This is a genomic window from Arthrobacter sp. NPDC056691 (assembly GCF_042791415.1).
Classification (GTDB): Bacteria; Actinomycetota; Actinomycetes; order Actinomycetales; family Micrococcaceae; genus Arthrobacter.
Genome location: NZ_JBHTXX010000010.1, coordinates 57672 through 159014 on the forward strand (window position 1 = coordinate 57672; position 101343 = coordinate 159014).

Here is a 101343-nt window from a genome sequence, read left to right on the forward strand (position 1 = left end):
GGAGGCCAGGGGGAGGCGGTGATTCCGGCTATGGCTTTTACGCGCAGCGTGGAGAACAATGCGCGTGCCGGGCACAAACCAGGACCGTCCGGCGTTGTCCCGAATGAATCATTTGAGCGATTCGACGGAGTGTGAGCAGCAGGCCATGGCGACGGATTATGATGCGCCGCGGAAGTCCGAAGAGGACCTCAATGAGGACTCGATTGAGGAGCTGAAGACCCGCCGTGCCGAGAAACCCACGGCAGTGGTGGAGGAGGACGAGTCCGACCTCGCCGAAGGCTATGAGCTGCCCGGAGCCGACCTGTCCGGCGAGGAGCTGCTGGTCCGGGTTCTGCCGGCCCAGGCCGACGAGTTCACCTGCGCCTCGTGCTTCCTGGTCCGGCACCGCTCCCAGATCGCCCGGGAAAAGAACGGGCTCCTGTACTGCCGCGACTGTGAAGGCTAGGCGCGACTGTGAAGGCTAGGCGCTACTTGCCGGTCAGCGCAGCGACGAGTTCCTCGGGACGGCGGGTGGAGGTCAGCCAGTAAGGCGTGGGGTCCGACGGGTCGGCGATCTCGATCCTGACCACCGGATCAATCCATCCCCGGATGCAGAGGTAAGCCAGTCCGTTCAGGCGTGTACCGCGCTCCGCCGTCGCTTCTTTGCCGCGGTATGCCGCAGCCCCGCCCACCAGGCTGCGTTCGATGCTGGCTCGTCCGACCTGCAGGGTGCGCGCAGTCACGGATATTGATGGCGTGGAGAGGACCAGCAGCACGGCTTCGATGGCAAACAGCACAACGGCTGCCGTGAAGCCGGCCGGAAGGCTGATGGGCGCGAAAACCAGGATGCCTGCTGACGCGATGCCCAATGCCACGATCCAGATCCACGCGCCGGGCCACAGCTTTTCCGAGAAAATTACGGTTTCGTCCGGTGACGACGGGTTGCGGGCAGGGACGGCACTTGATTCGGGCATGCCCCCAAGCTTAGTGGCCGGCAGGAGGGCGTACTGCAATAGGAGGAGTTAGAGCGCGGGCGATAGAGTGTGGGACTGTGACTGACGAATCAACGGCCATGACATCCCTTGCACAGCAGACCCCCGTGACCGCCGCTGCGCAGCCGCCCAGGGCGGAGTTCGGAGCACCCACGGTGCAGGTGCAGCTGAAAATGCTCGACGACGGCCTGGAAGCGCCGTCCTACGCCCACCCCGGGGACGCCGGGGCGGACCTGCGCGCCCGCGTTGACGTGGTCCTCGAACCGGGGGAGCGGCGGCTCGTTCCCACCGGCGTCGCCATCGCGCTGCCGGACGGCTTTGTGGCCCTCATCCACCCCCGCTCGGGCCTCGCCACCAAGCACGGGCTCACCGTCGTGAACGCACCCGGAACCGTCGACGCCGGGTACCGCGGGGAGATCGCGGTGACGCTGCTCAACACCGACCGCGAGCAGGCCATTGAGCTGCGGCGCGGCGATAGAATTGCACAGATGGTGATCCAGCGCGTGGAGCACGCGCAGTTCGTCGCCGTGGGGGAGCTGAACGACTCTGTCCGCGGTGCCGGCGGCTTCGGCTCCACGGGCGGGTTTGCCGTTCCGGGCACGTAGCGGCACCACACCTGCCGGGCTGCACACCCGCATTTTCGGGGCGCGACACGATCACAACTAAGGAGACAACGCATGGTTTTTGGGCGGGGCAAGAAAGCCAAGAAGCAGGAATCGGCAGAGCCGGAGGACGTCCGGGAGGACGCCACCCCAGATCCGGCCGCGAATCCTGTGGACGACCGCAGGGCCAACGGCCCCTTCGACGTCTCCGAGATCAGCAGCCGCGACGGCTATGTGGACCTCGGCGCCCTTCTCATTGCCCCCCGCGACGGACTACAGCTCCGGCTTGAAGTCGAGGAAGCAACCCAGCGCGTCGTCGCCGTGACCATGGACCTCGAGGGGTCAAGCCTGCAGCTGCAGGCGTTTGCCGCACCCCGCTCCGAAGGGCTCTGGGACGAGATCCGGGAGCAGATCGGGCAGTCTGTCGGCGGCCAGGGCGGCCAGGTCGAGGAGATCCCGGGGGACTACGGCGTCGAACTCGTGGCCAAGCTGCCGGCTGGCGCCCCGGACGGCAGCCAGGGTTACCGCGTTGCCCGCTTCGTCGGCGTCGACGGCCCCCGCTGGTTCCTCCGCGGCGTTTTCGGCGGCGAAGCCGCGCTGGACCGTGAAGCGGCAGCCAGCCTCGAGGACCTTTTCCGGAAGATCGTGGTCATCCGGGGTGAGAACCCCATGCCGCCGAGGGACCTGCTGCAGCTGCGCCTGCCCAAGGACGCCGCCGGATCCGTGCCCCCTGCAGCGCCGGACCTCGAGCAGCCGGAGCGCGGGCCGGAGATCACCCAGATTGGTTGATGCAGGCGGCCCGCAGGACCAGGCGGTACCGATTCGCGGGCTGCCGGAGCGCGGGCGCGTCCTGTGCCACGGATTTATCGAGTCGGTGACCTACGCGCCCCCGTCAGAGGTGGCAGCTTTCGCGGCCATCGTCTCGGACCATGACACCCTTCCCGCGGAGCGGCGCGGGCGGCTCCGCGTCATTTGGCTGGGCCGCCGCCGAATTCCGGGGATCGACGCCGGGACCGAACTCAGGCTCGAAGGCATGCTGACCGTAAGAGAAGGCATGTCCACCATGTTCAACCCCCGCTACGAGATACTGTCCCGCCAGGAGAACCAATGACTTTGCCTGAGAACCCCGATTCGGGACCGGGCCGCGAAGAACCCAAGCCGGCGCCCGAGACCCCGGGTTTCGCCGGGCTGGCCGAGGACTACGCGTCCAAGGCAGGGCTGCACCGCACGCACGACGGCCGCATCGACGTCCTGAAGAGCGCCGGCGGCTACCAGGGAATCGCGGAGAGCATCCTGCCCGGCCTGGTCTTCCTGGTCGCCTTTACCGTCACCACCGCACTGACGCCGTCGCTCATCGCAGCGCTGGGCACTGCAGCCGTCTTCACCGTGGTCCGGCTCGTGCAGCGCCGCCCGCTGACCCAGGCGCTGGCCGGCGTCGTTGGCGTGGGCATCTCAGCGTGGCTCGCCAACACCACGGGCAAGGCGGAGGACTTCTACCTTCCGGGATTCCTGGCGAACTCGGCCTACATTGTGGCGATGGTCATCTCCATTGCCGTCCGTTGGCCGATCGCCGGCCTGCTGTTCGGGTTCATCCGGAACGAGGGCCTGGACTGGCGCAAGGACCCGGCCCGGGTCCGCGCCTACCGGCTGGGCACATGGATCATCGTCAGTGTCCTGGCGCTGCGCCTGCTGGTGCAGGTTCCCCTGTACCTGATGGGGCCGGAGGGGCTGGCCGCGCTGGCCACCACCAGGCTCATCATGGGTGCGCCGCTGTACATCCTCGGCGTGTGGATCGCCTGGCTCGTCACGCGGCCCGCGGCAACGCCTGACGGTCAGCCGTCGAAGCCGTCGTCGTCCAGCTGATCTGACCGGGACGCCTGTTCCGCGGTTGCCGGGCCCGCCGCCGCAGCGGCGGGGGTCGCCGGGGTATCGCGTGGCTCCTGCCCTTCATCGTCATCTGGTCCCGGCCGCTCGCCGGAGCCGGGTGACAGCAGCTCGCGGAGCTGGTCTTCGGCCGCGATGGTGGTGACGAAAAACAGTTCGTCGCCACCGTCGATGACGTCGTCCCGGCTGGGCGTGATCGGTGCCTGGTCCCGCAGGATGGCCACGAGCGTGGAGTCCTCCGGCCAGTCGATGGCGCCGACCGTGAGGCCGATGGCGTGCGAGTCGTGCGGCACCGTGAACTCGACTATGGAAGACACGCCCGTCTGCAGGGTCAGCAGCCGGACGAGGTCGCCGATCTCCACAGCTTCCTCCACAAGGGCCGTCATCAGCTGGGGCGTGTTCACCGCAACGTCGACGCCCCACGAGTCGTTGAACATCCAGTCGTTCTTCGGGTTGTTCACGCGCCCCACGGTGCGCCCGATGCCGAACTCGGTCTTGGCCAGCAGCGAGACGACGAGATTCACCTTGTCATCGCCGGTGGCGGAAACCACCACGTCAGCGTCCTCGAGCCTGGCGTCCTGCAGGGTGCTCAGTTCGCACGCGTCGCCCACCAGCCAGTGCGCGCCGCGCAGGCCGCTGCGCCCGATCACTTCGGGCTTGAGGTCAATGAGCAGGATCTCGTGCTTATGGGACAGCAGCTCACGGGCAATCGAGGAGCCGACGCTTCCGGCCCCGACGATGACGACTTTCACTTAGGACTCCTTGGCGGGTGCTTTGGCGAGGATGTGGGCGACTTCGGACGTTCGGTCCACCCGCAGCATGGCATGCACCGTGTCGCCGTCCTGGTAGGAGGTGCCCGCGGCGGGCAGCATGCCCTCGCCGAACCGGGTCAGGTAGGCGACCCGGACGTCGGCCGCCTTTTCGATGGACGTGACCGGATGGCCCACCCATTCCGGGTGCAGGTCCAGTTCGGCCAGCACGAGGCGGCCGGACGGGTCGCGGAAGTCCCCGGCAAGGTGCTGTTCGGGAAGGATGCGGCGCAGGACCTGGTCGGCGCTCCAGCGCACCGCGGCCACGGTGGGGATACCCAGGCGCTGGTAGATCTCGGCGCGGCCGGGATCGTAGATCCGGGCCACCACGTGCGGCACATGGAACGTCTCCCGCGCCACCCTGGTTGCCAGGATGTTGGAGTTGTCGCCGCTGGAGACGGCGGCAAAGGCATAGGCATCCGCAACGCCCGCCTGCTTCAGGGTGTCGCGGTCAAAGCCGACGCCGGTGACTTTCCGGCCGGTGAAGCCCGAGCGGAGGCGGCGGAAGGCGCGGTCGTCCTGGTCGATGATGGCCACCGAATGGCCGGCATCCTCGAGCGTGTGCGCCAAGGTGGCCCCGACGCGTCCACAACCCATGATCACGAAGTGCGCCACGCGTTCTCTCCTCAACTCTCGCCGACTGCTCCGTAAGACTCTACCGCCGGAAACCTGCCATGACATCGCGTGCGAATCAGACTAACTTTGTGTGGTGCTGACAATTCTGAATGCCGTGAAGCGCGTGCTGGTGGGAAGGCCCTTCCGGAACGACAGGATGGCCCACACCCTGCTGCCGAAGCGGATCGCGCTCCCCATCTTCGCCTCGGACGCATTGTCCTCCGTGGCCTACGCCCCCGATGAGATTCTTCTCACGCTGGCCCTGGCCGGCGTGAGCGCGGTGGCCATCTCCCCGCTCGTGGGCCTCGCCGTCATGGTGGTCCTGCTCACGGTGGTGGCGTCCTACCGGCAGAACGTCCACGCCTATCCGTCCGGCGGCGGTGACTACGAGATCGCCAACGAAAACCTGGGCAAGTTCGCCGGGCTGACTGTCGCCGCGGCCCTGCTGGTGGACTACGTCCTGACCGTCGCCGTGTCCATGTCCTCCGCGGCCGCCTACCTCACCACCGCCATTCCCTCGCTGCATGGGCAGCAGGCCATCATCGCCACCATCGGCGTCGTGATCCTGGCCCTGGTCAACCTGCGCGGCATCAAGGAAGCCGGCAGCGTCTTCGCGGTACCGACGTACATCTTCATGGCCTCCATCCTGGGCATGACCGCCGTCGGCGTCTTTCAGGCGGCCACCGGCCAGCTGGGCCAGGCGCCGTCGGCCGCGTTCACGATCGTCCCCTCACCCGACTTCGACCAGGGACTCGTGGGCCTCGCCGGCGCGTTCCTGCTGCTGCGCGCCTTTTCCTCCGGCGCCGCCGCCCTGACCGGTGTGGAAGCGATCAGCAACGGCGTGCCGAACTTCCAGAAGCCCAAGAGCAAGAACGCGGCCACCACGCTGCTGCTGCTCGGGATCATCGCCTCGGCCATGCTGGCAGGAATCATCTACCTGGCCAACGCCACCAAGGTGCACATCGTGCTCGACCCCGCCACCGAATTCCGGCTCAACGGGCAGCCCCTGCCCGAGAGCTATATCCAGAACCCGGCCATCAGCCAGATTGCGCAGACCATCTTCGGCGCCGGGTCCATTCCGTTCTACATCGTGGTCGCGGCCACCGGCGTCATCCTGGTGTTTGCCTCCAATACGGCCTTCAACGGCTTCCCGGTGCTGGGCTCCATCCTTGCCCAGGACGGCTACCTGCCGCGGCAGCTGCGCACCCGCGGCGACAGGCTCGCCTTCAGCAACGGCGTGCTTGCCCTGGCCGCCGGTGCGCTGGTGCTCATCCTGTCGTTCAACGCCGATGTGACCAAGCTCATCCAGCTGTATATCGTCGGTGTTTTCATCTCCTTCACGGCCAGCCAGCTGGGCATGGTCCGGCACTGGGGCCGGGAGCTGAAACTGGCCAAGGACAAGGCGGTGCGCCGCCGCATCATCAAGTCGCGCACCATCAACATGACCGGCTTCGGCATGACCGCGCTGGTGCTCGTGATCGTGCTGATCACCAAGTTCGAACAGGGGGCCTGGATTGCCCTGCTCGCCATGTTCGTCCTGTTCCTCATCATGTGGAGCATCCGCGCCCACTACGACAACGTGGCCAAGGAGCTGGCGGTCGACGAGGATTCGTCGCCGCGCGCCCTGCCCACCCGCGTGCACGCCGTGCTGCTGGTGTCCCATGTCCGCAAGCCCGTGCTCCGGGCGCTTGCCTACGCGCGTGCCTCCCGGCCGTCGCGGCTGGACGCCATCACCGTTGACATCAACGCCGAGGAGACAGCGCACACGCTCGCCGACTGGGAGAAGCTGGAGATCCCGGTTCCGCTGACCATCCTCGCCAGCCCCTACCGCGAGACGGTCACGCCGATCATGGATTACATCAAGAACATGCGCCGGGACTCGCCCAGGGACCTCATCGTGGTCTACATCCCCGAGTATGTGGTGGGTAAATGGTGGGAACAGCTGGTGCACAACCAGACAGCCCTCCGCATCAAGACCCGGCTCCACTTTGAGCCCGGCGTCATGGTTGCCAGCGTTCCCTGGCAGCTCAAATCATCCGAAGAAGCCAAGAGACTGCAGGACATTCAATGAGCCCGGACACCCAGACCACCTCCACCGGACTCGAACTGGTGGTCGACGTCGGCCCAGTTGCGCACGGCGGACACTGCGTGGCCCGGCACGAGGGCCGCGTGGTCTTCGTCCGCCACGGCATCCCGGGCGAGCGGGTGCGGGTCCGGCTCACCGATGCCGGGGAGAAGGCCAAGTTCTGGCGGGCGGACGTTGTGGAAGTCCTGGCTGGTTCCCCGGACCGGGTACCGCACTTCTGGCGGACGGCCGACTCCGCCGGCTCCTGGGCGCACGGGCGCCCGCCGGTCGGCGGCGCAGAACTTGGCCACGTGTCCCTGCAGCGCCAGCGGAGCCTCAAAGCGGAGGTGCTGGCCGAACAGCTCAGGCGGCTGGCCGCCGTCGAACTTTCCCCGGTTGTTGAAGCGGTCAGGGCGGCAAACACCACAACGGACGACGCCGGAACAACTGACAGTGCCGGAACAACTGACAGTGCCGGAACAGCGGACGACGGCGGGGCCGGGCTTGCGTGGCGCACTCGCGCCAGCTTTGGGGTCACCCAGAGCGGCCGGCTCGGCATGCACGCCCACCGCTCCGACCAGGTGATCCCTGTGCAGGAGATGCCGCTGGCCGTCGACGGGATCAACGCCCTGCGGCTGTGGGATGTGGACCTTCAGGGCATCGAGCGGGTGGAGGTGGCCGCGCCCGCCAACGGCTCGCGGCCGCTTGTGCTGCTGGCCCCGGCTCCCGGAACGCGCGCCAAACGGCTGAACTCCATCCTGTCCCAGCTCCCCGCGGACGTGTCCGTGGCCAGTTACGATCCCCTCAAGAATGAGACGCTGCAGCTCCGCGGCCGGACCTGGGTGCAGGAATCTGCGGCCGGCCACGACTACCGTGTCACGGGGGCGGGCTTCTGGCAGATCCACCGCGACGCACCGGAAACCCTGGTGGGTGCCGTCACCGGATTCCTGCACGAGGGCGGTTTCCTGGAACCCGGCGCCTCGGTGGCGGACCTCTACGCCGGTGCGGGGCTGTTCACCGCGCCGCTGGCCGACGCGGTGGGGGAGACCGGGTCGGTGCTGTCCGTGGAGGGTGCGCCCGGCACCAGCCGGGACGCCCGGAAAAACCTGCACGGTTCACCGCAGGTGGAGATCGTGCAGGGCAAGGTGGAGCGGGTGCTCCGGCAGCGGCCGCGCCAGTTCGACGCCCTCATTCTCGACCCGCCGCGCGCCGGCGCGGGCAAGGCAGTGGTCAGCCAGCTGATTGCCTCAAACCCCCGCGCCATTGCCTACATTTCCTGCGACCCGTCGTCGTTCGCACGCGACATTGGTTACTTCCAGCAGGGCGGCTGGCAGCTGTCCGGGCTGCGTGCCTTCGACCTGTACCCGCACACGCACCACCTGGAGACCGTCGCACTGCTGACTCCCCGCGGGTGATGCCACTACTATGGGCGATGTAGCCCCCGTCGCGCCCGTGTTCCCGGCTGACCATGCAGTTTGATGCGACCGGCACTAATTAGGGTGTCCTAACTAGCAAGCGGTCAACCGCGCGACAAAGATGAAACTGTTGCGAGAGGAGTCCTGCGATGAGCACTGTGGACAGCTTCGGTTCAAAAGGCAAACTTGATGTTGCCGGAACCGAATACGAAATTTTCCGGTTGAACTCCGTTGAAGGTTCAGAAACCCTTCCGTTCAGCCTTAAGGTACTGCTTGAAAACCTGCTGAGGACCGAGGACGGCGCGAACATCACCGCCGATCACGTTCGCGCCCTGGCAGGATGGGACCCGAATGCCCAGCCCGACACCGAAATCCAGTTCACGCCTGCCCGCGTGATCATGCAGGACTTCACTGGTGTTCCCTGCGTGGTGGACCTTGCCACCATGCGTGAGGCTGTCAAGGAGCTCGGCGGTGATCCGAAGAGGGTGAACCCGCTGGCTCCGGCCGAGATGGTCATTGACCACTCCGTCCAGATCGACGTTTTCGGTAACTCCGGCGCACTGGAGCGCAACATGGAGATCGAATACCAGCGCAATGGTGAGCGCTACCAGTTCCTGCGCTGGGGCCAGACCGCGTTCGACGACTTCAAGGTTGTCCCGCCGGGAACCGGCATCGTGCACCAGGTCAACATCGAATACCTGGCCCGCACCATCATGACCCGCGAGGTGAATGGCGCGCTGCGTGCCTACCCCGACACCTGCGTCGGCACCGACTCGCACACCACCATGGTCAACGGCCTGGGCGTGCTCGGCTGGGGCGTCGGCGGTATCGAAGCCGAGGCTGCCATGCTGGGCCAGCCGGTTTCCATGCTGATCCCGCGCGTGGTGGGCTTCAAGCTCAGCGGCAGCATTCCTGCCGGTGCCACCGCCACCGACGTGGTGCTCACCATCACCGAGATGCTCCGCAAGCACGGTGTTGTTGGCAAGTTCGTGGAATTCTACGGCGAAGGCGTGGCCGCCGTGCCGCTGGCCAACCGCGCCACCATCGGCAACATGAGCCCGGAGTTCGGCTCCACGGCTGCCATGTTCCCGATCGACGACGTCACCCTCGACTACCTGCGCCTCACCGGCCGCCCCGAGGAGAACGTTGCCCTCGTGGAGGCCTACGCCAAGGAACAGGGCCTCTGGCACGATCCGTCCCGCGAGCTGCGCTTCTCCGAGTACCTCGAGCTGGACCTCTCCACCGTGGTTCCGTCGATCGCCGGCCCGAAGCGTCCGCAGGACCGCATCGAGCTGACCGAGGCCAAGGACGAATTCCGCCACGACCTCAAGAACTACGTCACCCACGATGCCGACGCCGGCACCCTGGACGAGTCGCTGGAGGAAAGCTTCCCGGCTTCCGACCCGCCCTCGTTCACCACCGGCGGCACCCACGTGACCGACACCGACCGCGTTCCGCCGAAGTACTCCGCCGCGCATGGTGCCGAGGGCCGCCTTTCCAGCCCCGTCGCCGTGAAGATGGAGGACGGCCGCGAGTTCGACCTGGACCACGGAGCGGTGACCATCGCGTCGATCACCTCGTGCACCAACACGTCCAACCCCTCGGTCATGCTTGCCGCCGCGGTGCTGGCACGCAACGCCGTGAACAAGGGCCTCACCGCCAAGCCGTGGGTCAAGACCTCTGTCGCCCCCGGCTCCAAGGTGGTCACCGACTACTACGAGAAGTCGGGCCTCACCCCGTACCTGGAGAAGCTGGGCTTCTACATCGTGGGCTACGGCTGCGCCACCTGCATCGGCAACTCCGGCCCGCTGGAAGCCGAAATCTCCGAGGCCATCCAGGCCAACGATCTAGCCGTCAGCGCCGTGCTCTCGGGCAACCGCAACTTCGAAGGCCGCATCAACCCGGACGTCAAGATGAACTACCTGGCCTCCCCGCCGCTGGTCATCGCTTACGCCCTGGCCGGTTCCATGGACTTCGACTTCGAAACCGATGCCCTGGGCAAGGACGAAGCAGGCAACGACGTCTTCCTCAAGGACATCTGGCCCAACCCGGTCGAGGTCCAGGAAGTCATCGACTCCTCCATCGACAAGGAGATGTTCGCCAAGGGCTACGAGGGCGTCTTCGAGGGCGACGACCGCTGGAAGGCACTCGACACCCCCGCCGGCGATACCTTCGCCTGGGATGCGAAGTCCACCTACGTCCGGAAGCCCCCGTACTTCGAGGGCATGAAGGCCCAGCCGGAGCCCGTCCAGGACATCAGCGGCGCCCGCGTGCTGCTCAAGCTCGGCGACTCCGTCACCACGGACCACATCTCCCCGGCCGGTTCGTTCAAGTCCGACACCCCTGCCGGCCAGTACCTGCTGGCCAACGGTGTGGAGCGCAAGGACTTCAACTCCTACGGCTCGCGCCGCGGCAACCACGAGGTCATGATCCGCGGCACGTTCGCGAACATCCGCATCAAGAACCAGCTCCTGGACGGCGTGGAGGGCGGCTTCACCCGCGACTTCAGCCAGGCTGACGGCCCGCAGGCCTACGTCTACGACGCCGCCCAGAACTACCAGGCAGCCGGCACCCCGCTGGTAGTCCTGGCCGGCAAGGAGTACGGCTCCGGTTCGTCCCGTGACTGGGCAGCCAAGGGCACGGCACTGCTGGGCGTCAAGGCCGTCGTCGCCGAGAGCTACGAGCGCATCCACCGCTCAAACCTCATCGGCATGGGCGTTCTTCCGCTGCAGTTCCCGGCCGGCGAGTCCGCTGCCACGCTGGGCCTGACGGGCACGGAAACCTTCGCCGTTGAGGGCGTCACCGCCCTCAACGAAGGCACCACGCCCAAGACCCTCAAGGTCACCGCCACCGCCGAGGACGGCTCCGCCAAGTCCTTCGACGCAGTGCTCCGCATCGACACCCCGGGTGAAGCGGACTACTACCGCAACGGCGGCATCCTGCAGTACGTCCTGCGCCAGATCTCCGCCAACTAGCGGGACATAAGCCGGGGCCAGCCCCGGTAAGCAGTGCGAAAGGGCCCCGGCCGGTCAGCAGACCGGCCGGGGCTTCTGCATTGCTGCCAGCGCGGAGGCGTTAGAGTTAATAGGCATGTCTACCAGCCGAAGGAGGGGCCGTTGGGAATCTTGGAGACCATCCGGAATCCGCAGGACCTGAGCAAGTTGTCAGCGGCGCAGCTGGATCAGCTGGCCGCCGAGGTCAGGGAATTCCTGATCGGCAACGTCTCCCAGACGGGAGGGCACCTGGGTCCCAACCTCGGCGTCGTCGAACTGACCATGGCGGTGCACCGGATCTTCGATTCGCCCCGCGACAGCATCGTCTTTGATACCGGCCACCAGTCGTACGTGCACAAGCTCCTGACCGGACGGCACGACTTCAGCACCCTCCGCCAGCAGGGTGGCCTGTCCGGCTACCCGGACCGTGCCGAGTCCGAGCACGACATCGTGGAAAGCTCACACGCCTCGTCCTCGCTGTCCTGGGCTGACGGCATTTCCCGCGCCCGCCAGCTGACGGGTGACGGCGACCGGTACGTCGTCGCCGTGGTCGGAGACGGCGCCCTCACCGGCGGCATGGCCTGGGAAGCCATCAACAACATCGCGGCGGACAAGAAGCGCCGCGTCGTGATTGTCGTGAACGACAACGGCCGCTCCTATGCACCAACCGTCGGAGGATTTGCAGACTACCTCGCGTCACTGCGCCCCACCATCGACTCCCTCCGTGCCGCCCCCGCCTACGAGGGCGCCCTGGACTGGTGGAAGAAGAGGCTCCAGAACGGCGGCCCCGCCGGCCAGTTCACCTACAAGAGCCTGCACGCCATGAAGAAGGGCATCAAGGACTGGTGGGCCCCGCAGGGCATGTTCGAGGACCTCGGCATGAAGTACATCGGCCCGGTGGACGGCCACAACCTCCAGGCCATGGAACACGCCCTCTCCACCGCCAAAAACTTCGCCGGACCGGTCATCGTGCACGCCATGACCGAGAAGGGGCACGGGTACGCACCGGCACGCGCCCACGAAGCGGACCAGTTCCACGCCGTCGGGATCATCGACCCCGAAACGGGCGAGCCCACAGAAGCCGGCGGCGCGAAATCCTGGACGTCAGTGTTCGCCGACGAAATCGCGGACATCGCCGACGAGCGCAAGGACATCGTCGGCATCACCGGCGCCATGCTCATCCCGGTCGGGCTGCACAAGTTCGCGGCGCGGTACCCGGAACGCGTGTTCGACGTCGGCATCGCAGAACAGCACGCCCTCACCTCCGCGGCGGGCATGGCTTTCGGCGGGCTGCACCCCGTGGTGGCCGTCTACGCCACCTTCCTCAACCGCGCCTTCGACCAACTCCTCATGGACGTCGCCCTGCACAAGGCCGGCGTGACCGTTGTCCTGGACCGCGCCGGAGTCACCGGCCCTGACGGAGCGAGCCATCACGGGATGTGGGACATGGCCATGGTCCAGATCGTTCCCGGGCTGCACCTGGCCGCGCCCCGCGACGCCACACGGCTGCGCGAGGAACTCCGCGAAGCCGTCGCCATCGGGGACGCCCCCACGGTCATCCGCTATTCCAAGGGAACGGTCGGCGCCGAGGTCGAGGCCATCGAGCGGCTGGCCGACGGAGTGGACGTGCTGTCCCGCCGCCCGGCCGGCTCCACCGAAAACGACGTCCTGATCGTCAGCGTGGGTGCCATGTCCGAGCTGGCCCTGAACGTCGCCAACCGGCTGGGTGCCCAGGGCATCAGCTCCACCGTCGTGGACCCGCGCTGGGTCCTCCCCGTCCGGAAATCGATCATCGCCTTGGCCGCCAGGCACCGCCTTGTCATCTGCATCGAGGACGGCGTCCGGGCCGGGGGAGTCGGGTCCAGGATCCGCCAGGAAATGCGCGCCGCCGGCGTGGACACCGCCCTAAACGAGGTTGGCCTGCCGGTGGAGTTCCTTGACCACGGCACCCGAAGCCAGGTGCTGGAACGGGTCGGCCTCACCGCCCAGCAGATTACCCACGACGTCGTCGCCCAGGTTCTCGGGACCAAGGTCCCGTTCGCGCGTCCGCTGCCCGGCCAGGAACACCCCACCACGGGAAGCCTGCCCAAACTGTGAGGGAGCCCGATTCCCTGCAGCCAGGCGAACTGGTGGTGTCCCGGAACCGTAAATGGGACGGCTCGGCCCACTGGGTGGTGCCCGGCCGGTACCTCGGCGAGGACCGGCACGGCTGGTGGATCTTCCAGCCGGCCAATGAGTTCTGCGCCCGCCCCGGCGCCGCCTTCTACACGGCATCCGACGCCGTGCTCCTGGTTCCCCGGACCGGGGAGTTCGTAGTCACCTTCTATGACGACACTTACCCGGGCGACTTCCGCGTCTACGTCGACCTGGCCACCGGCCACGAGTGGCGCCGGATCAAGCCCGGTGTGACGGAATTCCATGCCATCGACATGGACCTCGACGTGATCCGTTCGGTGACACGCGGCGTGTTCGTCGACGACGAGGACGAGTTTGCGGAGCACCGGCTGCGCATGGAGTACCCTGAGACGCTGGTGCGCACCATTCAGGCAGCGTGCGACGCCCTGTTCCTTGCCGTCAAGGGCCAGGATGCCCCCTTCGACGGCACCGACACCACCTGGTTTACGAGAGGACGGGCATGAGCGGAATTATCCGGGTCTACAAGCGCGACGACGAAGGGACCCTGCTGTTCCGGGAAGCCTGGTACGACGAGGACTACAGCCAGTTCGTCATGAACCACGGCGCCGTAGGCCACCAGAGCAAGACCCAGGAGACCGACGTCCCCGACGCCGAGGCCGCCGAACGCCTGATGGACGCCTTCGAGATGGCCTGCACCGAGGACGGTTACGCGGAAATTCCCGACGCGGAGCAGTACTGGGTGGTGGCCCAGTACGCACTCAAGACCAAAGAAGGCACCAGCCGCGACCGCTACCTCGAGGAAAAAGCGAAGGACGCGCTGTCCGGCCACCTGGCCTGGCGCGGCCTGGGCATGGTGGACCGCTCCGAATTCAGCGACGCCAAGCTCAACATCTTCTGCCTCTGCCCGGACGTGAACAAGGCCGTGAACGCGATCAAGGTCTGCATCCGCGGCGAGGACCTGGACTTCACCAAGCTGAGCATCGGAGCTGCCCCGTTCGGCGACCTCTCGGCCCTCAAGCTCAAGCATTCACCCAAGCAGGTGACCGGCTTCACCCTCTAAAAGCGGTTCAAGCACCTCACGCAGTCAAAGCACAAGGGAAGGCAGAACGTCATGACGAAGAAGTCAGCCAAGCCGGGCCGCACGCCGCTTCCGCGGGGCCTGGCCTCGCCCGACCGCAGAATCCTCGCCCATTCCGGTGTGGAGTCCCTCGAGCAGCTGGCGCAGTTCGGCCGGCGCCAGCTGGCGGCGCTGCCCGGCATCTGCCCGCGGACACTCGCCCAGCTCCAGGATGCGCTGGAGGAGCACGGCCTGGACTTCGCCTCCGCCTGAGCAGGTCCGCCTGCGCCGGGCCGCGAAAGCCGCCCCCTGCGCCGTTATAGGGTGATTGCATGACTGAATACCGCCGTCTTGGAAAGTCCGGACTGACCGTCTCCGTCGTGGGCCTCGGCTGCAACAACCTGGGCCGGGCAAACACGGTGACCGAATCGCAGGAGGGGACGGACGCCGTCGTGCATGCCGCCCTCGACGCCGGCGTGACGCTCTTTGACGTCGCCGACACCTACGGCCGGGAACCGGGACTCAGCGAAACGATGCTGGGCAAAGCCCTGGGCGCCAGGCGCGGCGACGTCGTGGTGGCCACCAAGTTCGGCATGGACATGCGCGGAGCCAACGGCGAGGACTTCGGCGCGCGCGGTTCGCGCCGCTACGTCATCCGCGCCGCCGAAGCCTCCCTGCGCCGGCTCGGCACCGACTACATCGACCTGTACCAGTTCCACACGCCCGACCCCCTGACGCCCATCGAGGAGACCCTCGACGCGCTGAACGACCTCGTCACCAGCGGCAAGGTGCGCTACCTCGGCCACTCGAACCGCGCCGGCTGGCAGATCGCCGAGGCAGAATTCGTGGCCCGCGCCCGCGGCGGAGCCCGGTTTGTCTCCGCGCAGAACCACTACAACCTCCTGGACCGCCGCGCCGAGCAGGAGGTCACCCCCGCCGCCGAGGCCTACGGGCTGGGTGTGCTGCCCTACTTCCCGCTGGCCAACGGCCTGCTGACCGGCAAGTACGCGCAGGACCAGGCGCCCGAAGGTTCACGCCTCAGCCACACGCGGACCAACCTGGTGCATGACGCCGACTGGCAGCAGCTGAAGGCGTTCAGTGCGTTCGCCGCCGCCCGCGACCTGACCGAAGTGCAGGTGGCCTTCTCCTGGCTTGCGGCGCAGCCGTCGGTCAGCAGCGTGATTGCCGGCGCCACCCGCCCGGAACAGGTCCGGCAGAACGCCGGGGCGGTGGCCTGGGTGCCGGACCGTGCCGAACTCGACGAACTGGATGCCATCTTCCCGCAGACCCCCAAGGTGGCCCTGTTCTGATGCCGTCCATCCTCATGGATGTTGACACCGGGATCGACGACGCCCTCGCGCTGGTCTACCTGCTGTCCCGGCCGGAGGTCAGGCTGGAAGCCATCACGTGCACGGCGGGCAACGTGGGAGCCCGCCAGGTGGCCCTGAACAACCTCGCCTTGCTGGAGCTCTGCGGCCGGGCCGGCATTGAAGTGGCCGTGGGCGCGGAAGTGCCCCTGGAGATCCCGCTGGTCACCACCGAGGAAACCCACGGCCCGCAGGGGATCGGCTATGCCGAGCTCCCGCCGCCGAACCAGGAAATATCAACGCGGCACGCCGTGGACGTGTGGGTGGAGACGGTCCGGGCACAGCCGGGCCGGATCACAGGGCTCATTACCGGGCCGCTGACCAACTTCGCGCTGGCGCTGCGCCGGGAACCGGATCTTCCCAAACTGCTCCAGGGGCTGGTCATCATGGGCGGCTGCTTCAACTACCAGGGCAACACCACGCCGACGGCGGAGTGGAACGTTTCGGTGGACCCGCACGCGGCCGCGGAGGTCTTCGCCGCCTACAGCGGCCTTCCGGAGGAAAGCCTCCCGGTGGTGTGTGCGCTCGAGACCACGGAACGCATCGAACTGCGGCCCGAGCACCTGCAGCGGCTGGCCGCGGCTGCCGGGGCCGAACCGGAACTCGTGCTGCCTGACCAGCCGGAAGGCCAGCGCAGCCAGTCGGGCAATCCGCTCGTGGCGTGCCTCTCGGATGCCATCCGTTTCTACATGGAGTTCCACCGGCTCTACGGCCAGGGCTTCATCGCGCACATGCACGACGCCTTCGCTGCGGCCGCAGCCATCGGGCGGACTCCCTACGGCACGCGTCCGGCCACCGTGCACGTCGAAACGGACTCGCCCCGCCTCGTCGGGACCACCGTCGCCGACTTCCGGGGCATCTGGAAAGAGCCGTTCAATGCCAGGATCGTCACCTCGAACCACCCCGCGCAGTGCTTCGACGAACTGATCTCGTCGGTGGGGGCGCTGGCCGCCGCGGTGGGGAAGCAGCCGCTGTAGCCGGACCGTAGCACGGTGTGCACGCAGGTCGGTAGGATGGTAGCCGCGCCGAGGTGACATAGGCGCCTGCTTCCGCGCACGCGGAACATCACGCCACGGGTGCGGGACCCGCCGTTTTCAGCCTAAGGATCCACCATGTCACAGCCGTCCCTGACCCTTCCTCCCACGGACCGGAAAGCTGTCCGCCGGCGGAGGGTCCTCGAACTGCTCGGTGCCGCGGCCATCGCCGCCACGTTCGTCTTCCTGGTCCTCACCCAGCCTGCCGACATTGCCGGCGGGATCGGCAGCGTTTCCTCGCTCGTTGCGCTGGGCGGCTTCCTCCTCGGTGCCCTGCTGCTGATCGTGGGCGTGCTTCCCACCCTGCCCACGTCCACCGTGGTGCTCATCCCCGTGGCGCTGGTACTGAACATCGTGCTGGGACAGCTCATGGGCACCAGCGGCCTGCCGTTCTACCTCGACTCCATCGGAACCGTGCTCATCGCCGTGCTGGCCGGACCCGCGGCCGGCGCCGCCACCGGCGCCCTGAGCAGCATCGTGTGGTCGTTCTTCAACCCGACGGTCCTGCCCTTCGCGGCCGGCGCCGCACTGATCGGCTTCCTGGCCGGCGTGGCCGCACGGTACGGGCTGTTCCGCCGGTTCTACCTGGCGCCGGTTGCCGGCTTCGTGACCGGCATCATCGCCGGCGTGGTGTCCGCACCGATTGCCGCGTTCGTCTTCGGCGGCACCTCCGGGGTAGGGACCGGTGCAATCGTCAGCGCCTTCCGGGCCATGGGCGACACCCTGCTGGCCGCCATCACCAAGCAGGCCCTGATTTCCGACCCCATGGACAAGGCCATCGTCTTCGCCATCGCCGCCATGCTGGTCTACGCCCTGCCCCGGCGCACCACGTTCCAGTTCCCCTTCGTCCGCCGCTTCCGCGTCCTGGCCGGCAAGGAGCCGGCCGCACGGAATTCCTGACGCCGGAACCGCCGGTCAGGTGTCCCCGCGACTGAACCCGCTGACCGCGCTGACTGCCGCCGTCGCCGTCCTGGTTATGACGACGGCGGCCGACAGTTGGGCGGTATCCCTCACCGTGGCAGCCGGAGCAGTCCTGCTGTCCGCTGCCGCGGGCACCGTGCGGCGTGTCCTGCTGGCCGCGGCCGCCATCATTGTGCCGTTCTGGCTGTCGCTGCTGGTCATCCACGGCCTCTTCTTCCCGGAGGGGCGCACCGTGCTGGCCAGCTGGGGCCCTGCCCGGGTCACGGCAGAGGGGCTGGCTTTCGCCCTGGCGATGGGGCTCCGCACCGCCGCCTTCGTCCTGGTGCTGATGGTGTTTTCTTTCAGCGTCAGGGTCCCCGAACTGGTTGCCGCCCTGGCTGCCCGCCGTGTTCCGCCTCAGGTGGGGTATGTGCTGGCGTCCACGCTGCTGCTTGCCCCGCTAGTCGTGGCGCGGCTGGAAAAGGTCCGCCAGGCGCAGGAGTCGCGCGGCCTCGTGGTGGGACGGGGTCTAGGCAGCCGGGCTGCGGCCATCCGGCTGCAGATGGTGCCGCTGGTGCTGGGCCTGGTCCACGACGCCGGCGTTCGTGCCCAGTCCCTCGACGCCAGGGGGTTCCGGAGCGCCGGTCCCCGGACCAGCTACATGGAGGTTCCCGATTCAGCCGGCCAGGCGGCCTTCCGCATTGTGGTTGTCCTGCTTGCCCTGGCAGCCGTCGCGTGGCGCGTCGCTGATGCGCTTTCCGCCGGGTCACTGTCTGCGTTGTCCCTTTCAGAGGGTGTCCTGGGATGATCGCGGACAGGATTGCCGCAACGACTCTGGTGGCCTCCATCGGCTCGTTTTCGTACCACGGCGACGCCGGGCCCGCGCTGACCGGGGTGCAGGTGGCCGCGGCACCCGGCAGGCTGACGGCGGTGCTGGGCGGATCCGGCAGCGGCAAATCCACGCTGGGACGGCTCCTTGGTGCCTGGCTGCTCGGCGGGCGGGACGGATCGCTGGCCGGGAGCCTCCAGCTGAAGGTGGCAGGGGATCCCGCCAGCAGCCATCCGCTGCTCTTTACCGGAACGACGGATGATCCGCGGATCGATCCCGGGGCCTGGGCACGGCACGTCGGCTACGTGCCGCAGGACGCAGCGTCCATGCTGTCGGCGGTTCGCGGAACCGTGGCGGAGGAGCTCGCCTTCAGCCTGGAAAACCGCGGCGTTCCCCGCCCCGACATGGTGCGCACCGTGGCCGACATTGCCCGCCGGACCGGACTTGACGGGCTCCTGCAGCGGGATCCCGCGACCCTGTCCGGCGGCGAGCTCCGCCGTTTGGCCGTGGGCTGCGCCGTGGTGGACGGGCCCGGCGTCCTGGTCCTCGACGAGCCGCTGGAGTCCCTGGACCAGGCCGGGATCCGGACCGTCGTGGAGCTGATCCATGCCGAGCTGGCCCGGGGCACAGCCGTGGTGGTGCTGAGCCAGCACGCCGATGCGCTGACCCGCGCCGCGGAGCGCTGGCTGGTGCTGAAGGACGGGGAGGCGACAGCGGCTGGACTGCCGGGCAGGATCCTGCAGGGCGGGGCGCTGGCTGAGTCCGGCGTCGTCATCCGGGCCGCCGAACCGGGACTGGGGCCCGAGCCGCCCTCGGTGTTGACGCTTCCCATTGCGGAGGCTGCCGGCGGAACCGCTGCCGGCGGAACCACTGCGGTTGGCACCGCTCCCGTTGGAACTATTGCAGCCCTGGAGCTGGCGGATGTGGCCTTCGGTTTCGGGGCAGGCCAGCCGGCTACGGCGGACAGCCTGCTCCTGCACGATGTTGACCTGCAGGTGATGCCGGGGGAAATTGTCGCCGTGACCGGACCCAACGGTGCCGGAAAGTCCACGCTGCTCCGGCTCCTCAACGGTTTGTACCGGCCGCTTCGCGGGGACGTCCGCGTGTCCGGCGAGTCCATTGCCGGCGTTCCCACGGGGCTGGTGGCCCGCCGGCTGGGGCTCCTGTTCCAGCACCCCCATGACCAGCTGTTCGAGCGGACCGCGATGCGGGAGGTGCTGTTCGGACTGGACCAGCTTTTCGGCAACGGGGCGCAGGAACGGGCAACCGCAGCCCTGGCCGCCGTCGGCCTTGGAGACAGCGGAAGCGCCCATCCCCATGAGCTGCCGGCATCCGGCCAGCGGTTGTTGGCCCTCGCCACCGTCCTTGCCCGCGAACCGTCGGTGCTGGCGCTCGATGAACCAACAGTGGCCCTGGACGCCCACGGCCTGGAGCTGCTCACCGCCACTGTGTCAGCGGCAGCCGGCCGCGGCGCCGCCGTCGTGATGGTCACGCACGACCTCGGGTTCGCCAAGGCTCACGCGCACCGGCTGCTCAGGCTCGACGGCGGCCGGCTCCGGCCGCACTGACAGCGACTTCACCAGCCGCTTTGGTTTCCCTGCAGCCGCATAGCTCGGGGTCGAGCGCGAACGGACAGTTGGGGCCCCTCCGAGCGGGGCCTCAACTGTCCGTTCTCGCTGTGTCAGGAGTGGGAGGGTCAGGAACGGGATGCCACACCCGGCGGCAGAAACCGCCTGCCGTTGACGCGCTCCGAGGCTCCCACCCTGTCGAGGTAGGGGGTGATCCCGCCCAGGAACATGGGCCAGCCGGCGCCAAGGACCATGCACAGGTCGACGTCCTGGGGGGCTGCCACCACACCCTCCCCGAGCATCAGCCCGATCTCTTCAGCCAGGGCGTCCTGGGTCCGGCGCAGTACTTCGTCTGCGGTGGACGGTGTGCTGCCAAAGGACAGCAGGGCCGTGGTGGCCGCAGGGATCTCCTGCGTGCCGTCCGCTGCCGTGGACCACAGGGACCGGATGTTGTTGTCGACCAGTTTCTGCAGGTTCTGCGAGACCGGGAAACGGTCCCCGAAGGCCGCATGCAGGGACTCCTGGACGTGCTGGGCCACCGGCAGTCCCACCATGGCGAGGAGGGTGAACGGCGTCATGGGAAGACCCATGGGGCGCAGCGCGGCATCAGCAACGTCGGCCGGCGTGCCTTCGTCGAAGGCGGCCGTGACTTCACCCAAGAGCCGCAGCAGGATCCGGTTGACCACGAACGCCGGGGCGTCCTTGACCAGGACTGCTGTCTTTTTCAGGCCCCTGGCGAGTTCGAAAGCAGTAGCAAGAACGGCGTCGTTGGTCTTCGGTGCCCGGACGATCTCCAGCAGCGGCATGACGGCCACCGGATTGAAGAAATGGAAGCCCACCAGGCGCTCCGGGTGCCGCAGGTCCGCCGCCATGGCTGTCACGGACAATGAGGAGGTGTTGGTGGCGAGGATGCAGTCAGGCCGGACGATGGCCTCAAGCTCGGCGAACACCTGCTTCTTGACGTTGAGTTCCTCGAACACCGCCTCGATGACGAAGTCGGCGTCTGCGAACGGCTCCTTGGAAACAGACCCTGTCACGAGCGCCTTGGCCCGGGTGCCGGCGTCCGTGCTGACGCGCCCCTTGGCCAGCAGCTTGTCCACCTCGGCGTGGACGTAGCCGACTCCCTTGTCCACCCGGTCCTGGTCGATGTCGGTGAGGACGACTGGCACCCCGAGCTGGCGCGCGAACAGCAGGGCGAGCTGGCTGGCCATCAGGCCGGCCCCCACCACGCCGATTTTTGTGACGGGCCTGGCGAGCTCGCGGCCTGGGGCACCGGCGGGCCGCCTGGCCCGCTTCTGGACGAGATCGAGGAAGGCGTAAACGGTGGCACGGAACTCATCGGTCTGCATGAGGCCGGCCAGCGTTTCGCATTCGAGCACGGCCGACTCGGCCTGGGCCAGGGTGCGGTTCGCCGCCATGATGTTCAGCACCTCGGCCGGCGCCGGGGAGGCGTTGGACGTTTTGGCTTCGACGAAGGCGCGGCCGGCGGCCACGGCATCCGCCCAGCGGACGGCAACCGCGGGGTCGGCGGGATCGACGGCGGCAGGCCGTTCCGGTGCCGCGCCGCCAGCGACAATGCGCGCAGCCCAGGCGATCGACTGCGCCAGGAAATTTTCCGGTTCGAACAGCGCATCCGCGATGCCGAGCTCGAAAGCTTCGGCGCCGGACAGTGTGCGGTTGTTGTTCAGCGCGTTCCCGATCATCACCTTCACCGCATTCTCCGGCCCGATCAAACGCGGGAGAAGGTACACACCGCCCCATCCGGGCACCAGCCCCAGGAAGGCCTCGGGAAGCGCCAGTGCCCCGGCGCCGGTGGACACCGTGCGGTAGGTGGACTGCAGGGCGATTTCGAGGCCGCCGCCAAGTGCCACGCCGTTGATAAAGGCGAAGCTGGGAACGCCGAGGCTGGCCAGCGTGGAGTAGACCTCGTGGCCCAGTTGGGCCATCCACAGGCCGTGTTCCCGCTCCTGCAGCTTTGTGACTGCGGAGAGGTCGGCGCCGGCTACGAAGAAGTTCGGCTTGCCCGTCACACCCACGGCCGCGACCGCGCCCGCGGCAGCCCGCTCGCGCAGCCCTTCGAGGACGGTGCCCAGTTCTACGAGGGTATTGGGGCCAAGTGTGGTGGGTTTGGCGGGGCCCAGACCGTTGTCCAGGGTGATCAGGGCGAGAACGCCGGGGCTGGCCTCGCCGTCCGCGGCCGGGAGTTCGATGTCCTGTACTGACGAATGTGTGACAGCCTCATCCGGGAAGAGATCGGCTAGCTTGCGGAAATCTGCGGCGCTCATTCTGTGGCTCCTCAGTGAGACGGGCGGACCGGTCCGAGGCGGGACAGCCGGGACCGGGCATCAGTAAACCCAACGTTACTCGTGAGTAACATTGGCTGCAACCGGTGCAATCCGTGCACGGGCCCCCGAAGCCCAGGCTCTCCTAGGCGGAGGATTCCTTGGGCTCCCTGGCCTCCTTGGGCGGAAGCGGCTGGGGGTTGAGGAACGCGGCGGTGATCAGCGGAGCCACCAGTTCCACCTGCCACGGCCGGGCACCCAGTTCGCGCAGTTCCCCGGCGATGGCGGCTTCGCTGACGTCCGCCGGCGGCCGCCACGCGACACGGCGAAGGTAGTCCGGGGTCAGCAGGTTTTCAAGTGGAAGCTTGAGCCCGTCCGCTGTCTCCTGCAGCAGTGGCCTGGCGGTCTGCAGCCGCTCGGCCGCGGCGAGGTCGCGGTCGGCCCAGACCCGCGGGGGCGGCGGGGCATTGGTGGGCAGGTGCAGCGGCGGAAGGTCTTCGAGTGCCCGGGCCGCGGCGATGCAGCGCAGCCAGCGCGGGGCCTCCCGCTGGGCGGCCCTGCCGTGGAACCCTTTGGTGCCGAGCAGTTGCGGGACGGTTGCCGGCATCGCCTTGGCGGCGGCGACGAGGGCCGAGTCGGGAATGAGCCGGCCGGGGGCGACATCGCGCTTCTGGGCCAGCGCATCGCGTTCCAGCCACAGCTCCCGCACTGCGGCCAGCTGGCGGCGGTCCCGGATCTGATGGAGTCCGGACGTCTTGCGCCAGGGGTCCACCCTCGGCGCAGCGAGCCCGGCGGACAGGATCGCGGCGAACTCCTGCTCGGCGTATTCGAGTTTTCCGTCCTCTTCGAGCAGTTCGATGAGTTCCTCGCGCAGTTCCGTCAGGACTTCGACGTCGAGCGCTGCGTACCGGAGCCAGGGTTCCGGCAGGGGGCGGGTGGACCAGTCGGCTGCCGAGTGCTCCTTGGCGAGACCGAAACCGAGCAGCTGCTCGATCACGGCCGCGAGGCCAACACGGGGAAGGCCTGCGAGCCGGGCTGCAAGTTCGGTGTCGAAAAGCCTGTCCGGCCACATGCCCAGTTCCGACAGGCAGGGGAGGTCCTGGCTGGCCGCGTGCAGGATCCATTCGACGCCGCGCAGGGCATCATTGATGATCCGCAGGTCCTCGAACGGCTCGGGGTCGATCAGCCAGGTACCGGAACCTTCCCGGCGGATCTGCACCAGAAACGCGCGCTGCCCGTAGCGGAAGCCCGAGGCGCGTTCCGCGTCGACACCGGCCGGGCCCGTGCCCGCGGCGATCGCCGCGGCACAGCGTTCCAGCCCTGCCTGGGTTTCGATGACCAGAGGCACCCCGTCGCGGGGGGAATCGAGATCGATGACAACGGGGACCCGGCTGTCAAAGCCTTCCACCGTTATATGGGGTGTGTTTTCAGCAGCCGGAGCGCCGGCCGTGGTGTTATCCGGATTTTGAGGGGTCATGATGACCCTAGTTTACCGGCAGCAGGCCCGACGGCGGTCCGGGGCTGCACGCGCCGCCGTCGGAACCGCCCGGCGGCGCGCTGCCCACTCCACGGTGAATAGGCGAAACAGTGCCCGGCCGAACACAGCTCAGGCGAAGAGGCCTTCGCCGATGAAGCCGCCCTGCCTGGTTCCAGGCGGCACGGCGAAGAGGCCGGAACCCGTGTGCTTGAGGTATTCCAGGGCGAGCACGTCTTCCTTGGCCATGGTCATCTGCATCGGCACGTAGTGCGTCCGCGGGTCCTTGACGAAGGCAATGAAGAACAGCCCGGCGTCGAGGTGGCCCAGCCCGTCCGAGCCGTCGGTGTAGTTGTACCCGCGGCGGAGCATCCGCACACCGTCGTTCTGGTCCGCGTGGGCCAGCCGGACGTGGGAGTCCATGGCAATGAGGGGTTCGCCGTCGTTGCCCTTGATGGCGAAGTTCGGGGCGGTGAACTCCTTTCCGCCGGACAGCGGTGCGCCTTCTCCCTTGGTCCGGCCGATCAGGCCCTCCTGTTCGCGAAGCGAGGTGCGGTCCCAGATCTCGATGTGCATGCGGATGCGCCGGGCCACCAGATAGCTTCCGCCGGCCATCCAGCCTTCGCCGGCACGGGATCCGCCGCCGGCCCACACATGCTCGTCGAGCAGGGCGGTGTCCTCGGCCTTGAGGTTGTTGGTCCCGTCTTTGAAGCCGAAAAGGTTGCGGGGGGTCTGCTGCGCGCGCGACGTCGACGACGTCCTGCCGAACCCCAGCTGGGACCAGCGGACGCGGGCCTTGCCGAAGCCGATCCGGGCCAGGTTGCGGATGGCGTGCACGGCCACCTGGGGATCGTCGGCGCACGCCTGCACCACGATGTCGCCGCCCGTGCGGGCCGGCTCCAGGGCGTCGCCGGGGAAGTGCGGCAGATCGATCAGTGCATCGGGCCGCTTTCCGTCGAGGCCAAAGCGGGCCTTGCCGTCCTTTTCAAATAGGGAGGCGCCGAAGCCAATCGTGAGCGTGAGCCGGCCGGCGTCGAGATCCAGGGCCTCCCCGGTGTCCTCCGGCGGGGCGTCGTACGGGCCGTCGACGGCGCCGGTGGTCCCGGTGGTCCGGCCGGCGGTCATGGCGTCCGCGGCGGCCGTCCAGTCCTTGAGGAGTTCGATCAGTGCCGCACGGTCTTCTGTGGTGACGTCGAAGGCCGCCATGTGGAGGCGGTCCTGCGCGGCGGTGGTGATGCCGGCCTGCCGGTCGCCGAAGAAGGGGACGACCGAACCGTTGGCAACCGGGGGCGCTGCGGCAGCCGCAATGGCATCGTGGCCGAGCAGGCCGGCGGCGATGCCCGCCACCGCTCCTGCGCCGCCCACGCCCGCCAGCCCCAGAAGGCCACGGCGGGACAGGCGGCGGTTATCGCCGTCGGGCGTCTCCGGAGACGCGGCCGAGGCCTCGGAGTGCGTGCCGGCCGGGGGCTGCTGGCCGCCGCCGAAGGGGCAGCCGCTCACAGCACCACTGCCGCGGTGAGCTTGGACAGCGGCTCGCCGAGGGCGTCGACCAGCGCGCTGAGCTGCTGGACCTCGTCCTTGCCCAGCTCGTTGTAGTAGGCAAAGCCGTCGCCTTTGGCGTGCTTCTTCAGCTCAGCCTGCAGGGCCCCGAACTTGGCGTCGAGGTCCGAGGCCAGGGCGGCGTCCTTTTGCTGCAGGGCGGGCTTGAGGTTTTCGAACGCGATCCGGGCGCCGTCCACGTTGGCCTGGAAGTCCCAGAGATCCGTGTGCGACCAGATTTCCTCCTCGCCGGTGACCTTGCCGCGCGCCACCTCGTCCAGGAGCTCCTTGGCGCCGTTGCCCAGCTTGTCCGCGCTGAGTTCGACGGTGCGGGTGCGGGTGCTGAGTTCCTCAGTGTCGGCCACCAGCTGCTTGGCGATTGCCGAGCGCTCAGCCGCTGTCAGTGCCTTGTAGCCGGGCGGCGGGAACAGGTCCTTCTCGGCCCGGTGCCAGCCGGTCCACTTCTGTCCCGGTTCCAGGTCTGCCTCACGGGCGTCGAGCTTGGGGTCGAGGTCCCCGAAGGATTCGGCCACGGGTTCGATCCGTTCCCAGTGCATGCGGGTGGCCGCGTAAAGGCTCCTGGCCTTGGCTGCGTCGCCCACAGCATAGGCCGCGGCGAACTCCCTGGTTCCGGCCACCAGCTGCTCGGTCTGGTCCTTGACGTAGGCGGTGTAGTGGGTGACCCCGGTGTCCACGAGCTTCCGGTGGCCGGCGTCAACGGTGGCCGGCTGGCCCGAGTCCTTGACGGTGAAGTCGGCGCGGATGCCATCGCCCTTCATCCCCGGCTTGCAGGCGGTGGTGTACCTGCCGGCCGGAGCGGTGAGCACCAGGTTGCGGGTGATTCCCGGGCCGATGTTCTCCACCTCGGCCACGATCCGCAGGCCGTCTTCGGCGAGCACGTAGAACTCGGTGACTTCGGCGCCGTCGTTCTTCACGGCAAAGGTCAGGTTCCCGCTCGGGGCTTCAGTGGCAGAGACCTTGCACCCGGAATCGGTGCTGGTCACCTGGATGGGCCCGCCGGTGGTGCCGGATGCGTTGGCGCTGGCGTTCTCGGTGCAGGATGCGAGGGCCAGCGGGAGGACTGCGGTGGCTGCCACGACGGCGAGGCGGGCACCGGCAGTCCGGCGGATTTTGGGCGAGGTCAAGCCTGGCATGTGGATTCCTTGGGGGTGTTGGGGATGCAGCGGGGTTCGTTGGGGGGTGTTTGGTTAGGCAGGAGCTGCCGGTCAGGACGCGACGGCGGCAGCTGCGGCAGGGGCTTCCGCGGAACGGTGCGGCGTGCGGACGTTGGCGCGGAGGTAGAAGAACAGAACGGGGACGGCGTACAGGACCCAGGCGGCTGCCTCCAGCCACGTGGTGGCCGGGGAGAAGTTCAGGGTCCCCTTCAGCAGCGTGCCGTACCAGGACGACGGCGGGACGGCGGCCGAGACGTCGAAGGCGAGGCTGTGCAGCCCGGGCAGGATGCCGGCCTCCTGCAGGTCGTGGACGCCGTAGGCGAGGACGCCGCCGGCGATGACCACCAGGGCCACGCCGGTCCAGGTGAAGAACCGGGACAGGTTCACCTTCAGGACCCCGCGGTGCAGCAGGTAGCCGAGCCCGGCGGCCACCGCGAGGCCCAGGAGGGCGCCGAACAGCGGGGTTCCGGATTCGCCGCTGGCCTGGGCTGCCGCCCACAGGAAGAGCGCCGTCTCCAGGCCCTCCCGGCCGACGGCTAGGGCCGCGACAAGCACCAGGCCCCAGGCTGCGCCGTCGGCCGCGCCGTCAACGCGGGAGCGCAGTTCGCTGCCGAGCGTGCGGGCGGTGCGCGCCATCCAGAAGACCATCCAGGTGACCAGCCCGACGGCGACGATGGACAGTCCGCCGCCGATTGCTTCCTGGGCTTCGAAGGTGAGGCCACGCGGGCCGAAGGTCAGCAGGGCGCCGAAACCCACGGACACGGCAACAGCGATTCCCACGCCCGCCCACAACCGGGGGAGCAGTGCACGGCGGCCGCTCTTGGTCAGGTAGGCCATCAGCAGGACGACGATGAGCGTCGCCTCGAGGCCCTCCCGGAGGCCGATGAGGAAGTTGGCTGTCATGTAAAGCACCTTCTGCCGGAGGAGCCCGGCTTAGGCTCACCTAAGCACGGGACTTTACACGGCAAAGGCGATTAGGCAAAAGAATCGTGCCGTAATTGCCGGAGACATTACTCCACCGGTTAGTTCCGCCGGGATCGGAGGTTCTGTGTGATGGCCCGGGACGCGGCGATGAGCAACTGGCCTATTGAATCGGTGCGCGTGATGATGCGTGAGGTTGGTGCGGACACGTTGAGCACGCCGGCGATGTGTCCCAGGCGGTCCCGTACGGGGGCCGCGACGGATGTGAGTCCAATTTCTACTTCTTCGGATGCCACTGCATATCCCCGGGCCCGTTCGAGTTCGATTCTGTGCAGAAGCGAGGCCAGGTCCTTTGGTGCCCCCGGCGCCGATGTGGGGGTGTTCAGGTCGTTGGCCGTGAGCGTTTCCACCAGTTCGTCGTCGAAGTCAAACATCAGCGCACGCCCTGACGCCGTGCAGTGCATGGGGGAGCGGCGGCCGACCCAGCCGCCCGCCTGGAGGGATTGCTGGGATTCCTCCCGGAGCACGGTCAGGGACCGGTTGCCTTCCTGTACCGACAGCAGGGCAACTTCCCCGGTTTTTGCCACGAGGGCCTGCAGGGCCGGCCGGGTCGCCTGCACCAGGGGGTAGTTGCCTGCACCGGTGGACAGTATTCGGAGGTTCCATCCCAGCCTGTAGGTCCGGCGGTCGGGATCCTGTTCGACGAGTCCGCTCCGTGCCAGCGCCTTGAGCATCCGCGAGACCTGGCTGCGCTCGCGGCCCACGGCCCTGGCGAGTTCACCCACGGAATGCTCGCCTCCCGCCTGTCCGGGATTTTCGAAGGCCAGCAGCAGGGCGGCAACCCGCTCGGCGGTGCTTTCACTCACGGCGTCCTCCTCGTCCGCAGTTGCTGTCACAGCAACGCATGTTTAGAAAGAGTCTGCACTAACGTGGCGGATAGGTAAAAAACTGTTGTTGCAGCAGCAACAGCTTTAGGAGCCGGCCGCCAGGGGCCGTACCTTTCAATGCACTGTGGTACACATCACTTGAGAGGTATTGAAATGACAGTCCTTCAGACAGAGGCGTCCAGCGAACAGGTCCTTTACGGCAGGCAGTCCAGCCTTGCTGTGGAGAACTTCGGTACAACCGGCCGGCGGGTGGCAGACGTGCCTGCTTTCGTGCGGAACTACGCACTGGTCAAGGCCGCCGCTGCCCGGTCCAACGCCACGCTCGGCGTCCTCGCACCCGAGGCGGCAGGGGCCATCGAGGCCGCGTGCGCTGAGATCACCTCGGGGCTGCACGGCAGCCAGTTCCCCACGGCGCTCGTCCTGGGCGGCGGAGGGACGACGACGAACATGAACTTCAACGAGGTCATCGCCGCCCGGGCGTCACAGATTTCAGGCGTCGCCGTGCACCCCAATGATCACGTCAACGCCTCCCAGTCGACCAACGACACGTATCCGACCGCCATGGCGCTGACCATCCGGGAGCTCTCCGAACGCCCCCTCCAGGCCCTCACGGCACTGGCCCTCGCGCTGGAGGACAAGGCCGCTGAGTATGACACTGCACAACGGCTCGGGCGCACCTGCCTGCAGGACGCCGTGGTCCTCACGGTGGGTCAAACACACCGGTCACACGCCACGGCAATCCGGCGCGTGGCCGAGGGGCTGCGGGCTGCGACGGCGGAGCTGGACTCGATTCCCATCGGAGCAACTGTCCTTGGAACGGGCATCGGAGCCCCGGACGGCTACCGGGAACTTTGCGTGCAGGACCTGAGTGACGCCACGGGCCGGCAACTGGCGGGGTCGGAAGACCTCGTTGACGCGCTCTCGCACCTGGATCCGTACGCGGCGATTGCCTCGGCAGGTGCCCGTGCCGCAATCACCATGGCCAAGATCGCGGCCGACCTGCGGTTCCTGTCCTCCGGCCCCGTCGGCGGTATCGGCGAAGTGACGCTGCCCGCGACCCAGGCAGGGTCCTCGATCATGCCCGGCAAGATCAACCCCGTCATTCCGGAATTCGTGATGCAGCTCAGCTACCGGGTCCGGGGCGCAGCCCACGCCGTCGAATGCGCGGTGGCGGCCGGGGAGCTGGAGCTGAACATCATGGAGCCCGTGATTGTTGATTCGCTGCTCAACATCTTCGATGACGTTGCCGCCGCTGCCGGGACGTTCAGACGCAAATGCATTACAGGCCTGGCCTGGGACGGGCGTCGCCTCAACGAAAACCTCGCCGCCGGCTTCGACCAGTGGGTCACCATGGCGGCGGAGCAGGGCTATGACGCAACGACCCTGGCAGTGGCCACGGCCCGCACCGCCGGAAAGACCAGCACCGCCGGAACGGAGGAAGCCCGATGAGCGCGCCCAAGCAGACTGCCTACGAAGATGCCCCGCTCACCAGGTTCCACATCCGGGTCGCCGTGGCAGGAACCGGAGGCCAGTTCAGCGACGGGTTCGTCCTCGGAATCGTTGGAATCGTCCTCGCCTCGGCCACCGCCGCACTGAACCTGACCCCGCTGTGGATCGGGCTGCTGGGCGCGGCAACCCTGGCGGGACTTTTCATCGGAGCAATCGTCACCGGACCGATCGCGGACCGGATCGGACGACGCAGGATTTTCGGCTGGGACATGCTGGTATTCGGCGCCCTGTCCGCGCTGCAGTTCTTCGTCCAGGAGCCCTGGCAGCTGTTGGTCCTTCGACTTCTCCTGGGAGTCGCCCTGGGAGCGGACTATGTGGTCAGCAAGTCACTGGTCACCGAACACTCACCCAGGCACTTCCGGGGCCGGCTGATGAGTTTCCTGGCCATCGCCTGGGCGCTGGGATACGTCATCGCCTACCTTGCCGGCTTCCTGCTTTCCGGGCTCGGACCGGACGCCTGGCGCTGGATGCTCCTGGTCAGCGCGGCCCCTGCCCTGATCGTGTTCGGCTTCCGCCTCGGAGTTCCGGAATCGCCGCTGTGGCTGACCCAGCACGGCCGCCTTCAGGAGGCCGCCGACGTCGTCCGCCGCCATGCCGGCCCGAACGTGGCCCCGCCACCGGCGGGTTCCGCCAAGCCGGCCCGCGGACTGGCTGTGCTGTTCTCGGCGAAGTACCGCAGGAGGACAATGGTCGGCGCCGTGTTCTACGTCTGCCAGGTCATTCCCTACTTCGCCCTGGGAACGTTCGCCCCGCAGGTCATGGAAGCCCTTGGCGTGTCCGGCAAACTTGCCGCAGGGGCAGCCTACAACGTGTTCCTGCTCGTGGGCGCCATCGTGGGCATGCTGATCATCGACCGGATCTCCCGCCGTGCCTTCCTCATCGGTAGCTTTATCCTCGGTGCAGCGCTGCTGCTCGCCCTGGTCCTCTTCGCTTCGGTGAGCCCGGTCCTGGCCGTCATCCTGTTCGCGTCCTTCGCGCTGGTGCTGTCCGCTGCCGCGAACCTCGAGTTCGCCTACCCGCCTGAACTGTTCCCGACCGAGCTGCGCGCTTCCGGCGTCGGCGTCGCGACGGCATCCAGCCGTCTCGGATCAGCGGGAAGCACCTTCCTGCTGCCCCTGGTGGTGGCCGGAGCCGGCATCAGCACCGCCCTGTCTGCCTGCGTGGTGGTCCTCCTGATCGGCGCCGTCGTCTGCTGGCGGTGGGCCCCGGAAACACGATCCGAATCACTCGCGGCCGTCGACGAGGAAATCGACACGCCCCACCACACCGAGCGGCCAGGCGCCATAGCCCTTCAGGACAACAGGACCTAGCTGCGGCGCCGGCGGGGGAGCGCGGAGACGCCGTCGGGCAGCGGCGGGAGGCCGGCGAAGGTGCACACCATGTCCGACCACGCCTCCAGGTGCGCCTGGACGTCGGCGCCGGCCGGAGTCCACGAGGCACGGAGTTCAATGTCGATCGAGGCGGGCCGGTCCGCCAGCGTTCCGAAGCTTTCGGACAGCACTCGGGTGGCTGTGCCGCCGGCCGCGCGGTAGGGGGCGTTGTGGGTTTCGAGTGCTTCCACAAGCCACGTCCAGGCCACCGAGCCGAGCATTTCATCGTTGCCCATCTCGGCGTCGAGCTGCGCCCGGATGTAGGTGACGATCCGGAACTCGCCGTCCCACACGGCGGAGCCGTCCGGATCGTGCAGCAGGATGAAGCGGCCGGTGGCGAGCTCCTCGCCGTCGTCGTCGGTGTCTGCCGCGGTTGCCCCGGCGGCAGCCGAGCGGGCCAGCGCCATGGCCGCCGGCCCGTGGACCGGTGTACGGTCCCTGTCGCCGCCACCCTTGCCTGCGCTGGGAACCATGACCTCGGCGCCGAGGGCGACGGCGAAAGGCGCCAGCCGGGCGGGCGCCGGGATCTCGTCGAGGCGCAGTTCGCTGCGGCAGCGTGCTTTGCGGAGCGTTCCCAGCGCATACAGGAAATTCGCCGGAACCTGGGCAAGTGCGTTCACAATGGCAGGCTACGCATTGGAAACCGCCGGTTCCGGCAGGCTCGCCGCCTGCTCATGCAATCCCGCGCATGTTACTCTCCTGCCGCCTGGGCGGATCCGTGCCGGGCGAGTTCGGCTTTGATGGCTGCCACGAAGGCGTCGACGTCCTCCTCGCTGGTGTCGAAGGAACACATCCAGCGGACCTCGCGGGTGGCCTCGTTCCAGTCGTAGAAGCGGAAGGACTCCCGGAGCCTGTCCGCCACCCCCTCGGGCAACACCGCAAAGACGCCGTTGGATTCTGTCTTCTGCGTGGGTTCGACGCCGTCAATGTCGTCCACGGCGGCGCGCAGCCTCGCGGCCATGGCGTTGGCGTGGCCGGCCGAACGGAGCCACAGGTCGCCCTCGAGCAGGGCGATGAACTGCGCAGACATGAACCGCATCTTGGAGGCCAGCTGCATGTTCATCTTGCGCAGGAACAGCAGCCCCTGGGCGGCGTCGGGGTTCAGCGCCACCACCACCTCGCCGAACAGCAGGCCGTTCTTGGTGCCGCCGAAGGAGAGGATGTCCACGCCGGCGTCGCGCGTGAAAGCCCGGAGGGGAACGCCCAGATGGGCCGCCGCGTTGGCCAGCCGCGCCCCGTCCATATGCAGCTTCATGCCCTTGGCGTGGACGTGCTCGGCGATTGCCCGAACTTCATCAGCCGTGTAGCAGGTGCCCAGTTCGGTGGTCTGGGTGATGGAGACGGCCAGCGGCTGGGCGCGGTGCTCATCACCCCAGCCCCACGCCTCGCGGTCGATGAGCTCGGGCGTGAGTTTGCCGTCCGGGGTGTGCACCTGCAGCAGCTTCATGCCGCCCACACGCTCCGGGGCGCCGTTCTCATCCATGTTGATGTGCGCCGTCGAGGCGCAGACCACCGCACCCCAGCGCGGCAGGAGCGACTGCAGGGACAACACGTTGGCGCCCGTGCCGTTGAAGACGGGGAAGCACTCGATGCCCGGCCCGAAGTGCCCCTCCATCAGCTCCTGCAGGCGGGCCGTGTAGGCGTCTTCGCCGTAGGAAACCTGGTGCCCCTCATTGGCGGCGGCCAGCGCGGCCAGCACTTCGGGATGCACCCCCGAGTAGTTGTCCGAGGCAAAGCCGCGGACCGAGGCGTCGTGGAGCCTGGACATGGTGCCGCCGGCAGTTTGAACAGTTGTGGTCATTTCGTTGGTCACGCTTTCAGTCTAGGTAGTTGCGGCGGCGGCAGGCACCGGGGCCAGCAGCAGCCGCTGCCCGTTCAACTCCGCGGCCGGCTGGCTGAAGAGCCCGACGGCGGCCGCCGCCAGCTGCTCGACGTCCGTGTAGCCGGGGAACGTCCGGTCCGGCTGCTTGCTGCGCATGCCTGCGTCCACCAGCGCCTTCACCACCAGGACGACGGCGGCGCTGTGCTGGGCGCCGCCGGCCGGGCTGTCCGGGGCGTCACTGTCCCGGCGGAACCCCTCAGCCACCGCCATGGTCCATGCTTCGGCGGCGGCCTTGGCCGCGACGTAGCTGGCGACGCCGGCGGCGGGACTGTCCACCGCCGTCGACGACACCATGGCAAGCCGTCCACAGGGCGAGGCGGCGAGGTCGTCGTAAAAGGCGCGCGTGACGTTCCGGAGTGTGGTGACGGCGCTGCGCTCCAGGAAGTCCCAGTCCTCATCGGTCTGGTCCGTGATGCCCTGCGCCCCGCGCCAGCCGCCCACGAGGTGGATGACGCCGTCGACTTTTCCGGCGGTGCGCGCGAGCTCTTGCTGCAGTTCTCGCACGGCGGCGAGGTCGCCGAGATCGCATACCAGGGGTGTGGCTCCGCCCGCTGTTTCCGCGGCGGCCTCGATGCGTGCCTTGTCCGAACCCACGGTGAAGACGGCAAAGCCAGCGTGCAGCAGGGCACGGGCGGCGGCGATTCCCGAAGGTCCGCTGCCGCCCGTGACCAGCACGCGCAGTGGCCTCCCGTCGGTCAGGCCGGCGCCGGTCATGCTGCCGTTCGTCATGCTGCCGTCGCTGCCGTCGCTGCCGTCGCTGCCGTCGCCGCCGGGCCGCCCGCCGGCAGGGCAGAATCCGAGGAACCGGTAATGCCAGCGGTGGATTCGATGACGGGGCGCATCTTCTTTTCGAGGGCTTCGTAGAACATGGACAGCGGGAACTCGTCGTCCAGGACCTGGTCCGTGAGGCCCCGCGGCGGCCCGTCGAGGGGAAGGGCGCCCCGCCCCTTGGCCCAGACAGAAGCCGGGTTCGGCGTGACGGTGCCCGAGATCAGCTCATAGGCCGCCAGCCAGTGGGCGGTCTTGGGCCTGTCGATGGAGCGCCAGTAGAGCTCCTCGATCCGGGCTCCCAGCTCCATCACGACGCCGGCGACGTGTTCCCAGTCGATGGTCAGCCGGCTGTCGGTCCAGTGGAGGACGCGGTGCTGGTGCAGCCACGCGAAGAGCAGCTGGCCGCCGAGCCCGTCGTAGTTGCGCACCCGGCTGCCGGTGATGGCGAACCGGAAGATGCGGTCGAAGATGACTGCGTACTGCACCAGCTTGGCGTGCCGGCGGGCCTCCGGATCCGCTGCCTCGTCCTTTTCGATCTTCACCGACTCCCGGAAGGCCGTCAGGTCGCAGCGCAGCTCCTCGAGGGAGTACAGGAAGAACGGCATCCGCTGTTTGATCATGAACGGATCGAACGGCAGGTCCCCGCGCATGTGCGTGCGGTCGTGGATCAGGTCCCACATCACGAAGGTCTTTTCGGTGAGTTCCTGGTCCTCGAGGAGTTCCGCAGCCCCGGCCGGCAACTGGAGCGAGGTGATGTCGGCAGCGGCCCGCAGGACGCGGCGGAACCGTGCCGCCTCCCGGTCTGCGAAAATGGCGCCCCAGGTGAACCGCGGCGTCGCCCGCACGCCCACGGTCTCGGGGAACAGCACAGCGGAGTTGGTGTCGTACCCGGGGGTGAAGTCAATGAACCGGATCGGCACGAACAGACGGTTCGAGTAGTCGCCCTGTTCCAGGCCCGCAATGAAGTCTGGCCACACCACGTCGATGAGGACAGCCTCCACGAGCCTGCTGCTGCTGCCGTTCTGCGTGTACATGGGGAAGACCACCAGGTGCTGCAGACCGTTCTCGCGGTCCGCCTGCGGCTGGAAGGCCAGCAGGGAGTCGAGGAAATCCGGAACGCCGAACCCGCCCTCGGCCCAGCGGCCAAAGTCCCGGCCCACCAGGTCGAGGTAGAGGGAATCGTGGGGGAACGCCGGTGCCAGCGCCTCGATGGCGCTGGCGAGGGCTTCGATGTGGCCGTGCGCAGCCGCGTGGGCGGCCTGATCGGGGATCGAACCGTCCTGCACCTGCAGGCTCCGCAGCGCAGTGGCCGCGCCCTTGAGTCGCTGCCAGTCCGGGTGTTCCGCAGAGATTCTGGCTGGTGCTGTGTGTACGGTTGCGGTCATCGCTGGCCTCGCCTTTCGGGTGATCTGAGCTTCTACGGCGAGCGTAGCAAGTAGACAGCTTTCCTAATCGATCAAAGGCCCGAGCATAAGAAACTGTAGTGCTCGAGGCTGTCCAAATAACCGCTAGGCGCAGCGCCAGGCAACCTCAGGCGGCAACCTCAGGCCTGGGGGTCGCCGGCGGCCGGAACCAGCTTCAGTGAGATGGAGTTGATGCAGAAACGCTGGTCAGTCGGGGTCCCGTAGCCCTCACCTTCGAAGACATGCCCAAGGTGCGAGTCGCAGTTGGCGCACCGCACCTCGATACGGTCCATGCCCAGGGTGCGGTCGTGGATGTAGCGCACGCGCCCTTCCGCCAGCGGGGCCCAGAATGACGGCCAACCGCAGTGTGAATCGAACTTTTCCTTGCTGGTGAACAGTTCGGTCCCACACGCCCGGCAGTTGTAGACGCCGGCGGTGTGGGTGTCCCAGTATTCGCCGGTGTAGGGGCGTTCCGTGCCGGCCTGGCGCAGCACGTGGTACTCCTCCGGCGTCAGTTCCTGCCGCCAGTCTTCGTCGGATCGGTTGGCGGCAGGGGTTGCGGCGGTGTTGGTGAGGTCGGATTTCTCAGGAGTGCTCATAGTCGGACCAACGCTCAGGAGTCCCCGATAAATCCCGAGCCCGCATACAGATGCAGCACCGGGAGCCCCAGCTTGTCCTGCGCCCGGTTCGCCCAATCGGTATGGAAGGTGTCCGAAACGGCGTGCGGCCTGGTGATGACGACGGCCTGGGCGGCCCCAAGCTCCTTGACCTTGGCCACGAGGCCGTTAACGGCGCCGCCGGCCACCACCTCGCCGGCAACTCCGCCGCCGAGGCCTTCCAGTGCGCTGACCGAGGTGGCCAGCGTGGCGTCTGCTGCTGCCCTTTCCTCCACAGGGTCCGGGGCATGGGAGGTCAGCTCACGGAAAGCCTTGGCAATGTCCAGCATCGACAGGTTCTCGAGGAAGTCCACCAGCAGATGCCGTTCCGTATTGGCCGGCACCAGCACAACCAGGGGCGAGTCACCCCCGTCCACCAGGCGTTCGATGTTCACGCGGTCGTCCGCACCCAGCGGCTCTTCAGTCAGAATGACGATTGGATCGCTCATGGCATCAGCCTAGTCCCGCCCGCCAATGCCCGCATGCATTTGTCCCGCATGCATTTGGTCGGCACGCCCTGGGCCGTGAATGTGCCGGAAGGGGCCGGATCCGTCAAGATGGAAGGCATGGATTCCGCGCAGGCTGCTTTGACAACCCCGTCCACTGCCCAGGGCAATGCGATGACCCTCAGGGCGAAGTGGACACTCGGGGGCATCATTGCCGGCGGCAGCGCGGCTGCCCTGCTCGGTGCCGGATCGTCCGCCCTCGCGCTCTACTTTGCCCGCCGCGTCCTCACTCCGGCCCGCGTGCGGGCTGCGGACCAGGAAGTCCTGGCGGTCATCAGGGAAGGCAGGGAACTGCAGGTCATCCTCGCAGCCACGCCGGAGACAACGCACAATGGCGTGTACAGCCTCTTCTTCGACGCCGGTGCCGGGCATGCCCGGATCGGCAAGATCCTGTCGTATTCCCCGGCCGAGCGCACCGTTCTGCGCGAAGTTGAGGCCGTCTACAGCGGCAACCTGGAAACCGCGGGCCGCGGCTGGTGGGGAGGCGCCACGTACCAGCATCCCTCCGACGTCGGACTGGCGACCGAAGACGTAGCCATCGAGGTCGAAGGCGGAACGGCGCCCGGCTGGCTGATCCCGGGAGATGCGGGGGCCGGGACGTGGGCCATCATGGTCCACGGGCGAGGGGCCACCCGGCAGGAGTGCCTGCGCGGAGCGCGCGTGGCCCACGAGCTCGGACTGCCGAATCTCCTGGTTTCCTACCGGAACGACGGCCTGGCGCCGGCAGCATTCGACGGCCGGTACGGGCTGGGCTCCACGGAGTGGCGCGACATCGACGCTGCCATCGCCTTCGCCCTGGCCCGCGGCGCCCGGGAGGTTGTTCTCTTCGGCTGGTCCATGGGCGGGGCCATCTGCCTCCAGACCGCGGACCTTTCGGAGCACAGGCACGTCATCCGGGCCATGGTGCTGGACGCGCCCGTCATCGATTGGGTGAATGTGCTGGCCCACCATGCTGAGCTGAACCGGATCCCGTCGGCCGTCGGCCGGTACGGCCAGCTCATGATGGGTCACAAGGTGGGCCGCCGGCTCACAGGACTGGCTGCGCCCGTGGACCTGAAATCAATGGACTGGGTGTCGCGGGCCGTTGAGCTCCGGACGCCGACGCTCATCATCCACAGCGTGGACGACGAGTACGTGCCCTACCAGCCGTCGGCCCTCCTCGCCGAAAAAAACCCCGACATGGTCACGTTCGAGCCGTTCGAGGGGGCGCGGCACGCGAAGGAGTGGAACGCCGATCCGGGCCGCTGGGAAGGGCTGGTCCGGGCATGGCTGCAGCAGCAGCTGGCGCCGCGCCGGAACCCCGGCCAGCCGGAACCGGTTCAGCCTGCCTGAGAGCCGGTTCCGATCGCGGCCGTGACAGCCTTGGTGAGGCGCACGAGGTCGCGGGGATCCAGTTCGACGTCGAGGCCGCGCCGGCCCCCGGATACCAGGATGGTGTCCAGGGTGAGGGCGCTTTCGTCGATGACGGTGGGCGAGGGCTGCCGCTGTCCCAGGGGCGAAATTCCGCCCAGGACGTAACCGGTACGCCGTTCGGCCGCCGCGGGGTCCGCCATGGCGGCCTTCTTGCTGCCCAGCGCAGCAGCTATCGCTTTCAGGTCCAGGGTTCCGCTGACAGGTACGACGCCGACGGCCAGTTTGCCGTCGACTTCCACCATGAGCGTCTTGAAGACCCTTGCCGGATTGATCCCCAGGACCTCGGCTGCTTCCATGCCGTAACTGGCCGCGGCCGGATCGTGGCTGTAGGGGTGCAGGTTAAAGGAAACGCCTGCCGCAGCCAGTACGGCTGTGGCAGGCGTCCCCTGAGACGTGTTCTTGCGCGCCATGGAGTCTGGTTCCTAGGCGTAGAGCCGGGCCGCGGCGGCCACCTTGCGCTTGATGCGCCCGAGCATCGCGGTCATGCCGCGCATGCGAAGCGGCGTGATGGCGCGGGTCAGGCCGAGCAGTTCCGGCATGTCATCAGGGACAGCCAGGATCTCCTCGGCGGTGAGGCCGTCCAGTCCTTCATGGAGCACCCCGGCGAAACCGCGGGTGGTGGGGGCCTCCGGCGGCGCCTTGAAGAACAGCCGGAAGGCGGGGGACCCGCCGTCGTTCTTTTCCGTCTCAATGGTGAGGAAAAGAGGCGACTGGCATTCCACCACTTGCTCCAGCAGCTCAGGGTGGTTGTTCAGACGGTCCGGAAGCTCCGGCAGGCCGCGGGAAAACTCCAGCAGGAGCTGCAGCCGCTCGGGCTCGCTCAGTGCCTGGAAGTCGTCGACAATCTCCGCCAGGGCGGTGGGAAGCGCTTGAGTACTCATCACTTCCAGCTTACGCAGATTGTTCCCATCCACCGCTTTTTTACGGAGGATTTACCTCGCGGCAACTACCGGTACCGAACCGCGTTCCGCGCCCTTGGCAATCGGCACACGTACGGCATTGCCCCATTCAGTCCAGGACCCGTCGTAGTTGCGGACCGTTTCGAAGCCCAGGAGGAACTTCAGCGCGAACCAGGTGTGGCTGGAGCGTTCGCCGATGCGGCAGTAGGCCACGACGTCGTCGCCCTCGGTGAGTCCGGCCTCGCCGAGGTAAAGCGCCTCTAGCTCGGCGCGGCTGCGGTAGGTGCCGTCCTCTGCTGCTGCCCGTGCCCATGGGATCGACGCCGCAGTGGGAATGTGGCCGCCGCGCAGCGCGCCTTCCTCGGGGTAGGCGGGCATGTGGGTGCGCTGGCCGGTGTATTCCTCGGGGGAGCGGACGTCGATGAGCGGCTTGCCCAGGTGGGCCAGGACGTCTTCCTTGAAGGCGCGGATCGGCGTGTCGTTGCGTTCCACGACCGGGTAGTCCGCCACGGCCGGCGTGGGGATGTCGGTGGTCAGCGCACGGCCTTCGGCGATCCACTTGTCGCGGCCGCCGTCGAGCAGCCGGACATCCTCGTGGCCGAACAGGCGGAAGACCCAGAGGGCGTAGGCGGCCCACCAGTTGGACTTGTCGCCGTAGATGACCACCGTGGCGTCGCGGGAAATGCCCTTCGCGGCGGCCAGGGCGGCAAACGCCTCGCCCTGCACGTAGTCACGGGTGACTTCGTCGTTCAGGTCGGTGTGCCAGTCAATCTTGACCGCGCCGGGGATGTGGCCGGTTTCGTAGAGCAGGACGTCTTCATCGGACTCCACCACAACGAGCTTGCCGTCGTTAAGGGCGCCGGCGTCGATGGCCGCAGCCAGCCACTCGGTGGAAACAAGCCGCTCCGGGTGCGCGTAGGCGGCGAACTTCTCGTTCTGTTCAACGGGGTAGGACATGCGTATGGCCTTTCACTGAAACGGTCAGGTCAGACCGCCGGGGACGGCGGGTCACTGCTCCAACACTAGCCACGGGCCGGTACGAATGCTCCTGTGTGTTAACAGGACGAAATGTGTGCTTGCTCACGGCATTGCCGGCAGTGCGGCGTATCCCGCGGGGCGGGCGGCCAATGCCGGTATTCTTGCTGGGGACAAATCACCAGCAGAATGGACCGCCTTGGTACAGATCGAAAAGCTCACCACCCGGACGCCGGCGGTGTCGGTGGATGAGCTCCTCAAAGGTTTCTACCCATCGCCCAGGTTCGGGCAGGTGTCCTTTGCAAGTTACCGGCCGGACCCGAAGCAGCCGAGCCAGGCGGCAGCAGTGAACGCGCTGCAGGCCTTCGCCGGAGGAGTAGGCGCCGGGGACGGCGGGGGACTGTTCAAGAAGCTCTTTGGCAAGAAGGAAACGACCCGCGCCGGCATTTACCTCGACGGCGGATTCGGCGTCGGAAAAACCCACCTGCTGTCTTCACTGTGGCACGCGGCCCCCGGCCCCAAGGCCTTCGGCACCTTCGTGGAATACACCAACCTGGTGGGTGCCCTTTCCTTCCGGAAAACCGTTGAGGCGCTGAGCTCGTACAGGCTTGTCTGCATTGACGAGTTCGAGTTGGACGATCCGGGCGACACGGTCCTGATGTCACGCCTCATGCGGGAACTTGCCGACGCCGGCGTGAAACTTGCGGCCACCTCCAACACGCTGCCTGGCTCGCTGGGCGACGGCCGCTTTGCCGCCGTGGATTTCCAGCGTGAAATCCAGGTCCTGGCGGACCAGTTTGACGTCATCAGGATCGACGGCGAGGACTTCCGCCACCGCGGACTGCCGGCCGCGCCGGCACCGTTGCGGAACAGCGAACTCCACGCCCACATGAAGGCGGAGTTTGACGGCAAAACCGTTGCCGAGGACGACTTCGGCACCCTCATCGCCCACCTCGCGGGCGTCCATCCGAGCCGCTACCGCAAGCTGCTTGACGGTGTGGACGGTGTTGTTTGGCGGGATGTGGAAACCATCACCGAGCAGGCCGTGGCGCTGCGGTTCGTGGTGCTCGCCGACCGCCTCTACGACAAGGACGTACCGATCCTTGCCAGCGGCGTTCCGTTCGACAAGCTGTTCACCGAGGACATGATGACCGGCGGCTACATGAAGAAGTACTTCAGGGCTGTTTCCAGGCTTACCGCGCTGGCCCGCGAAGGCCAGAACCACGAGCCCTCGTAGCCGGGTGCTTATGTAGACCCCGGCTTTGCAGCCAAGGCCCCTCGCGGCGCCGCGGAATTTCTCCGGAGACACGAAAGGTGCCGGCGCCGCCTCTCGGCGGGACCGGCACCTTTTTTGACGTTTAGGGGCGAAGCCCGGTAAGTCCTGGCTACGGAGCCTTCTCAGCCGGCGGCACGTTGTCCGCCGGTCCCTGGGTTGGCCTCTCATTGGCTTTGTCAACGAGAGTGGAAGCGCCAGCCTGGACCTTATCTACCTGGCTGGTGTATTTGCCGCCCGTCTTGGAGTCGACGAAATCACCTGCTTTGTCGATGCCGTCCTTGATGGCTTGCTCGTTGCCGCGGATCAGACCCTGAGCCTTGCCCTTTAGATCGTCAAGTAAACCCACGAGCACCTCCCTTCAATCGCGGAGCCAGTTCGCTCCTCCGCATTCGATCCTAGCCCCGAAGGCGGCGCATGCCAAGGAGTTATTGACAAACTTTGTCAAACAGTATGAAGCCAAGAAAAAAGCAGCTCCGGAGAGCTGCTTAGTTTCGTGGGCGATACTGGGATCGAACCAGTGACCTCTTCCGTGTCAGGGAAGCGCGCTACCGCTGCGCCAATCGCCCGGAGCCGGCAAAACCGGCGGTTTCCTGGGTTCGGATCCTCAAGGATCAAGAGAGCGGACGACGAGATTCGAACTCGCGACATCCACCTTGGCAAGGTGGTGCTCTACCAGCTGAGCTACGTCCGCATTTGTGAAGTTCCGCCTGGAGACTGAACGTTCAACTACAAGCAAGTTTCCTTGCTCTGGTGGGCGATACTGGGATCGAACCAGTGACCTCTTCCGTGTCAGGGAAGCGCGCTACCGCTGCGCCAATCGCCCATTTCATCCGGGAGTACCGGAAACCATGGTTTTCACCGAGGTGGGTACGGGATTCGAACCCGTGTATACGGCTTTGCAGGCCGCTGCCTCGCCTCTCGGCCAACCCACCGTGTAGGCCTCGATCCCTGGAATCAACTTCCGGGAATCAGAACCATGACAGTGTCCTGCGAGCGGACGACGAGATTCGAACTCGCGACATCCACCTTGGCAAGGTGGTGCTCTACCAGCTGAGCTACGTCCGCATTCGGAGCCGCGGTTCCTTGCCGTATCCGGCAGTTCGTCGCGTTCCAACGAGTAAGAACTCTATAGGAGGTTCCGGGAAACTCCAAATCGAGTGCCGGCCTGGATGGCGCGTAGGCCCTATTTCCTTGAATTCTAGGGGAATTTTCGAATTACAGGGGTGTAGTTTCGCGGGGGTTTACACCCCTCGGCCGGTGATGTTGGGGGAACTTGGCTGTGTGGCGTGCAGCACTTCACGGGCCGATTTCCGTTAACCCGCGATCGTCCGCTAGCATTCAAATGCATCGGGGCGATTGGCGCAGTGGTAGCGCGCTTCGTTCACACCGAAGAGGTCACTGGTTCGAACCCAGTATCGCCCACCGATGGAAAGTCCGTTCAGCCCAGGAGATAGAACTGGGAGGGGCGGGCTTTTCTGTTTTCGCATCAATGTCTGACCCCCGTGAAAGAGTCTCATCATGACCGCTCCACTCCTCGCCCACGCCACGGAATATGGCCGAATGTACGCCCGCTCCACCACCGAGCAGTTCACGGTTCCCTCCATCACCACCGTCATCGGGCAGCAGCCCCACGGGCTGGACGGCTGGTTCGGATATATGGGCGCCAGCAGCCTGGCCAAGGATCCGTCGCTGCCCGAGATCCTGGGCAGCCCAGCGAGGGTGCGGCAGGCGGTGAACCGTGCTGCCAAGGCGGCCGAAACCTACCGGGACGAGGCTGCACAGCGCGGGGACCGGGTGCACCATTACTGCGAGCAGGTGGCGCTGCGTGCTCTCGGCAGGCCGCACCAGATGAAGGAAGCCCGTGAAGCGCTGGCGTCCAGCGGCGAGGAAGCCTTCGCCGCCCGCTTCGATGAGTGGTGGGAGCTGTTCCGGGTCGAGCCGATCGCGCCGGAGATCACCGTGTGGAACAAGACGGTGGGATATGCAGGAACTCTGGACCTCGTCGCGAAGATCAACGGACGCACCTGCCTCATCGACTACAAGACCAAGGGAACGACGCGCGACGGACAGGTCAAGCCCCTGGATGACAAGGTGGTCATGCAGCTCGTTGCCGGCATGAAGGCGGAGGAAAGCCTGGTGGACCCGGTGGCAGGGGAGTGGGAACCGTGGCAGCACGGGGATACCCCGGTCCTGCTTGCCGTCGCGATCGGTGAAACCGAGGTCCGGCCCGTCCGCGCCAATCCCGAAGTCCTCAAGCACCACTGGTGGAAGTTCTGCGCCCTGCGCCGGGTATGGGAAATGTCCGCGGACACCGTCAGCGCCGGACCCGCGCTGCTGCCGTTGGCGCCGCCGGTCTACTCCTGACTCTTCCTGCACCGGGCCTGGTCCTGCCCGGGACTGGCCGGGGACTGGCCGGGCCCGTTCCCGCCGTCGTCTGCGCCGGCCAGGCCGCAGCAACTAAACTGGACTGGATCCGTTTACCCGTTCACCGTGAGGAAATGACTGCACATGGCAATTCTGAATATCCGTATCATCGGCGATCCCGTGCTCCGCACGGTTGCCGACCCTGTCACGGATTTCGGGCCGGAGCTGGCCAGGCTCGTTGCCGACATGACCGAAACGATGGAGGACGTGGAGGGCGCAGGCCTGGCCGCGCCCCAGATCGGCGTCAGCCTCCGGGTCTTCACCTACCGGATCGGCGGCGTAGAAGGCCACATCATTAACCCGGTGCTGGAGAACAGCGAGGACTTCCAGCCGGATGAAGTGGAGGGGTGCCTCTCCATCCCTGGACTGGGCTTCCCGGTCCGCCGCTACCGCAGCACCCGCGTGACCGGCGTCGACATGAAGGGCAACCCCCTCTCGGTGGAGGCGGAGGGCATGCTTGCCCGCTGTTTCCAGCACGAAACCGACCACCTGGACGGCATCCTCTTCACTGACCGGCTCGAAGGTGAGGACCGCAAGGCCGCCCTTCGCTCCATCCGCAACGCAAACTACGACTCCATCACCGAACAGACCACCGCCAAGCGCGCCAAGACCGTCGGTTCCAGTTTCGGCGGCGGCAGCTTCGGGGCGGCATCGTCCGGAACCGGCAGCTTCGGCGCTGCCGGATGAGGGTTCTCTTCGCCGGTACCCCGTCTGTAGCTGTCCCCTCGTTGGATGCCCTCGTGGCCGCCGGCTTCGAGATCGTCGCGGTGCTGACCCGGCCGGACGCGCCGGTGGGGCGCAAGCGTGTCCTCACGCCGTCGCCCGTTGCTGCCCGGGCAGCCGAGCTCGGCATCCACATCATCCATGCGTCCCGGGTGGACGCTGCCGTCACCCAACAGATCGCCGAAGCCCGACCCGACGTGGCGGCGATTGTCGCCTACGGCGGGCTGGTTCCCCGGGCGGCCCTCGATGTTCCCCGGCACGGCTGGATCAACCTGCACTTCTCACTGCTGCCTGCCTGGCGGGGCGCGGCTCCTGTGCAGCGGGCCGTTATTGCCGGCGACGACATCACCGGTGCTGTGACTTTCCAGCTCGAGGAGGGGCTCGACACGGGCCCCGTCATCGGCACCCTGACCGAAGCCGTCGGCCCGGAGGACACCTCCGGGGCACTGCTGGAACGGCTGTCCCACAGCGGTGCCGTCCTGCTTGCCCAGACGCTGTCCGCCGTCGGCTCCGGCGCGGCGTCGCCGCTTCCCCAGCAGGGGGAAGTGAGCCTGGCGCCCAAGCTGACCATCGACGACGGCCGCATCGACTGGTCGGAACCGGCCCTGTCCGTGGGCCGCCGCGCGCGCGGTGTGACACCTGAACCGGGGGCCTGGACCACTCTTGACGGCCAGCGGCTAAAGCTTGAGCCGCTGCGGCTCCGCGCTGACATCACCGACGTTCAGCCCGGACAACTGGCATTGGCCGGCAAGAGCGTGCTGGTGGGCACCGGTTCGCATGCCGTTGAACTCACCAAGGTGCAGCCTGCCGGCAAGAAAATGATGGCCGCAGCCGACTGGGCGCGCGGCCAGTCTTCCCTCGAAAGCGTGGTATTCCAATGAGTGACTCCGGCAGAAGCGGATCCGGGCAGGACCGGTCCAGCCACGGCGGCCAGCGAGGTTCGGGTACCGGTGGTTCAGGTACGGGCGGTTCCGACCAGCGCCGGGGCGGGGGTGGAGCCAGCCGCCGCAATGCGCAGGGCAGGGAACGCAACCGCGGCCAGCAGCGCAACTTCACGGAAAGCGCACCGTCACAGCGCACCCGCAGGGCGGACCCCGCCAGACTGGTGGCCTTTGAAGTGCTGCGCGCCGTCGCGGCCGAGGATGCCTACGCCAACCTCGTGCTGCCGGCCCGCATTAGGCAGCATGGCCTTGACCGCCGCGACGCCGGATTCGCCACCGAACTGAGCTACGGTGCGCTTCGGAACCAGGGCACCTACGACGCCATCCTCGCCCGCTGCGTTGACCGGCCCCTGGATAAGCTGGACCCTGCCGTCCTGGACGCCCTGCGCATCGGCGTCCACCAGCTGTTGGCGATGCGGGTCCCTGCACACGCGGCCCTTGACCAGACCGTCGGCCTGGCCCGCGCCGTCATCGGCGCCGGACCGTCGGCATTGATCAACGCTGTCCTCCGGAAGGTAGCTGCCCGCAGCCTGGACGAGTGGGTGGACGAGCTGGTTGCCGGCCAGCAGGACCAGAACAAGGTAGCGTCCGTCCGCTATGCCCATCCCGAGTGGATTGTCCGCGCCCTGCGGCAGTCCCTCGTGGCCCATGGCCGGCCGGTCGGCGAGATCAACGACCTCCTGGAAGCGGATAACGCGGCCCCCGTCGTCAACCTGGTGGCCCTTCCCGGGCTGGGAAGCCTTGACGAGGCACTGGAGAACGGTGCCGTCCCCGGCGAACTCGTGGAAGGATCCGCCCTTTCCAGCGGCGGCGACCTCGGCCGGCTGGAGTCCATCCGGTCCGGCACCACACGCGTGCAGGACGTCGGTTCCCAGTTAGTGGCCCGGGCCCTGGCGGCGGCCAGCCTTGAGCCAGGGAAGGGCGCAAACGCGGATGGGGAAGCCTGGCTCGATCTCTGCGCCGGACCCGGCGGCAAGGCTGCCCTGCTGGGCGCGCTGGCACACGAACGCGGGGCCACGCTGCTGGCCAACGAGCCCGCCCCTCACCGGGCCAAACTGGTCAGCCAGGCACTGTCCGCAGTCCCCTCGGACGTCTGGACCGTCAGAACCGGCGACGGCCGGGAGGTCGGGTCGGAACGGCCTGCCGCCTTCGACCGTGTGCTCGTGGATGTGCCGTGCAGCGGACTCGGAGCCCTGCGCCGCCGGCCCGAGTCCCGCTGGCGCCGTACCCCCAAGGACCTTGCCGACCTGGGACCGCTGCAGCGCGAACTGCTGAACTCCGCCCTGGCGGCTGTGCGCCCCGGCGGCGTGGTGGCCTACGTGACCTGCTCGCCGCACCCTGCGGAAACCACCGCGGTGGTCAGTGATGCCCTGCGCAAACGCGATGACCTGGAACTCCTGGACGCCGGCAGCGTGCTGGACGCCGTCAGCCTGGGCGGCGGCCTGGGCGCGGGTCATGAGAAGACCGCGCAGCTGTGGCCGCACGTCCACAGCACGGATGCCATGTTCCTGGCCCTGATCCGCCGCAAGCGCTGACTTCCCACCGACTGATCCCAAACCCCCGGACTCCCGTCCCGCGAAAGGACACCGCATGACGCAGTGCTGCATCAACCCCAGCATCCTCTCCGCCGACTTCGTGAACCTCGAAGCCGAGCTGCAGAAAATCAGCAATGCTGATGCCGTGCATGTGGATGTGATGGACAACCACTTTGTCCCCAATCTCACCCTGGGGCTTCCCGTGGTCCAGCGGATCCAGGCGGTCAGCCCGGTTCCGCTGGACGCCCACCTCATGATTTCCGACGCCGACCGCTGGGCGCCCGGATACGCGGACGCCGGCGTTGCCTCCGTGACCTTCCACGCTGAGGCGTCGATCGCGCCGGTGAAGCTGGCCCGTGAGCTGCGCGCCAGGGGTTCGAAGGCCGGGATGGCGCTGCGCCCGGCAACGGCGGTGGAGCCCTACCTGGACATGCTCCCGGAATTGGACATGCTGCTGATCATGACGGTGGAGCCCGGCTTTGGCGGGCAGGCGTTCCTTGACCTCACGCTGCCCAAGATCCGCCGCGCTCGTGCCGCCATCGAGGGATCCGGGGTGAACGTGGCCATTCAGGTGGACGGCGGAATCACCGAGGAAACCATCGTCCGTGCCGCGGAAGCCGGGGCCAACGTCTTTGTCGCCGGCTCGGCCGTGTATGGGGCCGCTGACCCGTCCGGCGCCATCGACCGGCTGCGCAAGGCCGGCAGCCTCTAGGCTTCGGTCCTCAAGAGTCGAGCCGGGACTTCAGTCAGGAGCCCAGTCATGGAGGCCGCAACCGGCCTCCATGACTGCCCGCATAACGGTTTGTAGCGGGAATAGCCTGGGCACCCGCCAAGTTGTGTCAGAATAGCAACACACAATACGTGCTCCGGGGTCGGTGTAAGTCCGAACCGGCGGTGACAGTCCGCGACCCGCGAGCCGGTGTTTCCTTTCTGGAAGCCCGGCGGACGGTTGAACTGGTGAAATTCCGGTACCGACAGTTAAAGTCTGGATGAGAGAAGCACGTACAGCTGTACTTGTGGCGTTCCATAACGCCGCTGCGTTTCGCTGTCGTATACCCCCGGAGCAGTCTCGGCTCTTGAGGGAAGGAACGGCACGCACGCATGGACATCCTGCGTTGGCTCTTCGAGGCACAGATTCCCGTGGGCGGATCAGTGCTCATTCTCCGCGAAGTGCTGGGAAACATCTTTGGCCTGGCCAGTGCGCTCGGCGGCATGCGGCGCAAAGTCTGGGCATGGCCGGCCGGCATCGCGGGCAACCTTCTGCTCCTGACAGTCTTCCTGGGCAACGTCTTCGGTTCCGCCACGCCGGCCACACTCTGGGGCCAGGCCGGGCGGCAGGTCATGTTCATCATCGTGGCCGTCTACGGCTGGCAGCGCTGGCAGCAGAGCCGTCGGGCGGCGGGATCCTCGACGGCGATCGCGCCCGCCTGGGCCAGCGCCAGGACCCGCGTGGTGCTGGTACTCGCGCTCATGGCCGGCACCGCCGCCCTCATTCCGCTCTTCGACTCCCTCGGCTCCTACCCGCCGGTGTGGGCCGACGCGTGGACCTTCATGGGCTCGCTCCTGGCCACCTACGGCATGGCCCGCGGCTGGACCGAGTTCTGGCTGATCTGGGTTGCCGTGGACGTGGTGGGCGTCCCGCTGCTCTTCAGCGCCGGATACTTCGCCAGTGCCTTCATGTACCTGTTCTACGGCTTCTTCACGCTGGCCGGCTTCATCGTCTGGTGGCGGGCGTCCCGGACCCAGGCCCAGGCGGACCCGTCCACCGTCAAGGTTGCGACTGCCTTCCCGGACCCGGCGGTGTCCAAGTGACTGCTGCCCAGAAGCCGGTGACGGCCTTCACCGCCGCCGAAACAGCCGCCATGGACACTGCCCTGGAAGCCGCCCTGCAGGGGCCCCGGGGTGCCAATCCGCTGGTGGGCGCCGTCGTCGTCGGACCTGACGGACGCCAGTTGGCGACCGGATACCACCGCGGTGCCGGCACCGCGCACGCTGAAGCCGACGCGATAGCGGCGGCGGTCAGCTCCGGCGTCGACCTTCACGGGTCCACCATGGTGGTCACCCTGGAGCCCTGCAACCATGTGGGCCGCACAGGACCGTGCGCCCAGGCCATCATCGACGCCGGGATAGCGAACGTCGTATACGCCGTCGACGACCCCCATGACCCCGCCGCCGGCGGGGCCGCCACCCTGCGGGGTGCGGGAGTCAGCGTGCGCAGCGGACTGGCCGCCGGGCGTGCGCTGGAGCTGAACCGGCGCTGGTTCCGGGCCGTCGACGCCAAGCGCCCCTTCGTTACCCTGCACATCGCCCAGACCCTGGACAGCCGGATCGCGGCCGACGACGGAACCAGCCAGTGGATATCCAGCCCGGAGTCGCTGGCCGACAACCATGGCATCCGGAACCGGATCGACGCCATCCTCGTGGGAACCCAGACCGTCCTGGTGGACAACCCGCGTCTGACAGCCCGCGACGCCAACGGCGAGACCAGCGGCAAGCAGCCGCTGCGCGCGGTCATGGGCCTTCGCGACGTGCCGGAAGACGCGGCCGTGCGGGGCGACGACGGCCGGGTCATGCATCTGCCCACACGCGACCCCGAGGAGGCCTTGGCCATGCTGTTCGCCGCGGGTACCCGGCATGTCATGGTGGAGGGCGGATCGAGGATCCTCAGTGCTTTCCTGGCCGAGGGCCTCGTGGACGAACTCATCGTCTATCTGGCGCCCACACTGCTGGGCTCCGGCACGCCGGCCCTCAACGGCCTCGGCATCGGAACGCTGGCGGCGGCGCAGCGCTGGGAGTGGGATACGGCCTCCGGCGGCGCGGTCCGGTTCCTGGGCAGGGATCTTCGCCTGCACCTGCTGCCGGAGGAAGCCAGCGTGCCCCACCAGGCCCAGGACCCGCCCACGGGGGCACGCGCCCCAGAGATGCAGGAAACGTCAACCGAATCACTACCCGTCCGCACAGCAGCGGGCACAGCCATGGGAGGCTACTGATGTTCACCGGAATTATCGCCGAACAGGGAAAGGTCCTGTCCGTGGACCGGAACGGGGACACGAGCGCAACGCTGCGCCTGCACGCCCCGGGCACTGCGGACGGGCTGCCGCTGGGCGGTTCCATCGCCGTCAACGGCGTCTGCCTGACGGCCACGGCCATCGACGGCAAGGATTTCAGCGTCGACGTCATGGGTGAGACCCTGGTCCGCAGCACCATCGGCGAGCTTGTTGCAGGGGACCCCGTCAACCTGGAACGCTGCGTGCCCGCCGGCGGGCGCCTCGACGGACACGTGGTCCAGGGCCACGTGGACGGTGTGGGCGAACTGCTTGAACGCGAGCCGCAGGGAAACTGGGAATGGCTCCGGTTCGGCGTCCCCCAGCGGCTTGCGCGCTACATTGCGGAAAAGGGTTCCATCGCCATCGACGGCGTCTCCCTCACCGTCACCGCCGTCAGCCCGGCAGCCGAGACGGCGCCGTGGTTCGAGGTGGGGCTCATCCCCACCACCCTGGCCGACACCGGCCTCGGCGCCAAGCCGGCCGGGAGCAGGGTCAACCTTGAGGTGGACGTGCTGGCGAAGTACACCGAGCGGCTGCTGGCTTTCCGCACTGAGGGTTCGGCAGTTTCGGAAAACGGGGTGCAGCTGTGAACGGCACGGCAAAGCTTGACCCCGCGGTTTCCGGCGTTCAGACGCCCGGCAGCCTTACCTCCGTTCCCCTGACCCTGGACCCGATCGAGGACGCCGTCCGCGCCATGGCCGCCGGCCGGCCGGTCCTGGTGGTGGACAACGAGGACCGGGAAAACGAAGGCGACATCATCTTCGCGGCCCAGCACGCCACCCCTGCCCTCATGGGCTGGACCATCCGGTACAGCTCCGGCGTCATCTGCGTGCCGCTCGACGGCGCCAGGGCGGACGCGCTGGATCTGCCGCCCATGGTGGAGGTCAACCAGGATTCGAAGGGCACGGCCTACACCGTCTCCTGCGACGCCGCCACCGGGGTGAGCACCGGCATCTCGGCCACCGACCGGGCACTTACCGCCCGCGTCATCGCCGATCCGGCCAGCGGCCCGGACACGCTGACCCGTCCCGGGCATATTTTTCCGCTGCGGGCCGTTAATGGGGGAGTGCGTGAACGCCCCGGCCACACCGAAGCGGCCGTCGACCTCTGCCGGCTCGCCGGCCTGGAGCCGGTGGGCGTGATCGCCGAAGTGGTGTATGACGACGGTGAAATGATGCGGCTGGACGGACTCCGGGTATTCGCTGCCGAGCACGGCTGCCCCTTGATCTCGATCGAGGACCTGGTTGCCTATCTGGGAGCTGACCACCGTGTATCTTCACAGGAGAGCACCTTGGAAGTCAGTCCGGCCGGAGAAGGGGAAACACGATGACGGCATCTCAAACAGCGGGACCGGTCAGCAACGGCCGGCAGCCGCATCCGGTGAGCAGCGGCCCCGTGGTCCAGCTGCCCACGGCATTCGGTGATTTCGTAACGCAGGCCTGGACCGATCTGGTGACCGGTGCTGAGCACCTCGCGGTCAGCTCCCCGAATCCGTCCAAGGACGGCAAGGCGCCCCTGGTGCGCCTGCATTCGGAATGCCTGACCGGCGACGTTTTTGGCTCCTACCGGTGCGACTGCGGGGAGCAGCTCGCTTACGCCCTGGAGCTGATCGCCGAGAATGGCGGCACGCTGCTGTACCTCCGCGGCCAGGAAGGCCGGGGCATCGGGCTGGCCAACAAGATCAAGGCCTACGCCCTGCAGGAGGCCGGGTTCGACACCGTCGAGGCCAATGAACAGCTCGGACTGCCAGTGGACGCCCGCTGCTACAAGGCTGCGGCGCAGATCCTGGCCGAAATGGGTCTGCACGAGATCCGGCTGCTGAGCAACAACCCGGACAAGCAGAACCGCCTGGCTACTGCCGGCGTCAAGGTTGTCGAGATGGTGCCTACCGAGGTGCCGTCCCGGGAACAGAACCTCCGGTACCTGCAGACCAAGAAGGACCGCATGGACCATCTGCTGACCCTCGACACCGAGACCGCAGGCGCACCCCGTACCGGCACTGACACTTTTGACCACGAACAAGACTGAACGGATCACGAAGACTTTATGAGCGGACACGGCGCACCCCAGATCGATCTCACCACCCTCGACCCCGCGGAAACCTCGCAGCTGAAGCTGGCGATTGTGGCGGCAAGCTGGCACACCCAGATCATGGACGGCCTGCTGGACGGCGCCCTGCGTGCCGCCAAGGACGCCGGCATCAACGAGCCGACAGTGCTGCGCGTCCCGGGCAGCTTTGAGCTGCCGGTCGCCGCCGCGCGGCTGGCACCGCACTTTGACGCCGTCGTTGCCCTCGGCGTTGTCATCCGCGGCGGAACGCCGCACTTTGACTACGTCTGCCAGGCCGCGACGTCGGGGCTTACCGATGTCAGCGTCAGCACCGGTGTGCCGGTCGGGTTCGGTGTGCTCACGTGCGACACCGAAGAGCAGGGCCTGGACCGGGCCGGTCTGCCCGGGTCCTCGGAAGACAAGGGGCATGAGGCCGTCACAGCCGCACTGGCCACGGCACTGCTGCTCAAGCAGTACTAAGGGCGTTTCCCCAGTTCCGGGGCGTTGCGGGGGTGCGGGCGCAAGCACACGGCGTGTGTAATCGCTCACATCCCCGCCGTCATGGAACTGCCCGACAGGCGGGCCCCGGCCCCGAGCAAGTAGGCTGGAGGGCGTGAAGAATTTCGAGACGCTGTTCGCAGAACTGAGCGAGAAGGCAGCGACCCGCCCCGAGGGCTCCCGCACCGTCGCCGAACTGGAGTCGGGAATCCACGGCATCGGCAAGAAAGTCGTGGAGGAAGCGGCTGAAGTCTGGATGGCTGCCGAGTACGAATCCGACGAAGCCGCCGCCGAGGAGATCTCGCAGCTCCTGTACCACCTGCAGGTCCTGATGCTGGCCAAAGGACTCAGCCTGGAAGACGTCTACAAGCATCTCTAGCCGCCTCTGCGTGGCCCCGCTTGCCTGACCCAAACTTCCAAACCAGAAAGACCTCCTCATGCTGCGTGTAGCCGTACCCAACAAGGGATCCCTGTCCGAAGCCGCCTCCGCCATGCTGTCCGAGGCGGGCTACCGCCAGCGCCGGGACAGCCGTGAGCTGGTCATGGTGGACCCCGACAACGAGATTGAGTTCTTCTTCCTCCGCCCTCGCGACATCGCCGTTTACGTCGGGCAGGGAACGCTCGACGTCGGAATCACCGGCCGCGACCTCCTGCTGGATGCACAGGTGGAGGCTGAGGAACTGCTTCCGCTCGGCTTTGCGGCCTCGACGTTCCGCTTCGCCGGACCGATCGGCGACTTCAGCGCCGTGGATGAACTTGAGGGCAAGCGCCTTGCCACCAGCTACGACGGTCTCCTGCGCGATTACCTGGCGGAGCGCGGCATCAAGGCGAAGGTGGTCCGGCTGGACGGCGCGGTGGAATCCTCCGTGCGTCTCGGCGTCGCGGACGCCATCGCCGACGTCGTCGAAACGGGCAACACGCTCAAGGCCGCCGGCATGGAGATCTTCGGCGAGCCGATCCTCAAGTCCGAGGCAGTGCTTATCCGCCGCACCGGCGAGGGCGGTGCGGCCAACGGCACGGCCAAGGAAATCGAGGTTCTGATCCGCCGCCTGCAGGGCGTCCTGGTGGCGCGCCAGTATGTGCTCATGGACTACGACATCCGCAAGGAGCTCGTGGAGCAGGCCGCCGGCCTGACGCCCGGCCTGGAGTCGCCCACCGTCTCGCCGCTGCGCGACTCTGACTGGGTGGCTGTCCGCTCCATGGTGCCCAAGAAGGAAACCAACCGGATCATGGACGAGCTGTACGACCTCGGCGCGCGCGCCATCCTGGTCAGCAGCATCCACGCCTGCCGCATCTGATCCGCTTCCTTTCGACAGCACACCCCCAGCAGTACAACAGGAGAAGTCATGGCTGTAGCCGTCCGCGTTATTCCCTGCCTGGACGTTGATGCCGGCCGCGTGGTCAAAGGCATTAACTTCGAAGGGCTCCGCGACGCCGGGGACCCCGTGGAACTGGCGCACCGTTACGACAACGCCGGCGCCGACGAACTCACCTTCCTTGATGTGACGGCTTCCTCCGGCAACCGGGAAACCACGTTCGACGTCGTCCGCCGCACCGCCGAGGAAGTGTTCATTCCATTGACCGTTGGCGGCGGCGTCCGCGGCGTGGCCGAGGTGGACAAGCTGTTGCGCTTCGGCGCCGACAAGGCCTCCATCAACACGGCCGCCGTTGCCCGCCCCGACGTCATCGACGAGATCACCCGGCACTTCGGTTCCCAGGTGCTGGTGCTGTCCGTGGACGCCCGGCGGGTCCGCCCCGGATCCCAGCCCACGCCGTCGGGCTTTGAGGTGACCACCCACGGTGGCCGCCAGGGCACCGGAATCGACGCCGTTGCCTGGGCCAGGGAAGCAGCGGACCGCGGCGTGGGGGAGATCCTGCTGAACTCGATCGACGCCGACGGCACCAAGGACGGCTTCGACCTTGAGCTCATCCGGCTGGTCCGGTCCGCGGTCAAGGTTCCGATCATCGCCTCCGGCGGTGCCGGGGAGCCTGCGCACTTCGCACCCGCTGTCCAGGCCGGCGCAGACGCTGTCCTCGCGGCGTCGATCTTCCACTGGGGCCCCGACGATATGATGTCGCAGGTCAAGTCCGCCATCCGCGACGCCGGCTTCGAGGTCCGCTAGCCAGTACAAACCCAACTGACTCGCAGTTGTTGTCGTTTTGAGCGCCCATAACGACAACAACTGCGAGTCAGTTGGGTTAAAGCCCTACTTCGGCTGACTGGAGGAGGGCGACGGCGTCGGGCTGGCCTTCGAAGGTGACCAGGGCATGGCGCGTGCGGCCGTGGGCGTGCATGAGCAGCTCGCCGGGTTCCCCGACGATAGCGACTGACACGGGCGCGCGCTTGGCAACGTGCCGGGGGCCGGAAGGGCTGACCAGGACGATGCCCAGGTCCACGCCGCGGTAGAGGATGGCGGCCCGCTTGACCAGCTCATCCCACAGGGCGTCCGAGTACTCTTCGTCGAGGGCACGGGGTGCCCAGCGGTCAACGGCGCGCCGGACGTCCTCCGTGTGGACGAAGTATTCGATCAGGTTGGAGCTCTCATCCAGCGCCTTGATCTTCATGGGCGAGAGCGCCGGCGGTCCCGCGCGGAACGAGTTAACGAGCTTGGCGTAGTCGTCGGCGGTCCTGAGCTTTCCGGCCAGGCGGGATGTTGCCTTGTCCGAGGCCTTGGAGAGGCTCCTGATGATCAGGCCCAGCCCCACGGCAGCCTTCCGCTCGCGCAGGTAAAGGTGGGCCGCGAGGTCTCTGGTCTTCCAGCCCTTGCAGAGCGTGGGGGAGTCAGGACCGGCCGCCAGCAGGGTTTCGGCCAGGACTTCTCGGGACGGATCGACGAAATGCATCACTTGGAAAACTAGCACGTCCCCGGTGGAGTTGCGCAGTCTGTTGACAACGGTGGATTTGTGCCCGTCTTTCCAGTGCTGCTGCGCCCTTCCCGAAACACGAGAGCCTTCAAGAAACTCCAAGCTTTTTCCAAGCTCCTGCACCAAGTATGTGCAGGGGGAGTGCACGCAACTGGCTCCAGCGCATCATCAGACGCTGTTGGTCTGCTTCCGGGGGGTGAGCCGGAAGGCTGCAGTGGAGCGACTAAGGAAACTCCATCTGTGGCGTGAGGAAACGTAATGGGCACTCTAAAGAAAATAGGCACACTCGGCAGCCTTGGGCTGCTTGTATCGGGCAGTTTGATAGTCGGTTCCGCGAACGCAGCCACGGCTGCTGTCTGCCGGACCGGCCTGGCCGCCCCCACCAGCACCACCTTCTCCGGGACGGTCGTAACGGCCACCAATTTCGAGGGAAACACGCTGTCGCCGTTCGTCAGGACCACCTCGGGGACCGGAACGGTGGCCGTGACAAGCCCGAAGGCGCACTCCGGGACATGCTCCGTCAGGATCCGTGCGACCGACACTTCAGGGTCGATAGCGAAGATGGGAGTCGCGCTGGCAACCGGGACAAAGCGGGCCAGCGCGGACGCCTGGGTCAACATCACCACTGGCGGGCTGGCCGGCAACAACGTGCCGTACGTCCGGTTCTTCTCAGGCTCCAACCGGGTGGCGGATGTCTTCCGCAACAACGCCAACGGGCAACTGTGGCTCCGGATCGCCAATCCCGACGGCACGGCCGGTTACACCAGGCTCCGGGCCGCCAGCGTTCCGCTGAACACCTGGCAGCATGTCAGGATGCAGGTGCGGGCGGACCGCGCCAGATCCTCCGTCCAGATCTGGTTCGGAACTGTCCAGGTGTTCAACAGGACGGTGAATCTGCCCACCGCGACCCTGAGCAGGGTCCAGTTCGGCGCCGAGCACCCGCGCCAGATGGGCGACAGCTACGTTGACGACGTCGTCGTGAAGCGTGCCGCCTCCTGACCGGACAAAAATACTGCCCCTTTCGAACAGCTGGCATGCAGCAGTCCGGACGGCCCGCAGCTGGCGGAACGCCTCCTGCGGGCCGTGACGCGTTAGCGGCGTTTGTGCCAGCGTCCCTTTGTAACAGTGTCCGCTGATGGGCACTAGACTTGACGTGATGTCTGAGCAGCCCGCCCCCAGCCCCGCCCCCGCCCCAACCTCCGGTTCGTCGTCCGCCGGTTCGTCGTCCGCCGATGCACCATCCTCCGGCGCCGGCAAAAGCCTCGTGCCCGGGAGCCCGCTCCCGGCCGGGATTGCCGCGGCCCTGAAGAGGGACGGCGCCGGACTCGTGGCTGCCATCGTCCAGCAGTTCGACTCCAACGAGGTGCTCATGCTCGGCTGGATGGACGATGAAGCACTGAACCGGACGATGACCACCGGCCGCGTGACGTTCTATTCGCGCTCCCGCCAGGAGTACTGGCGCAAGGGTGACACTTCCGGCCACGTCCAGTGGGTCAAGTCGGTGGCCCTGGACTGCGACGGCGACGCCCTCCTCGTGCGGGTGGACCAGGTGGGGGCAGCATGCCACACCGGTACGCGGACCTGCTTTGACGGCCGGGCCTTCGACGTTGTGGCAGGTCCGGCCAACTAGCGGCCCGCCTTTTCCACCCAACAGGCTTCATACCAAGAACAGACGGAGAACCCATCGCAATGCAGGACCTCGGAATCATCAGCCCTGGCCTGGAAGAATTCCGGGAACTCGCCGCCCACAGCCGCGTCATCCCTGTCCGGCTCAAGGTGCTGGCGGATGCTGAAACGCCGATCGGGCTGTACCGGAAGCTGGCGCAGGGCCAGCCGGGCACGTTCCTCATGGAATCGGCGGCCGTTGGCGGAGCCTGGTCCCGCTACTCCTTCATCGGTTCCCGGTCCCGTGCAACGCTGACCACCAAGGACGGCGAGGCACACTGGCTGGGCGAGCCACCGGCGGGTGTGCCCGTGGACGGAAATCCGGTTGATGCCATCCGCGACACCATCGAGGCTCTGCGTACCGACCGGTTCGACGGGCTTCCGCCGTTTACCTCCGGCCTCGTGGGCTTCCTTGGCTGGGAAACAGTCCGCCACTGGGAGAAACTGACCAGCCCGCCCGAGGACGACCTGCAGCTGCCCGAAATGGCGCTGAACCTCGTCACCGACATGGCCGTCCACGACAACATGGACGGCACGGTGCTGCTCATCGCCAACGCCATCAACTTCGACAACAGCTCCGAGCGCGTCGACGAGGCCTGGCATGACGCCGTCGCCCGCGTGAAGGAACTGCTGGCACGCATCAGCACCCCGGTGCCCCAGCCGGTGTCCGTGCTGGAGCCGGCGGCCCTCGATTTCGCCGCCAGCGTCCAGGAGCGCTGGCACGAGCCCGAGTACCTTGCCGCCCTCGACCGGGGCAAGGAAGCGATCGTGGACGGCGAAGTCTTCCAGGTGGTCATCTCCCGCCGCTTCGAGATGGAGTGCGGGGCGTCGCCGCTGGACGTCTACCGGGTGCTGCGCAACACCAACCCGAGCCCGTACATGTACATCTTCAGCCTCGAGGACGCCGCCGGCCGGCAGTATTCGATCGTTGGCTCGTCGCCGGAGGCGCTGGTGACCGTCACCGGCGAGGACGTCATCACCCACCCCATCGCCGGCTCCCGGCCCCGCGGCAAGACCGTGGACACGGACAAGGCAATGGCGGAGGAACTCCTCGCGGACCAGAAGGAACGGGCGGAGCACCTCATGCTGGTGGACCTGTCCCGCAACGACCTGTCGAAGGTCTGCGTGGCGGGTTCCGTGGACGTTACCCAGTTCATGGAGGTGGAGCGGTTCAGCCACATCATGCACCTGGTCTCCACCGTCGTCGGACGCCTGGCCCCCACGGCGAAGGCCTATGACGTCCTGAAGGCCACGTTCCCGGCCGGAACACTGTCCGGCGCCCCGAAGCCGCGCGCCCTGCGCCTCCTGGATGAGCTCGAGCCGCACCGGCGCGGCATCTACGGCGGCGTGGTGGGCTACCTGGACTTCGCCGGCGACATGGACATGGCCATCGCCATCCGCTCCGCGCTGCTGCGCGAAGGGCGTGCGTATGTCCAGGCGGGCGGCGGCATCGTGGCTGACTCGAGCAACCCGGCCGAGGCGCAGGAAACCGTCAACAAGGCGGCGGCCCCGCTGCGGGCTGTCCACACGGCCGGCTCGCTGCACAACATCAGCCCCGACTCCGTCAGCAGTCCCGACCCAGCCGCCGGGGCAAGCTCCTGATGGCTGTTCCCGCAGGATCCGCCGTGCCGGCCAAGGCACGCCGCACGGTGCCGGGCTGGGCCCGCAAGTCGACGGTGGTGCTGCTGATCGCGGCCCTGGCGCTGGCGGTCTTCGGCACCACCACGCAGACCTGGCTGACGGTGCACCTGGACCCCCAGCAGCTGGGCCTCGCCGCCGGCGGCGAAAACGGACTCCAGGTCCAGGGCAGCAAGGCCGCCACCACGGTCACAGCCCTGGCCCTCGTCGCCCTGGCGGGCGGCCTCGCGGCCTCCATCGCAGGGAAGATCGCACGCTGGATCATCACGGCCATCATCGTGCTGGCGGCGGCCGGCATCATCACCGCGGCCGCCACCGTCCTCGCTGATCCCCTCGCCGCAGCCCAAGGCTCCATCGCCGCCGCCACCGGCGTCTCCGGAGGGGCCGCGGACGTCAGTGTGAGCGCCTTCCCCGTGCTCGCCGTCGTCGCAGGTTCCCTGCTCGCCGTTGGCGGCCTGCTGGTGGTCCCGGCGGGGCGCTATTGGAAGTCCCGGACCAAGTACGACGCCGCGGCGGCGGGTCCCGCAGGCAGCCAGAGCGGCCCGGTGGATGAGATCGACAGCTGGGACAGGCTCTCCCGGGGCGACGACCCCACCTGAGCCGGCGGGTCACGCAGCCACGCACCCCGGCCGCGATGCCGAAGGCCGCGGCAAAAAATGGCAGAATGTAAGCAGTATTGATCCTGAGGAGATTCACATGAGCAAAGCCACTGTTTCCGGTACAAAGCCCGCGGCCCCCAAGGAGCACCACGGCATCGACCACAGCATCGACCTGGGCCACGGCAACAGCCCGGCCGCCTGGACCTGCGTGATCGTCATGCTCATCGGCGCCCTCATCGCCTCCATCGCGTTCGTCATTGCCAACAGCCCGATCTTCTGGGCCGGCATCGCCGTCATGTTCGTGGGCCTGCTGGCAGGCTTCATCATGCGCAAGGCCGGCTACGGCGTGGGCGGCAGCAAGATCAAGAACTCCGGCCACTAACCGTGACTGTTCTCGACGACATCAACGCCGGTGTCAGGGAGGACATGGAGGACCGGAAGCGCCTCGTGTCCCTCGCGGAACTGAAGGACCGCGCCTTGGCGGCGGCTCCTGCCCGGGACGCCTGGGCTGCCCTGGGCGGGCTGTCCCAGGACCGCGGCGAGCTCAAGGTCATCGCCGAGATCAAACGCCGCAGCCCGTCCAAGGGCGACCTCGCCAGCATCGCCGACCCCGCGTCGCTGGCCGTGCAGTACGCCGACGGCGGAGCCGCGGTGATCAGCGTGCTCACCGAGCAGCGCCGTTTCAACGGTTCGCTGGCTGACCTGGACGCCGTCCGCGCCCGGGTGGACGTCCCGCTGCTCCGCAAGGACTTCACGCTGGACGAGTACCAGATCTGGGAAGCCCGCGCCCACGGTGCGGACCTCATTCTCCTGATCGTGGCGGCACTCTCCGACACGCAGCTGCGTGAATTCAGTGCGCTCAGCCGTGAGCTGGGCATGAACGTGCTGGTGGAAACGCACACGCCGGAGGAAGTCGAGCGTGCCGTGGCCGCTGACGCCCGGATCATCGGCGTCAACGTCCGCAACCTCAAGACGCTCGACGTCGACCGTTCCGTTTTCGCCTCACTCGCCGGGAGCATTCCCTCCGGCGCCGTGGTGGTGGCGGAGTCGGGCGTTCGGAACGCCGACGACGTCGCGCACTACGCGGCGCACGGAGCCAACGCCATCCTCGTAGGGGAGGCGCTCGTCAGCGACGCCACCCCGCGTGAACGAATTGCGGAGTTCACAGCGGCCGGGGCCGCGGCCATCGCCGCCCGGGCCTGAGCTCCCACCCAACCGTGGCACCATCTGTCCGCACGCCGTGCGGACAGATGGTGTCTGACATCAACAAGAAAAAGTGAACAGGATGGTGAGACTGATGGCCGACGCGCCAACAGCCGGCTCTGACCAGGGCTCGGTGGATGCATTCCTGCAGGGCGGCACCTCGCTGCGCCACGCTCCGGGGCCCTACTTCGGCGCGTATGGCGGGCGCTGGATGCCTGAGTCACTGATCGCCGCCCTGGACGAGCTCGAGGACACGTTCGAGAAGGCCAAGGCCGATCCCGGGTTCATCGCCCAGATCGCGGACCTGAACAGGAACTACTCCGGCCGGCCCTCACTCCTGACCGAGGCCAAGCGCTTTGCCGAGCACGCCGGCGGCGTCCGGATCTTCCTCAAGCGCGAGGACCTGAACCACACCGGATCGCACAAGATCAACAACGTGCTGGGCCAGGCACTGCTTGCCAAGCGGATGGGCAAGACCCGCGTCATCGCCGAAACCGGCGCCGGCCAGCACGGTGTGGCCAGCGCCACGGCCGCGGCCCTGCTGGGCCTGGAATGCGTCGTCTACATGGGGGCCGAAGACTGCCGCCGGCAGGCGCTGAACGTGGCCCGGATGGAACTCCTGGGCGCCACGGTCATCCCCGTCACGAACGGTTCGCAGACCCTCAAGGACGCCATCAACGAAGCCCTCCGGGACTGGGTGGCCAACGTCGGCAACACCCACTACCTGCTCGGCACCGCCGCGGGCGCCCACCCGTTCCCGGCCATGGTCCGCTACTTCCACGAGGTCATTGGCGAGGAGGCCCGCGAGCAGATCCTCGAGCAGGCCGGCCGCCTGCCGGACGCCGTCTGCGCCTGCATCGGCGGCGGCTCCAACGCCATCGGCATCTTCCACGGTTTCCTTGATGACCCGTCCGTGAAGATCTTCGGCTTCGAAGCCGGCGGCGACGGCGTCGAGACCGGCCGCCACGCGGCCACCATCACGCTCGGCCGGCCGGGCGTGCTGCACGGCGCCCGGTCCTACCTGATGCAGGACGACGACGGCCAGACCATCGAGTCGCACTCCATTTCGGCCGGCCTGGACTACCCCGGCGTCGGACCCGAGCACTCCTACCTGGCCGACATCGGACGCGTCAGCTATGAGCCGATCACGGACAGCGAAGCCATGGAAGCCTTCCGCCTCCTGTGCCGTACTGAGGGCATCATCCCCGCGATCGAGTCCTCCCACGCACTCGCCGGCGCCATCAAGGTGGGCCAGCGGCTGGCAGCGGAAGGCGGCAATGCAGCAGACAAGATCGTGATCGTGAACCTGTCCGGCAGGGGAGACAAGGACGTGGCCACCGCGGCGGAGTGGTTCGACCTCCTGGACAAGGATTCGGCCGAGGCAGCCATCGGCAAGGAAGGGGAGCAGCTGTGAGCACGGCGCAAAACACGAGCAATTCGGCCAGCAGCAATTCGGACACGAGCAAGTCGGCTGTCGCCATCGACAAGGCCCGCGCGGAAGGCCGTGCGGCGCTGATCGGCTACCTGCCCGCCGGGTACCCCAGCGTCGAGGAAACCATCGCCGCCGGCATTGCCCTGGCGCGCAACGGGGCCGACCTGATCGAAATCGGCATCCCGTACTCGGACCCGGTCATGGATGGCCCGGTCATCCAGGCGGCCACCACCGAGGCCCTGGCCAACGGGTTCCACGTCCGTCAGGTCTTTGACGTCGTTGCCGGCATCACCAGCCAGACTGACGCGGCCGTGCTGGTCATGACGTACTGGAATCCCGTGGTCCGGATGGGCGTGGACGAGTTCTCCCGCCGCCTGGCCGAGGCCGGGGGAGCAGGGCTCATCACCCCGGACCTGATTCCGGACGAAGCGGCCGAGTGGATGGACGCGTCCGAGAAGTACGGCCTGGACCGTGTTTTCCTGGTGGCGCCTTCCTCCACACCGGAGCGGATGCGCCGGACCGTGGAGGCAAGCCGCGGCTTCGTCTACGCCGTCTCCATCATGGGCGTCACCGGTGCCCGCACCGCGGTGAGCGACGCAGCCACCGGTGTAGTGGCGGCGGCCAAGGCCGCCGGCGCGGAACACGTGTGCGTTGGCCTCGGCGTCTCCACCGCCGGGCAGGTCGCGGAGATCGCGGCCTACGCGGACGGCGTGATCGTCGGTTCGGCGCTTGTTGCGGCCGTCCGCGACGGCGGCGTGGACGCCGTCGCGCAGCTCACCAAAGACCTCAGCACCGGACTGACCAGGAAGTAACCGCACCCATGCAGACGCTCCTCACCGCAGCCGCACTGGTACAGAACGGCGTGCTTCCAGCAGGTATGGTGCCCGCAAGCATCCCGAGCCCGGACTGGTCCGGGTTCGACATTCCGCTGCCGTGGGGATCGCTCCGCATTCACGCCTACGCCCTGTGCATCCTGGCGGGCATCGTCGTCGGCCTCTGGCTGACGTCCGTCCGCTGGGCCAGGCGTGGCGCGCCCGAAGGGAGCGTCTGGGACATCGCCATCTGGGCCATCCCGTTCGGGATCATCGGCGGCCGGCTCTACCACGTGTTCTCGTCCCCGGACGCGTATTTCGGCCCTGGCTTCGATGGCACCGGGGACCTGTCCCTGATCCCGCAGATCCAGCGCGGCGGCCTCGGAATCTGGGGTGCCGTGGTGCTGGGTGCGTTTGGCGCCTGGATCGGCTGCCGCCGCGCAGGGGTCAAGCTCACGGCCTTCATCGACGCAGCGGCCCCGGGGCTGCTGCTGGCGCAGGCCCTCGGCCGGTGGGGAAACTACTTCAACCAGGAGCTCTTCGGCGGACCCACCACACTGCCGTGGGGACTTCAGGTGGACCCGGACAACGCCAACTTCCCCGCCGGATACCCCGCGGACACCCTGTTCCACCCCACGTTCCTCTACGAATCGCTGTGGAACATCGCGGGTGTGCTGATCCTCCTGGCCCTCGACCGCCGGTTCCACTTCCGCCGCGGGCGGCTCTTCTGGCTGTATGCCATGTATTACACGCTGGGCCGGGTCTGGATCGAGGCCATGCGGATCGATGACGCCGAACAGATCAGCCTGTTCGGCATCACCACCCGCCTGAACGTCTGGACCAGCATCTTCGTGTTCATCGCCGCCCTGGCGGTGTTCATTGTGCTGGGCCGGCGCAAGGACGGCAACGCGGACAGCGTCTACCTGCCGGGCCGGGAGCCCGCCCCTGCGGTCTCCGAGGAGGCCGACGGCGGGGAGTTGGCGTCCGTTAAGGCCGACGGCGGGAAGCCGGCTGCCGCTGGAACGGCCAGCTCGGCGTCGGGACCGGACACGCCAAAGCATTCCGGTTCCGCCCCCAATGTGACCGGCCATCCGGTCCGTGATACGGACTCTGTTGTCTCAGATAGTGAATCGCGTGATAATCTCCCTGATAACCAAAACGGTTCCGGGCTAGCTTCTGCCCAAACGGAAGCAGTCCCGGCATCCACCGGCGGAACCCCAACCGCCGCGGAGTCGCGGAACACCGGAAAGTCCGGTGGCACAGACGCCGGGACCGCACCGGAGGCCGACAGCTCACGCTAGAAGGCGCCGGTACCAGGGCAGCAGAGAGCTACCGCTCGGAGCGCCCACCACCACAGCGTCGTGGCAGGGGCAACTTCGGTCAGCAGAGAGCTGCTGGCCGGTCAAGCCCGGGGCGGAAGCCTGCGTAACTGTTAGTTCAGCACGTATGCCTGCCCTACAATTTCCAGTAAGCAGTAACACTTTGTTGTGCCCATCACAGAGGCGCTCTGAGTGGGGCCAACGTTGTCCCTTCCATACGCACGATCAGGAGGAAGGACGTCTCCCATGACCCAAACTCTTTCAAGCCCCAGCTGGTCCGAACCGAACCAGCCGGACGCCGCCATGTCGCCGTTCAAGCGGTTTGCGGCGCTCCCCGAGGCATCCGGGCTCTACAACCCGGAGCAGGAGAAGGACGCCTGCGGTCTTGCGATTATCGCCACCCTGCGCGGTGAGCCCGGCTACGACATTGTCGACGCCGCCCTTACCGCCCTGCGCAACCTCGAGCACCGCGGTGCCGTCGGTGCAGATGAGGGAACGGGTGATGGCGCGGGCCTCCTGATGCAGGTGCCGGACGAGTTCTTCCGAGCCGTCACCGAATTCGAGCTCCCGGCCCCCGGCCAGTACGTCGTGGGCACCGCCTTCCTGCCTGCTGAGCAGCGCGAGGCCGACGCCGCCAAGGCCGGCATCGAGGGCCTGGCCGCCGATGAGGGGCTGACAGTCCTGGGCTGGCGCGAGGTTCCCGTCGTCGCCGACCTGGTCGGCGCCATGGCGCGCGCCTGCATGCCGTACTTCTCCCAGCCGTTCTTCGCCTCGGCAACCGGCGAGCAGCTGGACCGCAATGACATCGATGGCCGCGCCTGGCGCATCCGCAAGCGGGCCCAGAACAAGTTCGGCGTCTACTTCCCCTCGCTGTCCTCCCGGACCATCGTCTATAAGGGCATGCTGACCACCGCGCAGCTGGAGCCGTTCTACCCGGACCTTTCGGACAAGCGCTTCAAGACCAAGCTGGCGATCGTCCACTCGCGTTTCTCCACCAACACCTTCCCGTCCTGGCCGCTGGCCCAGCCGTTCCGCACCATCGCCCACAACGGTGAAATCAACACCGTCAAGGGCAACCGGAACTGGATGCGCGCCCGCCAGTCGCAGCTTGCCAACCCGCTGCTGGGAGACTCGCCGGAGGAGCTGTTCCCGATCTGCACGCCCGGCGCGTCCGACTCCGCGTCCTTCGACGAGGTGGCCGAGCTGCTGTGGCTGTCCGGCCGCCCCATCACGCACTCCATCATGATGATGATCCCCGAGGCCTGGGAAAACCACGCCACGATGGATCCGGCACGCCGTGCGTTCTACGAATACCACTCACTCCTGATGGAACCCTGGGACGGCCCCGCCGCCGTGTCGTTCACCGACGGCAACCTCGTGGGCGCCACCCTGGACCGCAACGGCCTGCGCCCCGGCCGCTACTGGATCACCGAGGACGGCCTGGTCGTCTTCGCCTCCGAGGTGGGCGTCATCGACGTCGAACCCTCCAGGGTGGTCAAGAAGGGCCGCGTCTCGCCCGGCAAGATGTTCCTGGTGGACACCGAGGCGGGCCGCATCATCGGCGATGAAGAGGTCAAGGCCGAGGTCGCCGCCGCGAACCCGTGGGCCGAGTGGCTCAAGGACAACCTGATCGACCTCAAGGACCTGCCCGAACGTGAGCACGTGGTGCACACGGCCGCGTCCGTGAACATCCGCCAGCGCACCTTCGGCTACACCACCGAAGAGCTGAAGATCCTCCTGGGCCCGATGGCCCGCACCGGTGCCGAGCCGCTCGGTGCCATGGGCTCCGACACCCCGGTGGCCGTGCTGTCCAAGCGCCCTCGCCTGCTCTTCGACTACTTCGTGCAGTCCTTTGCGCAGGTCACAAACCCGCCGCTGGACGCCATCCGGGAAGAGCTGGTCACCTCCCTGACCTGTGCCATCGGCCCCAACGGCAACCTCCTGGACACCAAGCAGGTGCGCCAGCCGCAGGTCTCCCTGCCGTTCCCGGTGATCAACAACGACCAGCTCGCCAAGATCGCCAACATTGAGAACGCCGACGGCGACAAGGTTGCCATGAAGGTCCGCGGCCTCTACCGGCCCGAGGGCGGGGAGAACGCCCTGCGCGCCCGGCTTACCGAAATCTGCGAGCAGGTTTCCGGTGCCATCAACCGCGGCGTGCAGTACGTGGTCCTCTCGGACCGCGACTCCAACGCCCAGTGGGCCCCGATCCCGTCCCTGCTGCTGGTCAGCGCCGTGCACCACCACCTGCTGCGCAGCGCCAACCGCACCAAGACCGCCCTGGTGGTCGAGGCCGGCGACGTGCGCGAGACGCACCATGTGGCTGTCCTGGTGGGCTACGGCGCCTCCGCCGTGAACCCGTACCTGGCCATGGAGTCCGTCGAGCAGCTCATCGCTGCCGGCGACGTGGTGGGCGTGACCCCGCAGGACGGCGTCTACAACCTGATCAAGGGGCTCGGCAAGGGGGTCCTGAAGATCATGTCCAAGATGGGCATCTCCACCGTGGCGTCCTACACCGGCGCCCAGACGTTCGAGGCGCTGGGCCTGGGCCAGGAGCTCGTGGACGAATTCTTCGCCGGCACGCACTCCCAGCTGGGCGGCGTGGGCCTGGACGTCATCGCGGCCGAGGTTTCCGCGCGGCACCAGATGGCCTACCCGGAGGGCGGCATCGAGCAGCCGCACCGGCCCCTGCTGGGCGGCGGCGAGTACCAGTGGCGCCGCGACGGCGAACCGCACCTCTTCAACCCGGAGACGGTTTTCCGGCTGCAGCACGCGACGCGTGAGCGCCGCTACGACATCTTCAAGGCGTACACCAAAGGCGTGGACGACCAGTCCGAGAACCTGATGACCCTCCGCGGTCTGCTCAAGTTCAAGGACGGCGTGCGGCCCGCCGTTCCGCTCGAGGAAGTCGAGCCGGTCTCCAGCATCGTCAAGCGCTTCTCCACGGGCGCCATGAGCTACGGCTCCATCTCGAAGGAAGCCCACGAGACCCTCGCGATCGCCATGAACCGGCTGGGCGGCAAGTCCAACACCGGTGAAGGCGGCGAGGACGTGGACCGCCTGCTGGATCCGGAACGCCGTTCGGCCGTCAAGCAGATTGCCTCGGGCCGCTTCGGTGTCACGAGCCTCTACCTGAGCAACGCCGACGACATCCAGATCAAGATGGCCCAGGGCGCCAAGCCCGGTGAAGGCGGCCAGCTGATGGCCCAGAAGGTGTACCCCTGGGTTGCCCGGACGCGCCACTCGACTCCCGGCGTCGGACTCATCTCCCCGCCCCCGCACCACGACATCTACTCGATCGAGGACCTCGCGCAGCTCATCTACGATGCGAAGCGCGCGAACCCCTCGGCCCGGGTGCACGTCAAACTCGTCTCCGAGGTGGGCATCGGCACAGTTGCCGCCGGCGTCACCAAGGCCAAGGCCGACGTCGTGCTTGTTTCCGGGCACGACGGCGGAACCGGCGCCTCGCCGCTGAACTCGCTCAAGCACGCCGGTGTGCCGTGGGAGCTGGGTCTCGCAGAGACCCAGCAGACCCTCATGCTCAACGGCCTGCGCGACCGCGTGGTGGTACAGGTGGACGGCCAGCTCAAAACCGGCCGCGACGTCGTGATCGCCGCGCTGCTTGGCGGCGAGGAATTCGGCTTCGCCACGGCGCCGCTGGTGGTTGAGGGCTGCATCATGATGCGCGTCTGCCACCTGGACACCTGCCCGGTGGGCGTTGCCACGCAGAACCCCGAGCTGCGAGCCCGCTTCAGCGGCAAGCCGGAGTTCGTGGTCAACTTCTTCGAGTTCCTGGCCGAGGAAGTCCGCGAGATCCTCGCGGAGCTCGGTTTCCGGAGCATCGAGGAGGCGATCGGCCACGCCGAAATGCTGGACACCCAGGAGGCCATCAGCCACTGGAAGGCCGAAGGCCTGGACCTGGATCCGATCCTGCACGGCCTCGAGTTTGACGACGACGCCCCGCTGCGGAACCTGACCGGCCAGAACCACGAGCTGGACAAGCATTTCGACCAGCGGCTCATCACCATGGCCGCCGAGGCGCTGACCGACCGTGCCCCGGTGAAGATCACGGTTGACGTCATCAACACCGACCGCTCGGTGGGCACCATGCTCGGCCACGTCGTGACCAAGACATTCGGCACGGACGTGCTGGCCACGGACACGATCGACATCACGCTGAACGGCACCGCCGGGCAGTCGCTGGGTGCGTTCCTGCCTGCCGGCATCACGCTGCGCATGTACGGCGACTCCAACGACTACGTCGGCAAGGGCCTCTCCGGCGGCCGGATCATCGTCCGCCCGGACCGCACCAACGTGTTCCAGGCGGAACGTAACGTCGTCGCCGGCAACGTGATCGGCTACGGCGCGACGAGCGGCGAGATGTTCCTGCGCGGCCAGGTGGGCGAACGCTTCCTGGTGCGCAACTCGGGCGCCACCGCGGTGGTCGAAGGCATCGGCGACCATGGCTGTGAGTACATGACCGGTGGCCAGACGCTGATCATCGGCCGCACCGGCCGCAACTTCGGCGCGGGCATGTCCGGCGGTACGGCCTACGTGCTGGACTTGGACACAGCCCGGGTCAACAAGGAAGCCCTGCAGTCCGGCGAACTCCAGCTCCTCGAGCTGGACGCCGAGGACCGCGATATTGTCCACGGCCTGCTGGTCAAGCACGTGGAGGAAACCGAATCCCAGCTGGCTGCGCGTCTGCTCGATAACTTCGACGACACCGCTGCCCGCATTACCAAGGTGCTGCCGCGCGACTACGCCGCAGTGCTGCAAACCCGTCTTGACGCCATCGAAGAGGGCCTGGACCCCGACGGCGAAGAAGTTTGGTCTCGAATCCTGGAGGTGACCGGTGGCTGATCCACGCGGATTTCTGAAAGTACGTCAGCGTGAAACCCAGCCGCGCCGTCCCGTTCCCGTCCGCATCATGGACTGGAAGGAAGTTTACGAGGCCCAGGAAAAGGGTGTCCTGAAGAGCCAGGCCGGCCGCTGCATGGACTGCGGCGTGCCGTTCTGCCACCAGGGATGCCCGCTGGGCAACCTGATTCCCGAGTGGAACGACCTCATGTGGCGGGACAAGGGCGAGGAAGCGATTGAGCGGCTGCATGCCACCAACAACTTCCCCGAATGGACCGGCCGGCTTTGCCCCGCCCCGTGCGAGGCGTCCTGCGTGCTGGGCATCAACCAGCCCGCGGTGACCATCAAGCAGGTTGAGGTGTCCATCATCGATGAGGCCTTCGACAACGGCTGGGTCAACCCACTGCCCCCGCACCGCCTCACCGGCAAGACGGTCGCCGTCGTCGGTTCCGGCCCTGCCGGCCTGGCGGCTGCCCAGCAGCTGACGCGCGTTGGCCACACCGTGGCCGTCTACGAACGGGACGACAAGATCGGCGGCCTGCTGCGGTACGGCATCCCCGACTTCAAGATGGAAAAAGAGCAGGTGGACCGCCGGCTCGAGCAGATGAAGGCCGAAGGCACCCGCTTCCGCACCGGCGTCGCCGTCGGTACGGACGTCACCTGGGAGCAGCTGCGCCGCCGCTACGACGCCGTGGTTATCGCCACGGGTGCAACGGTGCCGCGTGACCTGCCCATTCCGGGCCGTGATTTCGACGGCGTGCACTTCGCCATGGATTACCTGGTGCCGTCCAACCGCGTGGTGGCGGGCGAGTCCCCGGAGAACCACATCGACGCCCGCGGCAAGCACGTGGTCATCCTCGGCGGCGGCGACACCGGTGCGGACTGCATCGGTACGGCACACCGCCACCAGGCAGCCTCGGTGACCACCCTGGCCATCGGCAAGCAGCCGCCGCTGGAACGCGCCGGCCACCAGCCGTGGCCGACGTTCCCCACCCTGTTCGAGGTGGCCAGCGCCCACGAGGAAGGCGGTGAGCGCACGTACCTTGCCTCCACCGTTGAGTTTGTAGGCGAGGACGGCAAGCTGACCGGTGTCAAGGTTGCCGAGACCGAATTCGTGGACGGCAAGCGCCTCCCGAAGGCCGGCACCGAGCGGATCATCCCCGCCGACCTGGTGTTCCTGTCCCTGGGCTTCACCGGAGCGGAACCCGCCGGCATCACCGAGCAGGTCAGTGCCGAGTTCGACGGCCGCGGCAACGTGGCCCGTGACGGCTATTACATGACCAACACCGAGGGTGTCTTCGTGGCGGGCGACGCCGGCCGCGGACAGTCCCTGATCGTGTGGGCCATTGCCGAGGGCCGTGCCGCCGCCGCGGCGGTGGACAAGTTCCTGATGGGCAGTACCATCCTTCCTGCACCCGTGGCTCCGACGGACCGCGCCATCGCTGTCCTGTAGCGCGCCTCCCTCCGTGGCGGCCGATCCGGGGATGAAATTCATCTCCGCGACAACTTAACCAATGCAAGTGACAAATAGGGTAGGTATATGAGACGCGCAAAGATTGTGGCCACCTTCGGACCGGCCATTGCCAGCTACGAAAACACCCTCGCGGTGCTGGAAGCCGGCGTTGATGTAGCCCGCATGAACATGAGCCACGGTGACTACTCCGTGCATGACAACACCTATGAAAATGTCCGCAAGGCCGCATCCGACCTGGGCAAGGCCGTGGCGATCATGGCTGACCTGCAGGGCCCCAAGATCCGCCTGGGCCGCTTTGTCGATGGTCCGCACCAGCTGGCCGTGGGGGACATCTTCACGATCACCACTGAGGACGTACCGGGCACCAAGGACATCTGCTCCACCACGCTCAAGAGCCTCACCGAGGACGTCAACCCGGGCGACGCCCTGCTGATCGACGACGGCAAGGTGGCGCTGCGTGCCATCGAGGTGGACGACGTCAAGGTTGTCGCCAAGGTGACCGTCGGTGGTTTTGTGTCCAACAACAAGGGCATCAACCTCCCGGGCGTTGCCGTCAACGTCCCCGCACTGAGCGAAAAGGACGAGGACGACCTGCGCTGGGCCATGCGCCGCGGTGTGGACATGGTTGCACTGTCCTTCGTGCGTGACGCCGCGGACATCAAGCGAGTCCACGAGATCATGGACGAAGAGGGACGCCGCGTACCGGTGATCGCCAAGATCGAGAAGCCGCAGGCCGTTGAGCAGCTGCACGAGATCATTGACGCCTTCGACGCCATCATGGTTGCCCGCGGCGACCTGGGTGTGGAGCTTCCGCTGGAGGAAGTGCCGATCGTGCAGAAGCGCGCCATTGAACTGGCACGCCGCTGGGCCAAGCCGGTCATCGTGGCCACGCAGGTGCTCGAGTCCATGATCGACAACCCGCGCCCGACCCGTGCAGAGGCCTCCGACTGCGCCAACGCGGTGCTCGACGGCGCCGATGCGGTCATGCTCTCCGGCGAGACCAGCGTGGGCAAGTACCCGATCGAGACGGTCAAGACCATGGCCCGGATCATCGAGTCCACCGAGGAGCACGGCCTGGAGCGCGTCCCCCCGCTGGGCACCAAGCCCAAGACCCGCGGTGGCGCCATCACCCGTGCCGCCGTCGAAATCGCCGACCAGCTGGACGCCAAGTACATTTGTACGTTCACGCAGTCCGGTGACTCGGCTCGCCGCCTGTCCCGCCTCCGTCCGATCAAGCCGGTTTTCGCGTTCACTCCGGTGGAGCACGTGTGGAACCAGCTGGCGCTGACCTGGGGCATCCAGCCGCAGCTGGTTGCCATGGTGGGCCACACGGATGAAATGACCGCGCAGGTGGACCGCAGTCTGCTGGACATGAACCTTGTGGAAGACGGCGACCTCGTGGTCATCGCTGCCGGTTCCCCTCCCGGAAAGGCGGGTTCGACCAACTCGCTGAAGGTCCACAAGGTGGGCGACCTCGCCGACACCCCGCGCCTGGGCGAGGCTTCCGAGAAGAAGGAAAAGCTCGGCCCGTGGCCGGAAAAGAAGAAGAAGAACAAGGACAAGGCTGCAGCGGGTCCCGCTGAGTAGCCTGACCTGAAAGGGAGGATCCCCGCTACCGGTTTGCTGGTGGCGGGGATCCTCTTTTTTGGTTTTTCTTGGTTTCCGTGGCTTTTTTGGCTCTTTGGCGCGGAAAACGGAGGGACCCCGGCGCGATGCCGGGGTCCCTCCTTACTTGCTGCTTCTTGGCGTTAGTTGACCTGGTTGATGATGGTCTCGGCCACTTCGCGCATGCTGAGACGGCGGTCCATCGAGGTCTTCTGGATCCAGCGGAAGGCTTCCGGCTCCGTCAGGCCCATCTTGGTGGTCAGCAGGCTCTTGGCGCGTTCCACGAGCTTGCGGGTGGCGAACTGCTCCTGCAGGTCGGTGACCTCGGCTTCGAGGGCCTTGATCTCCTCGTGGCGAGACAGCGCGATCTCCAGGGCGGGGATCAGGTCGGCGGGCGTGAACGGCTTCACCACGTAGGCCATGGCGCCGGCATCGCGGGCGCGCTCCACGAGTTCCTTCTGGCTGAACGCGGTCAGGAGCACCACGGGGGCGATGCGTGCCTTGACGATCTTCTCGGCTGCGGAGATGCCGTCCATGACGGGCATCTTAACGTCCATGAGGACCAGGTCCGGCTTGAGCTCCTCGGCCAGCTGCACGGCCTTCTCGCCGTTGTCGGCCTCGCCGATGACGTCGTAGCCCTCGCCCCGCAGGATTTCGATGATGTCCAAGCGGATGAGGGTTTCGTCTTCGGCCACGACGACGCGGCGCGCGGGCTGGGACGTTTTGTTTGACTCCGTCGGTTCTGACACGGGATCTCCTTGAAAAGGTACGGCGGGACTATGACTATCTTAGTTGGGCCCCGCGCTTGTACTTGGATCGGCATGGCTTGTTGCGACGGCGGTGGCGCGATTCTGGGTTTTAGCCTATCTGCATGTAGAGTAATTCCGCGCACTGGTAGTGGCTGCGTTGATCACACTTAGCTGTGAGCTTACGATTGTTACTCCGTGTACTCCGCGCCCGAGTGGCGGAATTGGCAGACGCGCCGCACTCAAAATGCGGTATCGAAAGGTGTGTGGGTTCGAGTCCCACCTCGGGCACAGTGTTTTCGCAGGTCAGGGCCGGGTTTCGGCTGAGGGTGTGCACAAAAGCTCGTTTTCTGTGCACACGAGGCCTAAAATTTTGCCCATGGCCAGCATTTGGGAGCGCAAAAAAGCGGACGGATCGACCTCGTTCACAGTTCGCTGGCGCAACCCGAAAACGAAGAAGCAAGAAGGAATCACCTTCTCGACCGCGGCTGAAGCCCAAACCCTGAAACGGCTCTTGGACGCGAACGAGCAGTCCTTCGAAATTGCGCAGCACGCGATGGTCAAGAACCAGACGAAAGCCCCAACTGTTGCTGCGGTAATCCAGGAACACATCGATTTGTTGGTGCGACCGTCCGTGGGGACGGTCCACACGTATCAAACGATGCTGAAGCTGCACATCGCCGACGTCATAGGACACATTCCAGTCGACAAGCTTGACTATCGGCACGTGACCCACTGGATCAAGTCGATGCAGGCCAAGGGCAGATCACCCAAGACGATCAAGAACAACCATGCCCTGATCTATGGGGCCATGGAGACGGCTGTGATGCTGCGCTACCGGAAGGACAACCCCTGCCAGCGCGTTCAGCTTCCGTCCAGCGAGAAGGCGGAGGACGAGGCCCGGTTCCTGACGCATGCTGAATTCGGGCTCATCCTTGAGTGCATGGGGGAGCGGTACAAAGCGTTTACAGAGTTCCTGGTGATGACGGGGCTCCGCTTTGGAGAGGCAACCGCCGTAACTGTGGCGGACGTCGATCTCATGTCCAAGCCGGCGACGATCCGGATCAACAAGGCGTGGAAACGCGGTACTAATTCGGAGTACTACATCGGCGCGACCAAGACGGGTGCAGGTAAGCGGACGGTATCGCTCAACCCCCACCTGGTGGATATCCTCGTTCCACTGGTTGCCAGCCGGCCCGGTTCAGACTTGCTGTTCACGACTCCCAAGGGTGAGCGGATCATTCACAAGCTCTACTGGCATCACTACTGGGTCCCTGCAGTGGAGGCTGCGCAAGCGCGCGGACTGACCAAATCGCCGCGGATCCACGATCTGCGCCATACCCATGCGTCCTGGCTGATCCAGGACGGCGTTTCCCTGTTCACGGTCTCCCGGCGGCTGGGGCACGCATCCACTCGTACGACGGAGCAGGTCTACGGCCACCTGATGCCGCAAGCGCTCCAGGATGCCGCTGACGCTGTGGAGAGATCCGCCGTGATCTGGCGTAGCTAACTTGGCTCGCCCGCGCAGTTACGAGGATTTCTGGCGTGCCTGCGCTCGGCTGCCAATGACCCGGACGGATGATGGCGTCTGAGCGGTGCGTCGGACTTCGCGCAACTGGGCAATCTCTTTCAGGTGGACCGAGGTAAACACGATCTTCCCCTTGCCCCAGACCGAATGGGGGAACTCGCCCTTGGTGGCCCCGTCGCGGAGCCACGCCTCGGAACACTTGAGCACTGATGCGGCCTCGGCAGGTTCGAAGAATTCGAGTTTCATGCTGCTTCAGTCCCCTCGTCGATGGCGGCGTTGCCCCTGTTTGGTCCAGCACTTGCTCATGGAGCCAGTAACCGCCGGCTGCATGACCGGATTATCGAAGGGAGGTTTACTGGCCGCCCCTGGGGCGCCATGAGGTGCGCCTATGTTCCTCGGGCATGGGGCCCGCTGGTCATAGTCCAGGCAGGGTGCGAGCTCTATTCCTCGGCGTGCAGGGCGAGCCAGGCGACAAAGTCGGTGCGGTTGATTCGAAGGTGCCGGCCGATTCGATAGGCCCGCGGCCCGACGTGCTTGGCACGCCACTGGTAGAAAGTCTGCTCAGGGATCTGTAGCTGCGCGCAGATTTCCTTGGGAGTCAGCCACGTTTCATCCGCGGCTTCGGTGTTGTGACTGCGTTCTGGAAGTGAGGTCATAAGTGTCTCCGTCGTGCTTGCCAGCACGATGGCCAGCTCGGTTCCTAATTCATGGGGGAAGAGCCAGCGGGCGGCATGACGGTGCCGGTGAAGCTTTCTGCGAGGGCTTCAACCTGCCGCTGGACTTGCTCGGGCAAAGCGTCGAAATGACTGGCCGAGTGCTGCACCAAGCCGGCTCGCCGCAGGAGCAACAGTTGTCGGCGAATTGCGGACGGTGACGCGCGAAGCCCAGTACCAATCTGACCGCAGGTTGATGGGCCGTTCCGCAGTAGGAAACGGATGATTTGGCTTCGCGTCCGGTTCATTAGGATGTTCGACATGGAGAGACCACAACCCAAGAATTTGCGGGAACCTGCTGCTGTAGACGGGTCTACAGCAGCAGGTTACTCTCGACGCGATCATGTTGGAAGAGGCGCGCCGTGGAAATGATCTGCAGCAGAATCGAATAGTCAGGCGGCGGCGGCCTCCTGACGGGTGAGGGGTACGACATGCCGGACCATCCGCAGATCACAGCCTTTTTAGAGGCGGCCAGAATCCTCCACGCTGATCGCTACTGGCACTGCGGTTCACTGGGAGAGCAGGTGGAGCTGCTGCGGGCGCTGAGAGACGTCCTTACGGAAGTTTGCTTCCAGTTGGATGTTCACCATGTGCTGCCGCTGGCTGTTCTACAGATTTGCCAGGATCTGGCTGGTCCGGGAATCCGCGACGTACCAGCCGCGCCGTCGGCCGGCTTCGTGCTGGTGTCTTACCTGGATGCCCGGATCGAGCAGTTGATTGCCGACTCGAACGGCTCAGGGAATACTGGGGCGGAGGGGATCCGCGGGTACTGACAGGCGCCGCCGGTCCCGGATGCTGATCGAGGAGGGCCAATGTGGGGTGCCGAGTCTGGGCGTGGTGATGTGCTGTCCCCGCAGGCCCAGTTGGCACGTCGGCTGAATTTGCTGCTAGATGCTGCGGTTGCCGAACGGGGCAAGCCCTTGACGTTCAGGGAAGTTCAGGCCGAGCTTGCGGATAGGGGCATCAAGTTGTCCCGTGCACGGTGGTTCTATATGAAAGAGGGAACCGGCCGCCTGGTCAGGGACCCGGCTTTGCTCGCGGGGTTGTGCAGCATCTTCAAGGTCGATCCCTCGTATCTGCTCGGGAACGACACCGAACTGCCCGAGCGCATTGATTCGCAGCTTGAATTCGTTAAGTCCCTGAGGGCGGCCCGTGTGAAGTCCTTCGCGGCCCGGACCCTGGGGGACGTGTCGCCTGAGACATTGAGGGCTATCTCTGAATATCTGAACAAGGACATTGGGCGGCATCCCGAGGTCGAGCAAGCTGCCGCTAGTCCTCCAGAAGATACTCAAGGTGAGCAGCCAGAAGTTCCCTGATCCGTGCTGGGCTTGCTGAATATCGGGGTGACCTGCCATGCCGTCTTCCAGGTTCTACGTCGACTACAACGGCGCCGGCGTCCTCAAGAGCAAGCAAGTGCTTCGCGACGCTTGGCTCGCCAGCGCTGACCGCCGCCACGATATCCCCCCTGGTTGCCGGGCCATGCGCTGAAAGATAGCGCAGGATCTCATTCCGTGCTCTGTTGCCGAACGTGGCCACGGCAGCCTCGACGTCGGCGGACCAGGCGTCGTCGTGAGGCTGCGTAATCCTAGGCATAGGACCATTCTTATCGAAGGCTGCTGGAAAAGTAAGTCTCGCAGTCTTGACGATACTTTAGTTATCTTTGACAATAGTTTCCGTAGTCTCTTTGTAGTCGTGGTTGGCCATGATCATTTGCCACCACACCGGAGGCGCCGGACTCGCTGGGCGCCGGAACTTATTGAATCGTCTACGCAAAGCGGTGAAGACCATGCGAGTCGAAACCAGGGCAGATCAAGCCCGGCAAGATCACGAAATCAAGACCGACGTCGATGTTTCCCTGCGCAGGGCCCCGGAAGCCGCTGCGGCCGCGATCCCGGTGGATCAGATAATGGTCGCCGTTGAAAGCGTGCGTGGATATGTCGTTTCGCACCTAGGTCGCATAGGCCGGGCCTCCGATGCGGACGATGTACTGCAAGACATTAGAGTCGCCGTGTGGGACGGAGTAGCGCGAGGCCGCTATCGCCAACTCCCCGGCGTTCCCTTCGGCGCATGGGTCCAGGGAATATGCACGAACGTGTGCGCCGCTCACATCCGCTGGGAGATGAGCCATAAAACTTACCCGCTACTCGGTGATCCTGCGGCCTGCGACGGCACGGCGTCTCTGGACGCTGCCGTACTCCTTGGCATGGACCGGGCTGGGGGTCGGAGCTGCGAGAAAATCGTCGACCAGGAGTGGGCGCGAACGATTATTGAACTGACCCGGACTAGCGTGTCAGCGAGAGATTGGGAACTCGCCCTCGGCAGCATTGCTGGACCACGCCGATACGGTCCGCCGTCGCCGCAGGATCGCCGACGGTGGCATGCGGCCACAGTCGTGCGCCAGACGGCCCGGACGGTTGAAAAGGCCCTCGAGGTTGAGCCGGAGGCGGTCTGCAACATCGGCCAGCTGTGCGAGCAGGCGGCAGCGTGCCTGCCCACAGTGGTGCTGCGCCGAACCGCCGCCGCGATTGTCCGCCCGGGGGTGCGTGGACCAGCACGAACCACGGCTTTGGCAGCAGTGGCCGCGGAGCTTGGCGTGACTGAGCGCTATGTGGCAGTTCAGATCGGGTTCGCACGCCGACTGTATCAGGCCGCCTGGAGAATCATCCGGACTGGGATGCAAGGCGTTGCCTGATCATGTCCAGGGCCGGTCATCTTGCCATGAGTAGGTGAGGAGGCAGGAATGTGGTTATCGCGGATAAGGTCGCTCCCCGGACCAGGCAGGCGTCGATGGTGGTTTATTTTCATCACACTCTTGACCCTGACCACGGTCATTTTCGTTCTTTCGCGTCCTATGGAGGCGCCTGCAACCCAGCCTGCCCCTTCGTCGCGGACGGTGGCGCCATCCCCGGGACCGACGAAACCCCTGCAGGCGGAGGCGCCAGCGACGGAGCCTTCCATCACGAGCAGCGCAACGCCGGAAAAACCCCGAACTGTCGACTATCGCAAGCTAGCCTCGGCGGCCGCGAAGGCGATCTATACATGGGATACGCGGGCGGCATCGTACTCTGAGGCCTACTCCAGGCTTCGCAGCTGGTGGAACGTCCTGCCGGACGGATCCAACCCACTTGCGGTATTTGTGCAGGAGTTCGAAGCGACTGGGATCAATGCTGGAAGCTATGCCTCTTTGGCTGGGCAGCAGGCGCGCCGTAGTGCGGTCGTGCAGTTTCTTCGCTGCGACGTTGAGCTTGCCAAAGTACGGGAGCGACCAGCACCGTGGGCCGGACTGCACGTGTGCACCGTTTCCCTGCGGGTTCTGGACCAAACGAGCTCTTCCCGCAACGTGTACACGGCGCCAGTGAGCGTCATGATGAACTGTCCGCCGGCTGAAACAGCTCCCGTCGATCACTGCCTGATGGTCGGCTTCTACGCTGCTGCGAGCAGGATCGTCTACTGATGCCGGCGCCAGCCTTGCTTGCGTCCTGGGCCAAGCGCCGCGTGATTCTGCGGACCGCGGTGGCGGCGGCTATGACGTTGGGTCTCTTGGTAGCTTTTGCATTCTGCGCCGGCGTGGCGGTAGTCGGCTTCAACACTGTAAGTGTGTCGTCCGTTTGCCTGCCCGATGGCCAGACCAGCGAAGATCCCAACTCTGTGAACATCGGACTGGACAGTCAGGCACCAGCTGGACTGCCCGCCCGACAGGCTGCCATTGCGCGGGGGTACATATCCGTCGGCAAACAGCTAGGAGTGCCTCGAGATGGCCAGATCATTGCGATCATGATGGCAATGCAGGAATCCAGCCTTAGAGTCCTGGCTAACTCGAACGTTCCCGCGTCCCTTCGCTTTCCCCATGATGGCGTCGGCAGCGACCACGATTCCCTCGGCACCGCCCAGCAACGTCCGGCGGCGGGCTGGGGGAGTGTCGAGCAGCTAATGGACCCGACATACAACGTGCGAGCGTTCTATGGCGGTCCGCGTGGGCCGAATCACGGCAGCCCTCGAGGGTTGCTGGACATTCCGGGCTGGCAGTTTATGAGTAAAGGTCAGGCTGCACAGGCGGTCCAGGTTTCAGCATTTCCTGAGCTGTATGCCCGGTGGGAGCGTCAGGCGTCCGCCATTGTCGACTCGCTCGGCGAAGGTGAGGCCGCAAGTAGCTGTATCGAGTCTCGTGATGCCTCCACACCGGCCCCGCAGCACGCGAATCTCAGTCAGATCCGAAAGGACATCCTACGGTTCACTCAAGCAGGCCTCGGGGGCAAGTACGTCTGGGGTGGGACGGCGTTCAAAGCATGGGACTGCTCGGGTTTTGTCCAATGGATCTACAGGCAGGCAGGAATCAATCTGCCGCGGGTCGAGCAGTGGAGGGTGGGCGTGAGGACTCGCACCCCACAGCCGGGGGACCTGGTTGTCCAGAACGCCCAAGGTCCGAACAACTGGGGGCACGTGGGCATCTACGCCGGCGGCGGCAGAATGTATAGCGCGCTCAATCCCGCAGTGGGCACCTTGCTGCACCCGCTCGCCTGGAATTCGGACACCGCGTACTTCGATTTATTGAGATGAAGTCAAAGGAGTTAGCGCGGGAGCGGAACCTCCTCCGGCGGCAGCTCCGGGCGGACCCTGATGAAGCGCAGAGCATGCCTGAAGGCTTGTCCCGACCAGGCGCTGTCTGCGGACACCTCGACGACGACCGGCTCCACGAGTGTCAAAGCTACTGGTGATGCATCGCGGTTGAATCGGTCAAGTGTGCTGCCCTTCACCATCTCCGGCCAGGGGTGGGGACCTTCGGGGGGTTTAAGCCATTGTGCTAGGACCTGGCTATCGGAAGAGCGCAGGACCGAAGACCGGCCTACGATCCGCAATGCCCCGTCAATCGGAAGACCTGCCACGATTTCAGTCGGCCGGTCGATTGGCCCGACTACAGCCCCGCAGATGATGTCGATCTCGGACCGTCGCTTATATTTCAACCAAACCCGCTGACCACCCAAGTATGGTTGAGAGTCGCCTTTGATGATGAGTCCCTCCAGACCTGCGGTGGCCAAGTCTTTGAACCACTGCAAGGCGAGGTCTAGATCCGTGGTCAACGGAGATAGGGAGAATGGGGGAGTCCATCCGTCGGCGAGCTCCTGCAACAGCGCCCGCCGCTCCCGCAGCCGTAAGCTCCTAGCATCGTGGCCCGCTACGCAGAGGACGTCGAACGCTACGAAATTCGCTGGGAGCTCGTTGGCCACGGCTACCAGCCGATTCTTTCCGGCGGAGAGTCGTTGCTGCAAAGACTCAAAGCTGAGCCTTCCGCCCGTCCACACGACGGCCTCGCCGTCAACGATGCAACCGGCAGGAATTAGCTCGTCGGCGGCGTTCACGAGTTCGGGAAAATAACGGGATAAATTCTTTCCCTGACGAGACCAGAGCTCCGTGCCATGAGAGCCGCGGAACAAGGCAATGCGGTACCCGTCCCACTTCGGCTCAAAGCACATCGTCCCGGGCAGCGACTCTGGTCCCGGGAAGGCATTCACGGCCTTCGCTAACGCTAGTTGGACTGGTGGGCCCAGTTCGGCAGGGATCTCGCTTAAGGAACCTGACATGGCCTCAGCATAGGCCCGTTTGCGAGTCGGTCATCTACTTCAATCGATGGTCACTGCACGAGCACAAGACAATGCCAAGGGGTCCTCGTCTCGCAACCCTAGCGTTTAGCGACAGAGAGGTTTCGGATCGTTGTTACTCTTCAAGCCAGATGGCATTTCTGTGGAATCCGAGTCGTAAGTCCGTTTCACAGGAGCAGTCAAAACGCGCGCAGAGACTGAATGACCACGAAAGTGACCGGCGAACTTCATCGGCTCCTGGACCTTCCTTCCGTGGGTGCCAGCAAGTGTCCCCGTGAGTCAATCACAAAGTGCAAGAGCGGCATCAATGACTGGACTGATGTCGACTTTCAAGCCGGAAACACCGGAATGCGGCGCCCAGATTGGGTCAATGTCGGGATGGCTGCTGTGGTCCTTGGCCGTGCCATTGAGTGCATAAGTCTTGCCCCCCGGGGCATCGACAAAGACCGCCTTGAGGTGGCGGCCGTCTACCGTCATGGCCTGACAATGGGCCGTCACGTACGGAACTGTCAGCGGCCACTTATTTCCGAAATCGGTGCTGACGAGCAGACCTGGATCATTGGCCACCGCAGTGGGCACCTTGACCTTGGCGGGTGCTTTTGCTTCAGCTGGTGCATATTCTGTGCAGGTTCCGTCCTGCGGCTTGCCGACGGCGACTCCAGGAAAGCTGACCACGACATACCCTGCGTTCCCGCCGCGCTTCTCCGGCCCTCCTCCTGCAGGCCAGGTGCGGTCAACGCAGACCTCGGATTCGTCAATGACGACCCCTTTGAAAGTCATGCCCTTCCAGATAGGGGCATTGGGCAATTCAGCCTGAGCTGCGGCTTCTGCCTTGGTCACACGCTCCGCATCGGTCAGCGTGCTGACAGGAGCGGCCGACGCCGACGGAGTAGACGTCTGGGAGGTCTCCTCGGCTGTCGGCGACGTGGGCGCTGCACAGCCAGCGAGAAGCAGTCCGGCAAAAACCATGCTGGCCGACGCTGAGTACCGGGAAATAATCATGAGTTCGCTCCCTGGCTGGCATCGTCGCCGTCGTTTTCATCATCCCCCGGGGGAGTCTCCAGCTGTTCCATGGCCAGCAACTTCTTCTTATGCCTGGCGGCCGCGACGACATCTTTGAGCTTGGTGATGCCCAGCTTCCCGAGGTAAATAGTTCCGACGACGGCGAGGGCGCCAACAGCGCCCAGACCGGTGCCTTTGCCGAGGCCCTCTTGAAAACCGTCCTGGCTCCCTTTTTGATATCCGGCTCCGTAGACAGGACTTCCTGACATGTTTCCCCCTGGTTGATTCGTGAATGAAGTCGAGCATATCGGCCCGGATAAGCGGCTCGTGACCGCGCTTTCGTGATAAGCACACACATTCTGACATTCAGTCCGATTGGTCCGAATGGCCGCGCATGATGGACGAAAAGAAGACTCCCTTGGGCTATCATCTTCAAAGGCAGGCTGGTCTGCCTTCCTCTGAGTCTGAGTCCCCACGCGACAAAGGCGCCGAAGACAACTGCCACAGATCCAGTAATGAAGTACCTGGATAGAGATCTCTCTTTAATGGCAGGGCTTGCAGGCGTGGGGTGCTATGCCCGGATTAGAGATTGAGATGAGCTCCAACAACAACAACAACGACGCCCGCGATCGTAAGATCAAGCAGGATACGCGCGCCTGGGCAGCACTCGTAGGAACGAATTACACCACCGCGCTGCGCCAAACAGAGTCACCGCTTGTTCAAGGGTTTCTCGGGGAACAGGTCAGCGCACGGCACTTGATCAACACCCTGAACCATCATCCTCTCATCGGTGCAGACGGTGGCGACTTCGTCCTCGGCGAGGCTGGCTACTATGCGGATACTGAGTGGAGCTTCAACGGGCGCAGCGACTTTGTCGAACTAGCCCTGCTCACCGACTTCCTGCGGATGTTCACCCCCATCGCGCCAAGGGAAACGCCAGCGGTGAGCAGCTACTTCCTGAAGCACACCGCCGAGAAATTCCTTGCGCCGCATTGCTCCTACGTCACGAACGGTCGGCTCATTTGGGCGGCCGCCGCGCTTGATCTTCCGATGGTCGAGCAAAAGGGTGGCTTGAACCTCATGATTGGTGTGTCTGAGCGCGAGCATGACTACGTCAAGCGCATGGTCACCCCGGGGAGCACCAAGCCCCATGGCCACCAGCACCGCCCCGCTGGATACACGCACTTGCAGACAGCGCTTGAACAGTGTGTAGCGGGTGAGCCTGACCTTGGACGCTGGGAGCGACCGGAGCCGTCGACTGAGGTTTTCCCGTTCCACGAGTGGTTCATCCAGCAGGCTGGTCGCGATGACGCTGTGGGCGTTCTCGCCCACGACCACCGCGCCGGGATAAAGGACAGTGACCACCGCATCGCTCGCACCCCGAATGAGCTGCTGGAGATCCTCCAGGAAGTCCCGGCGTCCTCCAAGACACACGAATCAGCAGAGAGCGCGATCGTCGAGTGGGCCAGGGTCTCGTTACCGTCGCAGCGCGGGGATATGAACATTCGCACTGCGTCTATCAGACGCAGTAAAGATGACACGCCGGGATGGGGTGCAGGTCCAGGGACGATCGAACTCCATGAGTTCCTGTGCCCCTGCGGCGACGGAAAAGTCATCGAAGAACACGACAACACGCCCGGCTTCCGGGAACACGATCACCGAATCATCTGCGACAAGTGCCGCGAAGAATGGGACTTTGTCCCTGGTCTCTCTGTACGGGGATGGCGCCTGGAGCCCAAGCCCTACAGAGCCGCGAGCTGACAGTCAGCTGGATCTGAACCCGACCCACCAGCCCCGTTTGGTCTTCGCATCAAGCGGGGCTGGTGGGCAGGCCTGATCCCCGGAAGACACCGGCCCTGGTAGATCGCATGTCTTTTGTTCTAACTGAATTGAAGCGATGACGGTACGAACTCCTGATCAGAACGGCGTGTTCCCCAGCTTCCTGTTTACATCCAGCAAATACACCAAGTCGTGTTGCCGAACAGCTGAGCGGGCCTGGAATACTTCCTGCGCTCCTGCGGCCGCTACGCGGCCGACAAGGGCTGCCACTGAAGACGCGCTGGGAAGTGCAGCTGCCAGTTCACCGAGCCCGACGACCGCCACCAGTATTGATGGCAGGCCGCCCAGATCGGTGACCAGGCGGTGGCCTGCCTTCCATGCGATGCGGGTAGTGCTGACCGTCTTCCGCAGATCCTTCAGCGCCGGCTGGACCGTATCGTGCCACAGCTCGTCGATCTCGCTTGGAAGAGTGGGCTCCAGGGCTGAAGACTGCAGCTTGGCGGCCAGTTCCTTCACTGATGACCTGTATGCCGCCCGTCCTTCGGCGAGTTCCTCGCGCGCTTCCAGAACGTTCTGCATCGGAGCCTCGGGAAAGGTAGGAAGCCGTTCCACCAGGCCGGCGCCGACCGATGCACGACGGGACCGGCCATTGGCCACCTCCGGAAGTCCATCGGCATAACGTCCTGACTCACTCAGAAATTCACTGGTGACGTCATCCAGCAGGACGCTGGAACCAGGCTCAGCCAGTGCCTGGCTTAGCCGGCTGCGGAACCATTCGACCTGTTGGTCGATGTTGTCCTCCAAACGGGTTCCATCGCTGATCAGGGTGACCGCGCCGCTCTCCAGTGCCATGTCCAGCTCCTGGGCTTCAGTGCTGCCCCAGACCTCAGTGGCCTCTTGCTGACCGGCGATGATCAATTCCTGGAACTGCCGCCCAGCTTCGAAGCGTCGCGGATCATGATCAGTTGCCCTGGCGAATTGGAGCATCTGGGCCTTGAACTGCGCGGGCGTGACGTCTGTGATACCCAGTCGCTCCAGCGTCTCCGGAGGCAACCCGGCGATGCTCCGCCACGGATCCTCAACGTCCGTGGCGAGCAACGGGACAAAGGTGCGCATCCACCCCACGCTGGGTGCGATAAGGTCCACATGATCCGCGTATAGGAGAGAACTGCGGACCAGCCGCAGCTCGTTCCGCAACGAAGGCTTGCCGCTGCTGTGTGTGGTCGGACTGGCACCCACGGTGAGAGTCAGGCCGAAGCGGTCGGTCTTTGGAGTGTGGCGGTTCCGGCGGTTCTGCCTGCGTGATGGTTTCCCCATGGATTCCATCATCACCCACGCGCCGTCCCACTACAGCCCACCTCTGGGCTAATCGGGGCCACTTTCTGGCCATGTCCCGACTCGGGGCGTGGAGTTTGCCGATAAGCGCGTCGTTCGTGATCGCTTCATGTCGTACCGCTGCAGCTCAGATGTCTTGAAACCTTAAAGATTTGGGGCAGGCGAGGTTATGAGACATCGCGCGAATCGGAGACGTCGTGACGCCCGTGCGGCCTACCCTCACCGGATGGGTCCATACGCACTGGGCAAGGACACTTGCCACTTGCCATTGACTGGCAACAAACCAGTGGCCCCGCCGGCATAGCGCGGGCGGGCCTCGACCACCCCGGCACCGGCGATGGCGCGGCGGAACTCCTCGGCGTGCCGACGTGCCATGTCGGCATCCATCTCGCCCTGCCGCGGCACATATCTGAAGGCACCGGCGCCGTTGCGCGCGGGCTCGGGTGAACCGCGGCTGATGCGAGCCGGAGCCGGCCGCCGCTGATGAGATCCGTGGCGCTGCCTCCTCGGCCATGTACAGAGGGTTTTCATAGGCGTCGTATTGAGCTAACTCCCTCCAAGGCGTGTGGCTCCACACTCGAAGCCCCGTATGATGCCTTTATGGCCCAGCCTCTACAGATTCAAAAGACCTCATACGCAGTGCTGGACTTTCTAGAATGGCAACGACAAGGAACTTTGGACTTGCAGCCGTTTTACCAGCGGCGCCCGGTCTGGAATCCGCGGATAAAGAGTCTGCTAATAGACTCCATCATTCGCGGCTTTCCCATTCCCTTGATATTCCTCCACAGCAGACTAAACGTCTCCACGTCTCGGAGCGTTAGACAGGTTGTGGATGGACAACAGCGATTGCGTACCATTCTTTCCTTCATCGATCCGGACTGTATCGACAATCCGGACGAGAGAGACGACTTCAGAATCCTTCGATCCCATAACAAGGAGTATGCGGGACGGACCTTCGCAGAACTACCTGACGAAGTTCAGACAGGCATCCTGCAGACGGCAATCTCGGTTAACGTTTTGCCTCCGGACGTTGCGGATGTCACTATTCTGGAGATTTTCCAGCGAATGAACACGACTGGGCTCAAACTCACCGAGCAGGAAATCCGAAACGGATCATATTTCGGCGAGTTCAAGGATCTTGCATACGCGCTTTCTTACGAGCAGAACCAGCGTTGGATGGATTGGAACTTGTTCACGCCCCAAGAAGTGGCTCAGATGCAAGAGGTTGAGTTCGCAAGCGACCTCATGGGAGCACTCCTACGGGGTGTGAGCGGACGTTCACACGCCCAGATAACCGCGTTGTATCGCGACTACGACGAAGGTTTCCCGCAACAAGATCGCGTTGCTGCTGACTTCCGGGAAAGCTTCGAGCGCCTAGCACCTCTCTATGATGGACGAGTCAACCCTTCGCTTCCTAAGCGATTCCGCTCGACCTCCTGGTTTTACCCATTGTTCGCCATAGTGTCTGGTCTCTCTGATGCCGGTTCGGACCCCAAGAACGATCTGAGCAACGGGTTACCAGTGAGCGCTCAATTCGATTTCAAATTCCCGATCACGCGACTCGCAGAAGCGCTCGTTGAAGTGGACCGGCGCATCGCTACCAAGGGGGAACTGCCCGACGAACTAGCCGAGAGCCTGCGTAGGCAGACCACGCACAAGGCCAGCAGGCTACAACGAATCCGACTCGTTCGCTCCGTGCTATAGCCAATGAGCGACGGCCCTCAACTTGCGGCTGATCTGGCATCAGAACTTTCTGGTTTGCGCAAATCCGTCGAGGACGCGGAACAGGCGTACAAGTCATCCAATCTTCAGCGAGGCACTCGTGACGACGTCGCGGAGCTCGCCCTTGTGCGAGCGATGGGCTTGTTCGAGGAGTTCCTAGGGGACCTCTTTTTCCTCGGCATGCTCGGGAAACTTGGGGCGGAAGTCGTTCCCATCGTTTCCGCTCAAAATGAAGAGGAAGCCACGCTTCTCATCGCTGGCTCTGATGCCGGAGACGCGAGATACATCGCATGGATGCCTCTGAAGGAAAAGACTTTGAGACGTGGTGACCGGCTCTTCACCAATGGGCAGCCGTTCTCGCGATTGTCTAATCGGTCAAGTGAAAAGTCCGCGATAAGCGACTTAACTGTCGTCCGGAATCGCATCGCACATGACAGTCCCATCGCGAGATCGAAATTCGTCGACCTTTCAAAGAGCAAGGGGTATCCACACACTCGCGCTGCTGACTACTTGATGAGCAAGCGAGGGAACGACAGCGAAATACTTCTAGGCCTTGTCCGACTCCAGTCCATAGGCGAAGGCCTCGCAGAGCCAACCGAAATTGGGGCGCGGGCATTGTTGGCCGCAGAGGATCCATACGAGCCATCCGTTTTGGCTCCCCCCGGCAGCTACCAGTGTGCCAGGAGCGGACATCCCCAATCTACAACGGACTATGCGACTCTCGGTGACTGCCCAGCATGCCCGCGACCGGTCAGGTGTGCGGAGTGCGGCCGCGCCGACAAGTTGAAAACTCTCTGGGTCCGTCTCTGAAGTCCCAGTCACAGGCTTGCGTGTTATATATTGTGCAGCGGATTCTCGTAGCGCATGTCGGGGTCGCTGCACTGGTTTTCACTGAACAGCTGTAGCGGTCCGCCTGCGTGTTCTGAAGTTGGGACTACCGCCTGATCGTGCGCCGGAAGCGTCATGGGCCTGACTGGAAACCGAACGAACCCCGAAAACGCTACGGCCTACGACCACTGAGCTCAATAGGACCGAATCATCCAGAGGAGATGCAGCTTGATGCACCGTGCGGATGGATTTGTAACATCCCTTTGAGGAAGCGTCCTGGTTGCTACTTGTGTGAAAAAGTGACGCTATTTCCACCGAGTCCATCAATGCGGACTTTGAAGGTAGGTTCAGAAGCGTCGTTGAAATTCCAGCCACTTCTCATAGTTGAGCTCTGTCCTGGTTCAAGTTTTGCATCCCAGTAGGCTTCCACTTTGTCATCCTGGACGGAACGGACATCAGAGTCGCCATCCTTAGCACTGTTGGCGACTAACTCAACATCACTAGGTCCCAAGATGACCTCTTCGGACAAATTCTTGATGCTGATATCGAAGTAAAGGTTGTCAGCTCCTTTCTCTTGTGTACCCCCAAGGGTCGTGACAGCAAAGTCTGCATCTTTCCCGGGCTTGAATTCTTGAGGTTCTTGCACCGTGATCTCGAGCAAAACCTGATTCCCACTGCGTCTGGAATCTTCATATATCGCTGTTTGCCCATAAAAGCACTCGCCGAAGTTCTCATCGATGTTGCAAGTCGTGTCTTCAACTTTGGCTTCTGGTTCAACCGAGTTTTGATCAACTTCTATCGGAGTTTGATCAGGTGAAGACGCTGGAGACGCCGAAGACGCCGAAGACGCCGAAGACGCTGTAGATGCTGAAGATGCACATCCGGAAACGACTAGAATTAGAGCCAGAAACAGAGGGAGCTTTTTCATACAGGGGCAATTCTCCTAGACGAGATGTCAGTGCAAGTGGTGTCTTCGGATTCTGGTTAGGAAATCCTGCCAATTGTAGCCTGTGAGGTCTCAAGGCATCACAGGGTCAACTACTTTGGACCTATGCAAGTCGCGGCGCTGGGCATGGCCTCACTGCTCAGGAGAGCGGCGCAAATGCTGGGCGCACCAGCAGATTCCCGCCAGCGGGATATGGTAGGACCCTAACCGCGAACTAATTGCCTTCTCGGAAGGTGCAGATGGCTTTTGGGCTGAGGTTGGATGGTTCATTACCCACGCATTGACTGGAATACGCTTTATCAGCCCCTGTTCGTTCACCTGAATCGCTAAAGCACTGATCAATGCTTCTCGGAGCATGTCTCGTAACCCTTGGGCTACGAGACGTCTCACTGGTGAGTAGGTGTTTTCACGGCATAGGTCCGACTTCCGGGGAATCCTGCAAGTTCCATTGCGATCAGCAAATTCTCGCAACTATGTCTCGCAACTTTCAGCTGAAATCGCTGTATTCATTGTTAGTTATGAGACAGGTGACGGCGGCCTGCCGACGGGCCCATCGTGCCGGCGCGACAATGGCCTCAGCACGGGCCCTACCATTCAAGGTGACCACGCGAGTCCCAAGTTTTGGAACAGTGTGAAATTCTTGGACGCTTTGTTCCGGACCTCGATGCGCGCCATGAAAACTAGATCGCTGACCCTCTGACGTCACACCCTAGAGTTTGCTGCTGCCCTTCCACTCTTCCGGCGTCACCCGCTTGATGCTTGATGAGTGCGCCCATCCCAGATGGTATTTGCCCGAGGGGTCAAGCCACTCAATCAGACCGTACGTGTGCGTCCAGGCCACGGCCTTACCGTAAATGCCGCTTACATACACGAGCGGCCGGCCATACTTCGGGAAGTCCCTGATTGGGGCCGGATCATCTATCGGCCGGCTCTTGTCGGCGTCCATGCGGGCCATCATTCGCTCGAGGTCGTCAGGGGAACCACTCTTGATCACAGGACCAATCTTAGAACATATATTCGAATAGGGGTTCAACTCTCGACTGACCAAGCCTCTAGCACCGGTGGTTGAGAAACGCTTTGAATCTGAACCTGCCAAATCTACGTCTAGTCATGTTGCGCCGCCCCACGACCTCCATGAAGTCGTGAGCCAATCTGCTCATCCCCATGGAAGTCGACAGACGGAGCACGCAATGTTTCTCGCAGCAGTGGATCCAGGCATCACCCCAAACGCTGATTTTCCTTTTCTTGAGTCGCTCAAACAGATCGGTGGCGGCATCCTGGTTGGAGCCTTCGTCGTCATCGCGATCGTGGCGATCATCGGAGCAGCCATGCTCCTCGCCGGCAAGCTGAGCCAGTCCTCGCGGCTGGCATCAGGCGGCGGCATGATTCTGCTCTGGACTGGACCGGTAGCTGCCATTTTGGGCGGCATCAACGGCTACATCCTTTGGTCCCAGACAGCGTTCCCGCTCGGGTTCTAGGCAACATCGGTCATGCCGGTTGAGTGTGATCTGAACGGATGGTGGCCGCCGGGCTGCGGTCTCGTCTCGCAGGCGAACGACGGCGTCCAGAGTTCCATCACGGCGTTCTTTGCCGACATTCTCGAGAACGTCGCTTCTTGGATCTGGTCTTTCATCACAGGCGCATTTGGCGCCTCCGACATCGACGATTCCCAGTGGGACTCCGTCAAAGGCCTGACGAATTGGTGGGTGGTCGTCATGATGACCCCGCTCGTCATCGCCATGATCCTCCAGCTGCTCTCCGGCCTCATCAGCCAGCAGCCCCGCCGCCTGATCCGGGCCTTGGTTGGCGGTGCCGCCGCGGTTCCCATGGTGGCCGGCGCTGTTTACCTGGTCCGGGAGCTCACCAAAGTCGGGGATTCCGCTGCCACGGCCCTCTTGGACTCCTTGGCGACGGACCCCTATGTCCTGTTCATGCGGCTCTTTGGCTTCGAGAAAGCTCCGGTGGACTCGGGCACGGAATGGAACGTTGTTTCGTTGGCCCCCGGGACAAGTGGTGGTGCAGGGGGTGCCGTAGTCGTGACGGCGATGGTAGTCATCGTTGTTTGGATTTTGGCGTTCATCCTGATGTGTTCGATGATCTTTCGCTCCTTCGCCCTCATCCTGCTCGCGGCCGTCGCCCCCGTGGCTCTCATGCTGATGCCCTGGGAGAAGACGCAATCGTGGGCGCGGCGGTGGGGCGAGATTGTGGTGGCTTTGCTCATCGCCAAACCGCTCGCCGCGACGGTGCTTGCCGTGGCCATCAAGCTTTTCGCCGAGTCCAAGTCGTTCGCCGGACTTGCTGCCGGCGTCGTGGGCATGGCACTGGCCTGCGGCGCACCGCTAACGGCTTTGCGCCTCGTGAGTTTCGCTGGTGGCGAGCTGGCGGCTGCCGCACAAACGGCCGGCGGCGGGCATGTCCTTTCCCGGAGCTCCGGCTTTGCTGCCCGGCAGATCAGCCGCCAAACAGGCGGGCGCTTCACGCTGGCTGCATTGGCCAGCCGCTCGGCAATTACCCGGCCGGTTCAGTCGAGCCGACCACAGTTTCCCACGCGGGCGCTGCCGCCAAGAGTACCGCTGCCGGAGCAGCTGATGGGCACAACGCCGTCGCGCACTTCCAGCGGGAACAACACGGCTCTAATGCTCGATGGCGGTACGTCGGCCCCCGCCACACCGTTTCCGCGAGCGCGAAGCGGCGTCCGCGGGCCGGACTGGAACCCGGGAGCGTCCGGCAATGGAACGCCGCCGCCAGGTGCCATAAGGGAAGGGCCGCAGTCTCCGGCTTCGAAGGCGCCTACCGCTGCCACTGCTTCTCCGGAGGCGGCTACGCCGCCTTCCCCCATCCGGCCTCAAACCACCGCCAAACCTCCGATTGACAGTGATTCCCATGTCTGAAAACTCGCGGAGTCTTGAGCCCGTCAAATTCCCGCGGTACGAACGTCGCGGCTTGTTCATGGGCCTGAAGTGGTACCAACTGCTCCTGCTCGCGGCCGGTGTTCTCGTGGGCAGTGTGGCTTCGGCAGTGCGCGGACCCGTAGGTCTCTTCACGTCCGGGCCGCTATGGCTTGTTCTGATACTTCTCGGATTGCTGCAGTACTCACGGATCCCCTACCCAGTGTGGATCAGCCATGCCGTGCTGTACTTCTACAGGTTGGCCGCAAAACAGACCCGCTATCTGATGCGGCCGGAGCGGCCTGTCCTTGCTGGGCGACTGGCGCTTCCGGGCGGGTTGGGAAACCTGGAGCTGCGCCGCGCTTCCCGCGGCGAGTCGTTCATAGTGGACTGCCGCGGCAAGGAGGCAATAGCCGTCCTGCGCTGCAGCACCAAGTCATTCGCACTCATGGACGGCGACGATAAGGCCTGGGCAGTGCAGGCGTGGTCCAGGGTGCAGGCAGGACTGGCCCAGCGGGGTTGCGTGGCCAGAATCGCGGTGCAGGACTATACGGTCCCATACCCCTCCACGGCCCTTCGTGACTTCTACGAAGGCACAGTCCGCCGGCAAACCGGTGACTCCGACGAATGCACCTGGGGCGAGCGGTCTTACGAGGATTTGATCGCGGCGGCTGGTTCCGCCATGAGTCATGAGCTGTTGCTAACTCTTGTTGTGGACACTGCCAAGGCCCGACGTCGGATACGGGAGGCAGGAGGGGGAGTCCTCGGCGTCGAACGCGTACTGCGGCTGGAGGTTGAGGCCATGACCTCCGCCCTGGGAACACACAGCGTCAGCGTCGACGAGTGGTTGCCGGAGGCAGGTCTTCTCAGGGTCGTTCGTGCTGCCTTTGACCCGGCATCCGCAGCAACCCCAGACAGGCAACAAGCAGGCGCTCTAACGGAAGCGGAGGGTCAGAACGAGCCGGAGCCCACGGCTTCCAGCATCCTCGCTGCGCCCATGGCGATCGAGGAGCACTGGACGTATGTGCGGACGGACACAGGCTTTCACCAAACGTTCTGGATAGCCGAATGGCCGCGGCAGAAGGTCTATCCAGGCTTTCTTCACCCCCTTATCTACGTGGGTGAATTCCGGCATACGGTGACCGAGGTAATCCGGACTGTGCCGACAACCGAAGCACTTCGCGATATTCGTTCTGCCCAGGAAGCCCATGAGACCCGGAGACGGATCAACGCGCGCTTCGACAGGCCCCTTACCCGCGAGCAGAAGGCAGAGGAGGAAGAAGTCGCACAGCGCGAAGAAGAGATCGTCGCGGGCCACGGGGATGTGCGGCCAGCCGCGTACGTGACGATCACAGGCGCGACAATTGAAGATCTCGCCCGGTACAGGCAAGAACTGGAGTCGGCAGCCGCAGGAGCCTTCGTTGAATTGCGGCTGCTGGCTGGCCAGCAATGGGCAGCGTTCGTGGCCGGGGCACTGCCGTTCGGGCGGGGCCTTCGATGAGGCGCACAACGCATGCCGTTCAGTACATGCCATTGGGCACGAAGCGGCAGAGGGAACGGCGGCCACGGGACACTGACGCGAGCCAGGTCTCCGGGTCCCTGATTCAGAACCTCAGCGAGAAGCTTGGCGCCCGGCTGGACAGAACGGAGCGCGGCGGCGACTGGGGGAGCCGAGAGCCGAAGTCTCTTCGCGGTCCACACCGGCTGCGCCCGGCACCACACCGCGCGTCCACGATGACCTTCGCAGCGGCCTACCCGTTTATCACTGAATCAGGACTCGGCCACGAAGGTACCTACATCGGTACGGACGTCTTCGGCTCGGGGGCGTTTTCCTACGACCCATGGATTCTCTACGACAAGGGCGTCATCAGCGGCCCCTCGATCGTTGTCATTGGCACTGTCGGGACCGGGAAATCCATGTGCGGAAAGTCCTTGGTTGCCAGGTCCATAACCCTTGGGCGGAAGGCCGCCGTCGCCTCCGATCCCAAGGGCGAATGGGTTGCAGTCGCCAACGCGGTCGGCGGCAGGGTCATTTCAGTCGGTCCAGGTCGGCCGGCCCGCGTCAACCCGCTCGATGCCGGTCCGCGCTCAAGTGCCCTGAGCGAGGCCCAGTGGCAGGCAGTGGTGCGTCAACGCCGTCGCTACCTGCTCGTGGCGCTGGTCTCTCTGATGCGGCAGGGCATGCCGTTACGGCCCGTGGAGCACACGGCCTTGGACATGGCATTGACAGAGACCGTTGCCGAGAACTCGAACCCGACGTTGCCGATGGTGCTTGACCACCTCCTGAATCCGTCCAAGGAAACAGTCGGGCTGGTCGGCAAGGACGGCGGACTGGCGGTTGCACACTCTCTCCGGCGCACGGTCTCCGGTGACCTGGAAGGAATGTTTGACGCTCCCTCCACCGTTGCCTTCGACGCCGACGCACCCATGATGGTGATGGACACGTCAGCACTTATCGGCGCTTCCGAACAAGCACTGGCGCTCGCGGCCGCGTGCGGTGCCACGTGGCTCGAGGCGGCCGTCACTAATCCCGACGGCGGCAAACGGCTTGTGGTCTACGACGAAGGCTGGCGCATGCTGGCCGACCCCTACATGCTCGCCAAGATGAGCGAACAGTGGCGTCTGGCACGCACGTACGGCATCGCGAATCTGCTCATCATGCACAAGGTGGCCGACCTCAATGAAATCGGCGATAGCACCAGCGGCCACCGACAAAAAGCCCTCGGCCTGCTCACCGAAGCAGATACCAGGATCATCTACCGGCAAAAGCACGACGCGATGCGCCTGACCAAGGAAGCACTTGGGTTATCGGAGGCTGAATGCGAGCACGTAGAGAACCTCCCCAAGGGCGTGGGACTCTGGAAAGTCGGAAACCGGTCCTTCATTGTGGCCAACCGGGTCACGACCGATGAGTTGAAAGTATTCGGCACCGACGCCCGGATGCTCTGAGGCCATCCATGAGTTCCCGTCGAGGTACCGAAAACCCGCTGCTCACCGCCGGGCTTGTTGCCGCGGCCGGCTACATTTGCCTCTGCTTCCTGGTCCAGGGCGCTGCAAGTCTTGCTATTTCGTGGCGCTGCGGCGGTAGTAGGCCGTCGCCGTTCAACCCTGCCGCCGTCGTCGGGCTCTTAGCCGGCCGAATCGATTGGATCATCCGTGAGCCGAAGCAGTGCGACGTCGGGACCGGCACCATCTGGTGCATCGTCGGGCCAGTGCTTCTCATCTTGGCCGCGCTCGCCGTTGGGTCTGTTGTGCTGTGGCGCAGGTGGAAGCAATCAGGTGCCTGGCTGCGCCTGGACATCCTCAACCGCGAAGGAATCGCCCGGCACGCGGAAATTCAACAGGACTTCGGAAGCCGGGCTGTTCGACGCCGCGGAAAGGTCACAAGGCCAGGACTGGCCAAACCAAGGATTCAGGACGTGGCCTGGACGCTGGGCCGTTCCCGCGGTGTCACGATCCATGTCTCCACGGAGGAGTCGATGGTCATCCAGGGTGCTCCCCGCTCAGGCAAGGGGCTCTACGTGATCATCAACGCGATCCTCGATGCGCCCGGCGCTGTGGTGACGACTTCCACACGCGCGGACAACCTGGCCGTCACCATGACGGCCCGTTCTACCGGCGGCCGGCCGGTTACTGTTTTCGACCCGCAAGGCATGTCGGGGCTGCCGTCAACCCTCCGCTGGTCACCTGTCCGCGGATGCGAAAACCCTGACATCGCTACCCGTCGCGCTCTCGTCATCACCGCGGACACGGAGATGAAAGGCGAGAATGCCGCGTGGCAGAAGCGCTCGCTGATCATCCTGCAGTGCCTTCTCCACGCCGCCGCTTTGTCCGGGGAAGGAGTCCGGGCATTTCGGCGCTGGTCGTCCAGCCCGGTGCTGGCACGGGAAGCACTCGAAATCCTCAGTCGCAAGGAAGCAGCGCTTGGTTGGCAGGCCGATCTTATGGGCATCCTCGAGGACGACCCGAGAAATACCTCGAACTCGTGGATTGGTGTCTCGGCGGCGGTTGCGCCCCTGTCGTCGCCCAAAGTGCTTGCCGCCCTGGATCCCCAGGACGAATCTGAGGAATTCGAGCCCAAGGAGTTCATTCGGGACCGCGGCACCCTCTATCTGATCGGCACGCGGGCGGGAGCCGCAGCGGCGGGGCCATATCTTTCAGCCTTGATCGATGACATCGACAACGCTGCCCGGGAGATGGCCTTTGTAGCGCCGGGAGGCAGGCTCGACCCACCGCTGTCCCTCATCCTTGACGAGATTGCCAACCTGGCTCCGTGGCCGGGGCTGCCCATCGTACTTTCTGATGGCGGTGGCATCGGGATCTCCACTCTTGTTGTCCTGCAGTCCCTATCCCAGGCACGGACCGGCTGGTCCGTCGATGAGGCGGCCACCATCTGGGATTCCGCCATCATCAAGGTGATTTTCGGAGGGGGCTCAGACGAACGTGATCTGCGGTCCCTCGCTGGATTGCTGGGGGAGCGGAGCATCACTCTCAACACCCGGTCCTGGTCTGCGCAGGGCCGTCAGGACGGAGAACAAATCCGAGAAAGCCCGGTCCTGCCGCTCCATGAGATTCGTCGTCTGCCGGCCGGCACCGCTCTCATGCTCGGGCGACGAAGCCGCCCGATCCTCTTGGATCTGCGGGAATGGCACAAGCGCAAAGACGCCGCCGAGCTTGGCCGCTCCAAACGGGAGGTCGAACAGGCCCTGGCAGACGGTCATATCTTGAGACAGCAAGCGGCGGGTGAGGTGAACGATGATCAGTAGTGACGACGTCGAACGCTTTGAGATCCCCTCAGCTGGAGGGGAAGACGACGAGCTGACCGCGGAGCTATTTCGCTCTGCGTTGCGTCCACCTGGCCGGACCGCCGGTATGACATATCGCTGGCGTGAATTGACAGGCGCGCAAGCCCGAAGCGTGTGGACTGCTCTGGCAGCATGGGTCCGCTGGCTGGTGGCCACCTATCAGCTGACAACGTCGGTAGTCCCGGATTGCTGGTGGCGCCACTCTGAGATCGTCGCTGAGCTCTATGCCCTGCAACGCGCGGAACTGGCCTCGTACGCCAGCGACGATTCTGGTTTCGGCCCCCTGGCCTTTCACGAAAGGCTGCCCCACGCCGTCGAACGTCTGCGGACCCATACCAGGACTGCCGGTTGTGTCGGGCTGCAGGCACATAAAGACCCAACGCCGAGAATCCTCCCGACGGACACGCCGGAGTTTATCGAGTGGCAGGCGGCCGCCCACCAGCTCGTCGACGAGTTCTGAAGTCATGCTGCTGGCGCAGCCGAGGACATGAATTGGTATCCGCAAAGAGGTTCCGGCGGACTCCCATGAAGCAAGGAAGGCGGCTGTCGTGGCCCCTAAACCTGAAGATGCACGGAGCGCCGTGACGGCCGATGTCCCGCCTGGCACCAATATGGGCGGTACGCGCATGACGCCGGAAGAGCGCATCGCTACTTTGACCGAGGGCCTCCATAAGATCCTGGAGAAGGCTGTGGAGTCGCCGTCGCACTGGCAGGTACTGCTGGACGCCTCGTCAACCTTGTGGCGATACTCTGGCGGCAACGTCGCATTGCTCGTGATGCAGATGGCCCAGCGTGGCACCGAAGAACCCACCCTTGTTGCGGGGTACAAGGAGTGGGCCCGCCACGGCCGTACTGTGACAAAAGGTGAACATGCACTCTGGGTGATCGCTCCACGAACGGCGCGAGTCCAGCAAGTGGCGCTTCCTGACGGTACCCGCCAGCGTGTGCCTGTGGGCGGTCAGTTGCCGCACGGCGCGGTCGACGAAGGAAAGAAGACGATCATCACTGGTTGGCGCGGCCAGGCAGTCTTTGATGTGTCGCAGACGCAGGGCAGTCCACTGCTGGTGCCGCGGGGTCTCGGCTCCGGGGTTGATGCCGCTGAACTGTGGGGTTCTCTGGAAGCTGTAGCGAGGAGTCATGGATTCCACGTCGACGTCACGGATGCGCAGTATGGGCTGACCAGTGGCTTCACGGATTTCGCCGAACAGCGGGTACAGATTGGTGCTTGGCTCAGCCCTGAAGAGCGAACAGCGGTCCTCGCACATGAGCTCGGGCACGTGCTGCTCCATGGGCCCGATGACAGGCTGGGACGCCTCTACGGGAGCAGTGCCGACCACCGAGGACTGGCCGAGGTAGAGGCCGAATCCGTGGCGTACACGGTGCTGAAGGCACATGGAATCGACCGAGGCCCCCAGTCGGCGACCTACCTGGCCGGCTGGGCTGACGCCGTCCTCGACGCGGAGAAGGATGCGATCTCCCAAGAGACGGGCAGCAAGCTTCCTGGATCCCGCGTGGACATCGCTAAGTCGGTACTGGGCCGAGTAACTGCCGCCAGCAAGGGAATTCTCGAAATCACCCATCCGCCGGGATTCGGCGGCAAAATCACCGCCGTCCAGGTGGACCCTTGGCTGGACCCGTCAACGACTTACGTCGGCATAGAACGGCCAACGTCGACCGATGGGCCGGTGATGGCTGGCCCCTGACGTCGACTGCGTTCATCTGTCCGGCGGGAGAGTCCCGCCGGCTCCTGAAAGGAGAAGTAAATGGGCACCAAGATCCCGATCAACATCGCGGGCAACCTCGTTGCCGACCCCGAGCTCACTGTGGGTGAAAGCGGGGTAGCCCACGCCAAGCTGAGGGTCGCTGTCAATCAGCGAATCCAGGGGGCGGACGGCACCTGGCAGGACGGAGAACCCGTCTTTCACAACGTATCCGCGTTCCGGGCGCTCGCAGAGAACGCCGCGACTTCGCTGAAGAAGGGGGACCCGGTCACCGTGGCGGGTGAGCTGGAGTTCCGTTCGTACGAGAAGGATGGCGAACGCCGCGAAGCCCGTCGCATTGTTGCCGACACCATCGGACCGGACCTGCGGTTTGGCACTGCGGCCTACCAGCGTACGTCGCATGCCGCGGGCGTGGTGGCCTCTCCCGAGGTTCAAGCCGGTGTCGAGGCGGCAGCTGTCGAACCTGTGGCGCAGGCATACAACGTCTCGTTGAAGCCTCCGGTGTTTCTGCCTCATAAAAGCCAAGCGGCCGGGAATCAGATCAGCTTCTAACCACCGCCACTGAGTCGCGCCGTGGCGCTCGCGGCCTGACAAAACGAGGAATCGGAAGGCAAGCTTGGCTGCCTTCCGATTCCTCGTTTGGGCAGCCTTCCGCTTCCTCGTTTAAGAGGCATGGCAACCGATTCCTTCTTGACTTTTCACCTGCTCTGGAAGAGCGCCCTCCGCACAGTGGTACGTGGTTAACGCCCGATTTGAACTACCACCGGACGAACGACCGGTGCCGCTCGCGAGCAGTCCGGAAGATGTTCAGGATTTCTCCGAAGATGGAGGGCTACCGATTGACACCCGGGAACTCTTCCAGATGGTGCGCTTGGTGGAGAACGGGAAACTCACACAACGTGAAGCTCAGGCAAAATGATCGCGGCAACGGGAACTTTCGAGTGCTCCAAGCCCTCAGTGGACGCTTCCCGGATTGGTGATCTAGATGACGACGGGTTCGCCAAAGTGGGCCGGAAGTGTAGCCAGTCCCTGACGCGAGTGTTCGCTCGGTCCGGCTGGTCGAAAAGCGCCGGCTTGAAGGCCCCATACGTGAAGGGCCCCACCTTCATGTGCGCTATTTCGTCAGATGCGTCCCGCACCGTTGCTGCCACTTCAAGTAGGGCACGGTCAAGGGCGAACAAATCGAGTTCCTCACCCCAAAATGCAGCGTTCCAGAACCCGGGAAGAACTGCCTCAGAGATTCTCCCACTGGCCCGACGGCGTCAAGCGGCGTTCTTAAACGCACTCCATCCCGGCTAATGTGCCAGTCAATTAGGGAAGCAGTGTTGGTCAAGAAGACAGAATCTAGCCGTTCGTCAAAGTGCTCAAAGCTGTCTCGAACATTCGTGACTTTCAAAAGGGGCGAACTTTCGTCAAAGTGAAGAAGTTCGCGAAGCCTGGCGCCCCCCGCTTGGCGACGGACTCACGTTCGCGAAAAGTATCTTTCGGCCGAGGCCTAACGCCGACAGGATTCAGGATGCGGCTGATCACTATGCCTGCGAAGAGAGCGCTTTGCAAGTCGCCCCATACGGTTGCGTCGTCCGTGGGCGTGTCTGGCTGGACCGCCCTGACCCACCCTCGCGTCAAACTCTGGCTCGCTATCTGCGCTTGACGTTTTAGCTCATCCATGTAGTGCTGGAGTTGAAGTGCATCAGTCGATGCCTGTGTGCCACCACGGATTGAGCTCATTAGGTTTGTCATGCCGCTACTGTAGCGAGACCGCCGTGTGCTGCACCGAAATGCGAAGCCCCGGACATGCGAGGCTGTGATCCGGTTATGCGCCGCCGCTGCCTGGCATGGATTGGAATGCGATCGCCAATTGGGGGCCGCTGGCAACCAATCCGGCGACCGTAGGAAAAAATAGTTTGTCTCGGAACTTGGACCATGCGCCCTCACTTTTTGTGAAGGACATCGCCATTTGCACAGCGGTGGCTAGTCGCTCGACGGCTGCCTGAAGAGCGAAATCGCCCGTCATCTCGTAGTCTTCGAGGCAGTGCCTGGCATGGGCCGCGATGATGTAGATGTGCTTTCGCAGATCAGCTGGCAATGTTTCATCCGCACCGAGCGCGGTGATCACTTCATTGATTGTCGTAAGATATGAATCGCGGCTTGCCTCGTCCACCTTGGGCACCTGATTTTCGAGTAGATGCGCGACGAGATCCAGTGCGTCCAAGGCATCCTGATCCCAAAGGTTCGGGTAGCCCTTGTCCGGAACCTGCAGCCAATTGTGCGGATATGCGAAAACCCATTTGGTCCATTTGGCCAAATTCCGCTGTATCGAGTCGCGCCGTGATCCAGGAAGGTCCATGCCAGAGACAATCTGGTCAATCTCATCGATGAGTCTTATAGCGCGCCGGTGACGTTGCATCAGCGATTCGTCATCGTGGATGCCACGAGACGAGTAAATCGGCTTGGTCGGCTCCTGCACCCAGTCACTCAAGATTTGATGCAGTAATTCTGCGGGATTAGCCATTGAATATGCCCCCAAATAGCGCAAGCGTTTCCTTTGGTGTCCTGCCGCGATCCCTGCCGCGAAAACACCATTATCGAAGGGTACCGCATCTGCAGTCCTTTAATTATCCGCCCAATGAGTGAGCACCTCGGCGGTCGAGGCACAGGCCCTACGAGCGAAGCCAAGTCGTTAGCCGTTGCTTCCTCCACGACTTCATCAACGGCCGCGAAAGTCTGCGGGTGGCCAATCTGAAGACCGTTCTCCATCAATTCGGCCTTCTGTTGAATCCAGATCCGTGCAGGTTCTGAGGTGTCAGATTCCCCGATGTGGACGCATACCATCTCACTCGCGCTGTCGCTTGTAGTTGCCCGCCCAGGGCGTGGAGTTATGAAGCGAGTTGCTGCAGGCCCATGTCGGTTCCCCTTTTTGATGCTCTATTGTCCACCTCGATAGATGCCTTTTCGTCGGCGGCTCATAAACAGCTAAAGATGCACAACGGTTGTGCCGCTTGTCTTCGGCATGCTGCGGCTGACTGTAGTGTTCGTTGTGTTCGTCCGCATAGCAAATTCTGCATGGATTTTGACGAGGTTGGTCTAGCCACCGTGGACAGCTAGCATCATCAGCAACAACCTCTTGCGGGAAAAGCAGGAGCCACATCTGGACGAGCCCGCTCGTCGCCTACTTACGCTCGTCGCCGCAGTCCCAGCGCTGCTCGACCACTCCTATGCTCGCTCCCGCATTGGGCACCGCGGGCGCCCAGCCAAGGCAATCCGAAGCAGGTATGTAGTACGTTGCCGGCCACGGCGAACCCGGCATGACCTGAGCAGGATCCGGTGAAATAAGGAGCACGGAGCCCGGCCAGATCGGTTCATGCAAGGCCTCTAGCCAAGCTGGCTGCACGTGGTCGAAGCGGTTCCACCTAATGGTGATCCAAGAGCCCGTGGGCTCAAGCGCGTCGACGCTCAGAACGGTGACCTCTGCCGTTGTGCCGTGCACGCGCTTCGCCTCATCGAAGCTCTTCCACTTTTCCCTTGCTGCCGCCGTCCAGGTACGCCTCCGACGTACCCGGGCCAGCCAGATTGCACCAACAACGGGTGCAGCGAGAAGGAATGCAAGAGCCGCCACTATTGATGGCCATTGAGACGGCCGGGTCCCGGCAATAGAAGCTAGAAGAAAGGCAGCGCAGATCACCGTCACTACGCTGACAAGAATCAGCGACGGTGTCGCAAGCTTCGGCTTCAGGACTGGGTTCGCATCCACTGGTTACCCCCGCGCCCAGTTTAGTCTCCGAGGGGCGGTCGCCGCGCCGTGGCGGTGGAAAATTGGTGGGTCCCTCACCTGTCTTGGTCGTGATCTGGTGCTCATCGGTG

General features: G+C 65.3%; 96 protein-coding genes, 7 tRNA genes, 1 pseudogene and 1 riboswitch. Of the genes and pseudogenes, 65 read left to right on the forward strand and 39 right to left on the reverse strand.

Features of this window, described 5'->3' with window-relative positions; genetic code table 11:
- Positions 1-145 precede the first annotated feature (145 nt).
- Positions 146-445 (forward strand): DUF4193 domain-containing protein, encoded by a 300-nt coding sequence (locus ACFRAU_RS10530; protein ID WP_306922384.1) that lies wholly within the window; start codon positions 146-148, stop codon positions 443-445.
- Positions 446-467: 22 nt separating this feature from the next.
- Here ACFRAU_RS10530 and ACFRAU_RS10535 read toward each other — a convergent pair whose 3' ends face one another.
- Positions 468-953, reverse strand: a complete 486-nt coding sequence (locus tag ACFRAU_RS10535) for a DUF3093 domain-containing protein (protein WP_377993983.1) — start codon at positions 951-953, stop codon at positions 468-470.
- 77 nt (positions 954-1030) lie between these two features.
- On the opposite strand from ACFRAU_RS10535, the gene dut reads away from it, so the two are divergent.
- The 4 genes from dut to ACFRAU_RS10555 all read left to right on the forward strand — a co-directional run bounded on the left by dut (position 1031) and on the right by ACFRAU_RS10555 (position 3436).
- Positions 1031-1576, forward strand: coding sequence for a dUTP diphosphatase (gene dut, locus ACFRAU_RS10540; protein ID WP_377993984.1), 546 nt, complete (start codon positions 1031-1033; stop codon positions 1574-1576).
- Between the two features lie 72 nt (positions 1577-1648).
- Positions 1649-2362 carry a DUF3710 domain-containing protein gene (locus tag ACFRAU_RS10545; RefSeq protein WP_377999859.1) on the forward strand — a complete coding sequence of 238 codons (714 nt, stop codon included), beginning with the start codon at positions 1649-1651 and terminating at the stop codon, positions 2360-2362.
- On the forward strand, positions 2355-2684 hold the full coding sequence (locus tag ACFRAU_RS10550; protein WP_377993986.1) for a hypothetical protein: 330 nt from the start codon (positions 2355-2357) through the stop codon (positions 2682-2684). The genes ACFRAU_RS10545 and ACFRAU_RS10550 overlap by 8 nt, the downstream gene beginning before the upstream one ends.
- Positions 2681-3436 (forward strand): DUF3159 domain-containing protein, encoded by a 756-nt coding sequence (locus tag ACFRAU_RS10555; RefSeq protein ID WP_377993987.1) that lies wholly within the window; start codon positions 2681-2683, stop codon positions 3434-3436. The genes ACFRAU_RS10550 and ACFRAU_RS10555 overlap by 4 nt, the downstream gene beginning before the upstream one ends.
- Here the strand turns inward: ACFRAU_RS10555 and ACFRAU_RS10560 are convergent.
- Both ACFRAU_RS10560 and ACFRAU_RS10565 read right to left on the reverse strand, forming a co-directional pair.
- Complete coding sequence (locus ACFRAU_RS10560; RefSeq protein WP_377999860.1) at positions 3406-4209, reverse strand: potassium channel family protein; 804 nt, start codon at positions 4207-4209, stop codon at positions 3406-3408. The genes ACFRAU_RS10555 and ACFRAU_RS10560 overlap by 31 nt on opposite strands.
- The gene (locus ACFRAU_RS10565) at positions 4210-4881 is read right to left on the reverse strand and encodes a potassium channel family protein (protein WP_377999861.1); all 672 of its coding nucleotides are present in this window, start codon (positions 4879-4881) and stop codon (positions 4210-4212) included.
- A gap of 94 nt (positions 4882-4975) precedes the next feature.
- On the opposite strand from ACFRAU_RS10565, the gene ACFRAU_RS10570 reads away from it, so the two are divergent.
- The 12 genes from ACFRAU_RS10570 (at position 4976) to ACFRAU_RS10625 (ending at position 20245) form a co-directional block, all read left to right on the forward strand.
- Positions 4976-6952 carry an APC family permease gene (locus ACFRAU_RS10570; RefSeq protein ID WP_377993990.1) on the forward strand — a complete coding sequence of 659 codons (1977 nt, stop codon included), beginning with the start codon at positions 4976-4978 and terminating at the stop codon, positions 6950-6952.
- The gene (locus tag ACFRAU_RS10575) at positions 6949-8361 is read left to right on the forward strand and encodes a class I SAM-dependent RNA methyltransferase (RefSeq protein ID WP_377999862.1); all 1413 of its coding nucleotides are present in this window, start codon (positions 6949-6951) and stop codon (positions 8359-8361) included. The genes ACFRAU_RS10570 and ACFRAU_RS10575 overlap by 4 nt, the downstream gene beginning before the upstream one ends.
- Positions 8362-8510: 149 nt before the next feature.
- A complete protein-coding gene (locus ACFRAU_RS10580; RefSeq protein WP_377993992.1) occupies positions 8511-11336 on the forward strand; it encodes an aconitate hydratase in 2826 nt (941 codons plus the stop codon).
- A 141-nt stretch (positions 11337-11477) separates the two neighbouring features.
- On the forward strand, positions 11478-13451 hold the full coding sequence (dxs, locus tag ACFRAU_RS10585) for a 1-deoxy-D-xylulose-5-phosphate synthase (protein WP_377999863.1): 1974 nt from the start codon (positions 11478-11480) through the stop codon (positions 13449-13451).
- On the forward strand, positions 13448-13993 hold the full coding sequence (locus ACFRAU_RS10590) for a DUF402 domain-containing protein (RefSeq protein WP_377999864.1): 546 nt from the start codon (positions 13448-13450) through the stop codon (positions 13991-13993). The genes dxs and ACFRAU_RS10590 overlap by 4 nt, the downstream gene beginning before the upstream one ends.
- Positions 13990-14550: a hypothetical protein gene (locus ACFRAU_RS10595; RefSeq protein WP_377993995.1), complete on the forward strand. Its 561-nt coding sequence runs from the start codon at positions 13990-13992 to the stop codon at positions 14548-14550. The genes ACFRAU_RS10590 and ACFRAU_RS10595 overlap by 4 nt, the downstream gene beginning before the upstream one ends.
- 51 nt (positions 14551-14601) lie before the next feature.
- On the forward strand, positions 14602-14820 hold the full coding sequence (locus ACFRAU_RS10600) for a hypothetical protein (protein ID WP_331574772.1): 219 nt from the start codon (positions 14602-14604) through the stop codon (positions 14818-14820).
- Between the two features lie 59 nt (positions 14821-14879).
- Positions 14880-15857: an aldo/keto reductase gene (locus ACFRAU_RS10605; protein ID WP_377993996.1), complete on the forward strand. Its 978-nt coding sequence runs from the start codon at positions 14880-14882 to the stop codon at positions 15855-15857.
- On the forward strand, positions 15857-16891 hold the full coding sequence (locus tag ACFRAU_RS10610) for a nucleoside hydrolase (RefSeq protein ID WP_377999865.1): 1035 nt from the start codon (positions 15857-15859) through the stop codon (positions 16889-16891). Before ACFRAU_RS10605 ends, ACFRAU_RS10610 begins: the two co-directional genes overlap by 1 nt.
- A gap of 135 nt (positions 16892-17026) precedes the next feature.
- Positions 17027-17848, forward strand: coding sequence for an ECF transporter S component (locus ACFRAU_RS10615; protein ID WP_377999866.1), 822 nt, complete (start codon positions 17027-17029; stop codon positions 17846-17848).
- Between the two features lie 19 nt (positions 17849-17867).
- On the forward strand, positions 17868-18656 hold the full coding sequence (locus tag ACFRAU_RS10620) for an energy-coupling factor transporter transmembrane component T family protein (protein ID WP_377999867.1): 789 nt from the start codon (positions 17868-17870) through the stop codon (positions 18654-18656).
- Positions 18653-20245, forward strand: coding sequence for an ABC transporter ATP-binding protein (locus ACFRAU_RS10625; RefSeq protein WP_377999868.1), 1593 nt, complete (start codon positions 18653-18655; stop codon positions 20243-20245). The genes ACFRAU_RS10620 and ACFRAU_RS10625 overlap by 4 nt, the downstream gene beginning before the upstream one ends.
- Before the next feature lie 128 nt (positions 20246-20373).
- On the opposite strand, the gene ACFRAU_RS10630 is transcribed toward ACFRAU_RS10625, so the two are convergent.
- The 6 genes from ACFRAU_RS10630 to ACFRAU_RS10655 all read right to left on the reverse strand — a co-directional run bounded on the left by ACFRAU_RS10630 (position 20374) and on the right by ACFRAU_RS10655 (position 28502).
- Positions 20374-22530 carry a 3-hydroxyacyl-CoA dehydrogenase NAD-binding domain-containing protein gene (locus ACFRAU_RS10630; protein WP_377999869.1) on the reverse strand — a complete coding sequence of 719 codons (2157 nt, stop codon included), beginning with the start codon at positions 22528-22530 and terminating at the stop codon, positions 20374-20376.
- A 142-nt stretch (positions 22531-22672) separates the two neighbouring features.
- Positions 22673-24004 carry an HRDC domain-containing protein gene (locus tag ACFRAU_RS10635; RefSeq protein WP_377994002.1) on the reverse strand — a complete coding sequence of 444 codons (1332 nt, stop codon included), beginning with the start codon at positions 24002-24004 and terminating at the stop codon, positions 22673-22675.
- 129 nt (positions 24005-24133) lie between these two features.
- The gene (efeB, locus tag ACFRAU_RS10640) at positions 24134-25501 is read right to left on the reverse strand and encodes an iron uptake transporter deferrochelatase/peroxidase subunit (RefSeq protein WP_377999870.1); all 1368 of its coding nucleotides are present in this window, start codon (positions 25499-25501) and stop codon (positions 24134-24136) included.
- Positions 25498-26694 (reverse strand): iron uptake system protein EfeO, encoded by a 1197-nt coding sequence (efeO, locus tag ACFRAU_RS10645; RefSeq protein ID WP_377999871.1) that lies wholly within the window; start codon positions 26692-26694, stop codon positions 25498-25500. Before efeO ends, efeB begins: the two co-directional genes overlap by 4 nt.
- A gap of 72 nt (positions 26695-26766) precedes the next feature.
- Positions 26767-27618: an iron uptake transporter permease EfeU gene (efeU, locus tag ACFRAU_RS10650; RefSeq protein WP_377994005.1), complete on the reverse strand. Its 852-nt coding sequence runs from the start codon at positions 27616-27618 to the stop codon at positions 26767-26769.
- Positions 27619-27737: 119 nt separating this feature from the next.
- The gene (locus tag ACFRAU_RS10655; protein ID WP_377999872.1) at positions 27738-28502 is read right to left on the reverse strand and encodes an IclR family transcriptional regulator; all 765 of its coding nucleotides are present in this window, start codon (positions 28500-28502) and stop codon (positions 27738-27740) included.
- Positions 28503-28676: 174 nt separating this feature from the next.
- Here ACFRAU_RS10655 and ACFRAU_RS10660 point away from each other — a divergent pair, with 174 nt between their 5' ends.
- Together ACFRAU_RS10660 and ACFRAU_RS10665 are read left to right on the forward strand one after the other, a co-directional pair.
- Complete coding sequence (locus ACFRAU_RS10660; RefSeq protein WP_377999873.1) at positions 28677-29972, forward strand: lyase family protein; 1296 nt, start codon at positions 28677-28679, stop codon at positions 29970-29972.
- A complete protein-coding gene (locus ACFRAU_RS10665) occupies positions 29969-31342 on the forward strand; it encodes an MFS transporter (RefSeq protein ID WP_377999874.1) in 1374 nt (457 codons plus the stop codon). Before ACFRAU_RS10660 ends, ACFRAU_RS10665 begins: the two co-directional genes overlap by 4 nt.
- On the opposite strand, the gene ACFRAU_RS10670 is transcribed toward ACFRAU_RS10665, so the two are convergent.
- The 6 genes from ACFRAU_RS10670 to ACFRAU_RS10695 form a co-directional block, all read right to left on the reverse strand.
- The gene (locus ACFRAU_RS10670; protein ID WP_377999922.1) at positions 31339-32025 is read right to left on the reverse strand and encodes a DUF3000 domain-containing protein; all 687 of its coding nucleotides are present in this window, start codon (positions 32023-32025) and stop codon (positions 31339-31341) included. The two genes, ACFRAU_RS10665 and ACFRAU_RS10670, sit on opposite strands and share 4 nt — an antisense overlap.
- 68 nt (positions 32026-32093) lie before the next feature.
- A complete protein-coding gene (locus ACFRAU_RS10675; protein ID WP_377999923.1) occupies positions 32094-33203 on the reverse strand; it encodes a threonine aldolase family protein in 1110 nt (369 codons plus the stop codon).
- Positions 33204-33224: 21 nt separating this feature from the next.
- Positions 33225-34013, reverse strand: coding sequence for an SDR family NAD(P)-dependent oxidoreductase (locus ACFRAU_RS10680; protein WP_377999875.1), 789 nt, complete (start codon positions 34011-34013; stop codon positions 33225-33227).
- Positions 34010-35440, reverse strand: a complete 1431-nt coding sequence (locus ACFRAU_RS10685) for a DUF6421 family protein (RefSeq protein WP_377999876.1) — start codon at positions 35438-35440, stop codon at positions 34010-34012. Before ACFRAU_RS10685 ends, ACFRAU_RS10680 begins: the two co-directional genes overlap by 4 nt.
- Before the next feature lie 158 nt (positions 35441-35598).
- Positions 35599-36057 (reverse strand): peptide-methionine (R)-S-oxide reductase MsrB, encoded by a 459-nt coding sequence (gene msrB, locus ACFRAU_RS10690; protein ID WP_377994011.1) that lies wholly within the window; start codon positions 36055-36057, stop codon positions 35599-35601.
- Positions 36058-36071: 14 nt separating this feature from the next.
- The gene (locus ACFRAU_RS10695) at positions 36072-36563 is read right to left on the reverse strand and encodes a hypothetical protein (RefSeq protein ID WP_377994012.1); all 492 of its coding nucleotides are present in this window, start codon (positions 36561-36563) and stop codon (positions 36072-36074) included.
- A gap of 117 nt (positions 36564-36680) precedes the next feature.
- On the opposite strand from ACFRAU_RS10695, the gene ACFRAU_RS10700 reads away from it, so the two are divergent.
- The gene (locus ACFRAU_RS10700; protein WP_377999877.1) at positions 36681-37952 is read left to right on the forward strand and encodes an alpha/beta hydrolase family protein; all 1272 of its coding nucleotides are present in this window, start codon (positions 36681-36683) and stop codon (positions 37950-37952) included.
- Here ACFRAU_RS10700 and ybaK read toward each other — a convergent pair.
- Genes ybaK through ACFRAU_RS10715 form a run of 3 tightly spaced genes read right to left on the reverse strand, consistent with a single transcriptional unit; the run spans position 37940 to position 39889 of the window.
- A complete protein-coding gene (gene ybaK / locus ACFRAU_RS10705) occupies positions 37940-38443 on the reverse strand; it encodes a Cys-tRNA(Pro) deacylase (protein WP_377999878.1) in 504 nt (167 codons plus the stop codon). The two genes, ACFRAU_RS10700 and ybaK, sit on opposite strands and share 13 nt — an antisense overlap.
- Positions 38444-38455: 12 nt before the next feature.
- Positions 38456-38914, reverse strand: coding sequence for a SufE family protein (locus ACFRAU_RS10710; protein ID WP_377994015.1), 459 nt, complete (start codon positions 38912-38914; stop codon positions 38456-38458).
- A gap of 51 nt (positions 38915-38965) precedes the next feature.
- Positions 38966-39889, reverse strand: a complete 924-nt coding sequence (locus tag ACFRAU_RS10715) for a sulfurtransferase (RefSeq protein ID WP_377999879.1) — start codon at positions 39887-39889, stop codon at positions 38966-38968.
- Between the two features lie 217 nt (positions 39890-40106).
- Between ACFRAU_RS10715 and zapE the strand changes: the two genes are divergently transcribed.
- Positions 40107-41144 (forward strand): cell division protein ZapE, encoded by a 1038-nt coding sequence (gene zapE, locus ACFRAU_RS10720; RefSeq protein WP_377999880.1) that lies wholly within the window; start codon positions 40107-40109, stop codon positions 41142-41144.
- 148 nt (positions 41145-41292) lie between these two features.
- Here the strand turns inward: zapE and ACFRAU_RS10725 are convergent, their stop codons facing one another.
- The 6 genes from ACFRAU_RS10725 to ACFRAU_RS10750 form a co-directional block, all read right to left on the reverse strand.
- Positions 41293-41529 (reverse strand): antitoxin, encoded by a 237-nt coding sequence (locus ACFRAU_RS10725; RefSeq protein WP_377999881.1) that lies wholly within the window; start codon positions 41527-41529, stop codon positions 41293-41295.
- Between the two features lie 148 nt (positions 41530-41677).
- Positions 41678-41749, reverse strand: a tRNA-Val gene (locus tag ACFRAU_RS10730).
- 52 nt (positions 41750-41801) lie between these two features.
- Positions 41802-41874, reverse strand: a tRNA-Gly gene (locus tag ACFRAU_RS10735).
- Between the two features lie 57 nt (positions 41875-41931).
- Positions 41932-42006 (reverse strand) — tRNA-Val (locus ACFRAU_RS10740).
- 38 nt (positions 42007-42044) lie between these two features.
- Positions 42045-42115, reverse strand: a tRNA-Cys gene (locus ACFRAU_RS10745).
- Between the two features lie 60 nt (positions 42116-42175).
- Positions 42176-42248: transfer RNA gene (locus ACFRAU_RS10750), tRNA-Gly, on the reverse strand.
- 285 nt (positions 42249-42533) lie between these two features.
- On the opposite strand from ACFRAU_RS10750, the gene ACFRAU_RS10755 reads away from it, so the two are divergent.
- The 15 genes from ACFRAU_RS10755 (at position 42534) to hisF (ending at position 54523) form a co-directional block, all read left to right on the forward strand.
- Positions 42534-42605, forward strand: a tRNA-Val gene (locus tag ACFRAU_RS10755).
- A gap of 96 nt (positions 42606-42701) precedes the next feature.
- A complete protein-coding gene (locus tag ACFRAU_RS10760) occupies positions 42702-43547 on the forward strand; it encodes a cytochrome (protein WP_377999882.1) in 846 nt (281 codons plus the stop codon).
- Positions 43548-43691: 144 nt separating this feature from the next.
- Positions 43692-44294, forward strand: coding sequence for a peptide deformylase (gene def / locus ACFRAU_RS10765; protein ID WP_377999883.1), 603 nt, complete (start codon positions 43692-43694; stop codon positions 44292-44294).
- On the forward strand, positions 44291-45211 hold the full coding sequence (gene fmt, locus ACFRAU_RS10770) for a methionyl-tRNA formyltransferase (protein ID WP_377999884.1): 921 nt from the start codon (positions 44291-44293) through the stop codon (positions 45209-45211). The genes def and fmt overlap by 4 nt, the downstream gene beginning before the upstream one ends.
- Positions 45208-46806, forward strand: a complete 1599-nt coding sequence (locus tag ACFRAU_RS10775) for an RsmB/NOP family class I SAM-dependent RNA methyltransferase (RefSeq protein ID WP_377999885.1) — start codon at positions 45208-45210, stop codon at positions 46804-46806. Before fmt ends, ACFRAU_RS10775 begins: the two co-directional genes overlap by 4 nt.
- Positions 46807-46861: 55 nt before the next feature.
- On the forward strand, positions 46862-47518 hold the full coding sequence (rpe, locus tag ACFRAU_RS10780) for a ribulose-phosphate 3-epimerase (protein WP_377994023.1): 657 nt from the start codon (positions 46862-46864) through the stop codon (positions 47516-47518).
- A gap of 145 nt (positions 47519-47663) precedes the next feature.
- Positions 47664-47812, forward strand: a riboswitch (FMN riboswitch).
- A gap of 95 nt (positions 47813-47907) precedes the next feature.
- Positions 47908-48618 (forward strand): nicotinamide riboside transporter PnuC, encoded by a 711-nt coding sequence (pnuC, locus tag ACFRAU_RS10785; RefSeq protein ID WP_377999886.1) that lies wholly within the window; start codon positions 47908-47910, stop codon positions 48616-48618.
- Positions 48619-48668: 50 nt separating this feature from the next.
- On the forward strand, positions 48669-49796 hold the full coding sequence (ribD, locus tag ACFRAU_RS10790; RefSeq protein ID WP_377999924.1) for a bifunctional diaminohydroxyphosphoribosylaminopyrimidine deaminase/5-amino-6-(5-phosphoribosylamino)uracil reductase RibD: 1128 nt from the start codon (positions 48669-48671) through the stop codon (positions 49794-49796).
- Positions 49796-50443 (forward strand): riboflavin synthase, encoded by a 648-nt coding sequence (locus ACFRAU_RS10795; protein ID WP_377999887.1) that lies wholly within the window; start codon positions 49796-49798, stop codon positions 50441-50443. Before ribD ends, ACFRAU_RS10795 begins: the two co-directional genes overlap by 1 nt.
- Before the next feature lie 68 nt (positions 50444-50511).
- On the forward strand, positions 50512-51183 hold the full coding sequence (ribB, locus tag ACFRAU_RS10800; RefSeq protein WP_377999925.1) for a 3,4-dihydroxy-2-butanone-4-phosphate synthase: 672 nt from the start codon (positions 50512-50514) through the stop codon (positions 51181-51183).
- Positions 51180-51881: a GTP cyclohydrolase II gene (gene ribA, locus ACFRAU_RS10805; protein ID WP_377994027.1), complete on the forward strand. Its 702-nt coding sequence runs from the start codon at positions 51180-51182 to the stop codon at positions 51879-51881. The genes ribB and ribA overlap by 4 nt, the downstream gene beginning before the upstream one ends.
- A gap of 18 nt (positions 51882-51899) precedes the next feature.
- A complete protein-coding gene (gene ribH / locus ACFRAU_RS10810; RefSeq protein WP_377994028.1) occupies positions 51900-52382 on the forward strand; it encodes a 6,7-dimethyl-8-ribityllumazine synthase in 483 nt (160 codons plus the stop codon).
- A 133-nt stretch (positions 52383-52515) separates the two neighbouring features.
- The gene (locus ACFRAU_RS10815; protein ID WP_003801526.1) at positions 52516-52779 is read left to right on the forward strand and encodes a phosphoribosyl-ATP diphosphatase; all 264 of its coding nucleotides are present in this window, start codon (positions 52516-52518) and stop codon (positions 52777-52779) included.
- A gap of 58 nt (positions 52780-52837) precedes the next feature.
- Positions 52838-53698, forward strand: coding sequence for an ATP phosphoribosyltransferase (hisG, locus tag ACFRAU_RS10820; RefSeq protein ID WP_377994029.1), 861 nt, complete (start codon positions 52838-52840; stop codon positions 53696-53698).
- Between the two features lie 48 nt (positions 53699-53746).
- Positions 53747-54523, forward strand: coding sequence for an imidazole glycerol phosphate synthase subunit HisF (hisF, locus tag ACFRAU_RS10825; RefSeq protein WP_377994030.1), 777 nt, complete (start codon positions 53747-53749; stop codon positions 54521-54523).
- A 76-nt stretch (positions 54524-54599) separates the two neighbouring features.
- On the opposite strand, the gene ACFRAU_RS10830 is transcribed toward hisF, so the two are convergent.
- A complete protein-coding gene (locus ACFRAU_RS10830; protein WP_377994031.1) occupies positions 54600-55244 on the reverse strand; it encodes a TIGR03085 family metal-binding protein in 645 nt (214 codons plus the stop codon).
- A 279-nt stretch (positions 55245-55523) separates the two neighbouring features.
- Here ACFRAU_RS10830 and ACFRAU_RS10835 point away from each other — a divergent pair, with 279 nt between their 5' ends.
- The 12 genes from ACFRAU_RS10835 to pyk all read left to right on the forward strand — a co-directional run bounded on the left by ACFRAU_RS10835 (position 55524) and on the right by pyk (position 71854).
- Positions 55524-56264 (forward strand): hypothetical protein, encoded by a 741-nt coding sequence (locus tag ACFRAU_RS10835; RefSeq protein ID WP_377999888.1) that lies wholly within the window; start codon positions 55524-55526, stop codon positions 56262-56264.
- Positions 56265-56421: 157 nt separating this feature from the next.
- Positions 56422-56895, forward strand: a complete 474-nt coding sequence (hisI, locus tag ACFRAU_RS10840) for a phosphoribosyl-AMP cyclohydrolase (protein ID WP_377999889.1) — start codon at positions 56422-56424, stop codon at positions 56893-56895.
- 59 nt (positions 56896-56954) lie between these two features.
- Positions 56955-58532, forward strand: a complete 1578-nt coding sequence (locus ACFRAU_RS10845; protein ID WP_377999890.1) for an anthranilate synthase component I — start codon at positions 56955-56957, stop codon at positions 58530-58532.
- Positions 58532-59167, forward strand: coding sequence for a Trp biosynthesis-associated membrane protein (locus ACFRAU_RS10850; protein ID WP_377999891.1), 636 nt, complete (start codon positions 58532-58534; stop codon positions 59165-59167). Before ACFRAU_RS10845 ends, ACFRAU_RS10850 begins: the two co-directional genes overlap by 1 nt.
- Before the next feature lie 97 nt (positions 59168-59264).
- Complete coding sequence (locus ACFRAU_RS10855; protein ID WP_377994036.1) at positions 59265-59549, forward strand: HGxxPAAW family protein; 285 nt, start codon at positions 59265-59267, stop codon at positions 59547-59549.
- 2 nt (positions 59550-59551) lie between these two features.
- A complete protein-coding gene (trpC, locus tag ACFRAU_RS10860; RefSeq protein WP_377999892.1) occupies positions 59552-60370 on the forward strand; it encodes an indole-3-glycerol phosphate synthase TrpC in 819 nt (272 codons plus the stop codon).
- Between the two features lie 94 nt (positions 60371-60464).
- Entirely contained in the window at positions 60465-61784 is a 1320-nt protein-coding gene (gene trpB / locus ACFRAU_RS10865; protein ID WP_377999893.1) for a tryptophan synthase subunit beta, read from the forward strand.
- On the forward strand, positions 61781-62614 hold the full coding sequence (trpA, locus tag ACFRAU_RS10870; RefSeq protein ID WP_377999894.1) for a tryptophan synthase subunit alpha: 834 nt from the start codon (positions 61781-61783) through the stop codon (positions 62612-62614). The genes trpB and trpA overlap by 4 nt, the downstream gene beginning before the upstream one ends.
- An 8-nt stretch (positions 62615-62622) precedes the next feature.
- Positions 62623-63915: a prolipoprotein diacylglyceryl transferase gene (gene lgt / locus ACFRAU_RS10875; protein WP_377994040.1), complete on the forward strand. Its 1293-nt coding sequence runs from the start codon at positions 62623-62625 to the stop codon at positions 63913-63915.
- 264 nt (positions 63916-64179) lie between these two features.
- Positions 64180-68796, forward strand: a complete 4617-nt coding sequence (gene gltB / locus ACFRAU_RS10880) for a glutamate synthase large subunit (RefSeq protein WP_377999895.1) — start codon at positions 64180-64182, stop codon at positions 68794-68796.
- The gene (locus tag ACFRAU_RS10885; protein WP_377994042.1) at positions 68789-70246 is read left to right on the forward strand and encodes a glutamate synthase subunit beta; all 1458 of its coding nucleotides are present in this window, start codon (positions 68789-68791) and stop codon (positions 70244-70246) included. Before gltB ends, ACFRAU_RS10885 begins: the two co-directional genes overlap by 8 nt.
- Before the next feature lie 87 nt (positions 70247-70333).
- The gene (gene pyk, locus ACFRAU_RS10890) at positions 70334-71854 is read left to right on the forward strand and encodes a pyruvate kinase (protein WP_377999896.1); all 1521 of its coding nucleotides are present in this window, start codon (positions 70334-70336) and stop codon (positions 71852-71854) included.
- A gap of 161 nt (positions 71855-72015) precedes the next feature.
- On the opposite strand, the gene ACFRAU_RS10895 is transcribed toward pyk, so the two are convergent.
- A complete protein-coding gene (locus ACFRAU_RS10895) occupies positions 72016-72621 on the reverse strand; it encodes an ANTAR domain-containing response regulator (RefSeq protein WP_306922492.1) in 606 nt (201 codons plus the stop codon).
- Positions 72622-72827: 206 nt separating this feature from the next.
- Here ACFRAU_RS10895 and ACFRAU_RS10900 point away from each other — a divergent pair.
- Together ACFRAU_RS10900 and ACFRAU_RS10905 are read left to right on the forward strand one after the other, a co-directional pair.
- Positions 72828-72909 (forward strand) — tRNA-Leu (locus tag ACFRAU_RS10900).
- 88 nt (positions 72910-72997) lie between these two features.
- Positions 72998-74128: a tyrosine-type recombinase/integrase gene (locus ACFRAU_RS10905; RefSeq protein WP_377999897.1), complete on the forward strand. Its 1131-nt coding sequence runs from the start codon at positions 72998-73000 to the stop codon at positions 74126-74128.
- Positions 74129-74146: 18 nt separating this feature from the next.
- Here ACFRAU_RS10905 and ACFRAU_RS10910 read toward each other — a convergent pair whose 3' ends face one another.
- From ACFRAU_RS10910 to ACFRAU_RS10920, 3 genes are all read right to left on the reverse strand, one after another.
- Entirely contained in the window at positions 74147-74392 is a 246-nt protein-coding gene (locus tag ACFRAU_RS10910) for a hypothetical protein (protein WP_377953505.1), read from the reverse strand.
- Between the two features lie 194 nt (positions 74393-74586).
- On the reverse strand, positions 74587-74802 hold the full coding sequence (locus tag ACFRAU_RS10915) for a helix-turn-helix domain-containing protein (RefSeq protein WP_377999898.1): 216 nt from the start codon (positions 74800-74802) through the stop codon (positions 74587-74589).
- Between the two features lie 44 nt (positions 74803-74846).
- Positions 74847-75122, reverse strand: a complete 276-nt coding sequence (locus tag ACFRAU_RS10920; RefSeq protein ID WP_377999899.1) for an ArsR family transcriptional regulator — start codon at positions 75120-75122, stop codon at positions 74847-74849.
- Positions 75123-75290: 168 nt separating this feature from the next.
- Between ACFRAU_RS10920 and ACFRAU_RS10925 the strand changes: the two genes are divergently transcribed.
- Positions 75291-75632, forward strand: a complete 342-nt coding sequence (locus tag ACFRAU_RS10925) for a hypothetical protein (RefSeq protein ID WP_377999900.1) — start codon at positions 75291-75293, stop codon at positions 75630-75632.
- Between the two features lie 39 nt (positions 75633-75671).
- Positions 75672-76175 carry a hypothetical protein gene (locus ACFRAU_RS10930; RefSeq protein WP_377999901.1) on the forward strand — a complete coding sequence of 168 codons (504 nt, stop codon included), beginning with the start codon at positions 75672-75674 and terminating at the stop codon, positions 76173-76175.
- Here ACFRAU_RS10930 and ACFRAU_RS10935 read toward each other — a convergent pair.
- The gene (locus tag ACFRAU_RS10935) at positions 76129-76452 is read right to left on the reverse strand and encodes an ArsR/SmtB family transcription factor (protein WP_377999902.1); all 324 of its coding nucleotides are present in this window, start codon (positions 76450-76452) and stop codon (positions 76129-76131) included. The two genes, ACFRAU_RS10930 and ACFRAU_RS10935, sit on opposite strands and share 47 nt — an antisense overlap.
- Before the next feature lie 313 nt (positions 76453-76765).
- Between ACFRAU_RS10935 and ACFRAU_RS10940 the strand changes: the two genes are divergently transcribed.
- On the forward strand, positions 76766-77551 hold the full coding sequence (locus ACFRAU_RS10940; RefSeq protein WP_377999926.1) for an RNA polymerase sigma factor: 786 nt from the start codon (positions 76766-76768) through the stop codon (positions 77549-77551).
- Between the two features lie 761 nt (positions 77552-78312).
- Positions 78313-79416: a C40 family peptidase gene (locus ACFRAU_RS10945; RefSeq protein WP_377999903.1), complete on the forward strand. Its 1104-nt coding sequence runs from the start codon at positions 78313-78315 to the stop codon at positions 79414-79416.
- An 11-nt stretch (positions 79417-79427) separates the two neighbouring features.
- Here ACFRAU_RS10945 and ACFRAU_RS10950 read toward each other — a convergent pair whose 3' ends face one another.
- The 3 genes from ACFRAU_RS10950 to ACFRAU_RS10960 all read right to left on the reverse strand — a co-directional run bounded on the left by ACFRAU_RS10950 (position 79428) and on the right by ACFRAU_RS10960 (position 81727).
- Positions 79428-80369 carry an ATP-dependent DNA ligase gene (locus ACFRAU_RS10950; protein ID WP_377999904.1) on the reverse strand — a complete coding sequence of 314 codons (942 nt, stop codon included), beginning with the start codon at positions 80367-80369 and terminating at the stop codon, positions 79428-79430.
- 366 nt (positions 80370-80735) lie between these two features.
- On the reverse strand, positions 80736-81458 hold the full coding sequence (locus ACFRAU_RS10955; protein ID WP_377999905.1) for a DUF2511 domain-containing protein: 723 nt from the start codon (positions 81456-81458) through the stop codon (positions 80736-80738).
- Complete coding sequence (locus tag ACFRAU_RS10960) at positions 81455-81727, reverse strand: hypothetical protein (RefSeq protein WP_377999906.1); 273 nt, start codon at positions 81725-81727, stop codon at positions 81455-81457. The genes ACFRAU_RS10955 and ACFRAU_RS10960 overlap by 4 nt, the downstream gene beginning before the upstream one ends.
- A 325-nt stretch (positions 81728-82052) precedes the next feature.
- On the opposite strand from ACFRAU_RS10960, the gene ACFRAU_RS10965 reads away from it, so the two are divergent.
- On the forward strand, positions 82053-83219 hold the full coding sequence (locus ACFRAU_RS10965) for a hypothetical protein (protein WP_377999907.1): 1167 nt from the start codon (positions 82053-82055) through the stop codon (positions 83217-83219).
- Positions 83220-83375: 156 nt separating this feature from the next.
- Here the strand turns inward: ACFRAU_RS10965 and ACFRAU_RS10970 are convergent, their stop codons facing one another.
- Positions 83376-84290: a hypothetical protein gene (locus ACFRAU_RS10970; RefSeq protein ID WP_377999908.1), complete on the reverse strand. Its 915-nt coding sequence runs from the start codon at positions 84288-84290 to the stop codon at positions 83376-83378.
- A gap of 552 nt (positions 84291-84842) precedes the next feature.
- Positions 84843-85104 (reverse strand): annotated as a pseudogene (locus tag ACFRAU_RS10975) (LLM class flavin-dependent oxidoreductase); the annotation flags it as partial.
- A 68-nt stretch (positions 85105-85172) separates the two neighbouring features.
- Here ACFRAU_RS10975 and ACFRAU_RS10980 point away from each other — a divergent pair.
- Together ACFRAU_RS10980 and ACFRAU_RS10985 are read left to right on the forward strand one after the other, a co-directional pair.
- Positions 85173-86276: a DUF262 domain-containing protein gene (locus tag ACFRAU_RS10980; RefSeq protein WP_377999909.1), complete on the forward strand. Its 1104-nt coding sequence runs from the start codon at positions 85173-85175 to the stop codon at positions 86274-86276.
- 3 nt (positions 86277-86279) lie between these two features.
- Positions 86280-87104, forward strand: coding sequence for a hypothetical protein (locus tag ACFRAU_RS10985; protein ID WP_377999910.1), 825 nt, complete (start codon positions 86280-86282; stop codon positions 87102-87104).
- Between the two features lie 301 nt (positions 87105-87405).
- Here ACFRAU_RS10985 and ACFRAU_RS10990 read toward each other — a convergent pair whose 3' ends face one another.
- Both ACFRAU_RS10990 and ACFRAU_RS10995 read right to left on the reverse strand, forming a co-directional pair.
- Complete coding sequence (locus tag ACFRAU_RS10990) at positions 87406-88050, reverse strand: hypothetical protein (RefSeq protein WP_377999911.1); 645 nt, start codon at positions 88048-88050, stop codon at positions 87406-87408.
- Positions 88051-88777: 727 nt separating this feature from the next.
- Positions 88778-89014, reverse strand: coding sequence for a hypothetical protein (locus ACFRAU_RS10995; RefSeq protein WP_377999912.1), 237 nt, complete (start codon positions 89012-89014; stop codon positions 88778-88780).
- Positions 89015-89258: 244 nt separating this feature from the next.
- On the opposite strand from ACFRAU_RS10995, the gene ACFRAU_RS11000 reads away from it, so the two are divergent.
- From ACFRAU_RS11000 to ACFRAU_RS11035, 8 genes are all read left to right on the forward strand, one after another.
- Entirely contained in the window at positions 89259-89546 is a 288-nt protein-coding gene (locus tag ACFRAU_RS11000) for a hypothetical protein (protein ID WP_056345693.1), read from the forward strand.
- Positions 89547-89558: 12 nt separating this feature from the next.
- The gene (locus ACFRAU_RS11005; RefSeq protein ID WP_377999913.1) at positions 89559-90959 is read left to right on the forward strand and encodes a type IV secretion system protein; all 1401 of its coding nucleotides are present in this window, start codon (positions 89559-89561) and stop codon (positions 90957-90959) included.
- Positions 90952-92457, forward strand: coding sequence for an SCO6880 family protein (locus ACFRAU_RS11010; protein WP_377999914.1), 1506 nt, complete (start codon positions 90952-90954; stop codon positions 92455-92457). Before ACFRAU_RS11005 ends, ACFRAU_RS11010 begins: the two co-directional genes overlap by 8 nt.
- 233 nt (positions 92458-92690) lie before the next feature.
- On the forward strand, positions 92691-93905 hold the full coding sequence (locus tag ACFRAU_RS11015; RefSeq protein ID WP_377999915.1) for an ATP-binding protein: 1215 nt from the start codon (positions 92691-92693) through the stop codon (positions 93903-93905).
- Between the two features lie 8 nt (positions 93906-93913).
- The gene (locus ACFRAU_RS11020) at positions 93914-95722 is read left to right on the forward strand and encodes a TraM recognition domain-containing protein (protein WP_377999916.1); all 1809 of its coding nucleotides are present in this window, start codon (positions 93914-93916) and stop codon (positions 95720-95722) included.
- On the forward strand, positions 95712-96221 hold the full coding sequence (locus ACFRAU_RS11025; RefSeq protein ID WP_377999917.1) for a hypothetical protein: 510 nt from the start codon (positions 95712-95714) through the stop codon (positions 96219-96221). Before ACFRAU_RS11020 ends, ACFRAU_RS11025 begins: the two co-directional genes overlap by 11 nt.
- A gap of 121 nt (positions 96222-96342) precedes the next feature.
- Positions 96343-97464: an ArdC-like ssDNA-binding domain-containing protein gene (locus ACFRAU_RS11030; RefSeq protein WP_377999918.1), complete on the forward strand. Its 1122-nt coding sequence runs from the start codon at positions 96343-96345 to the stop codon at positions 97462-97464.
- A 60-nt stretch (positions 97465-97524) separates the two neighbouring features.
- On the forward strand, positions 97525-98034 hold the full coding sequence (locus ACFRAU_RS11035) for a single-stranded DNA-binding protein (RefSeq protein ID WP_377999919.1): 510 nt from the start codon (positions 97525-97527) through the stop codon (positions 98032-98034).
- A 1261-nt stretch (positions 98035-99295) separates the two neighbouring features.
- Here the strand turns inward: ACFRAU_RS11035 and ACFRAU_RS11040 are convergent.
- Together ACFRAU_RS11040 and ACFRAU_RS11045 are read right to left on the reverse strand one after the other, a co-directional pair.
- The gene (locus ACFRAU_RS11040) at positions 99296-99994 is read right to left on the reverse strand and encodes a hypothetical protein (protein WP_377999920.1); all 699 of its coding nucleotides are present in this window, start codon (positions 99992-99994) and stop codon (positions 99296-99298) included.
- Between the two features lie 657 nt (positions 99995-100651).
- Positions 100652-101233 (reverse strand): hypothetical protein, encoded by a 582-nt coding sequence (locus ACFRAU_RS11045; RefSeq protein WP_377999921.1) that lies wholly within the window; start codon positions 101231-101233, stop codon positions 100652-100654.
- Positions 101234-101343 lie beyond the last annotated feature (110 nt).

What these genes read in the sequence shown, in the direction of transcription:
- msrB (WP_377994011.1), bottom strand. Translation starts at nt 36,057, where the DNA reads ATGAGCACTCCTGAGAAATCCGACCTCACCAACACCGCCGCAACCCCT.
- ACFRAU_RS11035 (WP_377999919.1), top strand. Translation starts at nt 97,525, where the DNA reads ATGGGCACCAAGATCCCGATCAACATCGCGGGCAACCTCGTTGCCGAC.
- ACFRAU_RS11005 (WP_377999913.1), top strand. Translation starts at nt 89,559, where the DNA reads ATGCCGGTTGAGTGTGATCTGAACGGATGGTGGCCGCCGGGCTGCGGT.
- ACFRAU_RS10685 (WP_377999876.1), bottom strand. Translation starts at nt 35,440, where the DNA reads ATGACCGCAACCGTACACACAGCACCAGCCAGAATCTCTGCGGAACAC.
- gltB (WP_377999895.1), top strand. Translation starts at nt 64,180, where the DNA reads ATGACCCAAACTCTTTCAAGCCCCAGCTGGTCCGAACCGAACCAGCCG.
- ACFRAU_RS10710 (WP_377994015.1), bottom strand. Translation starts at nt 38,914, where the DNA reads ATGAGTACTCAAGCGCTTCCCACCGCCCTGGCGGAGATTGTCGACGAC.
- ACFRAU_RS10530 (WP_306922384.1), top strand. Translation starts at nt 146, where the DNA reads ATGGCGACGGATTATGATGCGCCGCGGAAGTCCGAAGAGGACCTCAAT.
- ACFRAU_RS10715 (WP_377999879.1), bottom strand. Translation starts at nt 39,889, where the DNA reads ATGTCCTACCCCGTTGAACAGAACGAGAAGTTCGCCGCCTACGCGCAC.
- ACFRAU_RS10595 (WP_377993995.1), top strand. Translation starts at nt 13,990, where the DNA reads ATGAGCGGAATTATCCGGGTCTACAAGCGCGACGACGAAGGGACCCTG.
- ACFRAU_RS10995 (WP_377999912.1), bottom strand. Translation starts at nt 89,014, where the DNA reads ATGGACGCCGACAAGAGCCGGCCGATAGATGATCCGGCCCCAATCAGG.
- ACFRAU_RS10575 (WP_377999862.1), top strand. Translation starts at nt 6,949, where the DNA reads ATGAGCCCGGACACCCAGACCACCTCCACCGGACTCGAACTGGTGGTC.
- ACFRAU_RS10940 (WP_377999926.1), top strand. Translation starts at nt 76,766, where the DNA reads ATGGTCGCCGTTGAAAGCGTGCGTGGATATGTCGTTTCGCACCTAGGT.
- ACFRAU_RS10635 (WP_377994002.1), bottom strand. Translation starts at nt 24,004, where the DNA reads ATGACCCCTCAAAATCCGGATAACACCACGGCCGGCGCTCCGGCTGCT.
- pnuC (WP_377999886.1), top strand. Translation starts at nt 47,908, where the DNA reads ATGGACATCCTGCGTTGGCTCTTCGAGGCACAGATTCCCGTGGGCGGA.
- ACFRAU_RS10680 (WP_377999875.1), bottom strand. Translation starts at nt 34,013, where the DNA reads ATGACGAACGGCAGCATGACCGGCGCCGGCCTGACCGACGGGAGGCCA.
- ACFRAU_RS10665 (WP_377999874.1), top strand. Translation starts at nt 29,969, where the DNA reads ATGAGCGCGCCCAAGCAGACTGCCTACGAAGATGCCCCGCTCACCAGG.
- ACFRAU_RS10850 (WP_377999891.1), top strand. Translation starts at nt 58,532, where the DNA reads ATGGCTGTTCCCGCAGGATCCGCCGTGCCGGCCAAGGCACGCCGCACG.
- ACFRAU_RS10990 (WP_377999911.1), bottom strand. Translation starts at nt 88,050, where the DNA reads ATGAAAAAGCTCCCTCTGTTTCTGGCTCTAATTCTAGTCGTTTCCGGA.
- ybaK (WP_377999878.1), bottom strand. Translation starts at nt 38,443, where the DNA reads ATGGCGCGCAAGAACACGTCTCAGGGGACGCCTGCCACAGCCGTACTG.
- ACFRAU_RS10675 (WP_377999923.1), bottom strand. Translation starts at nt 33,203, where the DNA reads ATGACCACAACTGTTCAAACTGCCGGCGGCACCATGTCCAGGCTCCAC.
- ACFRAU_RS10615 (WP_377999866.1), top strand. Translation starts at nt 17,027, where the DNA reads ATGTCACAGCCGTCCCTGACCCTTCCTCCCACGGACCGGAAAGCTGTC.
- def (WP_377999883.1), top strand. Translation starts at nt 43,692, where the DNA reads ATGGCAATTCTGAATATCCGTATCATCGGCGATCCCGTGCTCCGCACG.
- hisG (WP_377994029.1), top strand. Translation starts at nt 52,838, where the DNA reads ATGCTGCGTGTAGCCGTACCCAACAAGGGATCCCTGTCCGAAGCCGCC.
- ACFRAU_RS10795 (WP_377999887.1), top strand. Translation starts at nt 49,796, where the DNA reads ATGTTCACCGGAATTATCGCCGAACAGGGAAAGGTCCTGTCCGTGGAC.
- ACFRAU_RS11015 (WP_377999915.1), top strand. Translation starts at nt 92,691, where the DNA reads ATGACCTTCGCAGCGGCCTACCCGTTTATCACTGAATCAGGACTCGGC.
- ACFRAU_RS10985 (WP_377999910.1), top strand. Translation starts at nt 86,280, where the DNA reads ATGAGCGACGGCCCTCAACTTGCGGCTGATCTGGCATCAGAACTTTCT.
- hisI (WP_377999889.1), top strand. Translation starts at nt 56,422, where the DNA reads ATGTCTGAGCAGCCCGCCCCCAGCCCCGCCCCCGCCCCAACCTCCGGT.
- ribH (WP_377994028.1), top strand. Translation starts at nt 51,900, where the DNA reads ATGAGCGGACACGGCGCACCCCAGATCGATCTCACCACCCTCGACCCC.
- ACFRAU_RS10960 (WP_377999906.1), bottom strand. Translation starts at nt 81,727, where the DNA reads ATGTCAGGAAGTCCTGTCTACGGAGCCGGATATCAAAAAGGGAGCCAG.
- ACFRAU_RS11025 (WP_377999917.1), top strand. Translation starts at nt 95,712, where the DNA reads ATGATCAGTAGTGACGACGTCGAACGCTTTGAGATCCCCTCAGCTGGA.
- ACFRAU_RS10855 (WP_377994036.1), top strand. Translation starts at nt 59,265, where the DNA reads ATGAGCAAAGCCACTGTTTCCGGTACAAAGCCCGCGGCCCCCAAGGAG.
- ACFRAU_RS10630 (WP_377999869.1), bottom strand. Translation starts at nt 22,530, where the DNA reads ATGAGCGCCGCAGATTTCCGCAAGCTAGCCGATCTCTTCCCGGATGAG.
- ACFRAU_RS10830 (WP_377994031.1), bottom strand. Translation starts at nt 55,244, where the DNA reads ATGCATTTCGTCGATCCGTCCCGAGAAGTCCTGGCCGAAACCCTGCTG.
- hisF (WP_377994030.1), top strand. Translation starts at nt 53,747, where the DNA reads ATGGCTGTAGCCGTCCGCGTTATTCCCTGCCTGGACGTTGATGCCGGC.
- ACFRAU_RS11000 (WP_056345693.1), top strand. Translation starts at nt 89,259, where the DNA reads ATGTTTCTCGCAGCAGTGGATCCAGGCATCACCCCAAACGCTGATTTT.
- ACFRAU_RS10545 (WP_377999859.1), top strand. Translation starts at nt 1,649, where the DNA reads ATGGTTTTTGGGCGGGGCAAGAAAGCCAAGAAGCAGGAATCGGCAGAG.
- ACFRAU_RS10925 (WP_377999900.1), top strand. Translation starts at nt 75,291, where the DNA reads ATGCCGGACCATCCGCAGATCACAGCCTTTTTAGAGGCGGCCAGAATC.
- ACFRAU_RS10955 (WP_377999905.1), bottom strand. Translation starts at nt 81,458, where the DNA reads ATGATTATTTCCCGGTACTCAGCGTCGGCCAGCATGGTTTTTGCCGGA.
- pyk (WP_377999896.1), top strand. Translation starts at nt 70,334, where the DNA reads ATGAGACGCGCAAAGATTGTGGCCACCTTCGGACCGGCCATTGCCAGC.
- ACFRAU_RS10845 (WP_377999890.1), top strand. Translation starts at nt 56,955, where the DNA reads ATGCAGGACCTCGGAATCATCAGCCCTGGCCTGGAAGAATTCCGGGAA.
- ribD (WP_377999924.1), top strand. Translation starts at nt 48,669, where the DNA reads ATGGACACTGCCCTGGAAGCCGCCCTGCAGGGGCCCCGGGGTGCCAAT.
- ACFRAU_RS10905 (WP_377999897.1), top strand. Translation starts at nt 72,998, where the DNA reads ATGGCCAGCATTTGGGAGCGCAAAAAAGCGGACGGATCGACCTCGTTC.
- fmt (WP_377999884.1), top strand. Translation starts at nt 44,291, where the DNA reads ATGAGGGTTCTCTTCGCCGGTACCCCGTCTGTAGCTGTCCCCTCGTTG.
- ACFRAU_RS10695 (WP_377994012.1), bottom strand. Translation starts at nt 36,563, where the DNA reads ATGAGCGATCCAATCGTCATTCTGACTGAAGAGCCGCTGGGTGCGGAC.
- ACFRAU_RS10775 (WP_377999885.1), top strand. Translation starts at nt 45,208, where the DNA reads ATGAGTGACTCCGGCAGAAGCGGATCCGGGCAGGACCGGTCCAGCCAC.
- ACFRAU_RS10600 (WP_331574772.1), top strand. Translation starts at nt 14,602, where the DNA reads ATGACGAAGAAGTCAGCCAAGCCGGGCCGCACGCCGCTTCCGCGGGGC.
- ACFRAU_RS10605 (WP_377993996.1), top strand. Translation starts at nt 14,880, where the DNA reads ATGACTGAATACCGCCGTCTTGGAAAGTCCGGACTGACCGTCTCCGTC.
- ACFRAU_RS10580 (WP_377993992.1), top strand. Translation starts at nt 8,511, where the DNA reads ATGAGCACTGTGGACAGCTTCGGTTCAAAAGGCAAACTTGATGTTGCC.
- ACFRAU_RS10625 (WP_377999868.1), top strand. Translation starts at nt 18,653, where the DNA reads ATGATCGCGGACAGGATTGCCGCAACGACTCTGGTGGCCTCCATCGGC.
- ACFRAU_RS11020 (WP_377999916.1), top strand. Translation starts at nt 93,914, where the DNA reads ATGAGTTCCCGTCGAGGTACCGAAAACCCGCTGCTCACCGCCGGGCTT.
- trpB (WP_377999893.1), top strand. Translation starts at nt 60,465, where the DNA reads ATGGCCGACGCGCCAACAGCCGGCTCTGACCAGGGCTCGGTGGATGCA.
- ACFRAU_RS10920 (WP_377999899.1), bottom strand. Translation starts at nt 75,122, where the DNA reads ATGTCGAACATCCTAATGAACCGGACGCGAAGCCAAATCATCCGTTTC.
- rpe (WP_377994023.1), top strand. Translation starts at nt 46,862, where the DNA reads ATGACGCAGTGCTGCATCAACCCCAGCATCCTCTCCGCCGACTTCGTG.
- ACFRAU_RS10935 (WP_377999902.1), bottom strand. Translation starts at nt 76,452, where the DNA reads ATGCCTAGGATTACGCAGCCTCACGACGACGCCTGGTCCGCCGACGTC.
- ACFRAU_RS11040 (WP_377999920.1), bottom strand. Translation starts at nt 99,994, where the DNA reads ATGGCTAATCCCGCAGAATTACTGCATCAAATCTTGAGTGACTGGGTG.
- efeU (WP_377994005.1), bottom strand. Translation starts at nt 27,618, where the DNA reads ATGACAGCCAACTTCCTCATCGGCCTCCGGGAGGGCCTCGAGGCGACG.
- ACFRAU_RS10835 (WP_377999888.1), top strand. Translation starts at nt 55,524, where the DNA reads ATGGGCACTCTAAAGAAAATAGGCACACTCGGCAGCCTTGGGCTGCTT.
- ACFRAU_RS10930 (WP_377999901.1), top strand. Translation starts at nt 75,672, where the DNA reads ATGTGGGGTGCCGAGTCTGGGCGTGGTGATGTGCTGTCCCCGCAGGCC.
- ACFRAU_RS10535 (WP_377993983.1), bottom strand. Translation starts at nt 953, where the DNA reads ATGCCCGAATCAAGTGCCGTCCCTGCCCGCAACCCGTCGTCACCGGAC.
- ACFRAU_RS10915 (WP_377999898.1), bottom strand. Translation starts at nt 74,802, where the DNA reads ATGACCTCACTTCCAGAACGCAGTCACAACACCGAAGCCGCGGATGAA.
- ACFRAU_RS10910 (WP_377953505.1), bottom strand. Translation starts at nt 74,392, where the DNA reads ATGAAACTCGAATTCTTCGAACCTGCCGAGGCCGCATCAGTGCTCAAG.
- efeO (WP_377999871.1), bottom strand. Translation starts at nt 26,694, where the DNA reads ATGCCAGGCTTGACCTCGCCCAAAATCCGCCGGACTGCCGGTGCCCGC.
- ACFRAU_RS10980 (WP_377999909.1), top strand. Translation starts at nt 85,173, where the DNA reads ATGGCCCAGCCTCTACAGATTCAAAAGACCTCATACGCAGTGCTGGAC.
- ACFRAU_RS10760 (WP_377999882.1), top strand. Translation starts at nt 42,702, where the DNA reads ATGACCGCTCCACTCCTCGCCCACGCCACGGAATATGGCCGAATGTAC.
- ACFRAU_RS10610 (WP_377999865.1), top strand. Translation starts at nt 15,857, where the DNA reads ATGCCGTCCATCCTCATGGATGTTGACACCGGGATCGACGACGCCCTC.
- ribA (WP_377994027.1), top strand. Translation starts at nt 51,180, where the DNA reads ATGACGGCATCTCAAACAGCGGGACCGGTCAGCAACGGCCGGCAGCCG.
- ACFRAU_RS10660 (WP_377999873.1), top strand. Translation starts at nt 28,677, where the DNA reads ATGACAGTCCTTCAGACAGAGGCGTCCAGCGAACAGGTCCTTTACGGC.
- ACFRAU_RS10945 (WP_377999903.1), top strand. Translation starts at nt 78,313, where the DNA reads ATGCCGGCGCCAGCCTTGCTTGCGTCCTGGGCCAAGCGCCGCGTGATT.
- ACFRAU_RS11010 (WP_377999914.1), top strand. Translation starts at nt 90,952, where the DNA reads ATGTCTGAAAACTCGCGGAGTCTTGAGCCCGTCAAATTCCCGCGGTAC.
- ACFRAU_RS10700 (WP_377999877.1), top strand. Translation starts at nt 36,681, where the DNA reads ATGGATTCCGCGCAGGCTGCTTTGACAACCCCGTCCACTGCCCAGGGC.
- ACFRAU_RS10555 (WP_377993987.1), top strand. Translation starts at nt 2,681, where the DNA reads ATGACTTTGCCTGAGAACCCCGATTCGGGACCGGGCCGCGAAGAACCC.
- ACFRAU_RS10965 (WP_377999907.1), top strand. Translation starts at nt 82,053, where the DNA reads ATGAGCTCCAACAACAACAACAACGACGCCCGCGATCGTAAGATCAAG.
- lgt (WP_377994040.1), top strand. Translation starts at nt 62,623, where the DNA reads ATGCAGACGCTCCTCACCGCAGCCGCACTGGTACAGAACGGCGTGCTT.